This is a genomic window from Sediminicola arcticus, from assembly GCF_040566695.1.
GTDB lineage: Bacteria > Bacteroidota > Bacteroidia > Flavobacteriales > Flavobacteriaceae > Sediminicola > Sediminicola arcticus.
The window spans coordinates 1-99,665 of sequence record NZ_JBEXAE010000010.1 but is presented as its reverse complement, the minus strand read 5'-3'; the positions used below and the strand labels follow the sequence as shown (position 1 = coordinate 99,665).

The following is a 99,665-nucleotide window of genomic DNA, read 5'->3' as shown; positions in this document are numbered from 1 at the left end:
GCTGCAAACCTACAACCTTTCCACAATTCAACAACGCTTTTTTTTGCCTTTTTTTCAAGGAAATTTAAAGCAGTTTTTAAATTGCTTATAATTAGATTATTGCAGGAATAATTATTTTTAAAAAGGGTATTAAATTTAAAGGATTAAATTGAATTACACAACTATTTTTTTTAATTTCCAGACTTCTTCCATTTATTAGACAAGGACGCATAATCATAATCCAATACCGACTCCTGCCTTTCTAATTTTCTTTCTGCGAAAGCCCTCTGTAAAATATCTTCTATAAGGTAGTCTTCCATCTCACTTTCTGGATGGAACTCCTCCTTTATACTTATATTGAAAAACTTGGCTGTCGTATTATACCAGAAGGCACGCCAACCACTACGTAACTCCTTTACCAGATCAAATGCTGTAATCCCCGTTTGCCGATGGATCAACTTAACCAAAATCTGCCCTTCGGTACGGGTCAACTTCTTCAATTCCTCCGAAAACTCATCCTCTATATACTTCTGAACCTTCTTGGTATATTTTCTTCTTTTAGACTTTGATTTAATAATTTCTAAGCTATCTGTTAGACTAACCAAGCGTTCCGAGGCTAACTTTGCATATGGATACACCTTTAATGTTTTTCTCTTTAAAATATAGTACCGAAGTTTATCCTTATAAGAAGGAAATTTCAACTGCCCAAAAACAAATACTTCACTGAGTGGAATAGAGCTTACAAAAACAGAATCTCCGTACATCTTTACGTACTGTATAGCAAGGGAATCTGTCTCCTCTTCTGCTTGACCAAAAGCAAAGAAGCATATCAACCCTAAAACAAAAACCAACAATTCCTTTTTCATGTTATTATCAAACTCAAAAATCGTGCTAAAATTACTCATTATACCACAATGTTATTATTAATTAAAAGTGAATATCGTTAAGTTTGTAAAAACAAATTTAAATGAGTTCAAAAAAGATACTTACCAAAAAGTCGATTGATTTTTTCGAGAAATATTTAAATAATCCTTCCCCCACTGGATATGAATGGGAAGGTCAAAAAATATGGATGGATTACCTGAAGCCATATGTAGATACTTTTATAACGGATACCTATGGAACGGCGGTGGGCATAATTAACCCAGAGGCCAAATATAAGGTGGTTATTGAAGGGCATTCTGACGAAATTTCATGGTATGTAAATTACATCACCGACGAAGGTCTTATCTATGTAATCCGAAATGGTGGGAGCGATCACCAGATAGCACCCTCCAAATGGGTGAACATACATACCAAAAACGGCATTGTTAAAGGTATCTTCGGTTGGCCAGCAATTCATACACGGGAAAGCTCAAAAGAAGAACCTCCTAAATTGGATAACATCTTTGTAGACATAGGCGCCAAAGATAAAGCAGAGGTAGAAAAAATGGGCGTTCATGTTGGATGCGTCATCACGTACCCAGATACTTTCCAAATACTAAATGGTGATAAGTTTGTTTGCAGAGCCATTGATAACCGCGCAGGAGGATTTATGATTGCAGAAGTGGCACGTCTTTTACATGAGAACAATATCAAATTACCATTTGGATTGTACATAACCAATTCCGTACAGGAAGAGATTGGACTTCGTGGTGCGGAAATGATTACTCAAACGATTAAACCAAATATTGCCATTGTTACAGATGTCTGTCATGACACTACAACACCAATGATTGAAAAGAAAAAGCAAGGACATACAGCAATTGGCGCAGGTCCTGTTATTTCTTATGCCCCAGCTGTACAAAACAAACTGCGCGAACGTATTTTGGAAACAGCAGAGGCAAATAAAATCCCTTTCCAACGTATGGCCTCTTCCAGATATACGGGTACAGATACAGATGCTTTTGCCTATAGCAATGGTGGTGTGGCATCTGCTTTGATTTCACTTCCTTTGCGCTATATGCATACCACAGTGGAAACCGTTCATAGGGATGATGTGGAAAATGTGATCCGATTGATTTACGAAACACTGCTTACCATAAAAGAAGGAGAAACATTTAGTTACTTTGATTAAATAGTACCAACCCTCCTTTCTAGGAGGGTTTTTTAATACCTCACATCATGGATGAACTTATAGATATATTGGATACCCAAGGCAATTACATTAGCAAGAGGCTCATGAAATCTGAGGTACATAAAAAAGGACTGTTCCACCCAACTGTTCACATTTGGTTCTACAACAAAAATGGAGAAATTCTCATACAGCAGAGAGCTGCTTCCAAAGAAACCCATCCCCTGTTGTGGGATGTATCTGTTGCCGGTCATATCGGAGCAGGCGAGAACATTGAACTATCCGCCATTCGGGAAATTTCAGAAGAAATAGGATTGAATGTTTTAGAAGCTGACCTGATCAAAGTAGGTGTTTTTAAATCTATCAAAACACTTAGGGATGATTTTATCGATTGCGAGTTCCATCATACCTATATATGCGAATTAAAAGTGCCATTGGGCTATCTTAAGAAACAAGAAAGCGAGGTAAAGGCTTTAGCCCTACTCCCGCTTTCTATATATTTAAAGGAACTACAATTAAACAGTAATTCTAAAAAGTATGTTGACCACGATCTATTGTATTTTCAGGCCATTGTTAAGGCAATAGAAAACCAATTATAACACTTTCACAAAATCTTCTACGGCCATCAAGCTGTAGGTTTGCTGCTCCCCCTTGGCCATATTCTTAACGACAAACGTATGATCTGCCAATTCTTGCTCCCCTATCAATACCACATAAGGTACTTTTCTGTTATTGGCATATTTCATTTGCTTTTGCATTTTAGCCATAGAAGGATAAAAATCGGCCTTCACTCCCATCTTACGAAGTTTCCCTACTAATTTCAAGGACGCCAAGGCTTCCTTGTCTCCAAAATTAACACAAAGAACATCCAATGACTGATCTATAGCCTTTGGAAAAAGATTTAATTCCTCCAAGACCAAGTAAATACGGTCTAATCCAAATGAGATACCTACACCGCTAACATCCTTAAGCCCGAATATACCTGTAAGATCATCATATCTTCCTCCGCCTCCGATGGACCCTAATTTTACTTTTTCTGGGGCGGCAACCTCAAAGATTGCCCCAGTATAATAATTAAGACCCCTAGCCAGGGTAACATCCAAGCTTAGCGCTGCCGATTGTAAACCTAATTCCTCTATAGTTTCAAGAATAAAGGACAGCTCATCGACTCCTTTTGAACCTTCTTCAGAATCTTTCAATAATTCTTTCAATGCCAAAAGCTTATCCACATTGGAACCAGACATATTAAACAAAGGTGCAGCCTTGTCAATAGCCTCTTCTGAAATACCTTTTTCTAACATTTCATTCTTGACCCCTTCTTCCCCTATTTTGTCCAATTTGTCTAGGGCTACAGTAAAATCTATCAAATGCTCCTTGGCTCCAATAACTTCAGCGATTCCTGCCAGTACTTTTCTATTGTTTAGTTTAATGGAAACTTCATTTAGGCCCAGATCGGCAAATACCGCATCATATAATTGAACCAATTCCACTTCTTGAAGTAAAGAATTTGCACCTACAACATCTGCATCGCACTGGAAAAATTCTCTAAAACGACCTTTTTGGGGCCTATCGGCCCTCCAAACAGGTTGTATCTGATATCTTTTAAAAGGAAAATCCAATTCATTTTGATGCATAACTACGTAGCGGGCAAAGGGTACAGTTAAATCGTAGCGCAATGCTTTTTCGGATATGCTTGAAATAAGCATGTTAGAATCCTTTTGGGAATATGTGGCATCATCAACTTTACTTAAATAATCCCCAGAATTAAGGATTTTAAAAATCAAACGATCCCCTTCATCTCCGTACTTCCCCATCAAGGTTTCAGAATTCTCAAAGGATGGAGTTTCTATGGGTTGAAAACCAAAAGCAGTAAAATGTTTTTTTACAACATCAAATATGTAATTGCGTTTTATAACCTCTGAAGGGGTGAAATCCCTTGTTCCTTTTGGTAATGTTGGTTTTTGAGCCATTATTTATCGAAGTAACTTAAATATGTTGATGTGTCTATTTTCTACTATTTATTCTAAAGAAGGATTATTCTATCATTTTATCGAACCATTTGTACAAATCTCCTTTAGTAATTACGGCACCTTGTTTAATCAAATCAAACTTGTCCAAGTTTTTGTCGGAAGTATATGCTTTTGAAGCTGAAAGATACTCCACAAAATCTGATTGCCAATTTTTCTTAAACCATTCAAAACCTTCCTGAGAGGATAAATCGATATTGGGATTCATTACCTTCACGGAAATCAATTTCATTTCCTTTTCGGTTAATTGAAATAAGTGCATGTTTTGAGCAGAAACATTTTCCAAATATTCAACTTTGGTCAATACGCCTTCCCAAACCAAATCACTGAACACATCTATTTCCTCTTCTGCCACTTCGGGCCTATTGGTCTTCATGCTATCCCATTCCGCTGCGGTAATAGATTGGGTTGCTAAGAAATTTATGAATTCCTTGTGCATCTCCTCCAACTGTTGTTTAGTAAGTCTTGTATATTTCATCTTCAAATTTGAATTAATACCCCTTTAAACGGATACCATTTAGGTTTTTACCTCTGTCTTATGTTTCCAGTTGCAAAAATAAAAAGGCTGTGCAAACTGCACAGCCTTTTAAACTTTAAATAACAAATTAATTAGTTAAATATATATCTCACCCCAACTTGAGCTCTCCATCTTGATATTTCTCCAGTCAAAGCATTAAAAGTGTCTTTTCTATTAGGGTCAAAGGCATAGGTAGGTGTATTTGCATTGTCCACAGAAACTCCAAGTACCTGATCAAAAGAAGCAGTTTGCACCACACCCCAGTTAGAATTAATTAAATTTCCTAAATTTAATATATCCAGACTCAACTGAAATTTATTCGTATCGTTCACCTTAATATCTTGAAGTATCTTAATATCCCAAGTACTTCTCCATGGGGCGACAGCCGCATAACGCTCTGCGTACTCACCTCTATTCTCACTTAGATAATCATCTTGTTTAATAAAGGCCTCAAAAGCTTCGGCCTGTCCGGCACCACTAAAATTCATCTGTCCTATCTCACTAGAAGTTGGTATGTATAATAAATCGTTGATACTTGAACCATCATTGTTTATATCTCCTCCGTAGATATAATTGTACCTCCCTCCTTGAGCATATTCGAAGAAGGTTGAAATTGTTGTACCTGTCTTAAACTCTTTGGATAAAACCCCAATAAATCGGTGTTTGTCACCATATCTGGAAAAAGAAAGTACATCATTATTGGCATTTCCAACAACTGCATTACCAGCAAATGCATCACCTGTGATCTCAGCATCAATAGAATTTACTTCTTTTGCATCCAAATAGCTATAGGCAAACTGGGTATACAAACCGTTGTCCCACGTTTTTTGCGCCTTGAATGCCGCGTTAAAAATTCTTCCCTTGTCGGAATTTGTAAAGACGTAAGCATTTGTAGGTCCCCCAAATATTTGGGATTTATCGCCATCAGCATAGACCGCTCTAGTATCGACACCATTTAAATTTTCAGAAGGTGGCTTTAAACCCCAATTCTGAACATGCGAGGCATTCAAATCTTTTGTATAAGAAATATCTCCGGTTAAGATGATGCCGTTATCTAAACGTTTATCAATTCCTAAATTAGTTCTCCAAACTTGTGGCCATTTGAAATTAGGGTCAACAAGTTGATAAAAGAAAAAATCTACACCTTGAACTTGGTTTCCTAACCACACGAATGGAAAACGACCAGTAAAAACTCCAGAACCTCCACGTAATTGTAATGACCTGTCTCCCTCTACATCCCAATTGAATCCTACTCTAGGAGATATTAAGAACTTATTATTGGGAAGTTTTTCAGAATCTAAAGTTATAGGACCTCCAGTTTTAGGATCATAATATTCAATGGAAGGGATATATGTCCCATTTTCGCCACCCTTTCTCTGAATATTCTCCCGAATATTATTAGCAGTATCGAAATATAATGGTTTATCAAAACGAACGCCATAGGTTAACTTGAAATTATCTGTTACGTCCCATTGATCTTGCAAATAAAACGAGAATTGCCCAACATTGGTTTCCGCCAATGACCATCCACCTGGATTCCCTGTACCGTTTGCTTCCAACGAATTTGCACTAGAAATGGCACTATCAAAAGCAGCCTGTAAATCTCCAGAACTAGCGAAATTTGGAAAATCGGTAATCGTAGTCGTCGGGAAGAATACCCCTTGTGCACCATATGCTCCAAGGTTAAATGAATTGTCGAATTCAAATTTTTCAAATGAAAAACCTACAGTATAGGTATGGTCCCCTTTAAAAAAGCTTAGGTTATCCGTTATTTGAAATACCTTTTGATCCAGTCTGTTGTTTATGGAAAAAGGCTCATGACCCGCAATAATGTAGTTAGAACTACCTGTTTCGTCCAATATCACAATACTTGGGGCTGGAGTAGAAAACGGAGTCCTAAAATCATCAAAATGTGTATAACCAACTTGTAATTTATTGGTAGCATTATCTGTTAAAGTAGAATTCAATTCCACTTGGATCGACTGAATACTATTATTGATTTCGTAACCTGCATTTTCAAATTGCAAAGTCTGGGCATTTGGTCCTCTAAAGCTAATGGCATTTCTGTTTGCCGGTTTCCCTTTGGACGCATTTAAAAAGTTATAAATAATGGCCAAACGATTATTGTCATTAATGTTCCAATCTAATTTGAAGATCCCTTTAGTTGATTCCTGATCAAAATTAAAACCTTCATATCTCCCTGGATTGTAAAAAATGTCATTTCCTTGAGCATCCTGACCAATTACAACTTGACGCAAAAGTCCATCAACCAATTGAAAATCGGATTCCCTAACTCTAGATTCATTGATAGCTCCAGATCCAGTGTTGGGAACAAATCCATCAGTTCCAAGTTCTGTTAATTGATCCTTTTCAAAATTGGCAAAGAAGAATAATTTGTTTTTTACAATTGGACCACCTATGCTAAAGCCATATTGCTTTTGTTCCAAACCTGTTTTAAAGACGTCATCCCCATTAATTTTACCACCAGTAAGGTCATCGTTCCTAAAAAAGCCATAAGCGGTACCGGATATTTTGTTAGTTCCACTTTTTGTTACTGCATTTACGGATGCACCTGTAAATCCCGATTGAGTAACATCGTAAGGGGCTGTAGACACTTGTATCTGATCTATAGCATCCAATGAAATAGGAGTAGCGTTAGTTTGGCCTCCAGGTTGGGCTGCATCTAATCCGAATGGGTTATTAAAAATAGCACCATCCAAAGAGAAGTTATTGAACTGGTCATTTCTACCTCCAAAAGATCCACCACTAGCAGTAGGTTCTAACCTCGTGAAATCATTGGTAGATCTCGATATAGTAGGCAACCTTGTCAATTCCCTTCTACCAACACTTGTCTCGGCACCAGTACGATCACTTCCAAAGGTACCTACTCCCCTAGCGGAGACAACCACAACTTCATCCAGTGTTTGACTATCCGGTACGAGTTTTAAATCCAAATTAAGCGTTGTTCCTAATGTTAAATAAATATCAGAATTGGATTCTGTTTTAAAACCAATATAAGATATGGTCACCTTATAGGGTCCTCCAACCCTTAAGTTCAAAAGGTTAAACCTTCCGTCCTCGTTGGTAATTGACCCATACTTTGTTCCCGTTGGGGTGTGTACTGCCACGATATTTGCTCCCAACAATGGTAAGTTCTCGTCGTCCATTACAATGCCTCTAATATTAGAAGTAGTTACTTGTGCTATAACCAATCCACTAAAGAGCATAAAGGAAATGAAGAGTAGAAATTTAGTTTTCATTTAGATGTAGTTGAATTAGAATTTTTTAGTTTTTCAAAAATAACAAAAAAAAAGGCTACCCAGAGGTAGCCTTGCATATTACTTTTTAACCAAAATTGTTAACTATTTGCCTCAGCAACAACTTCGAAAGGGAAATCAATAATTACTTCCCTGTGTAAACGAATCTGTGCATTGTATGGCCCAGTTCTTTTTATAGCTCCTCCAAGGATGCTAATAAATTTCTTGTCGATAGAATGACCAGCCTTTTCAAATGATTCAGCCAAGTCCATATTGGTAATAGATCCAAATAATTTGTCTCCAGCACCCGCTTTAGCAGCAATTTTTATCTCCAACTGCTTAATAGCCTCGGCCATTTTAGTTGCCTCATCTACAACTTTTTTATCTTTATGAGCCTTTTGCTTCAAGTTTTCAGCCAATACTTTCTTAGCCGATGGTGTAGCCATTGCAGCCAACCCTTGAGGAATAAGGTAGTTTCTTCCGAAACCATTCTTCACGTTTACTAAATCGTCTTTAAAACCTAAGTTCTGTACGTCTTCCTTTAATATAAGTTCCATGATCAGCTTTTTTTATTTTAATAAATCACCTACATAAGGCATTAACGCTAAATGACGTGCTCTTTTTACAGCAGTAGCCACTTTCCTTTGGTACTTTAAAGAAGTTCCTGTAAGTCTTCTTGGAAGAAGTTTACCTTGTTCGTTTACTAATTTGATTAAGAAATCTGGATCTTTATAATCCACATATTTAATCCCTGATTTTTTGAAACGGCAATATTTCTTTTGCTTATTGGTCTCAATGTTAAGTGGGGTTAAATACCTGATTTCCCCATCTTTCTTACCTTTTGCTTGTTGTTCTATAGATGACATAACCTTATGCTTTTGTTTTTAACTTTGTTCTTCTTCTTTCTGCCCAAGAGATAGCATGCTTGTCTAACTTAACAGTTAAAAAACGCATTACACGCTCGTCTCTTCTGAATTCCAATTCATAGCTGGAAATTGCCTCACCTGGCACAGCGAATTCGAACAAATGGTAAAAACCACTCTTCTTGTGTTGTATTGGATAGGCCAATTTCTTGAGCCCCCAATTTTCTTTAGATACCATAGTAGCACCTTTGTTAATTAAGAAATCCTCGAATTTCTTAACTGTTTCCTCTATCTGCGTATCAGATAGAACGGGATTTAAAATGAAAACAGTTTCGTAATGATTCATATAATTAGATTTTTTTAAGTGTGCAAAAGTAATAATAATTATTTCTATCCACAAGAAAATAGAAAAAACTTCGTTATAGATAAACCAAGTTATTAACAATTAAACTTAACTGAAACCTAAACCATGCATTATACCGATTACACAACAACATACACAGTGTTCACATCTTTTGTTGTTGTTGATCGTGTTTTTTCGGTACTTTGCCGATGATTTAACCCCACAAATCAACCATTTATGAAATTAAGAAGTATAATCGTAGACGATTCGTCCATGCAGCGTATGGCAGTGGCCAAACTGGTCAACAACCATCCAAATCTAGCCTTAATTGCGGAATACAGCAATGCTATTGAGGCTAAAAACGGAATTAAGAATAATGAAGTGGATTTAATTTTCCTAGATGTGGAAATGCCGATAATCAACGGATTTGATCTTCTTGAGTCCTTAGAAAATAGACCTCAGGTTATTTTGATTACAGGAAAACCTGATTATGCCCTTAAAGCATTTGAATATGATGTAACAGATTACTTGCACAAACCTATTACAATGTCGCGTTTTGACGCTTCTGTAAAAAGGGCAGTAGCCAAGTATGAGCAAATGAACAGGGTGAATGAAGATGAAGAACATATCTTTGTGAAGAGCAACCTTAAAAAAAGGAAGGTCATCCTTAATGACATTAAATGGATAGAAGCCCTAGGAGATTATATTAAATTGGTAACTGATGAGGCCAATATAGTAATCCTATCTACCATGAAATCCTTTGAAAACGAACTACCTCAAGATAAGTTCTTGAGAATCCATAAGTCCTATATTGTCAATTTAGAGAAAGTTGAAAAATTCAATAGTAAAAATGTTGAAGTGGGGGGAAGACAAATACCTCTAAGCAGGAATAAAAAGGCAGAATTGGCAGAAGCATTAAGCAATGTATAACTCCAATTTGGGTTTAAATTAGAACAATCGTCTAGGATTATAATATGCAATTGCATTAAAAGATACTTCATTTCTTTTAATGCAATTTTTTTATTCACAGTACATTTAGTGATGATTTTGCCCCTAAAATCGACCTATATGAAATTGACATGTATTATTGGGGATGATTCAACCATACAACGATTAGCAGTAAGTAAATTAGTTTCCACCCATAAAAACCTTACCCTTATTACAGAATACAGCAATGCCATTGAAGCCAAACAAGGAATTAAAAAAGATAAAGTAGATCTCATATTTCTTGATGTGGAAATACCCATAATCAATGGTTTTGATTTTCTTGAATCCTTAACTAAAAGTCCATAGATTATTCTTCTTACAGGCAAACCTGATTATGCCTTAAAAGCTTTTGACTACAACATTGCCGATTATCTACAAAACCCATTTCGCTAACGCGTTTTGAAATGGCAGTAAAAGGGACGTAGACAGATATGAGCAAAAGCATCGTGTCTATTAGGATGAGTAACATATCTTTATAAAGAGCAACCATAAGAAAAGAAAGGTATTCCTCAACAAAATTAAATGAATAGAGGCCTTAGGGGATTACATTAAATTAGTGTCTGATGATGCGAATATTATTGTTTTAAGCACACTGACCTCATTTGAAAGTGAACTACCCAAGGATAAATTCCTAAGGATTCATAAATCCTATATCGTCAACTTAGAAAAGGTAGAAAAATTTATCGTAAAAAATGTAGAAGTAGAAGAAAAACTATTGCCCTTGAGCAGTCATAAAAGGCAGCATTTAGAAAAAGCACTTAAGGAACTTTAACTATATATAATCCACATTATAAATAATACGAACGCCTTTATATTGTCCAATGGCATTAAAAGAATTTTCTATTTTTTTAATAGCATTTTTTGTTTTCGCCAAGGATTGTTCCGATGGTATTTTAACCATCACATTTTTTAAGTACTGATTCCTAATCCTTGCTACAGGAGGGTACTCCGGACCTAAAATATTTTCCTTAAATATATTCTGAAGAGATTTTGCAAACCAAGCAGCAGCTTCATTAAGTTTGTTATAATCCTTGTGCTTAAAAGTTAGTTTGATTAATCTATTTATTGGGGGATAACTATACTGTTGTCTTTCATTCATTTGTTCTTGGAACATGCCTTGGTAATCCTGGGTAGAAACCTGCTTTAATATTTCATGGTAGGGGTTATATGTTTGTACAATAACCTTTCCCCTTTTTTTTGTGCGCCCTGCCCTACCCGCCACTTGAGTCAACAACTGATAACTACGTTCATGTGCCCTAAAATCTGGAAAATTCAATAGACTATCGGCATTCATAATCCCCACCAGATTTACGTTCCTAAAATCCAATCCCTTGGTCAACATCTGGGTTCCAACTAAAATATCCAATTCTTGCTCCTCAAAGGCGGTAATTATCTTTTCATAACCATGTTTACCTCTGGTTGTATCGAGATCCATTCTTCCTACCTTGGATTTAGGGAATAGTTCCATTAGTTCTTTTTCTACTTGTTCCGTACCAAAACCTTTGGTGTCAAGGGTTGAGCTCCCGCAAGCCAAACAACTTTGTTGCAAAGCCATATGGTAACCACAGTAGTGACAGCGCAGTTGCTTTCTATGTTGATGGTATGTTAAGCTAACATCGCAATTAGGACATTCTGGAGCATGCCCACAAGTAGTGCACTCCACAATTGGAGCATATCCCCTGCGATTCTGAAATATGATTACCTGTTCGCCTCCATCAAGCGTTTCTGTAATTTCTTCCAACAATCTCTCAGAAAAGTGTCCTTTCATTCTTTTTTTTCGGGTCTGTTCTTTAATATCCACCAATTCTATTTCTGGCATAAGCACATTGCCAAAGCGCCTTGTTATGCTGGCATATCCGTATTTTCCTATGGAAACATTGTAATAGCTTTCCACACTTGGAGTTGCAGAACCAAGAAGAATATTACTTTCATGTAAATTCCCGAGAACAATAGCACTGTCCCGGGCGTGATACCTGGGCGCAGGATCATATTGTTTAAATGAAGCTTCATGCTCCTCATCCACAATGATAAGTCCCAATTTGGAAAAGGGCAAAAATAGGGCAGATCTGGCCCCTATTACGATTTGCGCTTTGGGCTGCTGCTGAAGTACGTTGTTCCAAACTTCTACTCTTTCCTGAATACTATATTTAGAATGATACACTGCAACTTTTTCTCCAAAATAGTTCTGTAGGCGGGCTATTAGCTGCGTGGTTAGCGCAATTTCTGGCAATAAATACAAGGCTTGCCGACCAGATGAAATACACTCTTCAATTAACTTAACGTACACCTCTGTCTTCCCCGAAGAGGTTACTCCGTGAAGTAAAGTAACTTTATTTCCTTTAAAACTTCCCTTAATATCCTCAAAAGCCTGTGTTTGAAATTCATTCAGTGACTTTAAGTCTGCATTTTCTTCATCTCCCTCATAAACTACCCTATCGGTCTGTATAAAATATTCCTCTAAGATATCCTTATCTATCAATGTCTTTATTACCGCTGAGGAACTATTACTCGCCTTTTCAAGTTCTGCAACCTTTATGGGCTTCTTGTAACTCGCTTGTAATTGAAAAAGGGACAGCACTACTTGGCTCTGCTTTGGAGCCCTATTAAGACCGTTCAATAACTCTTCTAGACTTGCCTCTGATTGATATTCCTTTCCCAAACGCACATACCGCACCATTTTAGGCCTATATTGCTCAAATACTTCTTCTTTTAGATCTATAATGTTCTTTTCCAGAAGTCTACCCAGAACGGGAAGCACATTTTTGCGTTCTAAAATGGCACTAATTTCGTGCACTCGCAAAATAGGTTGATGTTGCAGTGCCTCGTACACTAAATATTCATCATCCAATAAATCCCCTTCTTTAACGGATACTTTATTATTTCTTGAGATTAAGGTCTCACTCTCTAATAAAAAAGCCCCAGGAACAGCGGTTTTAAAAACCTCCCCTATGGAACACATATAATACTCTGCAAGCCAAGACCAAAGCTTCAATTGGATGGTGTTTACAATAGGGTAATCATCCAAAATTTGATGTATTTCCTTAGCTTCATAAACTGTTGGAGCTATTGTATGTACCTCATTCACCAAGGCGGTATATATTTTTGATTTACCAAAAGGCACAGCTACCCTCATCCCTGGTTGCAAATAGTTAGCTTCGGTTTCAGAGATGCTATACGTAAAGAGTTTTTCTAATGGAATTGGGAGAATTACGTTGATAAAATACTGCATAATTAAAACAAGCTTACTCCAGAACCCTTAACCAGGTTTGGGTTCTGTAAATAAAGGCTAAGTACCCTCTAACTTTTAACTCGTTGGGATTGTCTGGATTTAACCAGATTCTACATCTGAAAGTCATAGCCTGCTCGGGATCAAAAAGATGTTTACCTTTCCACACCCCATCTTCTTCATGCTCAATATCTTCAATGATTTTCATCCCAACAATTGCCTTGTCTTTTCGTTCCCCGTCACACTTTTCACATACGGCCTCTTCCCTTCCTTCTTCTAATATTTTTTGAACAACTCCCTGCATTTTATTATCCTCTTTATAGACTTTAATAATGGCTTTGGGCTGACCATTTCTATCATCAATAGTCTTCCATTTCCCAAAAACACTTTGAGCATTGCCCAAATGCAAACAGCATAAGGCGATGCCTACCAATAACAATCTATTCGTTCTTTCCATTTCTGTTCATTTTTTTACGTAGGTAATTTAGGGTCGCATTTAATTCAAATCCTAGCAGCAAGATATTAGAATTTAACCATATAAAAACCATTAATATCAATAAACCTCCCAAAGCACCATATAACTCATTATATCTGGCAATTTTTTCTACATACACCCCAAAAAGATAGGAAGTCATCAGAAATAAAAGGGTTGTCATCAATGCCCCAGCTGAGAAAAATTTTGCATCCTTGCCTTCTGCTGTTCCAAAATAATACAATATTGCAGTGGTTAAATAAGATAAGAGAGTAAGAAATAAAATCTTACCTACCTCAACTAAGAATATGTCTCCTTGATCTATTTCATAACCCCTATATCCTGTTGCCATGTTCCCAAAATAATCAAGGATATAGAACTCAAAATAGATAAAAACCACTGCACCCACTATAAGTAGCACAGATAATATAACCCCAACCATTAGAGCATAGGCATATGACCTAAAAAAGCTCCTGGTGAGATTTACATGATACGAATTCTCAAATCCGTCGAAAATAGCATTGACACCATTGGCCATCAAAAAAATGGAGATCAAAAAGGCCGATGATAGCAATCCGCCTTGTTTTTGGTCCTTTATTTGTTTGTAGATCTCACTAAAATAATCACCTGTTGCCGTAGGAAGAAAAGACTCAAGAAACACAAGCAACTGCATGTCAAAATCATTTTCGCCCACGCTGACCAGTGGAATGATAAAAGGCACTAAAGTCACTAGAAAAATAAGAAGGGGAAACAATGCCATAAACAAACTAAAAGAGATGGAACTAGCCCTTGTAGAGACCGCCCCCCTGATGATACCAAGAAAGTACATCTCTAGTAGATCATAGAATGAAAGCCCTTCGAAAGCGGGTAACTTAATTTGTTTAAAAAGATCCACTACGCTATTGATTACAGGAATCTTCTTTAGTTTTCTCTCTATCTCTTCTGACATTTACACGGCTTTTAGACTCAAGTCCATATTGTAAATAGAATGGGTTAGGGCACCAGAGGAAATAAAATCAACACCACATTCGGCATACTTTCTTATCGTTTTTTCGTTAATACCCCCAGAGGACTCGGTTAAACAGCTATCACCAATTAATTTTACCGCCTTTTTAGTATCTTCAAAATTGAAGTTATCTAATAATATTCTATAAACCTGACCTGCAGCTAGAATTTCTGAAACTTCACTAAGATCCCTTGCCTCTACAATAATTTTCAAATCTCTATTTGTATCTTTTAAATACTGCTTTGTTTTATTAATTGCCTGGGTAATTCCTCCGGCAAAATCGATATGGTTATCCTTCAACATAATCATATCGTATAGGGCAAACCTATGGTTTTCTCCGCCGCCTATTTTAACCGCCCATTTCTCAGCGGCACGTAATCCCGGAGTGGTTTTTCGGGTATCTAAAATCTTTGTTTTTGTACCTTCTAATAACGTAACATAACAATTAGTCTTAGTAGCAATAGCGCTCATACGCTGCATGGCATTAAGCACGAGACGCTCGGCCTTTAGAATACTTTGAGAGCTGCCATTAACATTAAAAACAATATCGCCATATTTTACCTGTTGACCATCTGAAATAAAAGATTCTACCTGCAGCTCCTTATCTACATAATGAAATACCTTTTTTGCAAATTCTACTCCTGCAATAATCCCTTTATCCTTTACCAATAATTTAGCCTTCCCCTTTGCAGAAATTGGTATACAAGCCAATGAACTATGATCACCATCGCCAACATCCTCCCTTATAGCATTACTTATTGTCAAATCTATTTCATACTGAAATTGGGCTTCTGAAATCATAGTGTTTTTTTGATCTTTGCTAATTTAGTAAAAACTAATCCCAAAAATGAATTGCGACATTGGGAAAGATATTTTAGGAAGTATTAACTTCGTCACATGACGATAAAACTTCTAGCCATAGGAAAAACAGATAGTACTCATCTACAGGAATTAATCACTGAATATCAAGAAAGATTGAAGCACTACATCAAGTTTGAACTTGAAGTTATTCCCGATATCAAAAATGTAAAAAACATATCGGAAGTACAGCAAAAAGAAAAAGAAGGAGAGGCTATACTAAAAAGGCTACAACCAACGGACGCACTGGTCCTATTGGATGAAAATGGCAAGCAACATACTTCCGTTGAATTCTCTAATTACCTCCAAAAGAAAATGAATGCAGGAATCAAAAGGATCGTAATTGTAATTGGAGGACCCTATGGATTTAGTGAAGAATTATATCAAAAGGCACAAGGAAAATTGAGTTTGTCAAAAATGACATTCTCCCATCAAATGGTCCGATTGTTTGTTGTTGAACAGATTTATAGGGCCTTCACTATCTTAAAAAACGAACCCTATCACCATCAATAAAAAATTAATGCTAGTGATAGAATACAAGCAGTGTTTTTTTTATTCAGATATCTGATTATAAATAGGATAGCTTAATAAAGTACTCTGAATTTAATTGTATTTTCTATTCTTTTCAGTGCTTTGATCACTTCTTTATTATATTCTTTATCCAAATCTGAAATTACATACCCCACTTCGTTATCCGTAGATAGGTACTGACCGGTAATATTCATTTCATATCGAGCCAAGACTTCATTTATTTTAGCCATGACACCTGGTACATTTTTATGGATATGAAGGAACCTATGCGCATTTATTTGCTTTGGCAATCTAATATTTGGGAAATTCACAGCATCTACCGTGTTCCCTGAATTGATATAATCCATAATTTTATTCGGCACAAAATTTGCAATATCGCGTTGCGCTTCTTCTGTACTGCCTCCAACGTGTGGGGTTAAGATTACATTGGGGATTCCTTGAAGTTCAGTTATAAAATTACCATTAGATCCAGGTTCTTCAGGATACACATCCACTGCTGCACCTCCTAATTTTCCGCTTTTTAATCCATTGACCATTGCGGGGATATCTACAACAAAACCACGAGCAAGGTTAATGAGCATGGCGCCATCCTTCATTTGATTGATCTCTCTCTCCCCTATAAAATTATTATTGGCCTTATTATCGTCTATATGGAGGGTTACTACATCTGAAACATTCAACAAATCCTCTAAAGTATTACACTTTACAGCGTTACCAAGGGCCAATTGGTCAGCTACGTCATAGTAGTAGACTCTCATCCCAATGGCCTCTGCCAATACGGACAATTGCTTTCCTATATTTCCGTATCCCACGATACCCAAATTTTTACCTCTTACTTCACGAGAATTGGCAGCCGTCTTATTCCATTGACCTGAGTGAATTTCCATACTTCTTGGAAAAACACTTCTCATCAGCATAATAATTTGACCAATGGCCAATTCCACAACAGATCGTGTATTGCTGTAAGGGGCATTAAAAACAACAACTCCCTTGCGCCTACAATTATCCAGATCTATCTGTGTGGTTCCTATGCAAAAGGCACCCACCACCATCAGCTTATCTGCTGCGTCCAAGACTTTTTTAGTAACTTGGGTTTTAGACCTAATTCCCAAAACGTGCACTCCCTTGATTTTTTCGATCAAGTCCTCTTCAGAAAGACTGCTTTTTACTAATTCTACTGTAAATCCTTCATTCGAAAGATTTACAAATGCAGCTTCATGCACATTTTCCAATAATAAAATTTTGATTCTATTTTTAGGATAGGATATTTTTCTTGGTAGATCGTTCACAAATAAAAATTCATCTAGGTTAGGTGTAACGTGATCGGCTTTTCTTGTCGCCTTTTCACGGGATATATTTTCTGTGTATGCGAAAAACTTATCGGCAATACCTGCTTCACGCATTACGTAATCACTATATCCATCTCCGATTACTTGTACTTCTCCTTCTAATTTTAGGCTCCTTAAACATTCAATTTTACCGTTGTGCGATGCCAATACGTTGGCCTCATCAAAACCGATAATAAACCCCTCTGCATCAAATTTAAAGGTATTTGCATAAACCCTACTAGAAGGAATATCATACTCTTTCACTATTGGATCAATAAATTCTTTAAAACCGCATGAAATTACATAAATATCTTCAGAATAATTATGAAAGAAGTCTTTATTGGATTCTATGGACTTGGAAATCTTTTGACGAAGTTCTGAAACCAAAAGCTCCAGGTTGTCCCTGTGAGCATTTAATAATTTTATACGGCGCTCCAAGGACTCGGTAAAAGATATATCCCCATCGATACCAAGATTGGTGATTTTCTGTATTTCACTAATGATCTCATTTTTATTGGCTTTGTCTTTAAGCGTAATTTCAGCCAAGACATCCAAAGCTTCAACTCGAGTAAGTGTACTATCAAAATCGAAAACATATTTCCTGCCCACTTCTACCATTACCGTATAAAATTTAAGCCCTAAAAGTAAAAATTAAATTTCTTCAATTTGGCTATTTTCGGTTAAAAAGGATTTCACGTTAGCATTCTTAAAGAATTGCTGCTAATATCATTTTATATTACATTAAAAATTATGAAATTCCTATTTATAGAATCATGAACAGTCCGGCATTACCTAAATTTGTGAATCAAAGACACAGAAATACGTTCATTAAATTAGATTAAAGGCCACCCCGCATGCTTATAAATAAATAACCGGTAAGAATAGCGATACCAAAACTCAATAAGGTACCAATCAAGATATATTCGGTGAGCTTTCTGTTATTGTTTTCCTTTAAATCATTAAATCTAAAAACCGACTTCGCTGTGATCAACAAACCAATCACCTCCCATCTTCCAATAATAATAAAGAGCAATACAAACAAGCGTTCTATAATACCAATATATTTTCCTGCATTAGGGAGTGACTTATGGTCTATTTGGATTTGATCTGAAAATCCTTCCAATAACTTACCCATCATCACGGCTGCTGGAAACGTGACAAATACAACGGCAGTAATCAGTACCCAATCCAAGTGTTGAAACATAATACTGGTTTGTTCCTTTAGGTTACCGTGAAAGGCGCATATGTAAATCACTATAAGGTGAAGGGCCTGATCCGTAAAAAAAAGAACACTCTTTTTTTTGATCCACTTACTCGCATACAATTTTACTAAATCTATTACATAATGCGATATGCTAATGACCAGTGCCAATTTCCAAGAACCTAGATCCCATAATAATAGGATTATGAGCAAAAAATGAATGAGGGTGTGAAAATAAAGATATTTTGATTTTACCTTATTCTCCTCTTTGTGGATGACCCAGTTGGTGGGCTGCAGTATAAAATCACCTATCAAATGAGCTAACAGTAGTTTAATAAAGAAAATCATATGTTATGTTCATTTATAATTGTCCTGTAAAAATTGATCACCTCCAAAACCAGATCTGCTTTCGCCCTTTTCAACCGCTGACTAACTGCAGATTGTTTAATCTGTAGTGCATCGGCCAATTCTTGCTGGGAACTTTCGGGTTTTTGTAGTGACAAAGCTATAATTTCAGCGGAAACCACGGACCAATTATCCATAAATTCCAATGCTAGCTTAAAGACTAGATTTATGGTGTTGTCCTTATCTTTGTCTGAAGTTGCAATGGCCAAATTTAATTTTTGTTCTTTAAGGGTCTCAAATGTTCTACCAGAATACTGGTAAGCTGCTCCATTAGATTCACTTATCCCTACCCCACTATAACTTTCTCCTCCTATGCCTATGGCCATACGGACATCTAATCCTTTGAACTGCTTGATAAGCGATTTTATTTCAATCGCCACTTTTAACGCATCTCTTGAATCTACCTTCAGCTGAAATTCATCTCCCCTGTAAATATCCCAATCCTTTGGGGAATTGCCTAAGGTGGATAAATAACCCTTTAGTCCCACCAACCAGTCCGAAACGTTATAAGTTTCGGAATTTATGATATCCCCTGTTATGATTGCAACCATATTTTATAAGCTTTAAGGCTAATATATGAAAATATAAGTAAATATGCTAATATATAGAATTATTAGGGATTATACTACTATCTAGAACCATCTTCTTACCTGAATGCAATACTGTTGATATTCATTCCCAAAAAGTTTCACCAACGCTTTTTCTTCAGGAATGATCTGAAATGTATTTATATTAGAAACAAAACCAGCAGCCAATAGCATATTAAAGACATTCCCCAACCAAAGACCAAAAGCCAACAAGAGCATCAATAGAGCTAAGTACATTGGATTTCTAGAGATCTTGTAAACCCCACTAGTAACCAAGTGCGTGCTCTTTGACGGCGAAAATGGATCAATGGTTGTTTTAGCCTTAATAAACTGGAACAAAGAGAGACAACCAATCAATGCTGCTAAAACCGTCAAAATTTGTATTATCCAAAAGCGTCCAAAAAATTGAAACTCTCCTACTGGTAATAACAAATCTAGCAGGTACATGAAACCACCAAAAATGACAAAAATGAGGGCTGGGGGCAACTTTAATTTCATAGCAAAAAATCTATTAGGATTTAAATTTAGTAATTTTGAACGAGCATTTATAAATGTAAGACAAGGTACTTCATTAACTTAAAATACAGCACATAAACATGGAACTCGTATTCGCCACACATAATAAAAACAAATTCAAGGAAGTGCAACTGTTGCTTCCCAAAAATATCACGTTGCGTTCTTTGGATGATATAGGTTGTGTAGATGAAATACCCGAAACAGCAGATACTATAGAGGGCAATGCCATTATCAAAGCAAATTATGTAGCAGAAAATTATGGCTATGCCTGTTTTGCCGATGATACAGGTCTTATGGTTGATGCCCTTGATGGTGCCCCTGGAGTATTTTCTGCCAGATATGCAGGCGCAAACAAAAATTCAGAAGATAATATGGACAAACTATTGGCGGCATTGGAAGGGGTAACCCATAGAGAGGCTCGCTTTAAAACTACGATAGCACTTCACCTAGAAAGACAACAAGTATTGTTTAATGGAATTGTCTTGGGTGAAATAACCACGAAAAAAAACGGTGAAGGCGGATTTGGTTATGATCCCATCTTTAGACCAAATGGATATGACAAGACTTTTGCAGAACTACCTATAACAGTAAAAAATGTAATTAGCCATAGGGGCAAGGCCATGAAACAATTGATAGACTTTTTAAAAAATCTAGAATAATAGTCCCTGCTACAATCAAAAAAGAAGAAAGCAAGCGATTAAAACTACCTCAGAAAAAATATTATTGCCGATAGCCCTCCCCCATAGGGTGTATTTCTAATGCCGAAGACGTTGATATTCTATCGGTTACACCCTTGAAAGGCCCTTTCTTGCTGGACCTCAAAGTATTACAGCACTTATAGCTATTATATCAAAGATTAACAGTACTTTTGCCGCTTGAATTAACGCCGCTGGTATAGCATGTGTTGCGCTGAGTATAATAGGTTATATAAAATAATCGCTCTATGCAACATTCATATTTGCGATTAAGATTAACATATTATGACAAAGTTTGAAGCACTGGGACTAGAAAAGTCCTTACTTGACGCTATTTCTGATTTAGGTTTTGAAACTCCTTCAGAAGTACAAGAAAAAGCAATTCCAATTTTATTGGCAGATGACACGGATTTGGTAGCCTTGGCCCAAACCGGAACAGGTAAAACCGCCGCCTTTGGTTTTCCTCTTATCCAAAAAATAGATAAAGACAGTAGAACTACCCAGGGGTTGATCCTTTCACCTACAAGGGAATTATGTATGCAGATCACCAATGAGCTACAATTGTACGCAAAATACGAAAGAAGCATCAACGTGGTTGCCATTTATGGTGGAGCAAGTATTTCCGATCAAGCCAGACAAATAAAACGTGGCGCCCAAATTATTGTGGCTACACCAGGCCGTATGAAAGATATGATCGGTCGTGGGATGGTGGATATTTCCAAAATTGACTATTGTATTCTTGATGAGGCTGATGAAATGCTGAATATGGGCTTCATGGAAGACATTAAAGATATCCTTTCCAATACACCAAAAGAAAAATCTACTTGGTTATTCTCTGCAACTATGCCCAAAGAAGTAGCGACGATTGCAAAGAAATTCATGAACAATCCACAGGAAATCACTGTGGGTGCAAAAAATTCAGGAGCAACAACAGTTCAGCACGAATACTATGTGGCTGGCGGTAGGGATCGTTATCCTGTACTTAAAAGATTGGCCGATACAAATCCTGATATTTTTTCTGTAATTTTTTGTAGAACCAAAAGGGACACACAAAGAGTTGCTGAAAAATTGATCGAAGACGGATACAATGCAGGAGCACTTCACGGAGATTTAAGTCAGAACCAAAGGGATTTGGTAATGAACTCTTTCCGTAAAAAACAAATACAAATGTTGGTGGCAACAGATGTTGCAGCAAGAGGTATTGATGTGGATGACATTACTCATGTTATCAATTACCAATTACCTGATGAAATAGAAACGTACACTCACCGCAGTGGACGAACTGGAAGAGCTGGTAAATCTGGTATCTCCATGGTCATCATTACCCGTAGTGAATTGCGCAAGATAAAGGCTATTGAAAATAAGATCAATCAGAAGTTCATCTCCAAAAAAGTCCCAACGGGAATGGAGATATGTGAAATTCAATTGTATCACCTTGCCAATAAAATAAAAGAAACCTCTATTAACGAGGAAGTAGAAAACTATTTACCTGCCATCAATGATGTTTTTCAAGGAATAGATAGGGAAGAATTGATTAAAAAAATAATCTCTGTTGAGTTTACACGTTTCTTTAATTATTACAACAAAACGAAAGATTTAAATACTACAGATTCAGGTGATCGCAGAGATGATTCTGACGGCCCTGCACAGATTCCTAGCGATGGTTCTGTTCGTTATTTCATCAATGTTGGCGAGAAAGATGATTACGATTGGATGTCCTTGAAGGATTTCTTAAGAGATACTCTTAACGTAGGCCAAGATGATATTTACAAGGTAGACGTTAAAGAAAGCTTTTCTTTCTTTAACACGGATGCTTCAGTAACAGAACTGATACTAAAAACCTTTACCGACTTTAAGTTGGATGGAAGATTCATTAATGTTGAGATTTCCAAGAACCCCGGCGGTGGCGGAGGTGGAAGTCGTGGCGGTGGAAGTCGTGGAGGCGGAAGTCGTGGAGGCGGAAGACGCAGCGAATCCTTTGGAGGAAGACGGAGCAGTGGCGGAGATAGCGATCGTGGCGGAAGACGCAGCGGCGGAAAAGGCCGTGAGCGAAGTGCTTCTGACAGTAGAAAAAAAGACTCTGGAAGCAAATCGTCCAAAAAGAAAAACGGTTTCTTTTAGTTAATTGTATATTAAAAAAATACGCTTCGGCGTATTTTTTTGTTTAGTTTACCGTCTCAAAAAAGGATTTAGATTAATGAGGTACTTTTTATTTGCTAGCGCTATCATGTTCAGTGTTCTTGGATTGGCCCAAGAAAATCAAAATACCAACGATTCGGAAAAAGTAATTGCGGTTGTGGTAAATGCCCAAACAGAAGAGCTACTGGAGAGTGTCCACGTCATCAACCTAAACCAAGTAAAGGGTACGATTACCAACCAGAAGGGAGAATTCTCCATTACAGCGGCTGTAAACGATACCCTTTATCTTTCCTATCTTGGTTTTAAGACCCAGAAAATTAGGGTTACCAATGATATGTTCAAATTTAAGAATACAAAAATAGCCTTAACAGAATTAGCATATGCCCTAGAAGAGGTCATAGTTAAACCGTACCAACTTACAGGGTATTTGGAAATAGATGTGAAAAATCTGCCCATCAATGAGGGCTTCCAGTACAGTATATCCGGACTCTCCAAAAGCTATGAGGCAGGCAACAAAAATCCTAGCGCCGTATCAAAAGTTTTAGGAGCAATACTTAATCCAGCAGATTTATTGCGAAATCTCTTCGGAAAAAAACCAAGAGAAATGCGGAAATTAAGACTAGTTAAGGACGAAGATGATATAAGGGATCTATTGGCATCTAAGTTTGATCGTGAACTGTTAACCGAATTATTACAGATCGAAAAAGTTGATATTGAAGATATCCTTAACAATTGCAATTACTCGAGTTCCTTTATAAAAACAGCGAACGACCTTCAAATCCTAGATGCTATTAGTAGTTGTTATGAAGAGTTCAAGGTCCTCAACCGAAAGCGATAAAGCTCTTTAAGAATAGAACCTTTTCTAGTCCTTCCTTCTATTTACTACAATGTTTCTTTACTAGATTCTGTTTCTGAAATAAATTTTCATTTTCAGTTTTCGTTTTATAGCTTTAGACAAAATTGTAGGAAATGAAAAAATTGCTGATTGCTATTGCAATTGTAGCCCTTACCATAGCTTGTAAACAGGAAAGAAAACAAACAATTACTGATGTCAAAGCTACCACGGATTCAATTCCTACTCCAAAAGTCACCAAACCCTTTATTTGGGAAGCTGCCAATATATACTTTCTACTAACCGATCGTTTCAATAACGGTAATCCCGATAATGACGTCAATTTCGAAAGAAATGAAGAGACAGGAGAATTAAGGGGTTTTATGGGAGGCGATATTCAAGGAATCACAAAAAAAATAGAAGACGGTTATTTTACAGATCTTGGTGTCAACGCCATTTGGTTAACCCCTGTTGTAGAACAAATTCACGGCGGCACGGATGAAGGTACAGGTATGACCTATGGTTATCATGGTTATTGGGCTAAAGACTGGACAGCTTTAGATCCTAATTTTGGAACTAAAAAGGACCTGGAGACACTAGTGAAGACCGCTCACAATAACGGTATTAGAGTATTATTGGATGTGGTTTTAAACCACACTGGTCCTAGTACAGAAAAGGATCCTGTGTGGCCAGCAGAATGGGTTAGAACAGAACCTATTTGCGAATTTACCACCTACGAGAACACTACAAGTTGCGTTTTGGTTAATAATCTTCCAGATATCCGCACTGAAACTGACGAAGCTGTAGCGCTCCCTGACGCCCTCTTAGCTAAATGGAAGAAAGAAGGCCGATTAAGTACTGAATTGGATGAACTTCAATTATTTTTTGAGCGTACAGGTTACTCAAGGGCACCTAGGTTTTATATTATCAAATGGCTGACTGATTATGTGAACGATTATGGCATTGACGGGTTTAGGGTAGACACCGTAAAGCATTCTACAGAACAGGCTTGGGCAGAATTATATAAGGAAGCTTCTTTTGCCTTTGAAACTTGGAAAAAGAAACATCCAAATCTAATTATGGATGAAAATCCATTCTATATGGTTGGTGAAGTATACAATTATGGTATTTCTGGGGGAAGGGAATATGATTTTGGAGATAAGAAGGTAGATTATTTTAATTATGGGTTTAAAAGTCTAATCAATTTTGAATTAAAGTATGACGCACAAAGTAAAGACTATGAGAAGGTTTTTAAAAAATACCACGAACTATTAAATTCGAAATTTAAAGGTAAAAGCGTTTTAAATTACTTAACATCACATGATGACGGAAGTCCATTTGACAAAGAACGAAAAACACCGTTTTACGACGCAAATATTCTTCTGCTTACTCCTGGGGCTTCTCAGATATATTATGGGGACGAGACCTCTAGAAACTTAACGATAACAGGTGCGGAAGGGGATGCTACGTTACGTTCCTTTATGAACTGGGGTGAATTAGATAGTCTTCCAGAAAAACAATTAATTCTTAAGCACTGGCAAAAACTAGGTCAGTTTAGGAACAACCACCTTGCCGTAGGTGCGGGTGATCATAAAATGCTGTCAAAAAAACCGTATGTGTTTAGCAGAAGCTATACAAATGCTGAATTCAAGGATAAGGTAGTGGTGGGCCTAGACTTGCCAAAAGGAAAAAAGGAAATTACCGTAAAAGGATTTTTTGGGGACGGCACAAAGCTTTTAGATACTTTCTCAAATACCGAGGTAGAAGTCAAGAACGGCAAAGTATCATTGGACAATGGATTCGATATGGTGTTATTAGAGCTCAAAGATTAAGTAGAAAACCAATAATTTTATTGTATTCTTGAATACAGCCTAAAAACATTTTTTAACCATAAATGAAGATAAATAGGAGGAATTTTGTCATACGACTACTTACCGGGGTTACGGGTATTTTTAGTCTCTTAGTTTTGGATGGATTCTGGTTTGAGAAATATATAATAAGTTGGACAGAATATGATATATCTGGAGGTGAGACCCAAAAAATAAAAGCCATTCAAATCTCGGATATGCATTTGGACGAAATTAAAACGTTCCACCATAGTATCGCCCGCCGAATCAATCAAGAGCAACCAGATGTGGTGTTCATTACTGGGGATGCCATCAACTACAATAGCAGACTGCCCCTATTGAATAATTTTCTAAGCTTAATTGATGCAACAATATATAAGGTAGCTATTTTAGGTAATGTTGAATATTCTGGAAATGTTGATATCCAAGCCTTAAAAAAGCTATATCAAGATAACAATGGAGAGCTTTTAGTGAATGAAAATTGTAGTCTAAAAAAAGAAGGCAGAACCCTTAATATCATCGGTTTGGATGACTACATAGGAGGAAATGCGGACTTTTATAAAGCTGCTAGAAATGTAAATAAATCTTTGGAAACCATTGTCCTTAATCATTGTCCAGGGTATCGAGATGATATTGAACGTATCAATAGAACCTTGGGAACCAATATTAAACTAATACTTTCCGGACATACTCATGGCGGACAAGTAACTTTTTTTGGGAAGATATTATATACTCCTGGAGGAAGTGGCAGATATGTTAAAGGTTGGTATGAAAGCAAGGAGACCAGAATGTTTGTTTCCAAAGGAATAGGCACAAGTGTAGTGCCTATAAGATTTGGAGCCAGAGCTGAAGCCTCTATATTTTATATTTGAGACTACTGCTGGGAATGTAGAGCCAATCTATTGCCTTCTGTATCAATAAACAAAGCCATAAAACCATGCCCCCTCCTATCTCTTTCTTGGCTTGAATTATTTTATCTCCTGCTTTTTCAACCTTGCCAAGTGGTTCTGCAACATCCTTGCTTGAAAAATAAAGTAAGGGTCCCGCTTTTTCACTGGGAACATACATCTTGTGTTGCACCAAAGAACCAGAAGGTCCTGATTTCCCCGAGGCATATGGGAACCATCCCATTATCAAACCTCCTAAATCATGTACCTCAATGGTAATGTTAAATACGCGCTCGTAAAACTTTTTGGCGCGTTCCATTTCGGTTACAATAATCTCAAACCAACCGGTCATATTGTGTTCCATAACTAGCCTTTTTCAAGTATTACTTTTAGATCTTCTAAGCCTTCTTCAAAATCCTTGCCTACCATGTTGTCCATATTTATAAAAAGTGCCATGATGGTCGTGGGAAAAATATTTTTACCTTTTAAAGCCCCAAATTACTTTGGTTTCTTTTAGAGAAATCTCCTTGGCGATAAGGTAGCAGTCAGAAGTAGATTCAAATGGCTTCATAAAACGCAGCTCACCTTCCATGAGTTCCCCTTCTACAATTTTGGTTATCTCTTGCTCCCCTTCCCCTACTTTTTTACCTTTCTAGTAACTAATATTTACATGTACTTCAATATAATAAATTTCAACCTATTTTCCTTCTTGGTATCGCTCTAAAATATCATCAATACTCTTGATGGATTTTTTGGTCCAGTCCAACATAATTCCCTTCCTTTCATTGTCGGTAAGATGCCATGGGAGCTCTCCGATTCTTAAATCAGTAGTGAGCCGTTGTAAAATAATTGCTGCAGAAACAGAAATATTGAGGCTTTCGGTAAGGCCCACCATCGGAATCTTTAAAAAGCCATCGGCATTACTTATTACTTCCTCGCTCAAACCATCTCTTTCGGTGCCAAAAAATAGGGCCGTCTTTCCTTTCAATTTGAAGTCGTCCAACAAACAGGAATCATTATGCGGAGTGGTAGCAATAATTCTATACCCTTGTTCCTTTAGCAATGTCAAACAATCTTTGGTAGTGTTATATCGATTTACATCTACCCACTTTTGGGCTCCCATAGCTATTTCGGAATCCAATCTTTTTCCATACCTGCTCTCTATCAAATGTACTTCTTGTATTCCAAAAACATCACAACTTCTAACTACCGCACTTGTATTATGCATTTGATACGCATCCTCTACCGCCACGGTAATGTGCTTTGTGCGCTGTTCCAAAATCTTAAGAAACTTTGCTTTGCGTTCAGGAGTTATAAATTCTTCCAAATAACTTAAAAGTTGCTCGTCAATCATACATCGAATATACTAAAATCTCTATTTTTATAGCATAAATCATTTTTAAGAAAGCGGCTATGAGAAAAAAAATAGTGGTCCTTACAGGGGCAGGAGTTAGTGCAGAAAGCGGCCTAAAAACCTTTAGGGATTCCAATGGCTTATGGGAGGGGCATGATGTCATGGAAGTTGCTACCCCACAGGGATACGCTAACAATCCTACTCTTGTACTCAATTTTTATAACCAGAGAAGAAAACAACTATTTGATGTAAGCCCAAATAAAGCCCATATCGCACTAGTAGCCTTGGAAAAATTCTATGATGTTTCCATCATTACTCAAAACGTGGACGACCTACATGAGAGAGCCGGTAGTTCCATGGTTCTACATTTACATGGAGAACTATTAAAAGTAAGGAGTAGCATTGATCCAGATGTGATCATTGATTGGAAGAACGACCTTAATTTAGGAGATACATGTAACAAGGGAAGTCAATTGCGACCACATATAGTATGGTTCGGGGAAGAGGTACCCATGTTAGACAAAGCCATTGAAATTACTCAAAACGCAGATATCATTATAATTATTGGCACCTCTATGCAAGTTTATCCTGCAGCTAGCCTCGTACAATTCACCCCAACGCAATCTCCTATATATTTTATTGATCCTAAACCTAATATATCACCCTCAGCATTTGAAAATCTCATCATCGTTCAAAAAACAGCTGCAATTGGTGTTCCTACTGTGGTAGCGGACCTAATTGATAGAGCACTCTAGATTTATTTGCCCAGACCATGATCATTTCCTTTTGTTTAGGATTTAAACGCGCTTCTTCATGGGTCCAGGTATATTCCTCTAGTGGCATTTCCCCTTCTTCTACCTCTTCTACTAATTCTTCTAGTTTGTGCTCTTTCTTTTTAGAAGTATAATTTTCCCAATCAGAAAAATTGAGATGTTCCTTACCCTCATTAATATGGTCTGCCAACCAATAGGAAACGGGGGCAATATTATTATACCAAGGATAAACTGTATTATTGCTGTGGCAATCGTAACAGGTAGTTTCTAAAATAAGTTTCACCTCTTGAGGCGGATTAGTTTCTGAAAGAAAAACGGCTGTATGTTCTCCACTGGCCACATTCTTAGCTGGCCTATAAAGCTGCATGCCTATAAAAACAATCAATAAAATCCACCCTATCCTTTTTGCTGTTTTCATATCATGAAAATTGAAAAAGAAAAGTACTAAATTTAAACCTATGATTAATATTTTTTAGGAAAAATTCAAAACTCCTTTTTATTTATAAAGTGCTTACCAGTGCTTAGGGTTTAAAAGGTAAATTATAGCTACTTAAAATTTCAATAAAAATACCCTATAAATAAAAGAATCTTAATCCATTGGCCCCTATAAACTTTTAAACTCCTTAAGTAATAGCTATCTTTGAGACTTTCAAAAAAATAATCAATTTCCTAAAAGATGTCACTAAACGAATTAAATGCCATATCTCCAATAGATGGACGCTACAGAAGTAAAACTGTTTCTTTGGTCCCTTATTTCTCTGAAGAGGCACTAATCAAATATAGAGTACGCGTTGAAATTGAATATTTCATTGCCCTTTGTGAAATTCCGCTTCCACAATTACAATCTTTTGATCATTCAAAATTTGACACCCTTCGGGATATTTATAAAAATTTTGATACCAAAGATGCCCAGGCGATAAAGGACATTGAAAAAGTTACCAACCACGATGTTAAAGCTGTAGAGTATTTTTTAAAAAAAGCATTTGATTCTTTAGGATTACAGTCCTTTAAGGAGTTTATCCATTTTGGATTAACCTCACAAGATATAAACAATACTTCTATTCCCCTTTCCATTAAAGAAGCAATGAATGAGGTATATGTTCCTCAATACATGGAGATCCTAACCAAATTGCAGGAATTGGCAAATGAATGGGCCGCAATACCCATGTTGGCAAGGACACACGGACAGCCTGCCTCTCCTACCCGATTGGGAAAAGAAATAGCAGTTTTTGCTACACGATTAAAAGAACAGTTCAATTTATTGAATAATATTCCTAGCGCTGCAAAATTTGGTGGAGCTACAGGAAACTACAATGCTCATAAAGTTGCATACCCCAATGTAGATTGGAAAAAATTTGGCGAAACCTTTGTGCAGGAAAAACTGGGACTACACCATTCCTTTCCCACTACCCAAATTGAACATTACGACCACTTGGCAGCGCTTTTTGATACTCTAAAAAGAATCAACAATATCATCCTAGACTTGGATAGGGACTTTTGGACCTATGTTTCCATGGATTATTTTAAACAAAAAATAAAAGCAGGAGAAGTAGGGTCTTCAGCCATGCCCCATAAGGTTAATCCTATCGATTTTGAAAATTCAGAAGGAAATCTTGGAATAGCAAATGCCATATTTGAGCACTTGTCAGCGAAACTTCCAGTTTCCAGATTACAACGCGATTTAACGGATAGTACCGTGTTGCGTAATGTGGGAGTTCCATTTGGACACACATTGATCGCTTTCCAGGCGACCCTTAAGGGATTGAACAAATTATTGTTGAACAAAGAAAAATTTGAACAGGATCTGGAAAATAATTGGGCAGTAGTAGCTGAGGCGATTCAAACGATATTGAGAAGGGAAGCCTATCCAAACCCGTATGAAGCATTAAAGGGACTTACGCGTACCAATGAGAAAATTACGCAACAATCCATTGCTAGCTTTATAGATACTTTGGAAGTCACTGAAGCTATCAAATCAGAACTAAAGGCAATAACACCAAGTAATTATACGGGGATCTAATAAAAAGTTCTGAAAAATTAAGCCACCAGCCAGGTGGCTTTTTTGTTTACTTTATATGCCTACACAATTATTTTTATTTTTTTGAAGGGAGGGGTTTTAAAACTATCGAAAAATGACACCATTATTTTTTGCTATTTTTAACCTCAATAAAACATAAAAAATTATCTATGGACAATAAATTTTCTTTAGAACGGGCAGTATTAAAACTTTGGGATAAGCTATACAACTGGTTAGATATGTTGATACTTAAGCTCCCAAACATCCTTATGGCTATAGGGATATTTATTATATTTTATTTCATTGCCAAGGGAACACGAAAGCTCTTTAGAAAAGTCTTGCTGAAAAGAGTTAGTCAGATATCCATAAGAGACATCATAGCCAAAGTAATTTTTGTCACTATTTTAATGACCGGCTTTTTTATTGCCCTCATGGTCTTAGAACTAGATAAGGTTCTTACTAGTATTTTAGCAGGGGCTGGAGTTATTGGTTTAGCCATAGGATTGGCACTTCAAGGCACCTTAAGCAATACTTTTGGTGGTCTTGTCCTTTCCTTTATGGATAACATACGTATCAACGATTATATAGAAACCGATGAAACTGCAGGTTTTGTTACCGAGATAAGTCTTCGAAATATGGTTATTAGAAAGCCAGACAATAATTATGTGATCATACCCAATTCCAAATTTATCGATGGCTCGTTTACAAATTATTCGTTAACTCCAAGAACTAAAATTTCGGTTTCCTGTGGGGTAGGATATGAGAGTAGCTTGCAAAAGGTAGAGGAAATAGTAGTAAAAATAATCTCGGAAAATTTTGAACAAAAAGACGATGAGGCCGTGGAATTTTATTTCACGGAATTTGGGGATTCATCCATTAATTTCTTTACCAGGTTTTCCGTAGATATGATCAACAGTAAGCAAGAACTTTTTGCCAAGCACAAGGCTATTAAATTAATCAAAGAACATTTCGACAAGCAGAATATCAATATTCCATTCCCTATCAGGACATTGGATTTTGGCAAGAACAACTTGCAGGTACTAGTCGATAAGGATTAGTTCATAGCATAGGCTCATATCAATTTTCGGCACGTAGAACTGTATATTTTTCATAAAAAAAACCTGCATCTAAAAACGATACAGGTTTTTTTATGATATTTAGTTTATGACTTATCCTTTCATAAAATCTTGCAGACTGCCAATACCCTCTCCCTTGTAATCAGATTTTTGCAAGGCTCTCATAAGGGTCATCAAATAGGCTGGATTCATATCATCTCCCAATACCCTGATCAACGCAAAACCTTGATCATTATTGGAACCAAAAATGATTACCTCATCTATTGCATCATCCTCACCTAAGTATTTGACAACTCCATTACCAAAAGATGATTTTAATTTCATGAGCTCAACAAACTTATCAGATTTTAGGATTGCATTCACCTTAGCACTCTCCACTTTAAATTCAGCAGCATTCTCTGCCGTTTTTTTAAAGGCCAAGACATTCAATTTTTTTAATGATTGTATTGCTCTCTTCTCTTCAGGTGATAGTTCTGCCTTGTCCAGATTTAGAATACTGGCCGGAATATCAATGGAGATAAAATTTGGATTATTTGAGTTGTCCACATAATATTCCTGTATGCTCTGATTGGAAGAGCAAGCTGCCAAAAACCCCATGGCAACAAATGCAAGTACTGTTTTTTTGATTGATGTTTTCATACTATTACTTTTTATTGTTTTTGCCTGCCTTGTTCAATTCCTGTGGAAGATTCATCTTTTTGGTAAGGGAGTTGATTTTGTTTAAATCTATATCTCCCGTCAAAGAAAGTAATACGGTCTCCACCTTACGGCCATTAACATCCATGTTCGCATTATTAATGCCGGTAACAAACATGAGCAATTCGCTTACGTGATCATCATCCTTTCCACTTTTAATATAGAAATTAACATTGGCATCCTTATCTTTTACACGCATCAACTCTACCAAAGACGTTGATTTTAGATATTTATCTACCGATGATTTCATGTCGGCAGATATGGCCTTATCCTCCGTAATAAAAACCTTTAGATTTTTTATACTCTTGGCAATTGCCATAAAATCTTTTGCCTCGGGTTCATCAACATCTACTTCTATTTTGCTCAATAATTTGAACATGCTCTCATTGACTACGACCGCGCTCACCTTATCCAAATCTTCATATTTATCAAACATGGATTGTGAAAACCCTGAATAGGACAAAAAGGCTACTACTAGTATTACTAAAATATTTCTCATCTTTTTTTCTTTTAATTGTTGTTGTAAATTTTTTGTTTAGCTACTTCAAATTCTTTCAAATAGGCCACTTTCTCTGTTCCTCGACTAAAATTTGAGGCTAAGAGGGTCAAGGCCTTTTTTGTTTGTTGATAAGCGAATTCTGCTTCTCTTTTTTCTTGGTAACTTCTACCAAAATATATGCCAAATACAAGAACTGCGACTGCTGCAACGGATAACCATCTATACGGCTGTTTTCTAGGTTTTAATGGAACCTGCTTGGTGAACCGTTCTTCTTTAGCTCTGGAAAAGAACTGAAATAAGGGAGTGTACTGCTCTAAATGTGGTGCTACTTTCTCATTTAGGAAATAGTTCCTCAAAACTTCCTCCTCTGCCACCGTAGTAGTAGCCTCGAAGTACTTTTCCATTAACATATTTATTTTATCTAATTCCATAGTTGTGTTTTGCCATTAATCTTACTCTTACTTCTTTTCTGGCCCTTGACAAGGCAACTCGTACTGCTGTTGGTTTCATATCCAATAACTGCCCAATCTCATCTAGCTCATACTGCTCCACGTCCCTTAATTGCAATACCAATTTTTGTTGTTCCGGAAGTTCCTCCATTATTTTTTGAACCCAACCAACACTGTCAATGGCTTCTAATTGGTTTTGTAAGGAGGTGTTTTCATCCTTATAATTACTGTGGACCAATTTTAAATTTCCGGCCTGTTTTGACTTTAAACGATCGAGACAAAAATTCTTTGTCATAGTCATTGCAAAAGCCTCTACATTATTATAATTGGCCATGCTGGTATTATTAGCCCAAAGCTTTAATAAAATTTCCTGAGTGGCATCCTCCGCTTCCTCCTTTGAAACCAGTAAGCGTTTTGCTAAACGATATAGCTTATCCTTAAAAGGCATCACCACATTTAAAAATTCCACTTGTTTCATTATTGGTTTGGTTGTTAGTAACCATACGTTGGTTTCTATAAGGAAGACGAAGTATAACGAATATTGTTACAAAAAATTTTTTATTCTATATAAACTCAGTAATTTAGAACGTACTATTACGACCGTTATAAAAAAAGTTGCCCATTACCCGCCATATATAGAGTTACATTCTTCCATAAAATTGGAACGGTATTTGAGCATATTTATTTAAAAAAAGATTTATGAAAAAGGTGTATTTGCTATTCTTAGGAATGGTTATGTTTAATGCCAGCTGTAGTAAGGATAACGAACCCGAGGTTGTTACTGTTACTTTAAATAGTGAAGTAAATGAATTTATCTGGGAAGGAATGAATTATTGGTATTTTTGGCAGGCAGATCAACCTGATTTAGCCGATACCAGATTCAAAACTACTGATGATTTTAATAAATATTTAAATAGTTATAATTCTCCTGAAGATCTATTTAATGATTTAGTGTATCAACCCGGTGTGACCGATGATTTTTCATGGTATATTCCCGATGTAGACGAACAATTAAATAGTTTTAATGGAATTAAAGAATCCTATGGTATTGGATTTCCTAGGCGATTAATTAGACCAAATCCAGATACGGAAGACATTGTTATTTTTATTGCATACGTAGTCGCCGGCTCCCCAGCTGATATAGCAGGTTTAAAAAGAGGAGATATAATAAACAGAGTAGACGGAGTGACCATGAACGTTGATAATGCCTCCATAATTAATAAAGTATTTAGTGAAAAAAGCATTTCCTTAGGCTTAGCTAATATAGAAAATGGAAACGTCACCTCTATTGAAGGTGAAATAAACTTGAATGCTGTTGTAATTCCTGTAAGTCCCATTCAACACTTTCAAGTTATTCAAGAAGGAGGTAAAAAGATTGGTTATTTAGTTTATAACGGTTTTACGAGAACCTACAATGGAGAATTAAACGATGTATTTAACTCTTTTAAGAGCGAGAATATAACCGAACTCATTTTAGATTTAAGATATAATGGAGGCGGCTCTGTTTTAACCTCGGCATTTTTGGCTAGTATGATTAATGGTAACGTTCCTGCTAATAGCCAAACGTTTGCTAGACTTCAATACAATGCTAAAAGAGATGGCAATAACGGTGTTAATTTTCCTTTTTTTAATGAGGTCTATTTATATGATAAAAAATCAGGAGACAATACTGGACAAGTACCTTCAAACAGAATTAAAAGCCTTACAAAATTATATGTTATAACTGGTCAAGGTACTGCTTCGGCGAGCGAAATGATCATTAATGGCTTAAGGCCATATATGGAAGTTATTTTGGTTGGAGAAAAAACTGTTGGGAAGAATGAAGGTTCTATAACAGTCGTTGATTCCCCTTCTCCGTACACTAATCTAGACAATCGGAATAAAAATCATACCATTGGTATGCAACCAATTGTTTTTCAAGTTTTTAATAGTAAAGATCAAAGTGATTACACCTTTGGTTTTGATCCAGAATTTTTAGTAGAGGAATTTAGATTTGTCTCGGATATTAAACCTTTTGGAGATCCTAATGAAGCATTACTTCGGGCAACATTAGATGTTATTCTAGGTGCATCAAGTAAAAAGGGAACTCTAGAACCGAACATGAAAATGTTCAAAACAGAAAAGGAGATATCATTTCCAAAATTTAACTACGATATGTACCTGCTTCCTCAAGAACAACAAAATTAATGTGAAGCTAAGTAAATAAAAAAGGGCTTGGTGTTTCACCAAGCCCTTTTTTATTGGTTACTATTATAGGCTAGTTAAAGTATATTCCTCCAGGAATAATCCCTGTTGTAACAGTTTTGATAACACTATTCGTGTCAAGGTCATAAACTGTTAAGGATCCCTGACTAGCAAAGTCCTTTGCATCTGTACCGTACAGCTTACCATTGGCAACGGCCATGGTGTAGAAAGACACTCCCCCGAATCTTGGACCAGATGGCAAGGAACTATCAGAATAGCTCATCTTATAAACCGCTCCATTAAGTTGATAGTACAAATCAATACCATCAGAACATAAGAGTCCAGGGTGATCGGTACTTTGAAATTCCAAAGTGTCTACCACCAAATTAGAGGAGGTATTTATCTTTGTAAGAGAGCCTGCTGTTTCATTATCAGTGTAACTAGGATTTCCCTCAGATAATACCCATAAATTGCCCTGTGGGTCCAAAACTAGGGAATTGGGTACATCTCCTACTGTTATAGTTTCTAAAACAGTATTCGTATTGGCATCTATTGCCGTAATTATATTGTTCTGGCCAAAGGCTCCCTGATGGGCCACATAAATGGTATTATTATTAACTACGATATCCTCAGGGCCAAACACAACAGAAATAGTCCCCGCTACCGTAAAATTCTGCAAATTGATAATCGCTACATAATCGTCTGTCTCATCAAACGGATCACCCCAATTGGTCACATAACCAGTATTGTTTACTGAAACAAAATATCTAGGATTATCCAATCCTTCAGTAATAGTACCCAATTTCTCAAAGGAGTATCTATTTACAACCGTAATCTTATCAGAATTATTAGCCACAATATAAGCTTGGTCCCCATTAAAGCCGATAGACTGAACTATGTTTCCCAAATCCTCTCCATTAACCTTATTGTATATAGCGCTTTCTGTAATGTTTAGGTCACTGGAAATAAAGGTTACAGTTCCTGTCCCATTGCCGAAGGGTCCTTCATTGGAAACCAAAATCCCACCTTCATATGCGCCTAAAGGTTCCTGTGGTGTTTCAGTGTCATCTGTACTACAAGAGCCTATTAAAAGGCTAAGTATGAAAACTGATGCTAGAATTGATGTACTTTTCATTGTTTTTGATGGTTTAAAATTTAGTTATAAATTGAAGATTGAAATTTCTATTAGGCATTGGTCTAAAGGCAACATTTTGATAGTACGTGTTATAAAGGTTATTGACTTTAAAACCAAGGGTGCATTTTATCTTAGGTGAAAGTTGAAAATTATGTTCAACACCTAAATTTGATAGACTATATCCAGGAAGGCTTTCACTGTTATCGGTTGTTATAAAAACAGACCCATTGTACAACAATTGATAATAAACATCCCAACGTTTCAACTGGTAAGACAAATTGGATGTGAATTGGTGCTCGGGAACATAAATCAATTGGTGATTGGTTTGCTTATCCACGGATTTGGTATAGGCATATAAATTTTTAAAACGAAGCTGGTGTTTCCCCCAAGTCTTTTCTAAATCCAACGCTACTTCTGCACCATATTGCTTTGATTCCTTTATATTTCTTGGGCTAAAAATCCCAGAATTATTAGGGGTCCATTGTATCAGGTTTTCACTGGAAATATAAAAAGCGGTCAGATTAAAAAGGTATCCCTGACCTGTTATGTTCTGCCCCAATTCTGCCTGTTTTGAAGTCTCCGGAATAAGATTCTCGTTGCCAATGGCTCCAGCACCAGACCAGTATAGATCGTTGAAAGTAGGAATTCGATAATTTTTAGAAGCATTTATATTAATGTTATATCTTTTGGTAAACAAGTACTTACTATCAAAGGACAGAAGTAAGGGACTTTGAAAATCCGACACCAATTCTTGTCTTACGTTAAGTCCATAAGTAAACTTGTTGGTTACCTCGTGTGAAAACATCAGCGTTCCGGTTGCTTGGTTTCTTGTTGCATTTTCTATATTAGAACCTTCGGCAGCTATAGTACTTAACTCCCCTATTCCATTTAAGGTGATGCTACCTAATTGGTATTTGGCATCATAGTTAAGAATATAGGAATTAGTGCTTCCATAGGTGAATTCAGGTCTATCCTGGTTAAAGTAATACCGATATCTTTCGTACAAATGTGCAACCTTAAGACGTTTTATTATCTTGTCGTTAAATTGGCTCCACTCAACCAAGGATCGCGAGTTTACATCCTTATAATTGTCATTAGAGGGTGCTGTTAATGTACCAGAAAAGTTCCTGTTGCCATAAAAAGTTGTATGATAAAACTTTAATAATTGGGATTTAGAAATTAAATATCCTAGGGAGGTATTAAAATTTATGTTATTGAATTCTCCATTTTCATTTCTTCTCTCTGTACCCAAATACTTGTAATCATTATCGGAGGCATTGTAATTAACCCCAAAATTTAAAGAAATTTTTTGCGAACCATAGGATGTCCCATAATCAAATCTTCTGGTATTAAAACTCCCATAACCTAGTTGCAAACTATTGGAAAAATGTTTTCCGAACAAAAAAGAGTCATTGAGCAATACACTACCCCCAATAGCCCCACTTCCGTATTGTACACTTCCTCCTCCACTTCTTACCGAAACAGAATTATAATTTTGTGGATTTATGGTGTTAAAGTCGGTCTGTCCCGTTAATTGGGAATTTATATTAATTCCGTTCCAGATTACGGCAGTTTGAGAGGCATTGGTGCCTCTAAAGGAAGCAGAGGAAACCATACCGTAACCATTTTCTTTAAAGTATATATTGGAATTAAATTGAAGGAGATTGGTTAGTGTAGAACTATTTCTTCTAATGGTTGAATCTGACAATACCTCAACTTTTAGCCCTTTAGAAAAATACTTTAATTTGGCGTCGCTCAGAATCACTTCATCCAAAACAATAATACTGTCCGTTTGGGCATGCAATAGAAAGGTATACAAGAATACCGGAATAAATAAAAGTAACCGTTTTAGTTCCATATCAATGAAGACCTTTTACCCGAAAGTCTTTTCATTTTAGTTATGAACTTGGCAGGTCTCCTGACTTGCGTCTTACTACGTACCTTCCCATTTATATTACTTGACTTTTTAGGGACAAGTGCTGAAAACGTATCAGCATAAACAGTGGTTTTTGAAGATGTAGCGAGCACCCATTCAAATGGGCATAGCTTACAGTTGCGGGAACAGCTTCGGAATTACACCGAATTCCCTTTTAATCCTATTAAAAATAATAGAAACCAAAATTCTGTTCGAAATTAAACCTTTTTTTACAAAAATCACCCATTTTTATGTTTGAGATTCTGAAATACAGATAATCCACAAATAATAAAAGCAATGATTAAGCAAATAACAAAGCATCATGGGTTTTATAGTCTGTAGTTTAAAATTTCATTCAAGAATTAAATACTACTTTTGCCCATATACCAAAATCATTATTTTTTGAAAACTATTCACTGTCTTCTGGTACTATTGGTTTTTTTGTCCTGTAAACAGGAACCCAAAGAGAAAATTCCATCATCTATACCAACAGAAACCATCGCTATTTCTCATGCTAAAGGTTTTACTATTACCAAATCATCAGAAGGAATTACCACTATTAAAATAACCTCGCCATGGCCAAACGCGGAAGCAGCATTTACTTATGCTTTGGTCCCTAAGGAAAAATTAGCTTTTGTCACTTTGAATAGGGATGAATATGACGCTGTCATCGCCACTCCTATTGCAAAAATTGTGGTAACATCTACTACCCATATCCCCGCTTTGGAGATACTGGGAGTGGAGAACACACTGATAGGGTTCCCAAATACTGAATACATCTCTTCGGAAAAAACTAGAAACCTAATTGCTAAAAATATAGTTCAGGAATTAGGCAACAATGAAGCCATTAATGCCGAAATGGTAATAGCCCTGCAACCGGATGCAGTGATAGGTTTTAGTATAGACAATCGTAACAAAGCCTATAGCACAATACAGAATTCTAACATCCCCGTGGTTTACAATGGGGATTGGACAGAAGAAACTCCCTTGGGCAAAGCGGAATGGATCAAATTCTTTGCTCCTTTTTATCATCTGGAAAAAAAAGCAGATTCTATTTTTAAAGCCATTGAAACCAATTACAACCAAGCCAAACAAATGGCTCTCAAAGCTAAAAGCAGACCTACAGTTTTAAGCGGTGCTCTTTATAAGGATGTGTGGTATCTGCCAGGAGGAAAAAGTTGGGCTTCCAATTTTATATCTGATGCGAATGCTGCCTATTTATGGAGGAGCACAGAAGAAACAGGAAGTTTATCTCTAAGTGTGGAAAGTGTTCTTGATACTGCGAAAGAGGCCGATTTTTGGATCTCCCCTTCCCAATACACATCTTATAAACAATTGGAAGAGGGCAACAGACATTATATCCAATTTAATGCATTTAAAGAACGTAAGATATACAGCTATGCCAGTTCAAAAGGAGCATCAGGCGGAGTACTTTACTATGAGTTGGCACCAAATAGACCCGATTTAGTCTTAAAAGATCTCATCCATATCTTCCATCCAGAATTGTTACCGGTTTATGAACCTTTCTTTTTTAAACCCTTGGAATAAATGCAGTCACCCAAATCATATAAAGCACCTTTTACTTTTTTGCTGTTAGCCTTGATTCTTTGCTTTGTGATTAATATCAGTTTGGGATCTGTGGCCATTCCATTTATGTCCACTCTAAAAGCTATTTTTAATGAGCCACTTGCCAATGAGGCATGGGGTTACATCATATGGAACTATAGAATACCAAAGGCTTTGACTGCTATATTGGTGGGTAGTGGACTCGCCTTAAGCGGTTTGCTCATGCAGACGCTTTTTCGAAATCCTTTAGCTGGACCTTTTGTGTTGGGCATAAGTTCCGGTGCAAGTTTGGGTGCGGCTATGCTCATTATGGGCTCATCTTTGTTTTCTGGCTTATTTAGCTTCGGCTTGATAAATGATATTTCCTTAGCTATTGTGTCTAGCATTGGCAGTTTTATAGTGCTTTTGGCCGTTATGGTTGTAGCCTCAAAAGTAAAAGATACCATGGCTCTTTTAATCATAGGTCTAATGTTTGGCAGTATCACTGCAGCCGTAGTGAGCGTTTTATCCTATTTTACCAATGCTGAAAAATTACAGCAATATGTTTACTGGTCTTTTGGTAGCCTTGGGAACCTGTCTTGGTCACAAATAGGGCTATTATTTATAATACTTGCAATAGGCATTCTTTTGAGCATTGCAGCCATTAAATCATTAAATGCAATGCTCTTGGGTGAAAATTATGCCCGAAGTCTTGGAGTAGACATTGTAAAAAAAAGATTTTTAATTATTCTGGCTACCGGACTGCTCGCCGGCGGTATTACTGCCTTTGCAGGTCCAATAGCATTTGTTGGGCTCGCCGTGCCACATTTGACAAGGCAGATTTTTAATACGACCGACCATAAAATACTTGTTCTTGCCGTACTTTTATACGGGGCAATCCTGATGTTGGTATGTGATACCATTGCTCAATTACCAACCTCAGCCAATGTGCTTCCCATAAATGCCATCACCTCCATTATTGGTGCACCTGTGGTTATCTGGTTATTGGTTAGAAAAAGGAAGATGATATTTTAAGAAAACTTCAATTGATAAGACTATAAACAAATTAAGCTACCGAAAATTAATACTACAGATACACATATCGCACTAAGCACAAGTCACCTTACCATAGGCTATCTAAATAAAAAACAAAAAAATATTGTAGCCACGGATGTTTCTTTTTCACTACAAAAAGGAGAATTGGCTGCTATAGTAGGTGTTAATGGTATTGGTAAATCCACTTTATTACGGACATTGGGAATGGTACAACCTAAATTAACTGGGGAAATACTATTGGATGGTAAGAACTTAGAATCTTATACCTCTTTGGGTTTGGCGTCAAAAATAAGCATTGTATTAACAGAGCCCGTGGCTTCTAAAAATCTAACCGTTTTGGAACTCATTAGTCTTGGGAGGCAACCCTATACCAATTGGATAGGCACTTTGACTAAATTGGATAAAGATAAAATAAGCAAGGCAATAAGAATGGTGCAAATTGAAGAACTACAACATAAAAAATGTTATGAACTGAGTGATGGGCAACTCCAAAAAGTTATGATTGCTAGGGCCTTGGCACAGGACACAAGTATTATGTTACTGGACGAACCTACCTCCCACTTAGATCTTTACCATAAAGTACATATCTTGAAATTATTACGAGCGATAGCGCATGAGACTAAAAAAACCATTCTCTTTACAACCCATGAAATTGAAATTGCAATTCAATTGTGCGACAAGATGTTGATTATGGAAGAAAATAAAAGCAGCTTTGGGAAACCCTGTGAGCTCATTACCCATAAAAGTTTTGAAAATTTATTCCCCGCGGACACCATAACTTTTGATAGTCAATCAGGTTCATTCAAAGTTAAAAAGTAAGAACAAGGTTGAGTGATAATTTAAGATCAATCCTTTATCTTTACCTCAGAGAACATATTATCAATGGACGGATTGCTTACCTACATCATTTTAGGATTATTATTTTTGGGCCTTGGCTTTTTTCTTGGCCATTACATTCAAACTTTAAAAACAAAATCAGGTCAAAGTACCCTAGTGGAAAGGGAGCAACAACTGCGTTACAATCTCACTTCTCTAGAAGAAAAACTAAAAACTTCAGATGGGGAAAAAGATCAGCTGCGTTCAGAGAAAGAGCAATTGAGCAACCAAATAACGCGATACCAAGCAGACCTAGAGAATTTGGATTTAAAAAATAGGGAGCAAAAACAAGAAGTAGAAAAGCTTCAGGAAAAGTTCACCAAAGAGTTCGAAAACCTAGCCAACAAAATCTTGGATGAAAAGAGTACCAAGTTCACCGAACAGAACAGAATAAACATCAAAAACATATTGACTCCACTACAAGATAAGATCTTGCTTTTTGAAAAAAAGGTCGATGACAGTCAAAAAGAGAGCGTGGGCATGCACTCCGCTTTAAAGGAACAACTGGCCAATTTGCAAACACAAAACCTAAAGATCACCCAAGAAGCAGAAAACCTTACCAAAGCCTTAAAAGGAGACAGTAAGATGCAAGGAAATTGGGGGGAATTGGTTTTGGAACGGGTATTGGAAAAATCTGGTTTGGAAAAAGACCGGGAATATACGGTACAACAAAGTTTTACAAGAGAGGATGGAAGTCGTGTTCTACCCGATGTAATCATCAACCTGCCCGATGGCAAAAAAATGATTGTAGACTCCAAGGTGTCTTTAACAGATTATGAGCGCTATGTAAATGCGGAGGACGATATGCGTGATAAGTTTTTAAAAGACCATGTTAATTCCCTTCGCAGACATGTTGATCAATTATCGGCCAAAAAATATGAAGATCTGTACGAAATGGATAGTCCAGATTTTGTGTTGATGTTTGTGCCCATAGAGCCGGCCTTTGCCATTGCCATCAACAATGATAACTCCCTTTACAACAAGGCATTTGAACAGAATATTATTATTGTTACCCCTTCTACTCTATTGGCCACCTTAAGGACCATAGACAGCATGTGGAACAACGAAAAACAACAGCGAAATGCTATTGAGATAGCCCGTCAGGCGGGAGCCCTTTATGATAAGTTTGAAGGTTTTGTTTCTGACCTTACTAAAGTGGGCAAAAAAATGGATGAGGCCAAAATAGAATATAAAGGGGCCATGAACAAATTGATAGATGGCAGGGGAAATATTATTACCAGCATTGAAAAGCTGAAAAGAATGGGGGCGAAAGCAAAAAAATCGATCCCAGAAAACTTGCTAAAACGTGCACAAGATGATGATCTTGAAGACGATTTTGAGGAAGAACCTAAACTTGAACTATGAGAAAATTTCTGACAATAGGAATTGTGGCAGTAATAGCCCTCTTTTCCATATATTATGCCTTCATATATTATGTTCCCTATAGTGATGGAGTACGTTCAGGAGAACTCATAAAAATAAGCCATAAAGGGGTTTTAATCAAAACCTGGGAGGGAGAAATTAGCCAAGGCATATCCGGCGCCCAGATCTTTACCTTTTCTGTACTCGACAAGGACAAAGAAGTCATAAATAAGCTTCAAGAATATCAAGGGCAATATGTAAAAGTAAACTATGCAGAACGGTTTAGAACCTTTTCCTGGTTGGGAGATACAAGATATTTTATTACAGAAGTAAAACCAGAAAGATCACCACATTTTAGAAACTAACCAACCATGAACAAGTTTAAAACACCAAAAGAGACCCGCATATCCTTAATGGAGCTCATGCTACCCGTAAATTCAAATTTTGGAGGAAAAATACATGGTGGATATATATTGAACCTAATGGACCAGATTGCTTTTGCCTGTGCCTCAAAACATTCAAGGAGTTACTGTGTAACGGCCTCGGTCAATAAAGTAGATTTTTTAAATCCTATAGAAGTGGGAGAATTGGTAACCTTAAAAGCATCCATCAATTATACAGGACGCACGTCTATGGTTGTGGGTGTGAGGGTAGAATCGGAGAACATCACCTCAGGGGAGGTCAAACATTGCAATTCCTCCTATTTTACAATGGTAGCCAAAGATGCTAACGGTAAAAACATTTCTGTTCCCGGGCTTTTGCTAACGGACAAACAAGGAGTACGAAGATTTGCTCGCAGTATTCAACGAAAAAACGAATCTACTCTAAGAAGCACCAAGTTCACTTCTTCTAAATTTAAACTGGAAGACCACCTAGAAGCCTTAAAGACAGAAAATGTTAGCCTCGAATTGACATAAGCTCTTTAGAGGCATCTGAATCTAAAAACCAAATAAGCTGTCCTGAGGTTGGGGCTACTAAAGAAGCTGGATAAGAGACATAATCCCCTTCCTTCTTCATAATTTCTTCCACTTTTTCTGCTTTTCCCGCTCCAGTCACAAGAAAGGCAACCTCTTTAGAGTTGTTAATAATTTTGCCAGTAATAGTAATTCTTCGTTGCCCGGAATCTGGATGTACTGCAACGACACAATTCTCTTTGGCATCCCATAGCTCAATTTCGTGAGGAAAAATGGAGGCCGTGTGTCCGTCATCACCCATTCCCAATATCACTAGATCAAATTGTGGTTTTCTATTGCGTTTTGGCAATCTATCGTCTAAAAGCTGTGCATATCGCTTCGCTTCTTTCTTTGGGTCGTCCTCTCCTTGAATCCGATGAATATTACCTTCAGGAATACTAATTTTTTTAAACAAATGGGTTGATGTCATTTTATAATTGCTCTCCTCATGGGTTGGAGGTACACAACGTTCATCTCCCCAATAAAAATGTACATTATCCCAATTAATGTCCTTTCCATATTCATCAGCAAGCACATCAAAGACAATTTTTGGGGTACTTCCTCCAGATAAGGCTATATGCACATCTTCCTTAGAATTTGTGATTTTCACCAAATATTCCGAAAAACGTTTGGCTACTTCTTCTTTGGTTGTAAATATTTTAAGTTCCATTGTAGGTTTTTAATTGATTACGCAGAAGCCAGGATCATCTGCCATAAATTCTCCAGGGTTCCTCCATCCCATACTGCCTTCAATAAGGTCATCTCCGTTTTTTGGTCCCCATACGCCAGCAGAATATCCATAGGTCCGGACATCGGGACTATTTTCCCAATAATTTAGAATAGGATCCACAAAGCTCCATGCTGCCTCAACTTCGTCTGCCCTAGCATAAAGCGTTGCATCGCCTTGCATAGCATCCAATAATAAACGCTCATAGGCTTCCATGACATTAGTTTCTGACAGGCTGGAATAATAAAAATCCAAATTTGCACGTTCTACTTTAAAGCCCTGACCAGGAACTTTTACTCCAAATTTGATCATAATGCCCTCATCGGGTTGGATCCGGATAATTAATTTATTATCCTTATTGTTCATATCAGAATCCTTGAATATTTGATGGTGGGGAGATTCAAAATGAATAACCACCTCTGTAACCTTTGTTGGCATCCTCTTTGCGGTACGCACATAAAAAGGAACATCTTTCCAACGCCAGTTGTCTACATAAAATTTAATAGCTGCATAAGTCTCCGTCATGGACTGTGGGTGAACATCGTCCTCTTCTCTATATCCCTTTACATGCTTCCCATTAGCATCTGATGCGATGTATTGACCTCTTATGGTATTCTTGGCCAAAGTCTCTTCTTCTATCATGATACGTAAAGATTTTAATGCCTTTACTTTTTCATTCCGTATTGCCTCTGCACTAGCATCAATGGGGGGCTCCATAACAATAAAGGATACAATCTGCAGTAAATGATTCTGGAACATATCCCGAAGGGCTCCTGATTTATCATAATATCCCCCTCTTTTTTCGACCCCAACGCTTTCAGCATTAGTAATTTCAACATGATGTATATAGTTTCTATTCCAAAGTGGTTCAAAAATACTATTAGAAAAACGGGTCACCAATAAATTCTGTACGGTTTCCTTTCCCAAGTAATGGTCTATCCTGTAGATCTGAGATTCGTTAAAGTATTTTTGAAGTCCTTTATTTAATCCCTGAGCGGTTTCCAAGCTATATCCAAAAGGTTTTTCAACTATGAGTCTTTTCCACCCTTTAGTCTCATCATTTAACCCTTGATCAGAAAGGTTTTTGGCTATGACCTCATATAAATTAGGAGGTGTAGAAAAGTAAAATATGAAATTATCTTCTGTACCATACTTTTCATTTAAATCCTTGATCCGTTTGGCTATATTGGTATAATCCGTATCGTAATCCTTACCTAAATCCTCATAGAACAATTTATCAGAGAACGCCTTTATAAAATCTTCTTGTCCTTCCTTTACCCTTTCTTTTAAATATTTGCTCTCGTGTACTACCTTTTTTCGAAACTCCTCATTGGACAAATTACTTCTACTTGCACCTAGTACTACAAATTTTTCTGGCAGATGTTTTCCTTTGTATAAATTAAAAATTGCGGGGACCAACTTCCGGGCAGTTAGATCTCCCGAGGCACCAAAAATCACTAACATTTGATTTGCAGTCTTATTCATAGTCTATAGCAATTGCAATGGAATGTATCCATTTATACAACAAAATTAGGCTAAAAAGAGACAATGGGAGTTTCAAAAAAAACTATAGGCCCAAAAGTCGATATTTTAAATTAATTTTGAAATCATTCTAGTTTTGCGCTAAGATAAAACTTATTTAAGTTATACAATTTACATCGTAAATTACTTAACATAACAATTGTGAATTCCTTTAATTCGAAACAAAAATAAATTATGGAGAATACTACATACGATTTTGGTCTTATAGGTCTAGGAGTCATGGGACGTAATTTTATACTTAATGTGGCCGATAATGACTTTTCTGCTTTCGGATATGATTTAGACCAAGAAAAGGTAGACGCCTTGGTGAAAGAAGGCGGCAACACCAATAAAGTTAATGCTTCCACGGATCTTAAAACTTTTGTTCAGGCATTAACTAAGCCTAGGAAAATAATGCTCTTGGTTCCTGCAGGTAAAATTGTGGATTCAGTTATAGAAAGTCTCTTACCAGAAATTGAAAAGGGCGATCTTATTATAGATGGCGGAAATTCGTTCTTTACCGATACAGATCGCAGAGAGGCCTATTTGAAGGAAAAAGGCATTCATTTCTTTGGTTCTGGCGTATCTGGAGGTGCAAAAGGAGCTAGAAAAGGTCCTAGCATCATGCCCGGAGGTAATAAAGAGGCATATAAGGAAGTACAGCCCATTTTTGAAGCTGTTTCCGCAAAATTCAAAGGAGAGCCTTGTGTTGCTTATTTAGGTCCAAAATCTGCTGGTAATTATGTGAAAATGGTTCACAACGGTATTGAATACGGGTTAATGCAACTAACGTCCGAAATATATGATTTACTAAAAAAAGCAGGCGGATTTAATAATGACGAACTCAATGAGATTTTTAACGAGTGGAACCAAGGAAGGTTACAATCTTTCCTCATTGAAATAACCGCTGAAATCTTTGCCCAAAAAGATGATCAAGGCAAGGGTGCGTTAGTAGATAAAATTTTGGATAAGGCAAAGCAAAAAGGTACGGGAAAATGGACTTCACAAAATGCGATGGATCTAGGTATTCCAGTTCCTTCTATTGACATTGCCGTTAGTATGCGAGAGATTTCTGCCTTAAAGGAGGAACGCGTATTAGCCGATTCGCTTTATGGCAGACCAGAACCTAAGGCTATTGACAAAAAAGAATTAGTAAAAATGGCAGAAGCAGCATTATATTTTGCTTTTATTAATACCTACGCCCAAGGATTACACCAATTGAATGATGCCTCCAAAGAATACGGGTATGAGCTAGATCTTTCTGTAATTGCCAAAATATGGAGAGCAGGTTGTATCATTAGAGCTGCATTATTGGAAGATATTTCCTCTGCCTATTTGGCCGACAAAGATGTTCCGAATTTATTGCTGGCACCAACCTTTGTTTCCAAAGTTCAAGGTACTGTTGCTTCTGCTAGGGAAGTTGTCGCCTATGGGGCAACAAGTGGGATACCACTTCCTGGATTATCAAATTCATTAATTTATTTTGATGCCTATACTTCCAGTAGGTTGCCATTGAACCTTATACAGGCACAACGGGATCATTTTGGCTCCCACACTTATGAAAGAGTAGACATGGAAGGAATTTTCCATACAGAATGGGGATCATAATGAGAATAATCTCACAAATAAAAAGCCCTGTAAGAAATCTTACAGGGCTTTTTTTATGCTTCAAGCAAATTTCTTGATTAAAGAAATTTGGTTTTGATATTACTTGCTCAAGTACATTTTACGTCTGTGATACAGGTTATAGAAATCATCATTCTTTAGGTTATCTATAAACAAAATACTCTCGCCAGTACTTTTCATTTCTGGACCCAAATTTTTATTTACGTTAGGGAACTTATCAAAAGAGAATACCGGTTGTTTTATTGCAAAACCTTCCAACTGTGGATTAAAATTGAAATCTTTAACCTTTTTCACTCCTAACATTACCTTAGTAGCGTAGTTCACGTAAGGTTCCTTATACGCCTTTGCTATAAAAGGCACTGTACGTGATGCCCTAGGGTTTGCTTCTATAATGTATACAAGATCATCTTTAATGGCAAATTGTATGTTGATAAGACCTACTGTATTTAAGGCAAGGGCTATCTTCTTCGTATGGTCCTTGATCTGCTGCATTACAAACTCCCCTAAGTTAAATGGTGGCAAGGTTGCATTGGAGTCTCCAGAATGAATACCACAAGGCTCAATATGCTCCATAATACCAATGATATATACATCTTCCCCATCACAAATAGCATCTGCTTCTGCTTCTATAGCACCGTCTAAATAGTGGTCTAAGAGTAATTTATTGTTGGGGATAGATCTCAAAAGACCTACCACATGGGATTCCAGCTCTTCCTTATTGATGACAATTTTCATACCTTGTCCACCCAACACATAAGATGGCCTTACGAGAAGTGGAAAGTTCAAGCGATCTGATAATTCTAATGCTTCTTGAGCCGTTTCAGCCACTCCAAATTCTGGAAACGGAATGTTGTTTTCTTGTAATAACTTAGAGAAACTACCCCTGTCTTCTGCCAAATCTAAGGATTTAAAGCTGGTACCTATGATCTTGATGCCATACTTATCCAATTTTTCGGCTAACTTTAACGCTGTCTGGCCTCCTAGTTGAACGATAACACCTTCTGGCTTTTCATGACGGATGATATCATAAATATGTTCCCAGAAGACAGGCTCGAAATAAAGTTTATCTGCAGTATCGAAATCCGTGGATACCGTTTCAGGATTACAGTTAATCATGATGGTCTCATAGCCACATTCAGCAGCAGCCAAAACCCCATGGACACAACAGTAATCAAATTCTATTCCCTGACCAATTCTGTTTGGTCCTGAGCCTAAAACAACAATTTTTTTCTTATCAGAGACAATACTATCGTTCTCCACGTATCTTTTACCATCCGCTGTTTCTATTTCCTCTTCAAAAGTAGAATAATAGTAAGGCGTCATGGCTTTAAATTCTGCGGCACAGGTATCAACTAATTTGTATACTCTGTTGATCCCTAAGGAAGATCTTTTATTGTAGACCTCACTTTCATAGCAATCTACCATATGTGCAATTTGTCTGTCCGCAAAACCTTTTTGTTTCGCTTCCAACAATAACTCTCTAGACAAGGATTCAATGGTGTACTTTTCAATTTCTTTCTCTAAGAAATTCAATTCTTCATATTGTCGCAAGAACCACATATCTATTTTAGTGATCTCATGGATTCTACTTAATGGAATACCTAACTGTATGGCATCATATATAACAAAAACTCGGTCCCAGCTAGGGATCGTCAATTTACTTATGATCTGATCGTAATCTTTATATCCTTTACCGTCGGCCCCTAGTCCATTTCTCTTTATTTCTAAAGATTGTGTGGCTTTGTGCAAGGCTTCCTGAAATGATCTGCCAATTCCCATTACTTCTCCAACCGATTTCATTTGAAGTCCCAGTGTTCTGTCAGATCCCTCAAATTTATCAAAGTTCCATCTAGGGATTTTCACGATCACATAATCCAAGGTAGGCTCAAATAATGCAGAAGTAGACTTGGTGATTTGGTTATCTAATTCATCCAGGTGATAACCTATTGCCAATTTGGTAGCTATTTTAGCAATCGGATATCCAGTAGCTTTGGAGGCCAAGGCCGATGAGCGGGAAACTCTGGGATTGATCTCTATAGCAATTATATCTTCTTTCTCATCTGGACTAACTGCGAACTGTACGTTACATCCTCCAGCAAAGTCACCTATACTACGCATCATCAAAATGGCCATATCACGCATCCTCTGATATGTTTTATCAGAAAGTGTCATTGCCGGTGCAACGGTGATGGAATCTCCTGTATGGATTCCCATTGGGTCCATGTTTTCTATGGCACAGATTATGACCACATTGTCATTTTTGTCCCTAAGCAATTCCAACTCGTATTCTTTCCAACCTAAGAGGGCCTTATCAATCATTACCTCATGGATAGGAGAAATCTCCAAACCACGACTCAACATTTCATCAAAATCCTCTTGCCTATAAACAATAGATGCTCCTGCGCCTCCTAGTGTGTAAGAAGCCCTGATCACTAAAGGAAATCCAAAATTCTGTGCAATTTCCTTACCCTTAAGAAAAGATGTTGCAGTAGCCTGAGGCGCCATACCTACTCCTATTTTTAACATCAGCTCTCGGAATTTTTCACGATCCTCAGTTATATTGATGGCATCTATATCTACCCCTATAAGTTCTATACCAAAATCTTCCCAAATACCTTTTTCATCCGCTTCTAAACAAAGGTTCAAAGCCGTTTGTCCGCCCATTGTTGGCAAAACAGCATTTATATTGGGGTGGTTTTTTAAGATCTCTATAATCGATTTTGTATTTAATGGCTTTAAATAAATATGATCCGCCATGGAAGGATCTGTCATGATAGTAGCTGGATTGCTATTGATCAAAATAGTTTCTATTCCATCTTCACGAAGGGAACGTAAGGACTGCGAACCGGCATAATCAAATTCGCAAGCTTGTCCGATCACTATGGGACCAGAACCGATAATTAAAACTGATTTTAAATCTTTTCTTTTTGGCATTGGATATGGCGTTTAATCTAAATTTAATAAACAAAAAAAAGGTGTTACTTATAAAAAGTAACACCTTAATATTTTTAATAATAATGTGATCATTATTTTTTGTGTCTTGGCTCTGAAGAAACGCTTAATTTTTTTCTACCCTTAGCTCTTCTTCTGGCAAGAACTTTTCTACCATTCGCTGTTGCCATGCGTTCTCTAAAACCATGTTTGTTCCTTCTTTTACGCTTTGACGGCTGATATGTTCTTTTTTGTCCTGGCATTTTTAATACTTTTTGATGTTTTCAAAACCGCGGTTCTGTCCGCAAAATCTGGGCGCAAATATACGAAGAGTTTTCACTTTCACAAATCTAATTAAAAAAATATTTACGATTGTTTTTATTACTTTTGCAATCGATTATTCAGGAACCTATTTTTTTCATGAGACAATTTCTCTCTTTCTTACTTTTCATCTTCTGCATCACTACCATTAACGGGCAAACTACCCTACAATATACCTTGAAAGTTGGAGATGTTTTTCGCATAAAACAGAATGCCAAACAGACCATTATTCAGGAGTTAGATGGTTCCTCCCATGAGATCGTTAACCAAATGAATGGGATATTAGAGTTTAAGGTTGTTGCAATTAAGGAAAAAAACTACATAATTAGCCTTACTTTTAAAGATTTAAATCTAAAAATGACTTCTAGCATACAGGGGGAATTAATGAACGTTAAGGCAAAACAAGTGGTTCCGGGAGACATGCAATCTAGCATTTTTAACAGTATACTCAACAGTCCAGTAAAAATGACTCTTTCAAAGAATGGAGACATCCTTGAGGTTAAAGGTGGAGATGCCTTGGTAACCAAAATGACAGCTGCATCAGGATTGGAAGATGATTTTTCATTAAAAATGATGAAAAAATCTTTAGAAACAGAATTTGGGTCAGGTGCCCTTTCCAACAGTTACAAGCAAATGACCTACATCTATCCTACCAAAAAAATTAAAGTCGGAGATACATGGGAAAATGAATATAAGGGTAAGTTGGCTGCAACCACGGTTTGGACTTTAAAGGCCTTAACATTAAAATCAGCCACGATATCAGGGAAGGCGGTAGTTTCTATGAATGTAGTAGAACCTGCAAGCACTATGAATCTTACAGGAACACAGAACACCTATATCACTACCAATAGATCTACTGGATTTATGTCTAAAATGAATGTGGAAGGTGTATCTAAAGGTGCTTCAGTAATGGCACAAATGAGCGATCAAAAGATCCCTACAACAATAAAATCAAAAGTTACCTACGAATTAATTAACGAGTAAATCATGTTCAATAAAATTTTTAAACTTATCATCGCCGGATTAATTATTGCCTATGCCATCTATCAATTTATAGAAGGAAATATAGGAAATGGAATCTTTTTAATATTACTGTCCTCCATTTTCATATTTCTTTATTTTAGAAATGAAATGATACTACTTGCTTTTTTAAGAATGCGAAAGCAGGATATGGCGGGTACTCAAAAATGGTTAGATAAGATTAAAAACCCGGAGGCCGCACTAACCACAAAACAACAAGGATATTATAACTATTTGCACGGCATCCTTTTTTCACAGACTAACTTGACACAAGCTGAGAAGTATTTCAAAAAGGCGTTAAAACTAGGATTAACCATGGATTACGATGTAGCTATGGCCAAACTTAGTCTCGCCGGCATAGCCATGCAAAAACGTCGTAAAAGGGAAGCCACGATGCTTCTTAACGAGGCCAAAAAATTAGACAAACAGAACATGCTGACTGAGCAAATAAAAATGATGCAACAGCAAATGAAGAAGATTTAGAGCAATGGAGCCCAAAGTCTGCTAAAAGACTCTCTTAATTTCTTGCTCAGAGGTCGATTTTTCCAGCGCTCCACATCTACAATTTCACAGTCTTTTAAATCCTCCATGAACATTTTTTTCATCTGGGATGATATTTCAGTATCATATATCATGGCATTGATCTCAAAGTTGATGGTGAAACTTCTGTAATCCAAATTTGCGGTTCCAATACTACTAAGGTTACTGTCTATAACAATTGTTTTAGCATGCACAAATCCTTTGGTGTAGCGATATACTTCAATTCCTGAATCTAAAAACTCCTCTATATATGAATCTGTTGCATATTTTGCCGCCCATGAATCAGAATCTTTGGGTATAATAACTTTCACCTCCACCCCACTCCTGGAGGCTGTGGTCAAAGCAGCTAATATTTCAGCATTTGGGATAAGATAAGGTGAGGTAATATAAATAGAATCGTTGGCAGAATTTATAGCCAAAAACAAAGCCTCCATAATACTGGCCCAATCCGTGTCAGGTCCACTGGCAACAATTTGTACTGCTGTGGTATTTTTTGTTTCAATTAAAGGTTTTTGCATCACCTTCCGTATATCAATCTTAGAGTTGGATACAAAATCCCAATTTAAAAGAAATGAAGCTTGTAAGGAGCCTACTGCATCCCCCTCTAACCTTAGGTGGGTATCTCTCCAATATATATTGTTATTATAGGTGTTATCATACTTTTTTCTAATATTAATACCTCCAACATATCCTACAATACCATCTACAATCACTATTTTTCTATGATCCCTATAATTGAATTTACTGGTAAACCTGGAAAAGGTTACGGGCATAAAAGCATGGTGCTCTACCCCACTATCCGATAACTTTTGTTTTGTTTTGGGAGAAATAGTACTGCCTACGTCATCGTAAATTAACCTAACATGAACTCCATTTTTTGCCTTTTCGCAAAGTAGATCTAGAATTTGTATGCCCAATTCATCATCGACCACTATAAAGTACTCCACGTGAATGTGAGACTCTGCTGCCTTTAGGTCTTGTAGCAACAATTTGAATTTCTGTTCGCCATTTATAAGGATCTTGGCCTTGTTTTGGAAGGTGACTACGGCCTTATCATTATTTTGCAGAAGCTTATAAATTTTAAAAATTCCTTCTCCGAACTCTTCTCGAAATTCTTTGTTCTCTTTTTGGGTGAATTTAAAAGCCTCCCTCCATTCCTTAAGTTTTATATTATCTAGTACCGATTTCTTTTCAAAAATCTTGTATTTCCTATAATCTTGGCCAAAAAAATAATAGACCAATAAACCCAGAAAAGGCAAGGCTGCTAAGGCAAACAAATAAGAAAGCGTTCTTATAGGATTACTATTCTTTAAAACAATAAATATTGAGAAAAATATAACCAACAAATAATTGATTCCCAATAAAATTTGCCAAAGGTGCTCCTTGAAAAAAGAATACATTATTTTGAAACCTTGTAATACCCTTTGTTAGGAATTTCTATGACATATTTCTTTTTAGAACTATTATTCAAAGACGCCTCCCTCAACCATGGGTTGTGTCTCTTTAGAATTTTATAATTGATTTCGTAGTCTTGGGCAAAATCCGCAAAATTGGCAACAGGGCTATCTACTTCAACAGTAAAGGTCGGTACGGAAGTATATAAATCCTCCTTACCTATTTCAAAACCATATTTTTCTGGATTGGACAAAATTTCTTTGATCGCCAAAATTCTAAATACATATCTTCCCGTTTCTTCACCTAACAATAGATCGTAGTAAGCATCTACTTGTTGTACTCCTTGATATTTTTTAATACCATAGGGTCCTGCATTATAAGAAGCAGCTGCAAGGGTCCAACTTCCAAATTTTTCCTTGGAACTTTTCAAATACCTGCAGGCTACCTCTGTGGATTTTTCCAAGTGATAGCGTTCGTCTACATTCTCATTGATCTCCAGTCCATAATCCTTTCCAGTACCTTTCATTATTTGCCAAAATCCCGTTGCACCAGCCGGTGAGACCACATTATGCAATCCGCTTTCCGCAACGGCCAAGTATTTAAAATCATCAGGTATACCATTCTTCTTTAAAATTGGTTCAATGATGGGAAAGTACTTATTAGCTCTTTTCATTAACAACAAGGCATTAGACTGCCAGTAGGTATTAACCAAAAATTCCCTGTCAATCCGCTCCATTACTTCTGGATCATTCACAGGAACACTTTCTTCTGCAAAATTTAAATCCGTGGGAATATCAATGGCCCTCACCTTGTATCTATAAGAGTTGGCTTCTTCTTCATGTGGCCCCTGATCATTTGAGGTGCCATCCATTGTATTTTGGACCGCAAATATCAAGCTGCTTATTACACAAAGCATTCCAATCAACATCAATCCATTTTTTAATATTTTCATAATCCTTCTCTTAGTGTTTGTTCAATATAATAAAGAAATTAAATAGAACGTCCATTATCTAAAATAATTTTAGGTAGGTGCTCATTAAACCATTTAAATCTATGAATTATCATTGTATGAGATCCATTCTTAACCGTGATGCAATCTTTGATATACTGGATAGGAAAAACATTGTCTTTTTCCCCATGAATATGCACCACATTAGGTGGACATGTAGCTTGATTCCAATTTACAATTTGATCTATGGACCAATCTATATAGTATTTATCTTTAATAGACAAATACTGTTCATAGAGCTGTAATCTTTTTGTCACGGTTTCCCCAAACGCATATTTTGCCAATAATTCTACGTTATTGACCAAACCTGTGGGTAGTAACTTATGTATTTTAGTATATTTAGCAAAAATCATGCGTTTTGGAAGTTCGGAGGTAAGTTTAACACTAGAGATTACTATGACTTTTTTTACCGAAATATGCTTGGCCATTTCCTGAACCAGCATACCTCCAAAAGAAACCCCTACCAAAACTATATCCTTATGCTCAATCTTTAAACACATCACTAAGGCGTATTCGGTCAGTGTCATACCCCTTTCCGGCAAAAACCAGTCCAAAACATGTTTTTCAAATATATCTGAAGGTAAAATTATTTGATTGAAAATAGTAGAATTGGCTGCCATCCCTGGCATAAAATATACATGGATCATATGTTTAGGTTATCCCTGCTTGTGTATAATAAGCTAGGAATGTAGCTAAATTTTCCTTAAATTTGTTGCCATAATAATAATTTCTTGTTCCAAAGACTGATTTTAACATAATAGAATTGAGGCGATGTTAAAAACATCTCAATTACAATCTTACGCAATCAAATATCAAACTATATGAATGAAGTATTAATTAAGGACAATAGTTTCTTGCGTCAATTTGAAACAACCGTTGACGGGCAATTAGCTAAAATTGAGTATTCTTCACAAGAGCGTAAAGTTTTTTTGACAAAATTGGTAATCCCTGAGGAGATTACAATTGAAGGTTTTAAGGAGGATTTTATTAAGGCTGTGTTGAACAATATCCAAGAGAATAACTTAAGGGTGGTCCCTACAAGTCCTGAAATTGCAGGATTTTTAAGAAAAAATAGGCAGTATAAAGAAATGCTACCTGTTGGAATTCGTATTTAAAAAACACAAAAAGCCTTTCCTTCGAGAGGCTTTTTTTTATATAGTTACCTCTGATGCTACAAATTCAAACCGAACCAGACCCTCTTCATCAATTTCGGTAAGGCATATTTTGCACAAAGTATTCACCAAAGCAGGATCCCAAGGCGTCCTAACTTTCACATAATTCTCTGTAAACCCTTGTATATACCCTTCCTTATTCTCTCCCTCAAACAATACAGTTCTGTTAGTTCCAAGCTGACCTTCATAAAAGGCGCGTCTCTTTTTTACCGATAAGCCTCTCAGCATTTTACTGCGTTTGTTTCGTACATTTTTAGGGACAACGCCCTCCATATCTGCGGCAACCGTATTATCCCTTTCAGAATACATGAATACATGTAGGTAGGAAATATCCAATTCATTTAAAAAATGATACGTTTCCAAAAAGTGCTCATTTGTCTCTCCTGGAAACCCAACAATGACGTCAACTCCAATACAGGCATCCGGCATAGTTCGTCTAATTTGAGCAACCCTATCCAGGTATAGATTGGTTAAATATCTTCTTTTCATCAATTTTAAGATGGCGTCACTGCCACTCTGCAAAGGAATATGAAAATGGGGAACAAACGTTTTGCTCTTAGACACAAAATCTATCGTCTCATTTTTTAGCAAATTAGGCTCTATGGATGAAATCCTTAGCCTGTGGATTCCTTCAACAGTATCCAAGGCTTTTACGAGATCCAAAAAGGTGTTTTCGTGTTTTTTATTTCCGAACTCTCCCTTTCCATAATCACCTATATTTACCCCAGTTAGGACAATTTCCTTAATTCCTTGAGAGGAAATTTCAGCGGCGTTATCTAATACATTTTGCAGGGTATCACTTCTGGAAATACCACGAGCCAAAGGAATGGTACAATAGGTACACTTATAATCACATCCGTCTTGCACTTTCAAAAATGCCCTGGTTCTATCGCCAATGGCATAACTACCCACATAAAAATCGGCATCCTCTATTTCGCAGGAGTGTATCTCTCCAAAATCATTTTTGGAAAGGTCGTTGACATAATCTGTTATCTTGAATTTTTCTGTAGCTCCTAATACAAGATCTACCCCATCTACAGCAGCAAGTTGTTCTGGTTTCAACTGGGCATAACAGCCAATAGCTGCCACATATGCATCAGGATTAACTTTCTGCGCCTGTTTTACTATATTTTTGAACCGTTTGTCTGCATTTTCTGTTACCGAACATGTATTGATCACATACATATCGGCAGCTTCAGAAAAGTCTACACGCTGAAAGCCTTCGTCTTCAAAACCTCTAGCAATTGTTGATGTCTCTGAAAAGTTAAGTTTACAACCCAACGTATAAAATGCTACTTTCTTTTTCATGGTCCACTTCTTACGATCTACCTAGTATTCAAGAGTATCCACCTTTATAAAGGATAGAACTTTTAGGCTTGCAAATATACCAACAAATGTTTGTTCTATAAAATAGAGTAATTGTTAACTATTTAAGTAGATTTATATTCTTAATCTTTACGCCATTTTTTTGTTTCCTCAAAAACGTGATTCAAAATACCAGCCTCTACTTCATCGAATTCCACACCCCTTCTTTCCATCGCTATTTTGGCTGTTTCAAAGGCTTTTTTAGGCAAGTAAGTGGTAAAACCAGAAGCCCCACCCCAGCTGTAGCTTGGGACAAAATTCCTAGGGAACCCTGAACCAAAAATATTGGCACTCACCCCTATAACTGTCCCCGTATTAAACATGGTATTGATTCCACACTTACTATGGTCTCCCATCATTAATCCGCAAAACTGAAGTCCAGTTTTTGCAAAGCCTTCTGTCTCATAACTCCATAAACGAACAGGCTCATAATTATTTTTCAGGTTGGAATTGTTGGAGTCGGCCCCAATATTACACCATTCTCCCAAAACAGCATTTCCTAAAAACCCATCATGACCCTTATTGGAGTACGAAAAAAGAACAGCGTTGTTCACCTCTCCCCCAATGCGACAATAAGGCCCAGCTGTGGTAGGCCCATATATCTTGGCACCCATTTTAACAACGGCATGTTCCCCAAGAGCAAAACCACCTCTAATGATACAGCCTTCCATAACCTCTGCGTCTTTTCCAATGTATATAGGTCCATCATTGGCGTTAAGAATGCTGCATTCCACTTTGGCACCATCTTCCAAAAAGATATTCTTTGAGTTAAAAATAGTATTGGTTTTAGAAATGGGGGCACTTTTTCTACCTTCGGTAACTAATTTGAAATCGGCTTCTATTGCCTTTCCATTTTTGGAAAAAATATCCCAAGTATGTTCTATCCTTAAAACATCACTTTCAAACTCTAAAGCGGTGTATTTAGAAAAATCGGGGTCTTCTTGTGTTTCCAAAGAATAAAAGGCAATGATTTCCTCCTTTTGAAAAATGGCCTCGTACGGCTTTAGATTTTTTACCAATGCCACCAAGCCTTCATTGGGTAAGAAAGAAGCATTGATCAATATATTTTCTTCCATTTCCACCATAGGATACTTTTCAGACAGGTATTCTTCGGTAATGGTTGTTGTGGTATAGCCCAAGAATTTTTCCCATTTCTCCCTTATGGTCAAAATGCCAACCCTAATATCTGCCACTGGCCTTGTAAAAGTAAACGGTAACAAAGCATTTCTTACCGTACCGTCGAAAAGAATATAATTCATGGTTCTATTTTTTGTAAAAATAAAAAAAGTCACGCCTCGATTAACATCGGGGCGTGACTATATGCAGTAGTGTGAAAAAGTTTACTCTTTGATGAACTTTTTATATTTGTTCTTGAACTTGTCAATACGACCAGCAGTATCTACTAATTTAGCCTTACCAGTATAAAATGGGTGTGATGTTCTTGAAATCTCCATCTTTACAACTGGGTATTCAACACCATCAACTTCCAAAGTCTCTTTGGTATCTGCCGTAGATTTAGTAAGAAACACGTCTTCATTAGACATATCCTTAAAAGCTACTAATCTATAATTCTCTGGGTGTATTCCTTTCTTCATGGTAAAAAACCTTTAAAACTCTCAATTTTTAGAACTGCAAATTTAGGGATTTTTCCGAAAACAACAATTTAAATCGAAAAAAAAATTAAAATAAAAAAACATTAATTATCTGTAACAAAAATAGACGGTTAACAACTAATAGCAAACAACCGTAAAACTATAAAAAAAATGGAAGAAGACAAACCGAACACAGGGAAAACAGCTTTAAATTTTGGATTAATTCTCGGAGGAATAAGCATTGTATTTGCAATGATGTTATACTCTTTGGACATGCACTACCAAGGTGGCATGCTTGTATTGGGTGTAAGTGTAATTCTTATGATTGCTGTTATTGTACTGGGAATGCTTCAATTCAAAAAAGCAAACAATGGGTTTATGACCTTAGGTCAGGGCTTAAAAGTAGGTTTGGGTATAGCTATCGTTGGTGGTGTAATGGGGATTTTATTCAATCAAGTAATGGCTGGGATTATTGATCCTGAAATGATGGAGAAGGCCATGGAATATCAAAAAGGAGTATTAATGGAAACGACCAAAAAAACTTCTGATCAAATAGATACACAATTGGAAATGGGTAAAAAATTCTCCACACCTTCCATGCAAATTGTATTTGGACTCGTATATAGCCTTGTCGCAGGCTTTATATTCTCTTTAATTGCTGCTTTGATACTAAAAAAACAAGAAACTAATCAGTAATTTGTACTTTTGAAATTATTCTCAGCGGTACCAAATGAATATAAGCATAGTAATTCCCTTACTTAACGAAGAAGAATCACTAAAAGAATTACATGATTGGATTGTGCAAGTAATGCAATCCAATCATTTTTTATATGAAATTCTCTTTATAGATGATGGAAGCACAGACACTTCTTGGAAAATCATCTCAGAACTTTCCTTTCAAAACCCTCACGTAAAAGGAATTCGTTTTCTAAAAAACTTTGGAAAGTCGCAAGCCTTACACGCTGGTTTCAAAGCTGCAAAAGGTGATGTGATCATTACTATGGATGCCGACCTACAGGATAACCCAGAAGAGATCACAGATTTATACAAGCTCATCAAAGAGGAAAACTACGATTTAATATCAGGATGGAAGAAAAAGAGATATGATTCTATTCTCTCTAAAAACTTACCTTCAAAATTATTCAATTGGGCAGCGAGAAGAACCTCTGGAGTACGACTGCACGATTTTAATTGTGGCCTTAAGGCTTACAAGAAGGAAGTCGTAAAAAACATAGAGGTCTCCGGTGAAATGCACCGCTACATCCCCGTATTGGCAAAAAGTGCAGGTTTCTCCAAAATTGGGGAAAAAGTAGTACAGCATCAGGCTAGGAAATATGGAAAAACTAAATTCGGCATGGAACGTTTTATCAATGGATTTTTAGATTTGATTACCATATGGTTCGTATCCAAGTTTGGAAAACGGCCTATGCACCTCTTCGGGGCATTAGGTGTACTAATGTTTATTATTGGCCTTGGTTTTTCGACTTACCTAGGTATTGATAAACTCTTTATTCACCCTACTGGAAGATTAATCACGGAACGGCCACAATTTTTCATAGCCTTAACCGCTATGATCATTGGTACTCAGCTATTTTTGGCAGGTTTCCTAGGTGAAATAATGGTAAGGGCTAGAAAAAATGAAACCAGTTACTCCATTTCTGAAGAATTGAACCTCACCAAAGATTAAAACAATATTCTTTATAAATTTAAATATACCATAAATAGTAATACGCATATGGACGCCATACTCAACACCGCAAAAAGCTGGTTAACCGATTTTTTTGACGCCAACACAAAAAAGGAAATCGAAAATCTGATGAAAACAAATATCGAAGAACTAAAGGATAGGTTTTACAAGGACTTAGAATTTGGAACGGGAGGTATGCGAGGTATAATGGGGGTAGGAACTAACAGAATCAATAAATACACCTTGGGGAAAAACACCCAGGGACTGAGTAACTACCTTAAAAAGGTCTACCCCAATGAGGCGCTAAAAGTGGTCATCGCCTATGATTGCAGACACAATAGCGACACCCTTGCAAAAACAGTAGCTGATGTATTTGCCGCAAACGGCATTAAGGTGTTTTTGTTCTCCGAATTAAGGACCACCCCTGCCCTATCTTTTGCCGTAAAATATTTAAACTGTCATGCAGGAATAGTATTAACAGCCTCCCATAATCCACCGGAATATAATGGGTATAAGGTATATTGGACAGACGGGGGACAAATTGTTCCGCCTCAGGATGTGGAAATCATTTCCGAAATCAACAAACTTTCATTCGAGGATATCAAATTTGAGGCAGATGAAAGCTTGATCCAATTAATAGATAAAGAGGTTGACGAGCCTTTTATCTCAGCGTCGGTAAAAAATGGGAACTTTAATGCAAAGGGTAAGGACGATTTTAAAATTGTTTTTACATCATTGCATGGTACTTCCATTACTGCCATTCCCGAAGTTTTAAAAAGGGCTGGGTACAAAAATGTTACCATAATTGAAGAGCAAGCGGTTCCAGATGGTAACTTTCCAACAGTTAAATCGCCTAACCCAGAAGAACCAGAAGCATTAAACATAGCCATAAAAAAGGCTGAAGAGATTGGTGCGGATATGGTTGTTGGAACTGATCCTGACAGTGACCGATTAGGTATTGCTGTACGCAACCTTGATGGTAAAATGGAATTGTTGAACGGGAACCAGACCATGGTGCTCATGACTAAATTTTTACTGGATCAGCGCAAGGCCCAAGGGATGGAAGGGAATGAATTTATAGCCTCTACCATTGTATCTACCCCTATGATGCCTGCATTGGCAAATGCCTATGGTGTAGAATGCAAGACAGCTCTAACAGGCTTCAAGTGGATCGCTAAAATGATCAAAGATTTTCCAAAGCAACACTTTGTAGGTGGGGGAGAAGAAAGTTTTGGATTTATGGTAGGTGATTTTGTCCGGGATAAGGATGCCGTGACCGCAACCTTATTAGCTTGTGAAATTGGTGCCAATGCCAAGGCTAATGGCAGTTCATTCTACGAAGATTTGATAGCCTGTTATGTAGATTTTGGTTTTTATAAAGAGAAATTGATTTCCTTGACTAAAAAAGGAATCACTGGGGCTGAGGAAATAAAACAGATGATGATAGATTACAAAAATAACCCTGTAATATCCATAGATGGATCCAAGGTTATCTATGTAGACGACTATAATACCTCTACTAAAAAGGATATGGTGACAGGCAAAACAACCACTATAGACATACCAAAATCCAATGTATTGATCTATACAACAGAGGACGGGACCATTATGGCAGCTAGGCCTAGTGGGACGGAACCTAAGATAAAATTCTATTTTAGCATCAATTCAACCTTGGAAAAGGCTAGCAATTTTAAAAAGGTAGATGCGGAATTGGACCAAAAGATCAACAGAATCTTAAATGAACTGAAACTGAATTAATGGAGTATTTTAAAAAAATTCTTCGGTTTGCCAAACCTTATAAAAAATATGGCTACCTAAATATATTCTTTAATATTCTTTATGCACTTTTTAGTGCCCTGTCTTTTGCAGCATTAATCCCTATGTTGGATGTGCTATTTAAACAGGATAAAAAAGTTTTTGTGGAACCCACCTATACGGGTATGCGCCACTTAAAGGATTATTTGCAAGAGTATATCAATTTTAGAGTTACTGCTTATTCAGGAAATGATGAGATGAAGGGACTAGTTTTGGTCATTGGATTGGTATTGATATTATTCTTGTTAAAGAATTTCTTCAATTACCTGGCCATGTATTATATTACTTTTCTCAGGAACGGGGTATTAAAGGACATTAGAAATAAAATGTACCAAAAAATAGTAGAACTCCCTATTTCCTACTATTCGGAAAAAAGAAAAGGCGATGTCATTGCTAGAATTACCTCAGATGTCTTGGAAATTCAGCATTCCTTCCTTTCCGTTTTAGAATTGATCGTAAGGGAACCGCTTACTATTTTATTTACCATTATCATCATGTTTGGTATCAGTACCAAACTTACCCTTTTCGTGTTTATTTTTATCCCCATTGCAGGAATGATCATTTCTAGAATTGGGAAATCATTAAAAAAGAAATCAGACCGAGTTCAAAGAGAATCAGGGGAATTCCTATCCATTGTAGAGGAAACCTTGGGCGGACTTAGGGTAATCAAGGCATTTAACGCAGAATCAAGATTTCAAAAAACTTTCAATTCGTCTACGTTCCGATTTTTTGATTTCTCCAACAAATTACTCAATAGGCAAAATCTCGCCTCCCCAACAGGAGAATTCCTGGGGATTTTGGTCATTGGAGTCCTGTTATGGTTTGGTGGCAAAATGGTGCTGATAGACAAAACCTTAGATGCTTCCTCTTTTATCGCTTATATGGGATTGGCATATAATATTCTTACTCCTGCAAAAGCCATCAGCAAAGCTTCTTATGGCGTTAAAAAGGGTGATGCCGCAGCGGAACGGGTATTGGAAGTTTTGGAAACCGAAAACCCTATAGGAGATATTGAAAATGCCATTTCCAAACCATCTTTTGAGAGCGGAGTATCTATTGAAAATGTCTCCTTTAAATATGAAGACGAATACGTCCTTAAAAACTTTAATCTCAATGTACCCAAAGGACATACCGTTGCTCTGGTAGGGCAATCTGGAAGTGGAAAAAGCACCATAGCCAATTTGGTAACCCGCTTTTACGATGTAAATGAAGGCACTATTAAAATAGATGGTACAGATATAAAACATCTTACCAAGAACTCCCTACGCAATCTGATGGGACTAGTTACACAAGATTCTATTTTGTTCAATGATACGGTAAGAAACAATATTGGCCTCGGGAAAGAAAATGCTTCAGATGAGGAAATAATTGCAGCCGCAAAGATTGCGAATGCACACGACTTTATATCAGAACTTCCAAATGGATATGAGACCAACATTGGGGATAGCGGAAACAAATTAAGTGGTGGCCAAAAGCAACGCTTGTCAATTGCAAGGGCCGTTCTTAAAAATCCTCCCCTGATGATATTAGATGAAGCAACTTCTGCCTTAGATACAGAAAGTGAAAGGTTGGTACAGGATGCATTGGAAAAAATGATGAAAAACAGAACTTCCATTGTAATTGCACATCGCTTGTCTACAATTCAAAACGCAAACACAATTATTGTATTACAAAAGGGAGAAATAGTGGAACAAGGGTCTCATACGCAACTTTTGGAGGCCAATGGGATATACAAAAAACTAGTAACCATGCAATCCTTTGATTCCTAACATAGTATAGCACCTATAATAGGGCGTATGTAAGAAAATTAGTGGTAAATATTAAACCATTGCCAAAATAAGTAGTCACAGATCTAAACGTAAACATCCACTTTTGATATCAGAGGCATCTTTAGTAGACCAGTTAAAGGACAAGGGCACCCAATCCCAAGCTTTTGAGGTATTGATAAATACTTACAAAGTTAGACTCTATTGGCATATCCGAAGAATTGTGCTTAACCATGCCGACACTGATGATGTTTTACAGAATACCTTTATCAAGGTATTTAAAAACATTGAAGGTTTTAAAGGAGAGAGCAAGCTTTTCTCCTGGATGTATAGGATTGCAACTAATGAGGCCTTGAGTTTTTTGAAGTCAAAATCAAAAAAAATGGAGGGTTCCAATGAAGAGCTTCAAGCTCAAATGATAGAAAATTTACAGGCTGATGTATATTTTGAAGGGGAAGAGATACAATTAAAACTTCAAAAGGCTATCGCAGAACTTCCGGAAAAACAAAAATTAGTGTTCAATATGAAGTATTTTGAAGAACTAAAATACGAAGAAATTTCGGAGATTTTGGATACTTCTGTTGGAGCTTTAAAAGCATCCTATCATTTGGCATCAAAGAAAATAGAAGCTTTTTTAAAGAACGATTAAACCTTTTAAGATATTGAAGGTCAAACAAAAGCAATGAAAGAGAAAGATAAACATAGTGGTTTTAAAACTCCCGAAGGATATTTCGAAGGGTTCAACAATTCTCTTTTAGATAAATTGAAAAGAGAAAGCACCGATATACCCCAAAATGAAGGGTTCAGTATTCCTGAAGGTTATTTTGAAGGGTTGAACCAAAATATTCTTATTACTTTAAAAGAAGGGGAATCAAAGGTTATACCTCTCAACCCTTATAAAAAATATTATTTTACGGCCATAGCTGCAGCGGCATCTATTCTTTTGGTTATTAGTTTGCAAAGGAAAAAGGAGGAGGCATTTACTTTTGACGATCTAGCAGCATCTGAAATAGAATCTTATTTTGAATTCCATGATTATGGAATGAGCTACTATGAAATAGTAGAAATAATGCCATTAGACGACATTAATTTACAAGACATGCTTCAAAGAAGAATAAAAGATGAGACTATTGCCGATTATCTAAACGACAATGTCGATCTTTTTGAAGATTTAAATCTAGAAAATGATGAGTATTAATAAAAATATTACGCCATTAGTGCTATTCCTTTTGATCACCGTTGTTTCCTTTTCACAGGATAAGCCGGATCGGGAAAAAATCAAAGCACTAAAAGTAGCGTTTATCACAGAACGATTGGAACTAAGTAGTAATGAAGCACAATTATTCTGGCCAATATACAATGAGCACGAAACGAATATGGAGACTCTAAGGGCAAAAGAATGGTCACAGGTTCATAATAAGATAAAACTGGCCAACACCCTATCGGAAAAAGAAGCCTATGAACTTTTGAGCTTGTATAATACCTTGGAAAAAGAAAAACAAGACTCTTATACTAATTTGTTCTCCAAACTTAAGAATGTACTCTCCAGTAAAAAAACATTATTGTTGATTCAGAGTGAGCACGATTTTAAGCGACAATTGATGCGGATGTACCGCCAAAAACAACGTGATAACTAATATGAAACTAGGTAAAGCCTTATTTTTTGGAGGTTTTTTACTTGAATGTTAATTTCGAAATTCGCCCACTTCCTGCGGCATACGCTATAGAATCATTCAAAAAGCGAATGGTGTAAAATGATTCGTTTGATAATTTTTTCCAATTAGAACCCATATCTCCTGAGTAAGAGATTCCGTTAAAACCAACAGCAACGATATCCAAACCTGAACCTGTAGGAACAAACTGTACACAGCTCATATAACCTGGCTCTTGTCCGTCTGCTAACAATTGCCAAGTTTTACCTCCATCTTTGGTAAGCGCTTTATTGGAGTTTTTATTTTCTGCCCTGGTATAATCACCCCCAAAGGCAACCCCTAATTTTGAGTCGAAAAAAGAAATAGAATAGATTCCCTCCGTTTCCTTTTCCTTTAGCATAGGTGTGGTATAAACTTCCCATGTTTTTCCCTTATCTGAAGAATAGTAGATATTTCCTTTGGTTGTAGCGAGCCACGTCTTATCCCCTATCATTTCTATATTGGTGTTACTGGCAGCAAAGGCTCCTTCTCCCTCAATTGACTTTGGCAATAGAGTACATGGTGATTTTTTCCAAGTTTTTCCCCCATCCCTAGTTATAATAATAGACAAACATCCATCCATACTATCTCCAATAGCAATGCCTTCCTTATCATTCCAAAACTTCATGGCGTCATAAAACACTTTTTCATTCTCCTCCTTGTATACCAATTCCATATCGCCTTGATCTCCAGTCTTATACAACAACGCTGGATTGGATATTGAAAGCATAAAAAAGTCGGTCGCTGTATGTGCTACAGCTCTAAACTGAGGGAGAATGCTGTCATAAATTTGCACCTTTGTCCTTACAATACCCTTTTTTAAATCTACTGACCCGAACGTACCTTTATCTGCGGCGAAAGCTAAACTTCCATCCATGAGTTCAATGGCACGGATGCTCAAAGAGTCCTCGTAAATAGTTTCTACCGTAACTGACTTATATTGAAGGGATTTAGGTTTCTCATTACAGGAGGCAAGAAACAAAAGGCCAATTATAACTGATAAATATTTCATAGGTATAAATTTCACCAAAAATAAACGGATTACCTTCTAAAACAATACCTTTGCAACCTTAATTTTTAGGAATGCGATTACATAGAAATCTAGTATTTGGAGTTATTGATGCATTAAACTTTATCTTTAACGAGAATGAGTATGCAGACAAAGTGGTGGAAAAAGTATTAAAGTACGACAAGCGATGGGGAGCTAGAGATAGGGCGTTTATAGCGGAAACCACCTATGACATTGTACGATGGAAACGTTTATATACGGAAATTGCAGAGGTAAAGGTTCCATTCAAAAGACCGGATTTGTTTCGTATTTGGGCTGTTTGGGCCGTTTTGAGAGGTATAGAGCTTCCTGATTGGAAACAGATAGAACCAACTCCAACAAGAAGGATAAAGGGCAAGTTTGATGAGCTTTCAAAAATTAGGAAATATAGGGAATCTGTACCTGACTGGTTAGATGAATTAGGTGAAGAAGCCTTGGGAGAGGACTTGTGGACCAAAGAACTTCATGCGCTAAACGAACAGGCCGATGTTATTTTAAGGGCAAACACCCTAAAAACAACACCTATAAAATTACATGATATCTTATTAGAGCTAAATGTTGATACGGATTTCATTAAAGGCTATCCAGATGCATTAAAGCTAAAAGAACGCAGTAATGTGTTTACGACCAATGCTTTTAAAGAAGGATTATTTGAGGTGCAGGATGCGTCATCCCAATTAGTAGCAGAATTTTTGGATGTAAAACCTGGACAAAGGGTTATAGATACTTGTGCCGGTGCTGGGGGCAAAACCCTGCATTTGGCAGCATTAATGGAAAATAAGGGTCAGCTTATTGCGCTTGACATCTATGCTCGTAAACTTACAGAACTAAAAAGACGCGCAAAGCGTGCCGGAGCCCACAACGTGGAGACCAGGGAAATAGATTCTACTAAAGTGATCAAAAAACTGCACAATAGCGCAGATAGAGTCCTTATTGATGCCCCGTGTACCGGTTTGGGGGTTTTGAGAAGAAATCCTGATGCAAAATGGAAAATGCAGCCCGATTTCTTGGAAAAAGTGATCGCTACACAGAAACAAATCCTAAGTGATTATAGTAAGATGGTAAAACCAGAAGGAAAATTGGTATATGCTACCTGCTCTATCCTACCACAGGAAAACAAAGACCAAGTAAAGACATTTTTGGAATCTGAGGAAGGGAAGGATTTTATCTTAATTAGAGACAAGAACATTTATGCATCCGTTGAAGGTTTTGATGGGTTTTACATGGCTTTATTACAAAGAAAATAGATCTATAACTGACGTTAAAAATAAAGAAGGGTATAACTGGAGTTATACCCTTCTTTATTTTTATATCTTATTATAAATAGTGAACTACTCCTTTAAGGTCGGGTAACTTACCCCAAGTTGCTCTAGATATGTATCATATTTGGTATCATCAAAATAAAATTTTTCCAATTGCGGTCTATATTTTTCCATTTTATCTTGATTCAGATAAGTGGGTGGCAAATCGGCTTCTGTGATCATCGGTTGGTATTTGGTTTCCTTACTTTGTTCATTATTAAAATAATCCCAAGCCTTAGTCATTAGTTCTGGCTTTAATAAAAAATCTAAAATCGTCATTGCTTCCGCCTTAGCTCCTGCCACTACCCCCTTGTGTGCAATAGGCGTTGCCATGGCTATGGCATTACTCCAATGGTGTCCTTGAAGCCCTGGTATATTAGAAGGAAAGCGCATAGTCACCGTTGGAACCTTCCAGGAAACATCGCCTATATCATCGGAACCACCACTAACGGGATCTTTTACCGGTAGACCCAAGGGATCTAAGACAGTACTCAAGCCTTCCAATTTCTCTGAATTTACTTCCTTTTGTACGGCCTTGGCCAAGGTTTGATCGGCCTCTGACCATGTTGGTAATCCAATTTTTTGAATATTGGCATACATGCTTTCGGCAATCACCTTGTTGTAATGTCTGGGCCATGCCGTTCCTAAGACCTTTGATTTTACTGTAGTACCTGTCATCAATGCTGCTCCTTCTGCAATAGTATTGGCATCCTTATACATATCCATAATACCTTCATAAGTAATATCTCTAAAATAATACCAAATGGCGGCTTTGGAAGGCACCACATTGGGTTGATCCCCAGCATCAGTAAAAATAGAGTGTGATCTTTTTAAAGGATGTAGATGCTCCCTTTTATAATTCCAACCTATGTTCATTAGCTCAGCTGCGTCTAACGCACTACGGCCCCTCCAAGGGGATCCTGCAGAATGAGCAGCCTCCCCTTCAAAGGAATATTCTACAGAAATAAGTCCAGTCCCCTTTGTTGGCCCCCAAGAGACCTCAAGATTATCACCCACATGGGTAAAAATACACATATCGATGTCGTCGAAAAGGCCATCCCTTACGTACCAGGCTTTGGCCGCTACAAGTTCCTCAGCAATCCCTGGCCAAATAACCAAAGTGCCTTTAATTTCTTCCCGTTCCATTAGCTGTTTTACCGCTAGGGCCGCTGTAATATTTAAGGGAATTCCAGAATTATGGCCTTCACCATGCCCTGGCGCACCCTCCACTATTGGTCTATGATAGGCAACCCCTGGATACTGTGAGGCTTTTGGAATACAATCTACATCACTGCCTAAAGCAATAACTGGACCATCTCCATTACTCCACCTTGCAAACCAGGCAGTAGAAATCCCAGAAATTGAATTCTCAATCTCAAATCCATTTTCTTTTAGCAACCCAGTCAAATACTTGGATGATTCTATTTCCTGAAACCCGAGTTCAGAAAAGCTGAAAACCTTATCTACCATAACCTGGGCTTGTTTATAATTCTCCTGTACCATTTGGGCAGCCTCAGCCTTTAATTTTTCTACCTGTTTGTCAGAATATTTCTTTTGCGAATAACCAACATGGGCTAGGCCTACAAATAAGAATAGTATAATTCTGTGAGTGGTCTTTTTTAAAATATGCTTCATATGTTTTTATTAAGTTATTTCTAAATTTAAATAATTTAAGTTCACTTTCAATCTTTTGTGCTGTCCCAAATCATTTTAAGTATCTAATTTTTTATTGGAAGTATGATAAAGTTTTCCATTGAATGAACTCGACTTAGATCCTTCTTTACCAAAAATTAACAATTTGTGCTTATAAGTGTTCACTTTTCTATCCGGCATTTACACATAAAAAATGTAAATTTGTAGCTTGTTAAACAAACAATTTACGAATTCCATGATTCATTTTTTCGGGGACCCAAATACCAAAGTTTTTGCAATTCAAAGCAATAATGAACTTTCTAAAGAAGACATCGCTAAATTGACTTGGTTGTTCGGCAACCAACCTCATATAAACACGGCGTCTCTTGACGCCTTTTTTGTTGGTCCAAGAGCAGCTATGATAACGCCTTGGAGCACAAATGCAACAGAAATTACCCAAAACATGGGAGTTTCTGGTATCATTAGAATTGAAGAATTTAAAGCCAGCAATAAAGACTCCTTGGATTTTGATCCTATGCTATTGCAAAAGTATAGCGCTTTAACCCAGGATATCTTTACCATAAAAATAAAGCCAGAAGCAGTTTTGGAAATCGATAATATAGCCTCATATAATGAAAAGGAAGGTTTAGCATTGAGTAGTGAGGAAGTGAATTATCTAGTGCAAATGTCTGAAAAGATAGGTCGCAAACTCACAGATTCAGAAGTTTTTGGTTTCAGTCAGGTCAACTCAGAACATTGTAGACATAAAATTTTCAATGGTACATTTATCATAGATGGGGTTGAAAAACCAACATCATTATTCAAACTCATTAAAAAAACATCTCAAGAACATCCAGGAGGTATAATATCTGCCTATAAGGATAATGTGGCCTTTGTAAAAGGTCCGACAGTAGTGCAATTTGCTCCAAAAAGTGCAGACAAGCCTGATTTTTATGGAGAAAATAGTTTTGACTCTGTCATCTCCCTAAAGGCAGAAACACACAATTTCCCAACCACGGTAGAACCCTTTAATGGGGCCGCTACCGGTGCTGGAGGAGAAATAAGGGATCGTTTGGCCGGTGGAAAGGGATCCTTGCCATTAGCCGGAACTGCAGTATATATGACTTCCTATTCCCGTTTGGAGGAAAATAGACCTTGGGAAAAGGCTATGAAAGAGCGGGACTGGCTGTACCAGACCCCAATGGATATTTTAATCAAAGCCTCTAATGGTGCATCGGATTTTGGAAATAAATTTGGACAACCCCTAATCGTTGGTTCTGTTCTTACCTTTGAACATGAGGAAGATTTCAGAGTCTTAGGATTTGATAAGGTAATCATGCAAGCTGGCGGAATTGGTTATGGAAAAATGAATCAAGCCCTAAAAGATGCTCCTAAACCTGGGGATAAAATAGTGATTCTAGGAGGTGACAACTATCGAATTGGAATGGGCGGCGCTGCGGTATCCAGTGCAGACACAGGTGAATTTGGATCCACTATAGAGCTTAATGCCATACAACGTTCCAATCCTGAAATGCAAAAACGTGCTGCCAACGCTATACGCGGGCTGGTAGAGAGTGAACATAATCCTATTGTATCCATTCATGACCATGGTGCGGGCGGACACCTTAATTGTCTTTCCGAATTAGTGGAGGATACAGGAGGTAACATTGATCTTGATAAATTACCCGTAGGGGACCCTACGCTTTCCGCCAAGGAAATTATTGGTAATGAATCCCAAGAGCGTATGGGATTGGTAATAGGAAAAAAAGATGTGGACATGCTTCACAGGATTGCGGATAGGGAACGCTCACCCATGTATGAAGTAGGTGATGTTACGGGAGATAAACGTTTTACCTTCCAGTCCAAAACCACTGGAGAAAAGCCAATGGATCTTGATCTTTCGGATATGTTCGGGAGCTCCCCAAAGACCATAATGACCGATATTACAGTCAATAGAAAATACGCAGCTCCAGAATATTCTTTGGAAAATTTCCACGACTATTTGGGGCAAGTTCTACAATTGGAAGCAGTTGCCTGTAAAGATTGGTTGACCAACAAAGTAGACCGTTGTGTTGGCGGGAAAGTTGCCAAACAACAATGCGCCGGACCTTTACAATTACCTTTGAACAACTGTGGCGTAATGGCATTGGATTATAAGGGAAAAGAAGGAATTGTTACCTCCATTGGACACTCCCCCATCTCTGGATTGATTAGCCCAGCCGCTGGAAGTAGAAATAGCATAGCCGAAGCTCTTACAAACCTGATTTGGGCTCCAATAAAAGACGGGTTACAATCCGTTTCTTTGTCGGCAAACTGGATGTGGCCTTGTAAAAATGAAGGGGAAGATGCAAGATTATATGAGGCCGTGGAAGCAATATCTGATTTTGCCATTGAATTAGGTGTAAATGTACCCACTGGTAAGGATTCCTTGTCTATGAAGCAACGGTACAAAAATGCAGAAGTTATAGCTCCAGGAACCGTTATTATTTCGGCTGCGGCACACTGTACAGATATCACCAAAGTAGTAGAGCCAATGTTGCAAAAAAATGGTGGTGACATCTATTATATCAATCTTTCTGAAGACAGCTATAAATTAGGCGGCTCTTCCTTTGCACAAATACGCAATAGCATAGGGGACGAAGCACCAACCATTAAAGATGCCAAAAGCTTTAAGAATACTTTTAATACCATTCAAAATTTAATAGGGGAAGGAAAAATTATAGCAGGCCACGATGTGGCGTCTGGTGGACTTATTACAACCCTTCTAGAATTGTGCTTTGCAGATATCCAATTGGGAGCTAAGTTGGATTTGACCAGCCTCAGCGAATCAGATACCATCAAATTACTATTTGCCGAAAATGCAGGTATCGTTTTTCAAGGAAAGGATGCTTCCATAGAAAAAGTATTGAACGAAGCTGGAGTTACGTTTAATAAAATAGGTGTTGTTATTGAAGAGCCTGTATTGACTATCAAAAATAATAGCGTAGAAATAGGATTAAATATCAATTTCCTGCGCGACATCTGGTTTAAAACCTCCTTTTTATTGGATAGTAAACAGACTTCCAATAACCTTGCCCAGGTTCGATACGATAATTATAAAAACCAACCTTTACGTTTTAACTTCCCATCTCATTTTGATGGAAGTCTTAAAGGCTTGGCCGGATTACAAAGCTCTGGACAAGCGAAACCCAAAGCCGCTATCCTAAGAGAAAAAGGAAGTAATTCTGAACGGGAAATGGCAAATGCCATGTACTTGGCTGGTTTTGATGTGAAGGATGTACACATGACCGATCTAATTTCTGGACGTGAAACATTGAAGGACATTCAATTTATTGGTGCTGTTGGAGGCTTTTCCAATTCTGATGTACTAGGCAGTGCCAAAGGATGGGCAGGTGCTTTCAAATACAATGAAAAAGCGAACATGGCCCTTAAAAATTTCTATGCAAGACCAGATACATTATCGTTAGGGATTTGTAATGGTTGTCAGCTGTTCATGGAATTGGATCTTATCAACCCAGAACATAAAGAACATGGGAAGATGACCTATAATGACTCCCATAAACACGAAAGTGGTTTTACCTCTGTTGAAATACAAAAGAACAATTCAGTAATGCTTTCTTCTTTGGAGGGTGCCAACCTTGGTGTTTGGATATCTCATGGAGAAGGAAAATTTAAATTGCCCATGTCTAAAGAAAATTATGAGATTGTGGCCAATTATGGTTATGAAGGATATCCAGCCAACCCTAATGGATCCGATTACAATACTGCAATGCTTTGTGACAAAACCGGAAGACATTTGGTTACTATGCCCCATATTGAACGTTCTATCTTTCAATGGAATTGGGCACATTACCCAGCAGGAAGAAAGGACGAAGTATCCCCATGGTTAGAAGCATTTGTAAATGCAAGAAAATGGGTAGAGACTCATAAAAAAGGTTAGATAAGCCCATTGTAATGGATACGAATGCAGTTAAAAAGACCAATTTTTATGCGTTGGTCTTTTTATTTGATACATTTTATGATCAAAAAATAGTGTTCAATAAAAAAAAGAGGCATCTCTTTTTTTTTATAATTACCTCAAGTTTAATCCCTTAAAAAATACCAGTGTATATATTTTTCGTATTTACAACAGCTGAAAACTAGGAATTCATTAATATTATAACATTTTTAATGGGAATATCATTTTAAAATACCATTCCCTTTTCTTATTTTGGCGCTACGTTTAGATAAAAATATGCAAACAGTCACGCGCCTTTTTGATTTTCCATATTATCAATTAGAGAAATTTAACTTAGAAAAGTCATTAATTACCAAATATGATGGTAATTGGATCTCCACCTCTACTCAAGAATATATCGATAAGGCCAATATGGTTAGTCGTGCTCTCTTAAGATTGGGCGTAAAACCCAACGATAAGATCGCCGTAATTTCTTTAAGTAATAGGACGGAATGGAATATCATGGATATTGGAATTCTCCAACTGGGCGCACAAAATGTGCCTATTTATCCTACTATTTCGGAAGAGGATTATAAATATGTGCTGAATCATTCAGAGGCAAAATATTGTTTTGTTTCTTGTATAGAGGTGTATGATAAAATAAAGGCGGTAGAAGCAGATACACCCCATTTACTAGATGTTTATTCCTTTGATGCCTTATCAGATTGCAAAAACTGGAACGAAATTTTGGAAATGGGTGCAGATACGTCCAACCAAGCAGAGGTTGAAGCCATTAAAGCCGCGGTACAGCCTGATGACCTTGCCACCTTGATATATACCTCAGGAACCACAGGAAGGCCTAAGGGTGTTATGTTGTCCCATGACAACGTTGTCAGCAATGCAATGGAAAGTTCAAAACGATTGCCTATTCTTGATGGACAAACTAAAGCATTAAGTTTTCTTCCTGTTTGTCACATTTACGAACGAATGATTATGTACATCTACCAATACAGAGGAGTTAGCATCTATTTTGCAGAATCCATGGATAAGATCAGCGAAAACTTAAAAGAGACTGAGCCTCATGTTATGACTGCGGTTCCCAGATTATTAGAAAAGGTTTACGACAAAATAATTGCTAAAGGAGCAGAACTGAGTGGTATTAAAAAGAAACTATTTTTCTGGGCTGTTGAAGTTGGCCTGAAATACCAGCCCTACGGACAAAATGGATGGTTTTATGAGCAAAAATTAGCGTTGGCTCGCAAACTTATCTTTAGCAAATGGAAAGCAGGACTTGGGGGAAATTTATATCTCATAGGCTCCGGTAGTGCCGCGTTACAACCACGATTGGCCCGTATTTTCAATGCCGCTGAAATGGGTGTTATGGAAGGGTATGGCCTTACAGAAACCTCCCCTATTATCGCTGTAAACGATATGCGTAATGGCGGTTTTAAGGTAGGTACCGTTGGCAAGTTGATAGAACGTACCGAAGTGAAAATTGCCCCAGATGGAGAAATCTGTGTTAGAGGTCCTCAGATTATGCTTGGCTATTATAAAGAAACTGAAAAAACAAATGAAGTACTAATTGATGGATATTTCCATACTGGGGACATTGGGGAATTGGACGCAGAGGGATTCTTAAAAATTACCGATCGGAAAAAAGAAATGTTTAAAACCTCTGGCGGAAAATATGTTGCGCCACAGCTTTTAGAAAATAGGTTTAAACAGTCACGCTTTATTGAACAAATTATGGTGGTAGGTGAAGGTGAAAAAATGCCAGCAGCCCTAATACAGCCAGATTTTGAATTTATTAAAAATTGGGCAAAGATACACGACGTTCATGTTGGCGATAATAAAGAATTGGTCAAAAATGATAAAGTTATTGAACGATTTCAAGAAGAGGTAGACTTAGCAAATGAACATTTTGCCAAATGGGAAAAAGTAAAACAATTCCGTCTGACTCCAGATGCATGGACCATTGAAGAAGGCCATCTCACACCCACATTAAAATTAAAGCGAAAAATAATTAAGGAAAAGTATTTGAAACTTTATTATGATATCTATGGTAATCCAGATGTCCGTTAAATTTAATATCTAAATACCCCAATTCCTTTGGGGTATTTTTTACCCTTCATTTTATATATTTTAATAAAATTTATTATGCATGCATAATAAATTTTATTATATTTGGATATCTATTTAAAAGAAAATGAAGGATATTACCGCTGATTATGCACTAAGGGCTACTTGGCAAGCAGTCACTAAAATGTATAATGAAGAGGCCAAAAACTATGACACTACGATGGCTATAGGCTTTACTCTGCTTAGCATAGATCCAAAAACAGGGACTCCTTCCACTGCCTTGGGACCTAAAATGGGTATGGAAGCAACCTCACTTTCTAGAATAATAAAGAGTATTGAAGACAAAGGATTTATAGAAAGGAAACCGAATCCAGATGACGGGAGAGGAGTTCTTATACACTTGACCGCCTTGGGCTTAGAAAAAAGAAAATTATCTAAAGAGGTAGTCATGCGCTTTAATGAGGTTTTAAAGCTTAATATCCCAAACGAAAAACTACAACACTTTTTTGAGGTAACCGAAAAAATCAACAAATTAATAGCCGAAAAAAAGATCTATATAAAAAATTCAACAACCTAATAATTCTAATTATTGATGAACAAACATATAAAAAAAATAGCGGTAATTGGCTCGGGTATAATGGGAAGCGGCATTGCTTGCCATTTTGCAAATATTGGTGTACAAGTATTGTTATTGGATATTGTACCAAGAGAATTAACCGATAAGGAAAAAGCTAAAGGATTAAGCTTAAAAGACAAAATGGTTCGCAATAGACTCGTGAACGATTCTTTAACGGCTTCTTTAAAGTCAAAACCATCTCCTATTTATCACCAAGATTTCGCAAATCGAATCCAAACAGGAAATCTTGAGGATGATATCGCTATGGTAGGCCAAGTAGACTGGATTATTGAAGTGGTAGTTGAAAGGCTGGATATCAAAAAGAAGGTATTTGAGGATTTGGAAAAATACAGAACTCCTGGAACGTTGATTACTTCCAACACCTCTGGAATTCCAATCAAATTTATGAGTGACGGAAGAAGTGATGATTTCCAGAAACACTTCTGTGGCACCCACTTTTTTAATCCTGCGCGATATTTAAAATTATTTGAAATTATTCCTGGTCCACAAACTTCTCCAGAAGTATTGGATTTCCTTAATGGGTATGGAGAAAAATTCCTAGGAAAGACATCGGTGGTTGCCAAGGATACTCCTGCATTTATTGGTAATAGAATTGGTATTTTCAGTATACAGAGTTTGTTTCATATGGTCAAGGAAATGGACCTTACCGTAGAAGAAGTTGATAAATTAACCGGTCCTGTTATAGGTCGACCTAAATCTGCCACCTTCCGAACAGTAGACGTTGTTGGTTTAGACACTTTAGTACATGTGTCCAATGGAATTTACGAGAATTGCAAAAAAGATGAGCGTTTGGAACTTTTTAAACTTCCTGACTTCATAGACACTATGATGAAAAATAATTGGTTGGGAAGCAAAACTGGCCAAGGTTTTTATAGTAAGATAAGAAACGCCGATGGATCTAGTGAAATTAAGACATTAGACCTAAACACTTTAGAGTATAGAGCTAATAAAAGGGCAAGTTTCGCTACCTTAGAATTAACCAAGACTGTAGATAAGGTTGTGGACAGGTTCAAGGTATTGGTTGGTGGTAAGGATAAAGCAGGTGAATTTTATAGAAAAACTTTTGCTGCCTTATTTGCTTATGTATCTCATAGAATTCCTGAGATCACCGATGAGCTTTATAAAATTGATGATGCCATGAAGGCTGGTTTTGGCTGGGAACACGGTCCTTTCCAAATATGGGATGCAGTAGGATTGGAAAAAGGATTAGAAATGATCAAAGCAGAAGGCTTAGAACCTGCTGCATGGATTGATGAAATGATAGCTGCTGGCTCAACTTCATTTTACGCTGTAAAAGACGGATCTACCTATTACTACGACATTCCTAAAAAAGCTATTGAAAAGATTCCAGGTCAAGATGCCTTTATCATATTGGACAACATTCGTAAGACCAAGGAAGTATTTAAAAATAGTGGGGTAGTAATAGAGGATATAGGAGATGGTATTCTAAATGTGGAATTCCAATCCAAGATGAATACCATAGGAGGAGATGTTTTGGCTGGTCTTAATAAGGGCATCGATCTTGCTGAAAAAGATTTCCAGGGTCTGGTGGTTGGAAATCAGGCCGCCAATTTTTCTGTAGGTGCAAATATCGGAATGATATTCATGATGGCCGTAGAGCAAGAATATGATGAATTGAACATGGCTATAAAAATGTTCCAGGATACCATGATGCGTATGCGCTATTCATCTATCCCAACGGTAGCAGCACCCCACGGTATGACATTGGGAGGAGGCTGCGAAATTTCATTACACGCAGATATGGTAGTGGCCGCTGCTGAAACGTATATGGGATTGGTTGAGTTTGGTGTAGGTGTCATCCCTGGTGGTGGTGGTTCCAAAGAAATGGCCCTTAGAGCATCTGATATTTTCAGAAAAAACGATGTAGAATTAAATGTTCTACAAGAATATTTCTTGACCATCGGTATGGCAAAAGTTTCTACTTCAGCTTACGAAGCCTTTGATTTGGGAATTCTTCAAAAAGGGAAAGATGTAATTGTGGTAAATAAAGACCGGCAAATTGCTACTGCTAAAGCATATGCAAAACTTATGGCGGAAACTGGGTATACGCAACCTCCAAAACGCACCGATGTAAAGGTATTGGGTAAACAAGCTTTAGGAATGTTTTTAGTGGGAACAGACGCTATGCAAGCTGGTAACTATATTTCTGAACACGATAGAAAAATTGCCAATAAATTGGCCTATGTGATGGCGGGAGGTGACTTATCCGAAGCAACTATGGTGAGTGAGCAATACTTATTAGATTTGGAACGTGAAGCCTTCTTATCCCTGTGCACGGAGCGCAAAACCTTAGAACGAATCCAACACATGTTAAAAACTGGAAAACCACTTAGAAACTAACACTGGGAAGTGAGATATAAAGTATCATGGGGGTAACCTTTACTTTAAAATTAACTTCAAAAAATAAAATAAATGAAAACAGCATATATAGTTAAAGCCTACAGAACAGCAGTTGGGAAAGCACCAAAAGGCGTATTCCGATTCAAAAGACCAGATGAATTGGCCGCGGAAACCATCGAACATATGATGAAAGAGGTACCTCAACTAGATAAAAAACGAATAGATGACGTAATCGTTGGAAACGCCATGCCTGAAGCCGAACAAGGTCTCAATGTAGCCCGACTAATTTCTCTTATGGGATTGAACATAGATGACGTTCCAGGGGTTACTGTAAATAGATATTGCGCTTCAGGAATAGAAACCATCGGTATTGCCACAGCAAAAATACAATCTGGAATGGCCGACTGCATTATAGCAGGTGGAGCAGAAAGTATGAGTTACATTCCCATGGGCGGCTACAAGCCTACTCCAGATTATTCAGTGGCCAAAGCAGGACACGAAGATTATTATTGGGGTATGGGACTTACTGCAGAGGCTGTAGCAGAACAATTTAAAGTGTCCCGGGAGGATCAGGATCAGTTCGCTTACAATTCGCACATGAAAGCCTTAAAGGCTCAAGCAGAAGACCGTTTCAAGGAACAAATAGTCCCTATTAACATAGAGCATACGTTTGTTAATGCAAATGGAAAAAAAGAAACTAGTTCCTACACAGTAACCAAGGATGAGGGCCCAAGGGCAGATACTTCTTTGGCTGTTTTAGGTAAGTTAAGGCCAGTTTTTGCTGCCAACGGTTCGGTAACTGCTGGAAACTCTTCCCAAATGAGCGATGGTGCCGCCTTTGTCCTTATCATGAGCGAGGAAATGGTGAAAGAACTTAATTTAGAACCTATAGCCAGATTAGTGAATTACGCTGCTGCCGGAGTAGAACCTAGAATTATGGGAATAGGACCGGTAAAAGCAATTCCAAAAGCTCTTAAGCAAGCGGGTTTAAAACAAGAAGATATTGAGTTGATAGAGTTAAACGAGGCTTTTGCTTCCCAATCTTTAGCAGTCATTAGAGAATTAAAACTTAATCAAGACATCGTAAATGTAAACGGTGGAGCCATTGCACTAGGTCATCCATTAGGGTGCACAGGTGCCAAGCTTTCTGTACAGTTATTTGATGAAATGCGCAAGCGAAACATGAAGGGAAAATATGGTATGGTAACCATGTGCGTTGGAACTGGGCAAGGCGCTGCAGGGATTTTTGAATTTTTGAATTAGAAAAACAAAATAGTAGCTGAAGATCCTATTCAAGATCTGGCTAACACTTTTTACTTAAAACATAATAACATGAGTACAGAAACCATAAAAAAAGAAATATTACGAGGAGGACAATTCCTAGTAAAAGAAACAAACTGCGATGATATTTTTACCCTAGAGGATTTGTCTGAGGAACAGAAGATGATGCGCGATAGCACTAAGGAATTCGTAGATAGAGAACTTTGGACACAGTGGGAGCGTTTTGAAAAGAAAGATTATGCCTTTACAGAGGAATGCATGCGAAAAGCAGGCGAACTTGGCCTATTGAGCGTTGCCGTACCAGAATCCTATGGCGGAATGGGAATGGGATTTGTTTCCACAATGTTGGTTTGCGATTATATTTCGGGAGCCTCTGGTTCTTTTAGTACCGCATTTGGAGCCCATACTGGTATAGGAACTATGCCAATTACCTTATATGGAACAGAGGAACAAAAACAAAAATATGTTCCAAAATTAGCCTCAGGAGAATGGTTTGGAGCCTATTGCCTTACGGAGCCTGGAGCAGGTTCAGACGCCAATTCCGGTAAGACAAAAGCGGTTTTGTCCGAAGATGGAAAGCACTATAGCATTACAGGTCAGAAAATGTGGATCTCAAATGCTGGATTCTGTAATATGTTCATTGTTTTTGCCCGTATCGAGAATGATAAAAATATTACTGGATTTATTGTTGAAAACGATCCAAGTAATGGTATTTCAATGGGGGAGGAAGAGAAGAAATTAGGGATACATTCTTCTTCTACCCGTCAGGTGTTTTTCAATGAGACTAAAGTACCCGTCGAAAACTTGCTTTCAACGAGAGGTAATGGGTTCAAAATAGCAATGAACGCCCTAAATGTGGGGCGTATAAAACTAGCCGCTGCCTGTTTAGATGCTCAAAGAAGAGTGATTGGCGAGGCAACTAAGTATGCTAATGAACGTATCCAATTTAACACTCCAATCATCAATTTTGGGGCTATAAAAGCGAAAATAGCGAATATGGCCACTAATTGCTATGCAGACGAATCAGCTAGCTACAGGGCAGCAAAAAATATCGAAGATCGAATTGCTATAAGAGAGGCTGAAGGTACTTCACACCAAGAAGCTGAATTAAAAGGGGTTGAAGAATATGCCATTGAATGTTCCATTCTTAAAGTAGCAGTTTCAGAAGACGTCCAAAATACAGCAGATGAAGGGATACAAATATTTGGGGGAATGGGATTCTCTGCAGATACTCCTATGGAATCGGCATGGAGGGATGCCCGTATTTCCCGAATATACGAAGGAACTAACGAGATCAACCGTATGTTGGCTGTAGGAATGTTAGTTAAGAAAGCCATGAAAGGCCAAGTTGACCTTTTGGGCCCTGCTACAAAAGTAGGGGAAGAACTCATGGGGATACCTTCGTTTGAAACCCCTGATTTTTCCGAGCTATTCGCCGAGGAAAAAGATGTGTTAGCTAGACTGAAAAAAGTATTCTTGATGGTTGCCGGTGGCGCAGTTCAGAAATATGGACCAGAATTAGAAAACCATCAACAAATCATGCTGTCAGCTTCAGATATACTTATAGAGATCTATATGGCAGAATCAACACTTTTAAGAACCGAAAAGAATGCAAAACGTTTTGGGGAAAATGCCCAAGCCACCCAAATAGCAATGTCCAAATTGTACCTATACACAGCAGTAGACATCATCATCCAAAAAGGTAAAGAAGCTATCGTTTCTTTTGCAGAAGGTGACGAACAACGCATGATGCTAATGGGCTTAAAACGTTTTACCAAATATACCAATCAACCCAACGTGGTTTCCTTACGCACCCAGATTGCTGATCAGGTTGCAGCCGCTAATGGATACACTTTTGACTAATTTCAATTGATATCTAGACTACAAGGTCTTGCAAAAACCGCTCTACAAAAGGAGCGGTTTTTTTTATGTAAAAATGGTTGTTTTAGTATTGGGAACGGCCTAATTTTATAAAATGAAGAATGATCTATTACAGAAAGCATATGACCCAGAAGAATTTAGGTCAATGGCGCATCAATTAGTGGACCAATTGGCAGATCATTTGGATAACACCATCCATGAAAAGTCAGAAAAGACCATATCATGGAATACGCCAAAAGACGAACATGAATTTTGGATGGACTACTTAAAAAATGGAGATTCTAGGCAATTATTTCCAGAGGTCCTAAATCATACCATACACATTCACCATCCTAAATACATGGGGCATCAGGTAGCTCCTACCCTACCCATTACCGCCTTATCGGGCATGGTTGCTTCGGTACTGAACAATGGCATGGCCGTTTATGAAATGGGGATGGCACCAACCGCCATGGAGAGGATAATAACCGATTTTATTTGTAAAAAAATAGGTTACGATTCCAATTCAAATGGATTTTTGACCTCAGGAGGAACCCTTGCGAACCTTACCGCCCTCCTCGCAGCCCGTAAAGCCAAACTATCACACAATGTATGGAATGATGGTAATAATGAACGTTTAGGCATTATAGTAAGCGAAGAGGCTCATTACTGTGTGGATAGAGCTGCTAGAATAATGGGGTTAGGAGAAGAGGGAATCATAAAAATTCCAGCTACTAAAGATTTTGCTTTGGATACCAAACAATTGGAGTCCTATTACCAAAAAGCAGAAGAAAATGGAATTAAAGTGTTCGCCATCATAGGCAGTGCACCCTCCACCTCAACAGGTATTTTTGATGACTTAGAAACCATTGCGAATTTCAGCCATAAGCATAACCTATGGTTCCATGTAGATGGTGCCCATGGGGGAGCTTCTATATTTTCCAAAACATATAAATATTTAGTAAAGGGAATTGATATGGCAGATTCTGTAGTCATTGACGGACATAAGATGATGATGATGCCGGCATTAACCACTGCACTACTTTTCAAAGATGGGACCAACTCACATGCCACCTTTATCCAAAAAGCTGATTACTTATTGGAACAATCCGCTGAGGAAGACTGGTACAATTTGGCAAAACGTACTTTTGAATGCACCAAGACTATGATGAGCCTACATTGGTTTACACTATTAAAAATTTATGGAGCAGGCATTTTTGATGATTATGTAAACACTTTGTACGATTTAGGGCATCAGTTTGCCGCAATCATCAAAAAAGACAAAAGCTTTGACATAGCGGTTGAACCAATGAGCAATATTGTTTGTTTTAGATATGTAAACAAGGCTTTGGATAACCAAACTTTGAACAGCATCAATGAGAAAGTACGTCAAGCTCTCTTGGAAGATGGTGAATTTTATATCGTTCAGACTAAATTAAGGGGCATCCACTATTTAAGAACAACCCTAATGAATCCTTTCACAAATGAAAAACATTTAGTAGCATTATTAAACAAGATAAAAACATTGGTACATCCTATTCTGACACAATCCTAGGATTAATGGGAAAACCCCCAAGTTATGGGGGTTTAAATGTAGTTACTTCAAAAAGTGAAATTTCTTAATTATTAATAAGTCTACCCAATACTATTCCTTGCTACCGAAGGATTCCATAATCTTGGCCTCACTATCTTTTTTGGAGAAATTAATAGCACATTCTATCAAAGCCAAATGGGAATAAGCCTGAGGAAAATTACCCAATAAGCGTTTGGTCTTAAAATCTATATCTTCACTAAAAAGTCCCAAATGGTTGCTGTAGGACAATAATTTTTCAAAATGCTTAATTGCTTTTTCTTCCTCCCCTATCTTAAACAAACTATTGATAAACCAAAAAGTGCAGATTGTAAATGAAGAAGATGGCAGTCCAAAATCGTCCTCGTTTTTATACCGGTACATTAAGCCTTCATTACTCAATTCCTTCTCAATAGCTTTTACCGTACTCATAAATTTTGGATCCCTTGCCTCAATAAATCCATAGGATTCCATTAGAAGGACTGAAGCATCCAGATCTAGGGATCCATAGGACTGGGTAAATGATTGTTTCTCTTCGTTCCATGCATTGGCATAAATATCCTGTTTGATCTCCTGTTCCAATACCTTCCATTTTTTAATCTTATGTTTCTTTCCGAATATTTTGGCAACCTTTATAGCCCTATCCAAAGCAACCCAGCACAATATTTTTGAAAATGTAAAATGTCGATCTTCTGTACGAAACTCCCAAATTCCCTTGTCTGGTTCTTGCCAATGGTTGTTAACGATCCACACGATTCCCTTGGTGATAGTCCATAGTTCTTCTCCATTATCTATGTCGGTATCAAATTTCACCAACTGTTCATAGATCACATCCATCAAAATCCCATAAATATCATTTTGACGTTGTTTGTATGCTGCATTTCCAATCCGAACTGGCTTGGATCCTTTATAGCCGCTCAAATGATCCAAGGTTTCTTCAGTCAGGTTTTTCTCCTTATTGATGCCATACATGATCTGTAATTTTTCATCCTTATCAGGAATAATATCTATAATAAACTGTAAATATCTCTTGGCTATATTCTTATGTCCAAGTTCCGAAACGACCTTGATGACCATGGAGGCATCTCTTATCCAACAGAAACGATAATCCCAATTGCGAACTTCACCTATAGTTTCTGGTAAAGAGGTGGTAGCGGCCGCCAAAACGGCACCAGTCTTGTCATAGGTTAATAGTTTTAAGGTAAGTGCGCTACGAATGATCTGTTCATTAAATTTCTTATAGGTGGGCGTGCGTTCCACCCAGTTTAACCAATATACTTTGGTACGCTGAAGAAGAAGGTACATTTTCTTGGTGTCGGGCAAAAATATCTTTTCGTTATAACCCAACAAGAAATATCCTGATTCATTAAGTGCTATTTCTTCTCCATTAACCACCTTTTCTTTATCAAAGGATGTATAAAGAAATACCGTATCAAATTTTACTGCATGGGTAAGGCTAGCTATAAAATTGGGCTTAATATAACATATGGTTTCACCAAGTGCATATTCTAACTTAGGATTATAGACCACTTTAAATTTTGGACACCCTTTGATGTATTTGATATATCTCACAATCTCAGGCGGCGTATGACATCCGCCATCCTCACTATAGTAACGAGGCATAAAATCATGTACTTCAAAAGTATTTTGACCATCAGAGAAAGTAGTGATTAAAATACATGTATTTTCCTCGTATTCTTGTGCAATAGAATAGTCATCAGTAACCAATATTTCAAAACTACCTCCTTTTTCATCATCCAATATTTTGGCAAATACAGAAGAAGAATCAAATTCTGGCAAACAGCACCAATCCAATGAGCCATTCTTGGAAATTAGTGCAGCACTTCTACAATTTCCTATTATTCCATAGTCTAAATTATCCATATCCTAAATAAGCATTATTTACAACCCTTAAAGTTGCTTTTAGTATTCGTTTTGTCGAAATTTAGGAAAAAATAGAGCTATTTAATCCAAAATATTTCATTTTATGGGCAAAACTATCATAATCTCAAATAGACTACCTGTTCAATTACAAATTGATAATGATGAAATCACTGCCATACCAAGTGTAGGTGGATTAGCAACTGGAATGAAATCTGTGCATTCCGGAAGTGATAGTCTTTGGATTGGTTGGAGTGGTTTGACAGAGGAAGAGATTCCTAAAGAATTGGACCCTAAGATAGATAAGGCCCTTAAGGATAATGGTTGTTCTAAAGTTAGCCTGACGAGTGAGGAAATTGACGGTTTTTACTATGGTTTTAGCAACCGGACCATATGGCCCTTATTTCACTATTTTTTGGAATATGCAGAATTTGAAACGGACAGCTGGAACACGTATAAGGCTGTGAACCAAAAATTTGCTAATGCTATTTTAGAAAAGGCCGATGACGATGATGTTATTTGGGTTCATGACTATCAATTGATGTTAGTGCCTGAAATGGTCAAGGAAAAACGTCCTAATACCTCCATAGGCTTCTTTTTACATATTCCTTTTCCTTCATATGAAATATTTAGAACGTTGCCATGGCGGAAAGAAATTTTAAGGGGATTACTGGGATCGGACCTCATCGGTTTCCATACCTATGACTATGAACGTCATTTTTTAAGTTCCGTTAGGAGACTTTTGGGTCTGGAGGTAAGTTTTAATGAAATACACCTTGAAGAGAGGGTCATTAAAGTGGACTCCTTCCCTATGGGTATCGATTATAAGAAGTTTAGCGATGCGGCAAGCAAGCATGAGAAAAATACTGCCGACAAGCAATCCGAGTTACAGCGCAGACTTAATATACACAAAGAGTCGACCCCCGATGCCAAACTAATTCTATCCATAGATAGATTAGATTATTCCAAGGGGATCGCCAAACGACTAAATGCCTTTGAATATTTCCTCAACAAACACCCCGAGTACAAAGAAAAGGTAAGGCTAATTATCCTAGCCGTACCATCTAGATCCAATGTGCCTCAATACCAACTTTTAAAGAAAGAGATTGATGAATTAGTGGGGAGAATTAATGGGGAGTTTGCTACGGTAAGCTGGACCCCTATTTGGTACTTTTATAGGTCCATGCCCTTTGAAAATTTAATTGATCTATACACCTCTAGCGATATAGCCCTACTGACACCTATACGGGATGGAATGAATTTGGTAGCCAAAGAATATATTGCCACTAGAACTGATAAGACAGGAGTTCTTATTTTAAGTGAAATGGCTGGTTCTGCTAATGAAATGAACGAATCGCTGCTCATCAATCCAAATAATTTTGACCAAATATCCGATGCCCTCATCCAAGCAATTCACATGCCCAAGGAAGAGCAAATAGCGAGAAATAGCATATTACAAAAACGATTGGAGCGCTATAATGTGGAAAAATGGGCCAACGATTTTATGAAATCCCTTTTGGAGCAAAGAGAAACCACCCAAAAATTTATCTCCAAACTACTTTCTAAAAAAACCTTGGATAAGGTTATAGATCAATACCACTCATCCAAAAGAAGACTATTGTTCTTTGACTACGATGGTACGCTGTCCGGATTTCACGTAGATCCACAAAAGGCAGGTCCTGATGAAGATCTATACGATCTCTTGGACAATATAAATGCCCAAGACAATACGGATGTTTATCTGATTAGCGGACGGGATACAGACACCTTCAAACGATGGTTCCTACACAAAAAATACAATATGATTGCTGAGCATGGGGTTTGGCTATCCAAAGAAGGAGAAGATTTTACGCTATTGGAAAAGATAAAAAACGATTGGATGTCCAAGATAAGACCCGTATTGGAATCGTTTGTAGATAGGACACCAGGATCTTTTATTGAAGAAAAAAACTATTCTTTGGCGTGGCACTATAGAAATACGGACCCTGATTTTGGAAAAAAGAGAGCCACTGAACTAACGACCGTTTTGACTAGTCTCATAGCCAATGACGACCTCACAGTGCTTTCAGGAAACAAAGTGCTAGAAATAAAAAACAGTGGCGTAAACAAAGGCCGTGCCGCTATAAAAATGCTTACGGGCAATGATTATGATTTTGTATTTGCCATTGGGGATGATTGGACAGATGAGTATATGTTTGAAGAATTGCCCGATGATGCCGTTACTGTTAAAGTAGGAATGCAAAAGACCCAAGCCAAATATTACGTTGAAAACACCAAAAAGGTTAGGGATCTTTTGAGTAGATTTATAAAATAGTTTTCTACAATCAAAATTCTATGAAAAAATTACTGGCCATTCTGCTTTGTTATTTGCCCTTGGCGCTATACTGCCAAACAAATCCCGAGGTCTATCTCATGGATATTAAAAAAGTTGGGGATAGTGTGGTTTTTCTAAGCCCTATAAATATTTCAAATAATGAAGGGTATGACAACCAGCCTTCATTTTTTGATAATGAACACCTATTGTTTTCCTCTACCAAAGAAGGACAAACAGATATAAAAAAATACGAGATCAAGAATGGGAAAAGTTCTTGGCTATCGGATACCCAAAATGGAAGTGAATATTCTCCGTTTCGAATACTAGGCACAGATGACATTTCGGCTATTCGATTAGACAAAAACGGCACCCAATTATTATATCGATACTCCCTTTCCAAAACGGAGCCAGAAATTCTTTTAAAAGATTTGAAAGTAGGGTACCATCTTTGGTTCAATCCACATATTCTAATAACATCAGTCCTCACAGAGAAGGGAATGGACCTTTTGGTTACCAATTTTAAGGACAATTCAAATTATACCGTTCAAAAAAACGTAGGCAGATCGCTTCAAAGAATTCCAAACACCAATCTGATCAGTTATATTAGTAAGGAAGATCCTTTAGGAATCATTAAATCCTTAGATCCTATTACTGGGGCAACTAAAGAAATTATCCGCACATATTTAATGAAAGATGACGTGTGCTGGCTATCAGATGGTAGTTTATTTACTGGCTTTGGAAATAAACTTTTTAGTTACCATCCTAAAAAAGACAAAGATTGGAAGTTGGTCCACATTTTTGAGGGAACTGAAATTAATATAATTTCAAGATTGGCGGTCAACTCCAATGGGACACAACTGGCCATGGTAGCTGACATTTCCCCAGAAATAGTCGTGCAAAAACTGATAGAAGCTTTTAATTCCAGGGATGTTAATGGATTTTTAGATACGTTTTCCGAAGATGCCAACGTGTATGGCTATGGTGGTCTCCTCCTATATGAAGGCAAAGAAATGATTAAAAACGGATTTACTTCTTATTTTGATGCCACCCCTGATCTAAATTATAGCATCATAGAGAAAATGGTGCTGGATAATAAAGTATACCATGAAGCCTTGATCATCGCAAATGAAGAGACCGTTGAAACAACATATTTTTATACCGTGGTCAATGGAAAAATAGCTAGTCTTACCTATTATGTAGAGCCTTAACCTTGAAGAATAAAACCCATATCCTTCCGGTTATTATTTTTTCCCAGTTTGCCTGCACTTCTTTATGGTTCGCAGGGAATGCCATAGTAGGAGATTTAGCAGAATACCATAACCTTAAACCAGGATTGACAGGGCTAATGCTGTCTTCCGTGCAATTAGGATTTATTTCTGGCACCTTAGTATTCGCTGCCTTGATGCTCGTTGATCGATTCTCGCCTTCCAAACTCTTTTTAGGTTGTGCCATCCTGGCTGCCTCCTGCAATGCACTACTCCTTTTAGATCACCTAACAGAATTTAGGCTGCTATCTGCAAGATTTACCACTGGCTTTTTCTTGGCAGGTATTTATCCGGTAGGGATGAAAATTGCATCCGATTATTATGAAAAAGGACTAGGTAAAGCTCTGGGATTTCTTGTTGGTGCTTTGGTATTGGGCACTTCCTTTCCCCACGCGATTAAAGGAATGTCCCTGGGCACCGATTACACTTCAGTAATCATAATAACCTCATGCTTAGCTATTTGTGGTGGATTTTCCATGTATTTATTCGTGCCCAATGGCCCCTTTAGACGACCCAGCACTCTTTTACAGCTCAAAGCGGGGATTACGCTTTTTAAAATACCGACTTTTAAAAAAGCCGCCTTTGGTTATTTTGGTCATATGTGGGAGCTTTATGCCTTTTGGGCATTCCTCCCTTTTGCAATTAGAACGTTCAATTCGGTAAGTAATACCAATGTTCCTGTTTCCATTTGGGTCTTTATAATAATTGCCTTAGGCTTTATTTCTTGTATCCTTGGAGGATATATTTCCCTAAAAAAAGGCAGTAAAAAAGTAGCCGTTTTGTCTTTAGTTATTTCCGGTGCATTATGCTTTATTTCTCCTCTGCTATTTCAATTGCCATCCCCTTACTTTTTACTTTTATTTTCCTTCTGGGGCATGGTCGTAGTATCCGATTCCCCTCAATTTTCTACCATGGTGGCTTCTTCTGCTCCGGCTCAATTAAAAGGCACAGCCTTGACCCTTGTTAACTGTATCGGTTTTTCTATCAGTATTGTGAGTATACAGGTATTATCAGTATTGGTAGATCGTATGGATCCCACTTATATATTTACCATTTTAGGAATTGGGCCTATCTTTGGATTAATAAGTATACTCAAAAAATCCTCTTAACAATTTCTTAAGATTTTATAAGACACTATAGCCGTAAATTACCGCCACAAAAACTATATGATGAAAAAACTACTTACCCCCGTATTTATTCTTTTAACTACGGTGTTGTTTGCACAAACAGACCAACGTGTTTATGACATAATCAATGCTGTATCCTCTGAACGAATTCAGAAAGATGTAACTACACTAGTAAATTTCGGAACCAGACATACCTTAAGTGATACTATATCCAAAACTAGGGGCATTGGTGCTGCTAGAAGATGGATAAAAAGTGAGTTTGAAAAAATTTCAACCACATGCGGAGATTGTTTGGAGGTTTCCTATCACAAAGATTTGGTGAAAAAGGATGAGAATTCCAGAATTGTTAAAGACGTAGAAGTCGTAAACGTGGTGGCTATTCAGAGGGGAACTAAATATCCTAACCGCTACATCATTATGAGTGGGGATATTGATTCTAGAGTAAGTGATCCTGCCAATTTCACTTCAGAATCTCCAGGAGCCAATGACAATGCCAGCGGAATGGCAGGTACTATAGAGGCTGCTCGTGTTTTATCAAAATACAGATTCGAGAACAGTATTATATATTTAGGACTTTCCGGAGAAGAGCAAGGGCTTTTTGGTGGTCAAGGTTTGGTGAAAAGTGCCAAAGAAAAAGGATGGGACATCATTGGTATCTTCAATAATGATATGATAGGAAACATTAAAGGGGTAGATGGAATTATCAGCAATACCGATTTTCGAATATTTTCTGAGCCAGTACCTCCTACAGAAACTGAAAGAGAACGAAATATGCGCCGCTTTTATGGGGGTGAGGTTGATGGAATTTCTAGACAATTGGCTCGTTACGTTCACAAAAATGTAAAAACCTATATGCCAGAAATGAATCCTATGATGATTTATCGATTGGACCGATTTGGACGTGGAGGACATCATAGACCATTTAACGATGCAGGCTATGCAGGAATCCGTATTATGGAAGCTCATGAAAATTACACCCAACAACATCAAGACATACGTGTGGAGGATGGTATTGCCTATGGTGATGTATTAAAACACGTGAATTTTGATTATGCTCGTAAATTAACCGCTGTAAATGCTATTAATATGGCTTCTCTGGCCTGGGCTCCACCAGCCCCAAAAGAAGTTAAAATAGGCGGTATTGTAGAACCATCGGCAAAATTTGAATGGAGTAAAGTAGAAGGTGCTATTGGTTACAAAATTTATTGGAGGGATACCACTTCACCTACTTGGGACCACAGCAGATTGGTAGGTGATGTTACTGAGTTTACCTTGGAAGGTATTGTGATTGATAATTTCTTCTTTGGTGTTTCTGCCGTTGGAAAAGACGGATTTGAAAGCGTTGTGGTATTTCCAAACGCCATCCTGAGAGAGTAATTTATTTATGGCCCATAGTTGTTCACATCCTTATGGAAAGAACTATAAGCCTTTTTAGATAACTTCAACTAAACGCTACCTATTATAACCCAATATCCCATGAAAAAAGCAACATATACCGTATTGGTTGCCATTTTAATTATTGGATTTGTATCGGCCCAAGAGCCGTTTACGGAACAGGATACATTAAGAGGGAGCATAACTCCCGAACGTGCTTGGTGGGACCTCAACTTTTATCATTTGGATATCAAGGTAGACCCAGACAATAAATTTATCTCTGGTTCCAATACCATACGCTATACTGTTTTGGAGCAAAAGCAAGTGCTTCAAGTAGACTTGCAGCCACCTTTAAAAATTGAGAAAATTACCCAAGATGGTAAAGATCTTATGTTCACCTCCAATATCAACGCGCATTTTGTTTCCCTACAGAAACCACAAAAAAGAGGAGCCATTAATGAGGTCATGATAACGTATTCTGGTCACCCAAAAGAGGCTATAAATGCTCCTTGGGACGGAGGATTCTCTTGGAAAAAGGACAGGAATGGAAAGCATTTTGTTGCCACTTCTTGCCAAGGCCTTGGGGCAAGTGTTTGGTGGCCCAATAAAGACCATATGTATGATGAGGTAGATAGTATGGCCATAAGCGTGGAAGTCCCCAAAAATCTCATGGAAGTCTCCAATGGTAGACTATCGAAGAAAGAATCACATGAAAAGACCAATACATATCATTGGTATGTAAACAACCCCATCAACAATTATGGCGTAAATGTTAACATTGGGGATTATGTGCATTTTGGAGAGGTCTTTGAAGGTGAAAAAGGTCCATTGACCATGGACTACTATGTGCTTCGGGATAATTTAGTGAACGCAAAAACACAATATTTAGATGCGCCTAAAATGATGAAGGCCTTTGAGCATTGGTTTGGACCCTACCCTTTTTACGAAGACGGATATAAACTAGTTGAAGTTCCTTATTTAGGGATGGAACACCAAAGTTCTGTAACGTATGGAAATGGGTTTCAAAATGGCTATTTAGGACGTGATCTTTCAGGTACGGGTTGGGGACTAAAATTTGATTTTATCATCATCCACGAATCGGGCCACGAATGGTTCGCCAATAATATCACCGACAGGGACACTGCGGATATGTGGCTCCATGAAAGCTTTACGGCTTATTCAGAAAATTTATTTTTGGACTTTTACTATGGGAAAGAAGCTTCTTCTTCTTACGTGATAGGCACGCGTAAAAATATTGAAAACAATAAACCCATAATAGGGCCCTATAATGTTAATAAAACAGGAGGTGACATCTATTATAAAGGAGCCAATGTATTACACACCTTAAGACAGCTTTTAGAGAATGATGATAAATGGAGAGCAATATTAAGGGGTCTCAATAAGGAGTTTTATCACCAAACTGTCACCACACAACAGGTAGAGAATTATTTGAGCCAACATACAGGAATTGATCTTACAGCTTACTTTAACCAATATCTGCGCACGACCAAAATTCCAATACTGGAATACAAATTGTATAAAAATGAGCTTCGCTATCGCTATACCAATATCGTGGAAGATTTTGACATGCCCGTGCTTATGCATTTGGATGATCAGCAATTATGGATATTCCCTACCAGTGAATGGAAGTCGACAACGCTTCAGAATAGTGTGATAAATATAAAGCCTGATGCTAATTTTTTCATTTATTCCTCTAAAATATAATGAAATTCAGAAAAAATATTTGACCTTAAACTAGTTCATTATAACATCATTAACTTTGAAAAAACACTCTTCATATACTGCTTAAATATAATAGATACTTGATATCAAATGCTGTCTTATAGGGAACTACCTACAAACTGTATATTTTACACCTATATAAAAATATGGGTCGTCAAAAAAATGAATATTTCCGCTATTATTATGCAGATAATAATAAATCTACATCCAAGTAAATCATAATTAATAGTAAATTAACCGCTCTTTAAAAAAATTAAAATGTCATATGAAAACTTTTAAATTCTTTCTTTTAAATATCTTATTCTTCACAGTAATTATCTCTTGTAAGGATAACAAGGAGCCGATTGCCCAAAACAACAATTTTAAAGTAGAATTTGAAAAGTTCACTTTGGACAATGGTTTACAGGTGATTTTTCATGTAGATAAATCCGATCCAGTTGTAGCCGTGGCATTAACAAGTCATGTTGGTTCGGCTCGGGAAATTGAAGGTCGTACCGGATTTGCACATCTCTTTGAACACTTGTTATTTCTAGAATCTGAGAACTTGGGAAAAGGGGGATTGGATAAAATGAGTGCCCGTATTGGTGGCTCAGGTGCAAATGGCTCCACTAGTAGGGACCGCACCAATTATTTCCAAACGGTACCAAAAGATGCCCTTGAAAAAATGATATGGGCAGAAGCTGACAAATTGGGGTTTTTTATAAATACTGTGACAGAACCAGTACTTGCCAAAGAAAAGCAGGTAGTTAAAAATGAAAAAAGGCAAAGCTACGACAATAGGCCTTACGGACATAATTCCTATGTCATCGGCAAAAATTTATACCCCAAAGACCACCCCTACAATTGGCAGGTAATAGGCTCGTTGGAAGATCTTCAAAATGCCACCTTAAAAGATGTCAAGGAATTTTATAACCGATGGTATGTCCCCAACAACGTAACCCTTACCATTGCAGGCGATTTTGATCCTGGGCAAGCAAAAGAATGGGTCGAAAAATATTTTGGTGAAATAAAGCGCGGGAAGGATATTCCCGAAATGGAAAAAAAGCCCGTTACCTTAACTGAAACGAAAAAGCGCTATTACGAGGACAATTTTGCTAGACTTCCCCAATTAACGCTAACATGGCCTACCGTTTATGAATACCATCCAGATGCTTATGCCTTAGAAGTATTGGGCAATTACCTTACCCAAGGTAAAAAAGCACCTCTTTATAAAACGTTGGTAGAACAACAGAAACTAACGGATGAAGTAGAACTTTACCAAAGAAGCTCTGAAATTGCAGGAGAATATATTTTACAGGTCACGGCCTTCGAGAACACAGATTTAACAAAAGTATATAATACCATAAACGAAGGGTTTGTTAATTTTGAAAAAAAAGGGATTTCCCAAAAAGACTTGGATCGTATTAAAGCCGGCCAAGAAACCAATTTTTATAACAGTTTATCTAGTGTTCTTGGTAAAGGCTTCCAATTGGCTCAATATGAAATCTTTGCTGGAGACCCTGGCTTCATTAACCAGGATATAAAAAATATCCTTGAGGTGACCACTTCCGATGTAATGAGGGTCTACAATACCTATGTAAAAGGGAAGCATTACGTGGCCACTAGCTTTGTCCCTAAAGGCATGGCAAATCTTGCCTTGGAAGGTTCCACTATGGCCGAAGTTGCGGAGGAAAAAATTATTGAAGGAGCCGAGGAATCTTTTGATGCCAGTATTGCTGCGGACTATGAAAAAACACCTTCTAGTTTCGATAGAAGCAAGGAACCTCCTTATGGAGCCAGTCCAGATGTAAAAGTCCCTAACGTATGGAAAGAAACGTTATCCTCAGGACTAAAACTCTATGGCATAGAAAATAGCGAAGTGCCTTTAGTACAGTTTCTAATGCAAATTAAAGGAGGTATGTTGTTGGAAGATGCAAATAAAATTGGAGTTTCAAACGTACTCGCACAATTATTGACCAAAGGAACTAAAAACAAATCCCCAGAGGAACTAGAAAATGCTATTGAAAGTTTAGGAGCCTCCGTAAATACCTATGCTACAGATCAGTCTATCATTATTTCGGGAAATACACTTACAAAGAACTATGCAGAAACAGTTAATTTAATTCAGGAAATACTTCTAGAACCACGCTGGGACGAAAAAGAATTTGATTTGTTAAAACAAAGTATTTTAAGTCAAATAGAACAAGAAAAAGCCAATCCTAATAATATAGCTTCCAACGAATTTGCCAAGTTAATTTACGGACAAGATCACATCCTATCCCACAATAATATAGGCACCAAAGAATCAGTGGAGCGTATTACTATGGAGGACCTAAAAGTATACTACAATTTAAACATTTCCCCTTCTGTCACCAATTTTCATGTCGTGGGAGATGTACAAGCAACCGCGGTTAAAAAATCATTAGAAGGGATAAATGACACATGGGAGTCCAAAGAAATTAAATTTCCCATGGTAGCCGCTCCCCAAGTACCTGGAAAATCAAAGGTATATTTCTATGATGTCCCGGGAGCTAAACAATCTGTCATTAACATTGGATATCCTGCCCTAGCAGCAACGGATAAAGATTTTTATCCCGCTGAAGTTTTGAATTATCGTCTTGGTGGGGGCGGATTTGCATCTCAATTAACACAACAGCTACGAGAAGGAAAAGGGTACACCTATGGCATTCGTTCTAGTTTTAATGGCTCTAATTTCAAAGGCCCATTTACGATCTCTAGTGGTGTTCGTTCTAATGTAACCTTTGAATCTGTTGATTTAATAAAAGAGATTTTAAACAATTATGGAAAGAATTTCAATGACGAAGACATGGAAGTAACCAAAAGTTATTTGATAAAAAGTAACGCTAGGGCCTTTGAAACCTTAAGATCCAAGCTTGGCATGTTAAGTGACATCAGCAATTATAACTACCCTATTGATTATGCCAAACTCAACGAAAAAATTGTAAAGGATTTTACGGTAGAAGAAATCAAAAATATGGCCAGTAGTTATTTAGATCCCAACAAAATGATCTATCTGATCGTGGGTGATGCGAAAACCCAATTAAAGAAATTGGAACAGCTTGGATTTGGTGCTCCGGTTCTTTTAAATAAGCAATAGCATAAACTCGAATTATTAAATATTGGCGGTAAACTTCTTTGGAAGCTTACCGCTTATTTTTTGTTTAGAGTGATAGAAAATAGTGTTTAAGGGAAAATTGGATAGCAGAGCCTTCAAATTAGAATATTTATGGGTATTTTAGAGTCACTTAGTAATTGGGGTAACCCCATTGCAAAATTGGCTAAATACCATTCTAGTTATTACCCGAAACCGTTAACGCAATTCAAAATTACATGATACCATATGTACAAAACATTTCAGAAAAACTTTTGTCTTCCTTAGAGGATAATTGGACAATGTTCATTAGGCAAATACCTGGGATTCTTTTAGCTATTCTCATCGTGGCATTAGGAGTTTTCATCTCAAAAAAAATTGGGAACCTTTCACGCAAAGTTATTTCCAAAAAGTCAGATAACCCCATCATGGTCAACTTCCTGGCCAAAAGAATCAAATTAGTGTTATATACTTTGGTTATTATGTATGCCTTGGAAGTGGCAGGGCTTCAAAGCATTGCCACTGGTATTTTTACCGCTGCGGGTGCCTCTGCAGTAATTATAGGTTTTGCTTTTAGGGATATTGGAGAAAATTTCATCTCCGGGATCATCCTTTCATTTAATAGACCGTTCAATGTGAATGAAACAGTAAGTATAGGTGATATTTTTGGAAAGGTAAAGAATATTGAATTCCGGTACACCAAGCTAAGGACATTTGATGGGCGAGATGTGTACATTCCTAATAGCGATGTCATAAAAAAAACCAGTTTTCAATTATACTGAAGGTGGATTTTTCCGCTTCGATTTTCTAGTAGGCATAGCCTATGAAGACAATATTGTTGATGCAGAAAACCTAATAAAACAAGTAGTGAGGAATACAATTGGCGTTTTTGAGGACGAGGCACATTCTAATTTTGTAATTACCGATGCATTAGCTGTAAGTACGGTAAACCTCAAAGTGCACTTTTGGATCAACACCTTTGAATATGGAAAGGAAGCGTTAATGATTAAAGGCAAAGTAATCACTAACGTAAAAGAGGCACTTCTCAAGTAAGGATTTAGCCTGCCAACAGATATCAACGAGCTAAAACTATACGGAACGCAGACCTCCATTCCTGCTAGTATAACCAAGTAATTTCGAATACATCTCAAATACTAAAATTTAACTATAAAGCATTATTTGCTCCTTGGTAAATGAATCTAGTGAATACATTATTGTTTACCTTAGGGAAAAGATTTCTTGTTCCCCTTACTATAATTTTATTTAAACAACCTTGGATATCGTTTTTCAAGAGTCTTGGTGGTAAAAGATGAAGTCTGTATTTTGGTAAATCTTTCTATTATGAAAACCCACTACAACATTATTATTGCTGGTGCAGGCGGTATAGCCGAGGCTACAGCCCTTATCTTGGCTGAATGGAGTTCTGTAACCCCGACTATTTACATAGGCAACCGTACCTTAAAAAAAGCTCAGAAAGTATCTCAATGGATCCAAGAAGGCACTACAAAAACCTGCAAGGTCATTCCCTTTCTTTTGAATACAAATACAATTACTGATGAAATGAAGGGGATATTTGAAAAGGGAGATGCTTTACTAGATTGTCTTCCTGGAAGCCTAGCCCCAAAAATGGCCCAATTTGCAAATGATTTTGGTCTGTATTATGGCAATCTGACTGAATATGTAGCCGAAACCGATCAAATCATAAAATTAACCCAGAATACAACTACAGGTTTTGTGCTACAGACTGGACTCGCACCAGGATATATTAATGTTTTGGCCAATTATCTATTCCAAGAATTTTGCAAAGATTTTAACGTTAAAGAGGTAGATACTTTAGAATTTAAAGTAGGGGCTTTAACTATCAATGCCGTGGCTCCTTACTATTACGGATATACTTGGAGTCCAATTGGTGTGGCCACAGAATATATAAAGGATACCATTGTAATTCGTGATTTCAAAAAGGGTAGCCTTCCCTCCCTCTCCGAAAGGGCTGGTATTATTATAAACGGTTTAACTTTTGAAGAAGACCTCACTTCTGGAGGCGCGGCAGATTTACCCGACGCATTAAAAGGGAAGGTCAAATCCCTAGATTATAAAACCTTAAGGCACCCAGGCCATTATAGTTGGGTAGAGAAGCAGTTATTGAAGAGGGATCCAAAAGTAGATCCTATCGCTGATCTTCAACAAAGAATGACATCAAACATTCCAAATGTTGAAGAGGATCAAGTAGTACTTTATGCCGCAGTGCAAGGAAATGACGCCAAAGGCATCTTAAGAAGACGTGAAGTAACAAAAATAATTCTTCCGCAAAAGGTAGGCCGTCATCAATTAAGGGCCATACAGACCACTACTGCAGTACCCTTACTACAATCCATCCAATGGCTGCTAGAGACTAGACAGAAAGGAATTAAACTACAAAGTCAATTACCTTCCGAATACTTTTTAAATGGCAATTTTGTAGTCCCTGTTTACGGGAAGGTATAATTATAATACTCCCCAATTTTAGGACAGCAAGTTAAGTTGTAATTTAACCCTGTCAA

At 37.3% G+C, this 99,665-nt stretch carries 86 protein-coding genes and 1 riboswitch; of the genes, 49 read left to right on the top strand and 37 right to left on the bottom strand.

The features are described 5' to 3' along the window. Nucleotides 1-170: 170 nt before the first annotated feature. Nucleotides 171-845 (bottom strand): DUF4294 domain-containing protein, encoded by a 675-nt coding sequence (locus tag ABXZ36_RS15450; RefSeq protein ID WP_354616584.1) that lies wholly within the window; start codon nt 843-845, stop codon nt 171-173. 101 nt (nt 846-946) lie between these two features. On the opposite strand from ABXZ36_RS15450, the gene ABXZ36_RS15445 reads away from it, so the two are divergent. Together ABXZ36_RS15445 and ABXZ36_RS15440 are read left to right on the top strand one after the other, a co-directional pair. Further along, entirely contained in the window at nt 947-2,035 is a 1,089-nt protein-coding gene (locus ABXZ36_RS15445; protein ID WP_354616582.1) for a M42 family metallopeptidase, read from the top strand. Nucleotides 2,036-2,082: 47 nt separating this feature from the next. Continuing rightward, nucleotides 2,083-2,631: an NUDIX hydrolase gene (locus ABXZ36_RS15440; RefSeq protein WP_354616581.1), complete on the top strand. Its 549-nt coding sequence runs from the start codon at nt 2,083-2,085 to the stop codon at nt 2,629-2,631. Here ABXZ36_RS15440 and hisS read toward each other — a convergent pair. The 6 genes from hisS to rpsF form a co-directional block, all read right to left on the bottom strand. After that, nucleotides 2,626-4,002 carry a histidine--tRNA ligase gene (hisS, locus tag ABXZ36_RS15435; RefSeq protein WP_354616580.1) on the bottom strand — a complete coding sequence of 459 codons (1,377 nt, stop codon included), beginning with the start codon at nt 4,000-4,002 and terminating at the stop codon, nt 2,626-2,628. The genes ABXZ36_RS15440 and hisS overlap by 6 nt on opposite strands. Before the next feature lie 64 nt (nt 4,003-4,066). Continuing rightward, nucleotides 4,067-4,537: a DUF6495 family protein gene (locus tag ABXZ36_RS15430; RefSeq protein ID WP_354616579.1), complete on the bottom strand. Its 471-nt coding sequence runs from the start codon at nt 4,535-4,537 to the stop codon at nt 4,067-4,069. A gap of 131 nt (nt 4,538-4,668) precedes the next feature. Then, the gene (locus ABXZ36_RS15425; protein WP_354616578.1) at nt 4,669-7,836 is read right to left on the bottom strand and encodes a TonB-dependent receptor; all 3,168 of its coding nucleotides are present in this window, start codon (nt 7,834-7,836) and stop codon (nt 4,669-4,671) included. A gap of 98 nt (nt 7,837-7,934) precedes the next feature. Further along, nucleotides 7,935-8,390 carry a 50S ribosomal protein L9 gene (gene rplI, locus ABXZ36_RS15420; protein WP_354616577.1) on the bottom strand — a complete coding sequence of 152 codons (456 nt, stop codon included), beginning with the start codon at nt 8,388-8,390 and terminating at the stop codon, nt 7,935-7,937. Between the two features lie 12 nt (nt 8,391-8,402). Further along, nucleotides 8,403-8,699 (bottom strand): 30S ribosomal protein S18, encoded by a 297-nt coding sequence (gene rpsR, locus ABXZ36_RS15415; protein ID WP_062054635.1) that lies wholly within the window; start codon nt 8,697-8,699, stop codon nt 8,403-8,405. A 4-nt stretch (nt 8,700-8,703) separates the two neighbouring features. Further along, nucleotides 8,704-9,042, bottom strand: a complete 339-nt coding sequence (rpsF, locus tag ABXZ36_RS15410; protein ID WP_354616576.1) for a 30S ribosomal protein S6 — start codon at nt 9,040-9,042, stop codon at nt 8,704-8,706. 234 nt (nt 9,043-9,276) lie between these two features. Here rpsF and ABXZ36_RS15405 point away from each other — a divergent pair, with 234 nt between their 5' ends. The 3 genes from ABXZ36_RS15405 (at nt 9,277) to ABXZ36_RS15815 (ending at nt 10,798) form a co-directional block, all read left to right on the top strand. Beyond that, the gene (locus tag ABXZ36_RS15405) at nt 9,277-9,969 is read left to right on the top strand and encodes a LytR/AlgR family response regulator transcription factor (RefSeq protein WP_354616575.1); all 693 of its coding nucleotides are present in this window, start codon (nt 9,277-9,279) and stop codon (nt 9,967-9,969) included. Between the two features lie 138 nt (nt 9,970-10,107). Then, nucleotides 10,108-10,332 carry a LytR/AlgR family response regulator transcription factor gene (locus ABXZ36_RS15820; protein WP_435602621.1) on the top strand — a complete coding sequence of 75 codons (225 nt, stop codon included), beginning with the start codon at nt 10,108-10,110 and terminating at the stop codon, nt 10,330-10,332. A gap of 250 nt (nt 10,333-10,582) precedes the next feature. Next, the gene (locus tag ABXZ36_RS15815; RefSeq protein WP_435602619.1) at nt 10,583-10,798 is read left to right on the top strand and encodes a LytTR family transcriptional regulator DNA-binding domain-containing protein; all 216 of its coding nucleotides are present in this window, start codon (nt 10,583-10,585) and stop codon (nt 10,796-10,798) included. On the opposite strand, the gene priA is transcribed toward ABXZ36_RS15815, so the two are convergent. The 4 genes from priA to nadC are packed head-to-tail and all read right to left on the bottom strand — an operon-like array spanning nt 10,799 to nt 15,531. Beyond that, nucleotides 10,799-13,255, bottom strand: a complete 2,457-nt coding sequence (priA, locus tag ABXZ36_RS15395; RefSeq protein WP_354616574.1) for a replication restart helicase PriA — start codon at nt 13,253-13,255, stop codon at nt 10,799-10,801. A gap of 13 nt (nt 13,256-13,268) precedes the next feature. Then, nucleotides 13,269-13,709, bottom strand: a complete 441-nt coding sequence (locus ABXZ36_RS15390; protein ID WP_354616573.1) for a DUF2147 domain-containing protein — start codon at nt 13,707-13,709, stop codon at nt 13,269-13,271. Further along, nucleotides 13,693-14,673 carry a YihY/virulence factor BrkB family protein gene (locus ABXZ36_RS15385; RefSeq protein WP_354616572.1) on the bottom strand — a complete coding sequence of 327 codons (981 nt, stop codon included), beginning with the start codon at nt 14,671-14,673 and terminating at the stop codon, nt 13,693-13,695. Before ABXZ36_RS15385 ends, ABXZ36_RS15390 begins: the two co-directional genes overlap by 17 nt. After that, entirely contained in the window at nt 14,674-15,531 is an 858-nt protein-coding gene (nadC, locus tag ABXZ36_RS15380) for a carboxylating nicotinate-nucleotide diphosphorylase (protein WP_354616571.1), read from the bottom strand. Between the two features lie 96 nt (nt 15,532-15,627). Here nadC and rlmH point away from each other — a divergent pair, with 96 nt between their 5' ends. Then, nucleotides 15,628-16,101, top strand: a complete 474-nt coding sequence (gene rlmH, locus ABXZ36_RS15375) for a 23S rRNA (pseudouridine(1915)-N(3))-methyltransferase RlmH (RefSeq protein WP_354616570.1) — start codon at nt 15,628-15,630, stop codon at nt 16,099-16,101. Between the two features lie 71 nt (nt 16,102-16,172). On the opposite strand, the gene serA is transcribed toward rlmH, so the two are convergent. The 4 genes from serA to ABXZ36_RS15355 all read right to left on the bottom strand — a co-directional run bounded on the left by serA (nt 16,173) and on the right by ABXZ36_RS15355 (nt 20,138). Then, nucleotides 16,173-18,065, bottom strand: a complete 1,893-nt coding sequence (gene serA / locus ABXZ36_RS15370; protein ID WP_354616569.1) for a phosphoglycerate dehydrogenase — start codon at nt 18,063-18,065, stop codon at nt 16,173-16,175. Between the two features lie 220 nt (nt 18,066-18,285). Continuing rightward, nucleotides 18,286-18,996, bottom strand: a complete 711-nt coding sequence (locus tag ABXZ36_RS15365; RefSeq protein WP_354616568.1) for a DUF3307 domain-containing protein — start codon at nt 18,994-18,996, stop codon at nt 18,286-18,288. Further along, nucleotides 18,993-19,604 (bottom strand): SatD family protein, encoded by a 612-nt coding sequence (locus ABXZ36_RS15360; protein WP_354616567.1) that lies wholly within the window; start codon nt 19,602-19,604, stop codon nt 18,993-18,995. The genes ABXZ36_RS15365 and ABXZ36_RS15360 overlap by 4 nt, the downstream gene beginning before the upstream one ends. Nucleotides 19,605-19,685: 81 nt before the next feature. Next, nucleotides 19,686-20,138: a methyltransferase family protein gene (locus ABXZ36_RS15355; protein WP_354616566.1), complete on the bottom strand. Its 453-nt coding sequence runs from the start codon at nt 20,136-20,138 to the stop codon at nt 19,686-19,688. 98 nt (nt 20,139-20,236) lie between these two features. Here ABXZ36_RS15355 and ABXZ36_RS15350 point away from each other — a divergent pair, with 98 nt between their 5' ends. The 5 genes from ABXZ36_RS15350 to ABXZ36_RS15330 all read left to right on the top strand — a co-directional run bounded on the left by ABXZ36_RS15350 (nt 20,237) and on the right by ABXZ36_RS15330 (nt 26,541). Next, entirely contained in the window at nt 20,237-20,815 is a 579-nt protein-coding gene (locus tag ABXZ36_RS15350) for a non-canonical purine NTP diphosphatase (protein ID WP_354616565.1), read from the top strand. A gap of 321 nt (nt 20,816-21,136) precedes the next feature. Next, complete coding sequence (locus ABXZ36_RS15345; RefSeq protein WP_354616564.1) at nt 21,137-22,972, top strand: DEAD/DEAH box helicase; 1,836 nt, start codon at nt 21,137-21,139, stop codon at nt 22,970-22,972. A 76-nt stretch (nt 22,973-23,048) separates the two neighbouring features. Further along, nucleotides 23,049-23,828 (top strand): carboxypeptidase-like regulatory domain-containing protein, encoded by a 780-nt coding sequence (locus ABXZ36_RS15340; RefSeq protein ID WP_354616563.1) that lies wholly within the window; start codon nt 23,049-23,051, stop codon nt 23,826-23,828. Between the two features lie 131 nt (nt 23,829-23,959). Then, a complete protein-coding gene (locus ABXZ36_RS15335; RefSeq protein ID WP_354616562.1) occupies nt 23,960-25,654 on the top strand; it encodes an alpha-amylase family glycosyl hydrolase in 1,695 nt (564 codons plus the stop codon). Between the two features lie 62 nt (nt 25,655-25,716). Then, a complete protein-coding gene (locus ABXZ36_RS15330) occupies nt 25,717-26,541 on the top strand; it encodes a metallophosphoesterase (protein ID WP_354616561.1) in 825 nt (274 codons plus the stop codon). On the opposite strand, the gene ABXZ36_RS15325 is transcribed toward ABXZ36_RS15330, so the two are convergent. Next, complete coding sequence (locus ABXZ36_RS15325; protein WP_354616560.1) at nt 26,525-26,920, bottom strand: VOC family protein; 396 nt, start codon at nt 26,918-26,920, stop codon at nt 26,525-26,527. The two genes, ABXZ36_RS15330 and ABXZ36_RS15325, sit on opposite strands and share 17 nt — an antisense overlap. 333 nt (nt 26,921-27,253) lie before the next feature. Beyond that, nucleotides 27,254-27,910, bottom strand: coding sequence for a TrmH family RNA methyltransferase (locus ABXZ36_RS15320; RefSeq protein ID WP_354616559.1), 657 nt, complete (start codon nt 27,908-27,910; stop codon nt 27,254-27,256). 59 nt (nt 27,911-27,969) lie between these two features. Here ABXZ36_RS15320 and ABXZ36_RS15315 point away from each other — a divergent pair, with 59 nt between their 5' ends. After that, nucleotides 27,970-28,665, top strand: a complete 696-nt coding sequence (locus ABXZ36_RS15315) for an SIR2 family NAD-dependent protein deacylase (RefSeq protein WP_354616558.1) — start codon at nt 27,970-27,972, stop codon at nt 28,663-28,665. On the opposite strand, the gene ABXZ36_RS15310 is transcribed toward ABXZ36_RS15315, so the two are convergent. After that, on the bottom strand, nt 28,628-29,101 hold the full coding sequence (locus ABXZ36_RS15310) for a heme-binding domain-containing protein (RefSeq protein ID WP_354616557.1): 474 nt from the start codon (nt 29,099-29,101) through the stop codon (nt 28,628-28,630). The two genes, ABXZ36_RS15315 and ABXZ36_RS15310, sit on opposite strands and share 38 nt — an antisense overlap. Before the next feature lie 258 nt (nt 29,102-29,359). On the opposite strand from ABXZ36_RS15310, the gene purB reads away from it, so the two are divergent. Beyond that, nucleotides 29,360-30,703: an adenylosuccinate lyase gene (gene purB / locus ABXZ36_RS15305; protein WP_354616556.1), complete on the top strand. Its 1,344-nt coding sequence runs from the start codon at nt 29,360-29,362 to the stop codon at nt 30,701-30,703. Between the two features lie 167 nt (nt 30,704-30,870). Continuing rightward, a complete protein-coding gene (locus ABXZ36_RS15300) occupies nt 30,871-31,758 on the top strand; it encodes a mechanosensitive ion channel family protein (protein ID WP_354616555.1) in 888 nt (295 codons plus the stop codon). A 111-nt stretch (nt 31,759-31,869) separates the two neighbouring features. Here the strand turns inward: ABXZ36_RS15300 and ABXZ36_RS15295 are convergent, their stop codons facing one another. From ABXZ36_RS15295 to ABXZ36_RS15280, 4 genes are read right to left on the bottom strand one after another with little or no spacing between them, the layout of a single operon-like run. After that, on the bottom strand, nt 31,870-32,415 hold the full coding sequence (locus ABXZ36_RS15295; protein WP_354616554.1) for a GFO_1091 family lipoprotein: 546 nt from the start codon (nt 32,413-32,415) through the stop codon (nt 31,870-31,872). A gap of 4 nt (nt 32,416-32,419) precedes the next feature. Then, nucleotides 32,420-32,971 (bottom strand): GFO_1090 family protein, encoded by a 552-nt coding sequence (locus ABXZ36_RS15290; RefSeq protein WP_354616553.1) that lies wholly within the window; start codon nt 32,969-32,971, stop codon nt 32,420-32,422. Nucleotides 32,972-32,982: 11 nt separating this feature from the next. After that, on the bottom strand, nt 32,983-33,402 hold the full coding sequence (locus tag ABXZ36_RS15285; protein WP_354616552.1) for a PG0215 family putative anti-sigma factor: 420 nt from the start codon (nt 33,400-33,402) through the stop codon (nt 32,983-32,985). Then, on the bottom strand, nt 33,389-33,898 hold the full coding sequence (locus tag ABXZ36_RS15280; RefSeq protein ID WP_354616551.1) for a GFO_1088 family ECF-type sigma factor: 510 nt from the start codon (nt 33,896-33,898) through the stop codon (nt 33,389-33,391). Before ABXZ36_RS15280 ends, ABXZ36_RS15285 begins: the two co-directional genes overlap by 14 nt. Before the next feature lie 221 nt (nt 33,899-34,119). Between ABXZ36_RS15280 and ABXZ36_RS15275 the strand changes: the two genes are divergently transcribed. Beyond that, nucleotides 34,120-35,607, top strand: coding sequence for a GFO_1087 family putative carboxy terminal peptidase (locus ABXZ36_RS15275; protein ID WP_354616550.1), 1,488 nt, complete (start codon nt 34,120-34,122; stop codon nt 35,605-35,607). Between the two features lie 70 nt (nt 35,608-35,677). On the opposite strand, the gene ABXZ36_RS15270 is transcribed toward ABXZ36_RS15275, so the two are convergent. Together ABXZ36_RS15270 and ABXZ36_RS15265 are read right to left on the bottom strand one after the other, a co-directional pair. Further along, the gene (locus ABXZ36_RS15270; protein ID WP_354616549.1) at nt 35,678-36,739 is read right to left on the bottom strand and encodes a DUF5074 domain-containing protein; all 1,062 of its coding nucleotides are present in this window, start codon (nt 36,737-36,739) and stop codon (nt 35,678-35,680) included. 13 nt (nt 36,740-36,752) lie between these two features. Then, entirely contained in the window at nt 36,753-38,597 is a 1,845-nt protein-coding gene (locus ABXZ36_RS15265; protein ID WP_354616548.1) for a TonB-dependent receptor plug domain-containing protein, read from the bottom strand. Between the two features lie 33 nt (nt 38,598-38,630). After that, nucleotides 38,631-38,874, bottom strand: a riboswitch (cobalamin riboswitch). 182 nt (nt 38,875-39,056) lie between these two features. On the opposite strand from ABXZ36_RS15265, the gene ABXZ36_RS15260 reads away from it, so the two are divergent. From ABXZ36_RS15260 to ABXZ36_RS15235, 6 genes are all read left to right on the top strand, one after another. Further along, nucleotides 39,057-40,202, top strand: coding sequence for an ABC transporter substrate-binding protein (locus ABXZ36_RS15260; protein WP_354616547.1), 1,146 nt, complete (start codon nt 39,057-39,059; stop codon nt 40,200-40,202). Beyond that, complete coding sequence (locus tag ABXZ36_RS15255) at nt 40,203-41,234, top strand: FecCD family ABC transporter permease (protein ID WP_354616546.1); 1,032 nt, start codon at nt 40,203-40,205, stop codon at nt 41,232-41,234. 45 nt (nt 41,235-41,279) lie between these two features. After that, entirely contained in the window at nt 41,280-42,074 is a 795-nt protein-coding gene (locus tag ABXZ36_RS15250; protein ID WP_354616583.1) for an ABC transporter ATP-binding protein, read from the top strand. A 63-nt stretch (nt 42,075-42,137) separates the two neighbouring features. Then, a complete protein-coding gene (locus ABXZ36_RS15245) occupies nt 42,138-43,496 on the top strand; it encodes a DNA recombination protein RmuC (RefSeq protein WP_354616545.1) in 1,359 nt (452 codons plus the stop codon). Next, entirely contained in the window at nt 43,493-43,858 is a 366-nt protein-coding gene (locus ABXZ36_RS15240) for a 6-phosphogluconate dehydrogenase (RefSeq protein WP_354616544.1), read from the top strand. The genes ABXZ36_RS15245 and ABXZ36_RS15240 overlap by 4 nt, the downstream gene beginning before the upstream one ends. 6 nt (nt 43,859-43,864) lie before the next feature. Then, nucleotides 43,865-44,410, top strand: coding sequence for an acyl-CoA thioesterase (locus ABXZ36_RS15235; RefSeq protein ID WP_354616543.1), 546 nt, complete (start codon nt 43,865-43,867; stop codon nt 44,408-44,410). Here the strand turns inward: ABXZ36_RS15235 and pgl are convergent. Together pgl and zwf are read right to left on the bottom strand one after the other, a co-directional pair. After that, nucleotides 44,391-45,116 carry a 6-phosphogluconolactonase gene (gene pgl / locus ABXZ36_RS15230; protein ID WP_354616542.1) on the bottom strand — a complete coding sequence of 242 codons (726 nt, stop codon included), beginning with the start codon at nt 45,114-45,116 and terminating at the stop codon, nt 44,391-44,393. The genes ABXZ36_RS15235 and pgl overlap by 20 nt on opposite strands. Before the next feature lie 9 nt (nt 45,117-45,125). Beyond that, nucleotides 45,126-46,658: a glucose-6-phosphate dehydrogenase gene (gene zwf, locus ABXZ36_RS15225; RefSeq protein WP_354616541.1), complete on the bottom strand. Its 1,533-nt coding sequence runs from the start codon at nt 46,656-46,658 to the stop codon at nt 45,126-45,128. 231 nt (nt 46,659-46,889) lie between these two features. On the opposite strand from zwf, the gene gnd reads away from it, so the two are divergent. After that, nucleotides 46,890-48,302 carry an NADP-dependent phosphogluconate dehydrogenase gene (gnd, locus tag ABXZ36_RS15220; RefSeq protein ID WP_354616540.1) on the top strand — a complete coding sequence of 471 codons (1,413 nt, stop codon included), beginning with the start codon at nt 46,890-46,892 and terminating at the stop codon, nt 48,300-48,302. Between the two features lie 99 nt (nt 48,303-48,401). Here gnd and carB read toward each other — a convergent pair whose 3' ends face one another. Together carB and rpmH are read right to left on the bottom strand one after the other, a co-directional pair. After that, entirely contained in the window at nt 48,402-51,254 is a 2,853-nt protein-coding gene (carB, locus tag ABXZ36_RS15215; protein ID WP_354616539.1) for a carbamoyl-phosphate synthase large subunit, read from the bottom strand. A 92-nt stretch (nt 51,255-51,346) separates the two neighbouring features. Beyond that, the gene (gene rpmH, locus ABXZ36_RS15210; protein WP_354616538.1) at nt 51,347-51,514 is read right to left on the bottom strand and encodes a 50S ribosomal protein L34; all 168 of its coding nucleotides are present in this window, start codon (nt 51,512-51,514) and stop codon (nt 51,347-51,349) included. 157 nt (nt 51,515-51,671) lie between these two features. On the opposite strand from rpmH, the gene ABXZ36_RS15205 reads away from it, so the two are divergent. Both ABXZ36_RS15205 and ABXZ36_RS15200 read left to right on the top strand, forming a co-directional pair. Beyond that, on the top strand, nt 51,672-52,556 hold the full coding sequence (locus tag ABXZ36_RS15205) for a DUF6263 family protein (RefSeq protein WP_354616537.1): 885 nt from the start codon (nt 51,672-51,674) through the stop codon (nt 52,554-52,556). Nucleotides 52,557-52,559: 3 nt separating this feature from the next. Continuing rightward, complete coding sequence (locus ABXZ36_RS15200) at nt 52,560-53,075, top strand: DUF2892 domain-containing protein (protein WP_354616536.1); 516 nt, start codon at nt 52,560-52,562, stop codon at nt 53,073-53,075. Here ABXZ36_RS15200 and cls read toward each other — a convergent pair. The 3 genes from cls to ABXZ36_RS15185 are packed head-to-tail and all read right to left on the bottom strand — an operon-like array spanning nt 53,072 to nt 56,183. Beyond that, nucleotides 53,072-54,532, bottom strand: coding sequence for a cardiolipin synthase (cls, locus tag ABXZ36_RS15195; protein ID WP_354616535.1), 1,461 nt, complete (start codon nt 54,530-54,532; stop codon nt 53,072-53,074). The genes ABXZ36_RS15200 and cls overlap by 4 nt on opposite strands. Beyond that, nucleotides 54,532-55,479, bottom strand: a complete 948-nt coding sequence (locus tag ABXZ36_RS15190; RefSeq protein ID WP_354616534.1) for a lytic transglycosylase domain-containing protein — start codon at nt 55,477-55,479, stop codon at nt 54,532-54,534. The genes cls and ABXZ36_RS15190 overlap by 1 nt, the downstream gene beginning before the upstream one ends. A 38-nt stretch (nt 55,480-55,517) precedes the next feature. Then, on the bottom strand, nt 55,518-56,183 hold the full coding sequence (locus ABXZ36_RS15185; protein ID WP_354616533.1) for an alpha/beta fold hydrolase: 666 nt from the start codon (nt 56,181-56,183) through the stop codon (nt 55,518-55,520). Nucleotides 56,184-56,357: 174 nt separating this feature from the next. Here ABXZ36_RS15185 and ABXZ36_RS15180 point away from each other — a divergent pair, with 174 nt between their 5' ends. Then, on the top strand, nt 56,358-56,651 hold the full coding sequence (locus ABXZ36_RS15180) for a GNAT family N-acetyltransferase (protein WP_354616532.1): 294 nt from the start codon (nt 56,358-56,360) through the stop codon (nt 56,649-56,651). A 36-nt stretch (nt 56,652-56,687) separates the two neighbouring features. On the opposite strand, the gene mtaB is transcribed toward ABXZ36_RS15180, so the two are convergent. The 3 genes from mtaB to ABXZ36_RS15165 form a co-directional block, all read right to left on the bottom strand. Further along, entirely contained in the window at nt 56,688-58,016 is a 1,329-nt protein-coding gene (gene mtaB, locus ABXZ36_RS15175; RefSeq protein ID WP_354616531.1) for a tRNA (N(6)-L-threonylcarbamoyladenosine(37)-C(2))-methylthiotransferase MtaB, read from the bottom strand. Between the two features lie 140 nt (nt 58,017-58,156). Further along, nucleotides 58,157-59,332 (bottom strand): GlmU family protein, encoded by a 1,176-nt coding sequence (locus ABXZ36_RS15170; RefSeq protein ID WP_354616530.1) that lies wholly within the window; start codon nt 59,330-59,332, stop codon nt 58,157-58,159. Between the two features lie 81 nt (nt 59,333-59,413). After that, a complete protein-coding gene (locus tag ABXZ36_RS15165) occupies nt 59,414-59,668 on the bottom strand; it encodes a type B 50S ribosomal protein L31 (protein WP_354616529.1) in 255 nt (84 codons plus the stop codon). Nucleotides 59,669-59,836: 168 nt separating this feature from the next. Here ABXZ36_RS15165 and ABXZ36_RS15160 point away from each other — a divergent pair, with 168 nt between their 5' ends. The 7 genes from ABXZ36_RS15160 (at nt 59,837) to ABXZ36_RS15130 (ending at nt 66,570) form a co-directional block, all read left to right on the top strand. Beyond that, a complete protein-coding gene (locus tag ABXZ36_RS15160; RefSeq protein WP_354616528.1) occupies nt 59,837-60,361 on the top strand; it encodes a DUF4199 domain-containing protein in 525 nt (174 codons plus the stop codon). Between the two features lie 34 nt (nt 60,362-60,395). Next, nucleotides 60,396-61,352 (top strand): glycosyltransferase family 2 protein, encoded by a 957-nt coding sequence (locus ABXZ36_RS15155; RefSeq protein WP_354616527.1) that lies wholly within the window; start codon nt 60,396-60,398, stop codon nt 61,350-61,352. A 48-nt stretch (nt 61,353-61,400) separates the two neighbouring features. Further along, a complete protein-coding gene (locus ABXZ36_RS15150) occupies nt 61,401-63,110 on the top strand; it encodes a phospho-sugar mutase (RefSeq protein ID WP_354616526.1) in 1,710 nt (569 codons plus the stop codon). After that, a complete protein-coding gene (locus ABXZ36_RS15145; RefSeq protein WP_354616525.1) occupies nt 63,110-64,936 on the top strand; it encodes an ABC transporter ATP-binding protein in 1,827 nt (608 codons plus the stop codon). The genes ABXZ36_RS15150 and ABXZ36_RS15145 overlap by 1 nt, the downstream gene beginning before the upstream one ends. Before the next feature lie 103 nt (nt 64,937-65,039). Then, nucleotides 65,040-65,582, top strand: a complete 543-nt coding sequence (locus ABXZ36_RS15140) for an RNA polymerase sigma factor (protein WP_354616524.1) — start codon at nt 65,040-65,042, stop codon at nt 65,580-65,582. A gap of 33 nt (nt 65,583-65,615) precedes the next feature. After that, nucleotides 65,616-66,131, top strand: a complete 516-nt coding sequence (locus ABXZ36_RS15135; RefSeq protein ID WP_354616523.1) for a hypothetical protein — start codon at nt 65,616-65,618, stop codon at nt 66,129-66,131. Continuing rightward, nucleotides 66,118-66,570 (top strand): hypothetical protein, encoded by a 453-nt coding sequence (locus tag ABXZ36_RS15130; protein ID WP_354616522.1) that lies wholly within the window; start codon nt 66,118-66,120, stop codon nt 66,568-66,570. Before ABXZ36_RS15135 ends, ABXZ36_RS15130 begins: the two co-directional genes overlap by 14 nt. Nucleotides 66,571-66,607: 37 nt before the next feature. Here the strand turns inward: ABXZ36_RS15130 and ABXZ36_RS15125 are convergent, their stop codons facing one another. Next, the gene (locus ABXZ36_RS15125; RefSeq protein ID WP_354616521.1) at nt 66,608-67,636 is read right to left on the bottom strand and encodes a WD40/YVTN/BNR-like repeat-containing protein; all 1,029 of its coding nucleotides are present in this window, start codon (nt 67,634-67,636) and stop codon (nt 66,608-66,610) included. 71 nt (nt 67,637-67,707) lie between these two features. On the opposite strand from ABXZ36_RS15125, the gene ABXZ36_RS15120 reads away from it, so the two are divergent. Then, nucleotides 67,708-68,919, top strand: coding sequence for an RsmB/NOP family class I SAM-dependent RNA methyltransferase (locus ABXZ36_RS15120; RefSeq protein ID WP_354616520.1), 1,212 nt, complete (start codon nt 67,708-67,710; stop codon nt 68,917-68,919). A gap of 84 nt (nt 68,920-69,003) precedes the next feature. Here ABXZ36_RS15120 and ABXZ36_RS15115 read toward each other — a convergent pair whose 3' ends face one another. Next, a complete protein-coding gene (locus ABXZ36_RS15115; RefSeq protein WP_354616519.1) occupies nt 69,004-70,608 on the bottom strand; it encodes an amidohydrolase in 1,605 nt (534 codons plus the stop codon). Between the two features lie 253 nt (nt 70,609-70,861). Between ABXZ36_RS15115 and purL the strand changes: the two genes are divergently transcribed. The 7 genes from purL (at nt 70,862) to ABXZ36_RS15080 (ending at nt 84,315) form a co-directional block, all read left to right on the top strand. Then, nucleotides 70,862-74,545 (top strand): phosphoribosylformylglycinamidine synthase, encoded by a 3,684-nt coding sequence (gene purL, locus ABXZ36_RS15110; RefSeq protein WP_354616518.1) that lies wholly within the window; start codon nt 70,862-70,864, stop codon nt 74,543-74,545. Between the two features lie 294 nt (nt 74,546-74,839). Next, complete coding sequence (locus tag ABXZ36_RS15105; protein ID WP_354616517.1) at nt 74,840-76,624, top strand: AMP-dependent synthetase/ligase; 1,785 nt, start codon at nt 74,840-74,842, stop codon at nt 76,622-76,624. 124 nt (nt 76,625-76,748) lie between these two features. After that, nucleotides 76,749-77,198 carry a MarR family winged helix-turn-helix transcriptional regulator gene (locus ABXZ36_RS15100; RefSeq protein WP_354616516.1) on the top strand — a complete coding sequence of 150 codons (450 nt, stop codon included), beginning with the start codon at nt 76,749-76,751 and terminating at the stop codon, nt 77,196-77,198. Nucleotides 77,199-77,213: 15 nt separating this feature from the next. After that, a complete protein-coding gene (locus ABXZ36_RS15095) occupies nt 77,214-79,619 on the top strand; it encodes a 3-hydroxyacyl-CoA dehydrogenase/enoyl-CoA hydratase family protein (RefSeq protein WP_354616515.1) in 2,406 nt (801 codons plus the stop codon). Between the two features lie 72 nt (nt 79,620-79,691). Next, nucleotides 79,692-80,882, top strand: coding sequence for an acetyl-CoA C-acyltransferase (locus ABXZ36_RS15090; RefSeq protein WP_354616514.1), 1,191 nt, complete (start codon nt 79,692-79,694; stop codon nt 80,880-80,882). Nucleotides 80,883-80,951: 69 nt separating this feature from the next. Continuing rightward, nucleotides 80,952-82,763: an acyl-CoA dehydrogenase FadE gene (locus tag ABXZ36_RS15085; RefSeq protein ID WP_354616513.1), complete on the top strand. Its 1,812-nt coding sequence runs from the start codon at nt 80,952-80,954 to the stop codon at nt 82,761-82,763. Nucleotides 82,764-82,875: 112 nt separating this feature from the next. Continuing rightward, nucleotides 82,876-84,315 (top strand): pyridoxal phosphate-dependent decarboxylase family protein, encoded by a 1,440-nt coding sequence (locus ABXZ36_RS15080; RefSeq protein ID WP_354616512.1) that lies wholly within the window; start codon nt 82,876-82,878, stop codon nt 84,313-84,315. Between the two features lie 90 nt (nt 84,316-84,405). On the opposite strand, the gene ABXZ36_RS15075 is transcribed toward ABXZ36_RS15080, so the two are convergent. Beyond that, a complete protein-coding gene (locus ABXZ36_RS15075) occupies nt 84,406-86,214 on the bottom strand; it encodes a glycoside hydrolase family 15 protein (RefSeq protein ID WP_354616511.1) in 1,809 nt (602 codons plus the stop codon). Between the two features lie 103 nt (nt 86,215-86,317). Between ABXZ36_RS15075 and ABXZ36_RS15070 the strand changes: the two genes are divergently transcribed. From ABXZ36_RS15070 to ABXZ36_RS15030, 9 genes are all read left to right on the top strand, one after another. Then, on the top strand, nt 86,318-88,525 hold the full coding sequence (locus tag ABXZ36_RS15070; RefSeq protein ID WP_354616510.1) for a bifunctional alpha,alpha-trehalose-phosphate synthase (UDP-forming)/trehalose-phosphatase: 2,208 nt from the start codon (nt 86,318-86,320) through the stop codon (nt 88,523-88,525). Nucleotides 88,526-88,545: 20 nt separating this feature from the next. Next, the gene (locus ABXZ36_RS15065) at nt 88,546-89,733 is read left to right on the top strand and encodes a nuclear transport factor 2 family protein (protein ID WP_354616509.1); all 1,188 of its coding nucleotides are present in this window, start codon (nt 88,546-88,548) and stop codon (nt 89,731-89,733) included. Nucleotides 89,734-89,735: 2 nt separating this feature from the next. Then, nucleotides 89,736-90,899: an MFS transporter gene (locus tag ABXZ36_RS15060; RefSeq protein ID WP_354616508.1), complete on the top strand. Its 1,164-nt coding sequence runs from the start codon at nt 89,736-89,738 to the stop codon at nt 90,897-90,899. 60 nt (nt 90,900-90,959) lie between these two features. Then, on the top strand, nt 90,960-92,294 hold the full coding sequence (locus tag ABXZ36_RS15055) for a M28 family peptidase (RefSeq protein WP_354616507.1): 1,335 nt from the start codon (nt 90,960-90,962) through the stop codon (nt 92,292-92,294). A gap of 99 nt (nt 92,295-92,393) precedes the next feature. Continuing rightward, on the top strand, nt 92,394-94,016 hold the full coding sequence (locus ABXZ36_RS15050; RefSeq protein WP_354616506.1) for a M1 family metallopeptidase: 1,623 nt from the start codon (nt 92,394-92,396) through the stop codon (nt 94,014-94,016). A 283-nt stretch (nt 94,017-94,299) separates the two neighbouring features. Continuing rightward, a complete protein-coding gene (locus ABXZ36_RS15045) occupies nt 94,300-97,131 on the top strand; it encodes a M16 family metallopeptidase (protein ID WP_354616505.1) in 2,832 nt (943 codons plus the stop codon). A gap of 233 nt (nt 97,132-97,364) precedes the next feature. Further along, complete coding sequence (locus ABXZ36_RS15040) at nt 97,365-97,907, top strand: mechanosensitive ion channel family protein (RefSeq protein ID WP_354616504.1); 543 nt, start codon at nt 97,365-97,367, stop codon at nt 97,905-97,907. An 85-nt stretch (nt 97,908-97,992) separates the two neighbouring features. Further along, entirely contained in the window at nt 97,993-98,178 is a 186-nt protein-coding gene (locus ABXZ36_RS15035) for a hypothetical protein (RefSeq protein ID WP_354616503.1), read from the top strand. Between the two features lie 288 nt (nt 98,179-98,466). Beyond that, nucleotides 98,467-99,609 (top strand): saccharopine dehydrogenase family protein, encoded by a 1,143-nt coding sequence (locus ABXZ36_RS15030; RefSeq protein WP_354616502.1) that lies wholly within the window; start codon nt 98,467-98,469, stop codon nt 99,607-99,609. The last annotated feature ends 56 nt before the right edge of the window (nt 99,610-99,665 follow it).

Bases quoted from the DNA above. Each gene is read 5' to 3' on its own strand.
- ABXZ36_RS15450 (WP_354616584.1), bottom strand. From the start codon at position 845: ATGAAAAAGGAATTGTTGGTTTTTGTTTTAGGGTTGATATGCTTCTTT.
- ABXZ36_RS15445 (WP_354616582.1), top strand. From the start codon at position 947: ATGAGTTCAAAAAAGATACTTACCAAAAAGTCGATTGATTTTTTCGAG.
- ABXZ36_RS15440 (WP_354616581.1), top strand. From the start codon at position 2,083: ATGGATGAACTTATAGATATATTGGATACCCAAGGCAATTACATTAGC.
- hisS (WP_354616580.1), bottom strand. From the start codon at position 4,002: ATGGCTCAAAAACCAACATTACCAAAAGGAACAAGGGATTTCACCCCT.
- ABXZ36_RS15430 (WP_354616579.1), bottom strand. From the start codon at position 4,537: ATGAAATATACAAGACTTACTAAACAACAGTTGGAGGAGATGCACAAG.
- ABXZ36_RS15425 (WP_354616578.1), bottom strand. From the start codon at position 7,836: ATGAAAACTAAATTTCTACTCTTCATTTCCTTTATGCTCTTTAGTGGA.
- rplI (WP_354616577.1), bottom strand. From the start codon at position 8,390: ATGGAACTTATATTAAAGGAAGACGTACAGAACTTAGGTTTTAAAGAC.
- rpsR (WP_062054635.1), bottom strand. From the start codon at position 8,699: ATGTCATCTATAGAACAACAAGCAAAAGGTAAGAAAGATGGGGAAATC.
- rpsF (WP_354616576.1), bottom strand. From the start codon at position 9,042: ATGAATCATTACGAAACTGTTTTCATTTTAAATCCCGTTCTATCTGAT.
- ABXZ36_RS15405 (WP_354616575.1), top strand. From the start codon at position 9,277: ATGAAATTAAGAAGTATAATCGTAGACGATTCGTCCATGCAGCGTATG.
- ABXZ36_RS15820 (WP_435602621.1), top strand. From the start codon at position 10,108: ATGAAATTGACATGTATTATTGGGGATGATTCAACCATACAACGATTA.
- priA (WP_354616574.1), bottom strand. From the start codon at position 13,255: ATGCAGTATTTTATCAACGTAATTCTCCCAATTCCATTAGAAAAACTC.
- ABXZ36_RS15390 (WP_354616573.1), bottom strand. From the start codon at position 13,709: ATGGAAAGAACGAATAGATTGTTATTGGTAGGCATCGCCTTATGCTGT.
- ABXZ36_RS15385 (WP_354616572.1), bottom strand. From the start codon at position 14,673: ATGTCAGAAGAGATAGAGAGAAAACTAAAGAAGATTCCTGTAATCAAT.
- nadC (WP_354616571.1), bottom strand. From the start codon at position 15,531: ATGATTTCAGAAGCCCAATTTCAGTATGAAATAGATTTGACAATAAGT.
- rlmH (WP_354616570.1), top strand. From the start codon at position 15,628: ATGACGATAAAACTTCTAGCCATAGGAAAAACAGATAGTACTCATCTA.
- serA (WP_354616569.1), bottom strand. From the start codon at position 18,065: ATGGTAGAAGTGGGCAGGAAATATGTTTTCGATTTTGATAGTACACTT.
- ABXZ36_RS15365 (WP_354616568.1), bottom strand. From the start codon at position 18,996: ATGATTTTCTTTATTAAACTACTGTTAGCTCATTTGATAGGTGATTTT.
- ABXZ36_RS15360 (WP_354616567.1), bottom strand. From the start codon at position 19,604: ATGGTTGCAATCATAACAGGGGATATCATAAATTCCGAAACTTATAAC.
- ABXZ36_RS15355 (WP_354616566.1), bottom strand. From the start codon at position 20,138: ATGAAATTAAAGTTGCCCCCAGCCCTCATTTTTGTCATTTTTGGTGGT.
- ABXZ36_RS15350 (WP_354616565.1), top strand. From the start codon at position 20,237: ATGGAACTCGTATTCGCCACACATAATAAAAACAAATTCAAGGAAGTG.
- ABXZ36_RS15345 (WP_354616564.1), top strand. From the start codon at position 21,137: ATGACAAAGTTTGAAGCACTGGGACTAGAAAAGTCCTTACTTGACGCT.
- ABXZ36_RS15340 (WP_354616563.1), top strand. From the start codon at position 23,049: ATGAGGTACTTTTTATTTGCTAGCGCTATCATGTTCAGTGTTCTTGGA.
- ABXZ36_RS15335 (WP_354616562.1), top strand. From the start codon at position 23,960: ATGAAAAAATTGCTGATTGCTATTGCAATTGTAGCCCTTACCATAGCT.
- ABXZ36_RS15330 (WP_354616561.1), top strand. From the start codon at position 25,717: ATGAAGATAAATAGGAGGAATTTTGTCATACGACTACTTACCGGGGTT.
- ABXZ36_RS15325 (WP_354616560.1), bottom strand. From the start codon at position 26,920: ATGGAACACAATATGACCGGTTGGTTTGAGATTATTGTAACCGAAATG.
- ABXZ36_RS15320 (WP_354616559.1), bottom strand. From the start codon at position 27,910: ATGATTGACGAGCAACTTTTAAGTTATTTGGAAGAATTTATAACTCCT.
- ABXZ36_RS15315 (WP_354616558.1), top strand. From the start codon at position 27,970: ATGAGAAAAAAAATAGTGGTCCTTACAGGGGCAGGAGTTAGTGCAGAA.
- ABXZ36_RS15310 (WP_354616557.1), bottom strand. From the start codon at position 29,101: ATGAAAACAGCAAAAAGGATAGGGTGGATTTTATTGATTGTTTTTATA.
- purB (WP_354616556.1), top strand. From the start codon at position 29,360: ATGTCACTAAACGAATTAAATGCCATATCTCCAATAGATGGACGCTAC.
- ABXZ36_RS15300 (WP_354616555.1), top strand. From the start codon at position 30,871: ATGGACAATAAATTTTCTTTAGAACGGGCAGTATTAAAACTTTGGGAT.
- ABXZ36_RS15295 (WP_354616554.1), bottom strand. From the start codon at position 32,415: ATGAAAACATCAATCAAAAAAACAGTACTTGCATTTGTTGCCATGGGG.
- ABXZ36_RS15290 (WP_354616553.1), bottom strand. From the start codon at position 32,971: ATGAGAAATATTTTAGTAATACTAGTAGTAGCCTTTTTGTCCTATTCA.
- ABXZ36_RS15285 (WP_354616552.1), bottom strand. From the start codon at position 33,402: ATGGAATTAGATAAAATAAATATGTTAATGGAAAAGTACTTCGAGGCT.
- ABXZ36_RS15280 (WP_354616551.1), bottom strand. From the start codon at position 33,898: ATGAAACAAGTGGAATTTTTAAATGTGGTGATGCCTTTTAAGGATAAG.
- ABXZ36_RS15275 (WP_354616550.1), top strand. From the start codon at position 34,120: ATGAAAAAGGTGTATTTGCTATTCTTAGGAATGGTTATGTTTAATGCC.
- ABXZ36_RS15270 (WP_354616549.1), bottom strand. From the start codon at position 36,739: ATGAAAAGTACATCAATTCTAGCATCAGTTTTCATACTTAGCCTTTTA.
- ABXZ36_RS15265 (WP_354616548.1), bottom strand. From the start codon at position 38,597: ATGGAACTAAAACGGTTACTTTTATTTATTCCGGTATTCTTGTATACC.
- ABXZ36_RS15255 (WP_354616546.1), top strand. From the start codon at position 40,203: ATGCAGTCACCCAAATCATATAAAGCACCTTTTACTTTTTTGCTGTTA.
- ABXZ36_RS15245 (WP_354616545.1), top strand. From the start codon at position 42,138: ATGGACGGATTGCTTACCTACATCATTTTAGGATTATTATTTTTGGGC.
- ABXZ36_RS15240 (WP_354616544.1), top strand. From the start codon at position 43,493: ATGAGAAAATTTCTGACAATAGGAATTGTGGCAGTAATAGCCCTCTTT.
- ABXZ36_RS15235 (WP_354616543.1), top strand. From the start codon at position 43,865: ATGAACAAGTTTAAAACACCAAAAGAGACCCGCATATCCTTAATGGAG.
- pgl (WP_354616542.1), bottom strand. From the start codon at position 45,116: ATGGAACTTAAAATATTTACAACCAAAGAAGAAGTAGCCAAACGTTTT.
- zwf (WP_354616541.1), bottom strand. From the start codon at position 46,658: ATGAATAAGACTGCAAATCAAATGTTAGTGATTTTTGGTGCCTCGGGA.
- gnd (WP_354616540.1), top strand. From the start codon at position 46,890: ATGGAGAATACTACATACGATTTTGGTCTTATAGGTCTAGGAGTCATG.
- carB (WP_354616539.1), bottom strand. From the start codon at position 51,254: ATGCCAAAAAGAAAAGATTTAAAATCAGTTTTAATTATCGGTTCTGGT.
- rpmH (WP_354616538.1), bottom strand. From the start codon at position 51,514: ATGCCAGGACAAAAAAGAACATATCAGCCGTCAAAGCGTAAAAGAAGG.
- ABXZ36_RS15205 (WP_354616537.1), top strand. From the start codon at position 51,672: ATGAGACAATTTCTCTCTTTCTTACTTTTCATCTTCTGCATCACTACC.
- ABXZ36_RS15200 (WP_354616536.1), top strand. From the start codon at position 52,560: ATGTTCAATAAAATTTTTAAACTTATCATCGCCGGATTAATTATTGCC.
- cls (WP_354616535.1), bottom strand. From the start codon at position 54,532: ATGTATTCTTTTTTCAAGGAGCACCTTTGGCAAATTTTATTGGGAATC.
- ABXZ36_RS15190 (WP_354616534.1), bottom strand. From the start codon at position 55,479: ATGAAAATATTAAAAAATGGATTGATGTTGATTGGAATGCTTTGTGTA.
- ABXZ36_RS15185 (WP_354616533.1), bottom strand. From the start codon at position 56,183: ATGATCCATGTATATTTTATGCCAGGGATGGCAGCCAATTCTACTATT.
- ABXZ36_RS15180 (WP_354616532.1), top strand. From the start codon at position 56,358: ATGAATGAAGTATTAATTAAGGACAATAGTTTCTTGCGTCAATTTGAA.
- mtaB (WP_354616531.1), bottom strand. From the start codon at position 58,016: ATGAAAAAGAAAGTAGCATTTTATACGTTGGGTTGTAAACTTAACTTT.
- ABXZ36_RS15170 (WP_354616530.1), bottom strand. From the start codon at position 59,332: ATGAATTATATTCTTTTCGACGGTACGGTAAGAAATGCTTTGTTACCG.
- ABXZ36_RS15165 (WP_354616529.1), bottom strand. From the start codon at position 59,668: ATGAAGAAAGGAATACACCCAGAGAATTATAGATTAGTAGCTTTTAAG.
- ABXZ36_RS15160 (WP_354616528.1), top strand. From the start codon at position 59,837: ATGGAAGAAGACAAACCGAACACAGGGAAAACAGCTTTAAATTTTGGA.
- ABXZ36_RS15155 (WP_354616527.1), top strand. From the start codon at position 60,396: ATGAATATAAGCATAGTAATTCCCTTACTTAACGAAGAAGAATCACTA.
- ABXZ36_RS15150 (WP_354616526.1), top strand. From the start codon at position 61,401: ATGGACGCCATACTCAACACCGCAAAAAGCTGGTTAACCGATTTTTTT.
- ABXZ36_RS15145 (WP_354616525.1), top strand. From the start codon at position 63,110: ATGGAGTATTTTAAAAAAATTCTTCGGTTTGCCAAACCTTATAAAAAA.
- ABXZ36_RS15135 (WP_354616523.1), top strand. From the start codon at position 65,616: ATGAAAGAGAAAGATAAACATAGTGGTTTTAAAACTCCCGAAGGATAT.
- ABXZ36_RS15130 (WP_354616522.1), top strand. From the start codon at position 66,118: ATGATGAGTATTAATAAAAATATTACGCCATTAGTGCTATTCCTTTTG.
- ABXZ36_RS15125 (WP_354616521.1), bottom strand. From the start codon at position 67,636: ATGAAATATTTATCAGTTATAATTGGCCTTTTGTTTCTTGCCTCCTGT.
- ABXZ36_RS15120 (WP_354616520.1), top strand. From the start codon at position 67,708: ATGCGATTACATAGAAATCTAGTATTTGGAGTTATTGATGCATTAAAC.
- ABXZ36_RS15115 (WP_354616519.1), bottom strand. From the start codon at position 70,608: ATGAAGCATATTTTAAAAAAGACCACTCACAGAATTATACTATTCTTA.
- purL (WP_354616518.1), top strand. From the start codon at position 70,862: ATGATTCATTTTTTCGGGGACCCAAATACCAAAGTTTTTGCAATTCAA.
- ABXZ36_RS15105 (WP_354616517.1), top strand. From the start codon at position 74,840: ATGCAAACAGTCACGCGCCTTTTTGATTTTCCATATTATCAATTAGAG.
- ABXZ36_RS15100 (WP_354616516.1), top strand. From the start codon at position 76,749: ATGAAGGATATTACCGCTGATTATGCACTAAGGGCTACTTGGCAAGCA.
- ABXZ36_RS15095 (WP_354616515.1), top strand. From the start codon at position 77,214: ATGAACAAACATATAAAAAAAATAGCGGTAATTGGCTCGGGTATAATG.
- ABXZ36_RS15090 (WP_354616514.1), top strand. From the start codon at position 79,692: ATGAAAACAGCATATATAGTTAAAGCCTACAGAACAGCAGTTGGGAAA.
- ABXZ36_RS15085 (WP_354616513.1), top strand. From the start codon at position 80,952: ATGAGTACAGAAACCATAAAAAAAGAAATATTACGAGGAGGACAATTC.
- ABXZ36_RS15080 (WP_354616512.1), top strand. From the start codon at position 82,876: ATGAAGAATGATCTATTACAGAAAGCATATGACCCAGAAGAATTTAGG.
- ABXZ36_RS15075 (WP_354616511.1), bottom strand. From the start codon at position 86,214: ATGGATAATTTAGACTATGGAATAATAGGAAATTGTAGAAGTGCTGCA.
- ABXZ36_RS15070 (WP_354616510.1), top strand. From the start codon at position 86,318: ATGGGCAAAACTATCATAATCTCAAATAGACTACCTGTTCAATTACAA.
- ABXZ36_RS15065 (WP_354616509.1), top strand. From the start codon at position 88,546: ATGAAAAAATTACTGGCCATTCTGCTTTGTTATTTGCCCTTGGCGCTA.
- ABXZ36_RS15055 (WP_354616507.1), top strand. From the start codon at position 90,960: ATGAAAAAACTACTTACCCCCGTATTTATTCTTTTAACTACGGTGTTG.
- ABXZ36_RS15050 (WP_354616506.1), top strand. From the start codon at position 92,394: ATGAAAAAAGCAACATATACCGTATTGGTTGCCATTTTAATTATTGGA.
- ABXZ36_RS15045 (WP_354616505.1), top strand. From the start codon at position 94,300: ATGAAAACTTTTAAATTCTTTCTTTTAAATATCTTATTCTTCACAGTA.
- ABXZ36_RS15040 (WP_354616504.1), top strand. From the start codon at position 97,365: ATGATACCATATGTACAAAACATTTCAGAAAAACTTTTGTCTTCCTTA.
- ABXZ36_RS15030 (WP_354616502.1), top strand. From the start codon at position 98,467: ATGAAAACCCACTACAACATTATTATTGCTGGTGCAGGCGGTATAGCC.